The organism is uncultured Hymenobacter sp. (genome assembly GCF_964242765.1).
In the GTDB taxonomy this organism is placed as follows: Bacteria; Bacteroidota; Bacteroidia; order Cytophagales; family Hymenobacteraceae; genus Hymenobacter.
The window spans coordinates 23,900-134,190 of record NZ_CAXTBM010000002.1; the positions used below are offsets into that span (position 1 = coordinate 23,900).

Below are 110,291 nucleotides of genomic sequence, written 5' to 3' on the forward strand. Positions count from 1 at the left end.
GCCGATTACTACGAAGTGGTAAGCAAGGTGACGGAGGTGAAAGGCTCCAGCAAACGCGAAAAATTTGTGGTCGAGCGCCTGCCTGACGACAAGACGCGGGTATCGGTGCAGAAAATCACCAAGGAGGGCGAGCTTGGAAAAACGCTCTTCGACCGCACTTTCGACAACAACGTAACCAAGGAACTGCGTCTTTACGGGTTTGAAGGCAACGATGTCTACGACGTGAAAGGCGACGTGCAGCGCGGAACCAAAGTGCGCATCATTGCCGGCACCGACAAAGACTCTATCACCGACCGCTCCAACGTGGCGGGCTTCCGCCACTACACCCACGTCTACGATGCCGATACGGGCAACGTCATTCGGCCCGGCCGCGACACGCGGCTGCGCACTGAGCCGGGCATTGATGTGAGCCGCTACGACGTACACAACCGCTCCGACCGCAAAGATTACACGCTCAACTACTTCGGGCCTACTGCTTATTTCGGCTACAACATCGACGACCGTTTGTTTGTGGGTGGTGGGGCCGTGTACCGTACTTACGGGTTCCGGAAAGAGCCTTACGCTTCCGAGCAGAGTTTGGCCGCCAACTACTCGCCCTCGCAAAACGCCTACAACGTGCGCTACCTAGGGCATTTTGTTGACGTGGTTGGTAAGTACGACTTGCGCGTTACGTCGCAGCTCTATGGGCCGCAGTTGCTCTACAACTACTTTGGCTTAGGCAATGATACGCGCAACATCCTGGCTGACGACAACACCACCCGCAACCGCGACATCAACGATACCTACCGGGTCCGCTTCTCACGCTTCTACGTTTCGCCGGTGCTGGAGAAGGATGTGTTCAGTTTCCTCAAGTTTGGTATTGGTCCGCAGTACGACCAGTTCCGGGTTTCCTCTGACCGTATTGGCAGCGAAATAGCAAATGGCCTCGATGACGACGGCAACGGCCAAGAAGGTACCAGCGCCGTTGGTATTCGCTCCTCCGATTTTCAGTTAAACCGCTACCTCGGTGGTCGGGCTTACCTAAATATTGATGCCGCTTCCTCGCCGAAGAACCCGCGCATCGGACTGCGCTGGTACAACTCGGTGGAATACAACAAGCAACTCAACTCCGAGAAGCTGAGTTATGGGCGGTTGGCTTCGGAATTTCGTTTCTACCTGAGCCCCAACTTCCCGTTCCAGTTGACTTGGGCTGGCCGCATCGGCGCCAGCCGCAACCTCGGCGACTATCGTTTCTACCAAGCTAACACCCTGGGCGGCACCACCAACTTGCGCGGCTACCGCCGGACGCGCTTCGCGGGGCGCTCCACTACGTACGCCAATGCAGAGGTACGAATTCAGCTCTTCGAGTTTAATGCCTACTTGCTGCCGGGTAAGTTCGGCATCATGGGCTTGGCCGATGCAGCGCGGGTGTACTCGCGGTACGACGTAAAAACAGGCCTCGATGCTTACCATACCGCTTACGGCGGTGGCGTGTGGGTCGATATCCTCAAGCAGGCCGTTATCAACGTGACGTACTCGCGGGGCGAAGAAAACCTGGTATTCTTAGGATTTGACTTCCTGTTTTAAAACCAGCTGCTGATAACGTCACACAATCGGTAAAATGTGGGTCAGTACATAACCAGAAACCAACAAGAGAGCCGGTCGGGTTAGGCCGGCTTTTTTCTTCCGCGCAAAAGCGGCATCGTGAAGCGCAAGAATGGATGACTGGAATCAGCCTTTTTGCTGGATCATGCGTTAAGATCGGACGGCTCTAAGTTTCTATTTCCACCTTGTAGCGTATGTCTTTTACTATAACTATTCGGGCGCGGACAGTGCGCAAAATTGCTTTCACTGGGCTGGGCTGGATGCTGGTCATGGTATCAGCGGTAGCGCAGGTTACGCCCCCGGCTTCCCCCACGCCGGTGTTTCCGGCCCCGGCTCCTTCCCCCACAGATACCCTGGCTTCCAATCAAGTAGGGCGCGACCAAGAGTTTGCGACCCCTTCGGTAGTCAACCAGGGGCCGAGCAAAGGCATCATTTTTCACTATGAGCGAATGCCTCGCTTTGGCGTGACGTCGACGGCCAAGGTCGAGAACTTGCCTAACTACTCGGCCGACGCTAGCAAGAATGCCCGGCTTATCTTCAAAGGGTACGTGCCGATGCTTAACCACCCGCACCTGAAGCTGATTCTGGGCATCAACTACGAGCGGGAAGAGTTTAAATTCCGCAGTGCCCCCACCACCTACGAGTTCTACGACAATATCGAAGACAAGGCCCTGAAGACCTTGGGCGCACAGCTAGCAGTTATTCGGCCGGTGAACACAGTCAACTGGTACATATTTCGGATTAAAGGCGAGTTGAGCGGCGACTATACGTCGAGTGAGCTGAACGTGAAAGATTACCTGCGCGTGTCATCGGAGTTCCTGTATGGCTGGAAGCGGAGCCCTGAATTTTCGTGGGGCGTAGGTGTGCAGTTGGGCTACACATTCGGGCGGTTCAGCCCTTATCCAGCGGTGCTTTACAACCGTACCTTCAACTCGCGCTGGGGCGTAGAAGCTATATTTCCGGCCCGTATTGCGGTCCGCTACAATGTTTCGCCCCGCTCTATCCTCACGGCTGGCTACACCGTTGATGGCTACAACTACATAATCAAGCTCAACAACCCTTTGGTGCGGCGGCTGGAAAATGGCCAGCCCGAGCCTGGCATAGCTCCCCTTCGTACGCTGGAGCTGCGCGAAACGGAGGTGAAGTTTCGTGGGCGTTGGGAGCGTGAACTCTACGATTTCATCTGGCTGGGGGTAGAAGGCGGTTACCGCTACAACTACGCCTTCGACGCCTTCGACCGCACCAACGATGACCGGCAAAAAATCATCGATAGCCAATTCGACTGGACTCCTTACGCTAGCCTCGAAATCTTTATTGTTCCCACCAAAGGGCTGCTCGGTCTTTTTGGCGCAGGGCGGTAAAAGAACTCCGCAATGTTTGGCGGTTGTTCCAGTGACTGAAGGCGCTTCGCAATTGCTTGAACCTCAAACAAGTACCAAAGAAGAACGGTCATGCTGCGACAAGCGCGGTATGACCGTTCTTCTTTGGTACTTGTTTGAGGCTTGGGCGAAAAGTAAGTTCTTAGCCTTGTTCGGGTTTGGGCTTGCTGCGTTTGCGGCTTAGCTTCTTCAAATACGCATACGTCTCTTCCTGGGCCCTGACGCGGGGCGCATCCGGGTTTTCGGAAACAACAAAATTGTTCTGCCAGTCTCTGGATTTCACGTTGTCTTGGCGCTGAAGATCGAGCAGGTGCCGGACTTCGGCGCGCAAATCGTCTTGCAGGACAGGAAAAGCAACTTCCACACGGCGGTCTAAGTTGCGAGCCATCCAATCGGAAGAAGCTACGTAGATTTTTTCCTTGCCACCATTGCCGAACACGTAGATGCGGGCGTGTTCCAAGTACCGGTCCACGATGCCCCGCTGGCTGATGTTGGCGCTCTGGCCTTCGAGGCTAGGAACGAGGCAGGAAATACCCCGGATCAGCAGTTCCACCCGCACGCCGGCTTCACTGGCTTCGTAGAGCTTTAAGATCATCCGTTCATCCTGTAAGGCGTTTAGCTTCAGAATGATGTAGGCGTCCTTGCCGTGCTTAGCCAGCGCTATTTCGTGGTCAATTAAGGAATTGAGTTGCTCGCGCAGCTCGAATGGTGCCACCAATAGGTGCTTGAAGCTGCCAGCTTTGTCGAGCCGGTCATAGAAATAGCGGAACACCTCGGCCACTTCACTGGTCAAGCGCGGATCGGCGGTGAACAGGCCGTGGTCGGCGTAGATCTTGCTGGTGTTCTCGTTGAAGTTGCCGGTGCTGAGGTACGCGTAGAGACGGTTGTGGCCTTCTTCGGCCCGGGTCACGAGGGCCAGTTTGCTGTGCACTTTCAACCCTGGAATGCCATATATAACGTTGGCGCCCGCCTTTTGCAGCTTCTCGGCCCAATACATGTTGCTCTCCTCATCGAAGCGGGCTTTCAACTCTACAACCACCGTCACTTGCTTGCCGTGCTTCACGGCCTTAAGTAGCGCTTTGGCCACTTCACTTTTGCTGGAAACCCGGTAGAGCGAGATGCTAATGGCACTTACCAACGGGTCGTTGGCGGCTTCGAGTAGAAAGCGCGTTACGTAGTCAAAGGATTGGTATGGCAGGCTCAGTAGATGGTCGCGCTCGGCAATGGCCGGAATCATAGGGCCGGTGCGGGGCAGCGTGGGGTGGGGCAGGGGCGGGTGCGCCTCGTACACCAAGTGGTTCAGCCCTAAATCGGGAAAGCCGAAAAAGTCGCGGAAGTTGTGGTAGCGGCTGCCTTCTACTAGCTCGTCGGTGCCGATGCCAGTTTTCTGCATCAACGCCTGCATTACTTCTTTGGGCATGGCTGGGTCGTAGAGCAGGCGGGCGGGGTAGCCGGTTTCGCGCTTTTGCAGGCTGCTCTTGATCTTGGCCATCAGGTTGCCCGAAACCTCTTCCTGAATGTCTAATTCAGCGTCGCGGGAGAGCTTGATGGAATGCACCTGTACCTTGTTGAACTTGGGAAACAGCGTATGGGCGCAGCACCGCACGACATCGTCCAGGAACATCACGTACTGCTCTTCGCCTTGGCTAGGCAGCACCACAAAGCGGCCACCGTGCCGCTTCACGGGTAGCTCCATCACCAGTATTCGCTCGTCGTGGGGAGCGTGCTTTTTCTTTTTCGAGCTGGCCTCGGTAGATTCGGAGAGGTAAAACGTCAGGTACACTGTTTGGTCTTTCAGGAACAAGTGGTGCAGATTCTCATCGAGAATTACCGGCGAGAGTAAGTCCTGCACGTGCTGCTCGAAGTACTGGTGCACCCACTGGCGCTGCTCATCGGTCAGGTCGTGCTCCGATATAAGGTGGATGTGCTGCTCGCGCAAAGCCGGTTGCAGGCTGTTGCGAAACGTGTCGCCGAATTCTTGTTGCTGGCGGCGCACCTCTTCCAGCAACTCTTTGAGTTGGGCGGTGGGGTCGTCGGCCAGCTTGGCACGGGTTTTCTTTTTGAGCTTCACCAACCGCCGGAGCGTGGCTACGCGCACCTTGAAATACTCGTCGAGGTTGCTGGAAAAAATGGCCATAAACTTGAGGCGTTCTAGCAGCGGTACCTCAGGGTTTTGGGCTTCTTGCAGCACGCGCCGGTTGAAGGCCAGCCAGCTTAATTCCCGGCTCAGCAGCACTGGTTTTTCAGCGGCTTTCTTTTCAATTTTTTCCATCATTAAGAACAAGCGTCACGTACAAAAGCGTCCTTCTTTATCTGGTTTCCGAAAGGAAAACCTCCTTACTAGTTGCAGTTGCTCAGTATGAACATTTATGCAACGGGGCCAAGCAGTGACCCTTCCATTGGAGTTGCCTTTGTCTGGGTACCAAGCTGTAGCACCCTGTGCTCTTTACGCGAAGACGTTAATTTCAAACAGCTTTTCCAGGCGAAATTGCTTGGCTGGTTAGCGGCCTTACTCGGCATCCCGCCGCTTATCGCGCGGCCGGTCGAAAAAGTAGAACTCGGTGTTCGACTGATTTGCATCAACCCACCGGTCAACCTGAAGGTGCAAGCACACGATGCCCGCCGTGGGTATTTCCTCGTGCAGCGCACCCGGCGACAGTAGGTCCGCGAATTCAGAAATGGTGTTGTTGTGCCCTACAAGCAGCACCGAATTCGCTTCGTCGGGGCAGGAGCGCACAATGTCCAGCAGCGTTTGTACATCGGCGTGGTAGATTTCCGGCCGCACCGCAATTCGTTCGGGCAGGTACTCTATTTCCTTGGCCACCAGCGCGGCTGTAGTCAGGGCCCGCACTGCCGCCGAAGAGAGCAGCAAGTCTATCTTGATGTTGCGCTTGGCCAACGCTTGGCCCATGCGGGGCGCGTCGTCGCGGCCCCGGTCGTTGAGTGGGCGCTGCTCATCCGTTAAATCGTCGAAGCTCCAGCTGGATTTGGCGTGGCGCATCAGATATAAGCTTTTCATGCGGGCAGGGTATGGTACAAGTCCGAGGCAGGCCTCTTTACTAGAAGGCCCGCAAAATGGTTATTCTAGAGGCGGAGCACAACAGAAAGATAAGATTATCACTTTGTTTTTCAGCGCGTCGAAAAAGGGCTTGCAGCTTGTTTTGTTGGATAAGCGGGCCCCCGCTGAAGACCTGCTCCTGTTTTTCGCATAGGTTCTTGGCAAGTGTGCCGTTGTAGAAAGCAAGCCACAAACGGATTCTTATCGGTTGGGCAAGGCTGGTAATAGAAAAGCCCGCCGATGGGGCGGGCTTTTCAGGTGGGTGAATGAGGGGAAATGTTGGGTGTGGGAAGCCGGCGGTGCTGCAACACAGCTTGGTTCCGACACCAAGTAAGTTATTCTTTCTGGAAACGTTGACGGATTGTTTGCTGACCGTCCGACATCACCACTTGGTAGAGCCCTTGGGGCAAGCTAGCAACTGCCACGCGGCCTTGACCGTCGTAGCGGGCTTGCTTCATTTCGTAGCCGCTCAGGTCGTATACTTTCACGCTCCACGTAGCAGCTTGCTTTTCCGGCACCGATACGTTCAAAGTCTGGGTAGCCGGGTTAGGATATAAGCGGATTTCCGCCAGGCTTGCTACTCCACCCGCAGTAGCCACGGCCAACTGGCGCGTAGTCCTGGCGCCCGACGAGTTCAGCAGCGAGGCACGGCTGCCGCCGGCGCCGAACAAGGCGTTCATGCGGGCGGCCTGGCCAGTAGAGAACATGTACATGCACGCGTCGTCGGTGTAGTCCATGTAGTTCATCGACATGTCGCCGTTGTTGCCGCAGGTTACGTGCGGAAACGAAGGGCAGCCGTAGTTGCTGGTTTGCTGCGTAGGCGTGTCGGTTACCAGATCGGTGCCGCAGCTGGCGTCGCCCCAGATGTGACGCAAATTCAGCCAGTGACCCACTTCGTGCGTGGCCGTACGGCCTTTACTGTAAGGACCGGACGCGACGCCAGGCAGCGACGAAAACAGCACAACAACGCCGTCAGTGCTAGCTCTGCCCCCCGGAAACTGCGCGTAGCCAAGCAGACCACCGCTTAAGTTGCACACCCACACATTGAGGTAGCTGCTAGCGGGCCAAGGGTCGCTACCACCCTTCTTGGAGTTCTTTACTGCATCGTTGCTGCTGAACGATGCAATTTTGGTTTGCTTGTGAATAATGCCCGAGGTTGGGGCCCCGGTAGGGTCCTGCTGAGCCAATACAAACTGGATGTTGGTGTTGGCTGCCAACGGCTTGAAGGCGTCCGGAACCAAGGTAACGTCGGAATTAGTTTTGGCGAAGTCCTTGTTCAATACGTCAATCTGAGCCGCAACTTGCGCATCGGTTACGTTCTGAGTGGTTATGTTATAAACCACGTGCACCACTACTGGAATCACGACTGCGCCCACTACCGAACGATTGGACGTCGAAGTGGATTCGAACTTTTTGGTTTGATCTTCCACCGCCGCCATGCGCTTGGCTAGCGAAGGATCAGCAGCCATCTGCGCTTTAAGCACGTCCATAGTGGCGCACTGCCGGCCCGGCGTAGCTTTACTATTATCGAAAGCTAAACGAGACTCTTGCGCAAAAGCTGAAGAACTAAGGCCCAAAGAGAGAGCTAACGCGTAAAATTTTGACTTCATACCGGTTGTTCAATAACTAGGTAAAACTTAAGTAAAACAGTAGGATGAAAGGTAGTAAAAATATGCTGATTCAGAGTGCGAATAATTATAAAAACTAAAAATATATTCATATGATTTCTTAATTATTTAAAATTATAAGATATTGACTAGTAGAGCCTTAATTGCGCTTGCAGCCGTTTGAGCAATGCCTAGAGTTGTTTCGGGACTCACGATTTATTTAAACAAAGAAGGTAGCTGTCTGAAAGCGAGCAGCTAACCGCTGCTTGTTGTAGGAAGCATTACACAAACCGAAGGGGCTGGGCACCAAAAAGCCCTGGCAATTTGCCAGGGCCACTACTTGATGCAGGCTACTCGCCGTCTGCGTGGTCTATTACCGTGTTTGGATAGCGCTGGTAATGGATTTTGGCCACATGGCGCGTAAGCAAAGCACGAAGCTCTTCGATATTTTCTCGCTCCTTAGCCGAAATAAAGATGACCGGGTCGTGCATCTTGGCCATGTACGTATCCTGCAACTGCGCCAGCGTGGGCCGATTGGGTGCATCCTCGTCCTCGTTCATACCCTCAAAGCCCGCTTGGCGCTCGGTTTCAATATCCGTCCGGTATTGATCTATTTTGTTGAAGACCAGCAGCATCGGCTTGTCAGCCGCTTCAATGTCTTTCAGCGTTTCGTTAACTACCTCGATCTGCTCTTCAAACGAAGGGTGCGAAATATCTACGACGTGTACCAGCAAGTCGGCTTCCCTGATTTCATCGAGCGTGCTCTTAAAGCTCTCGATAAGGCGTGTAGGCAGCTTACGAATAAATCCGACCGTGTCGGAGAGCAGGAACGGAATGTTGTCGAAGGAAATCTTGCGCACCGTGGAATCGACAGTAGCGAAAAGCTTGTTTTCGGCAAACACGTCGGAGCGGCTCAGCAGGTTCATGATCGTGCTTTTACCCACGTTGGTATAGCCTACCAGCGCCACCCGCACCACGCCGCCGCGCGACTTCCGCTGGGTATGGCTTTGCTTGTCGAAATCCTTAAGCTTCTCTTTCAGCAGCGCTATTCGGTCGCGCACCACGCGCCGGTCCGTCTCGATTTCTGTTTCCCCCGGTCCGCGCTGGCTCACGCCCCCACCACGCTGTCGGCTCAAGTGACTCCACAAACCCGTCAGGCGGGGCAGCAGATACTGGTACTGCGCCAGTTCCACCTGGGCCCGCGCCGTAGCAGTTTTGGCCCGCGTAGCAAAGATGTCGATGATGAGCAGCGAGCGGTCTACTATTTTGACTGTCAGCTCCGCCTCCAGGTTGCGCAGCTGCGAAGGCGACAAATCATCGTCGAAAATAACCACGCTGATGCCTGAATGCGTCACGTAAGCCTTGATTTCGGCTAGCTTGCCTTCCCCCACAAACGTGCGGACGTCGGGCTTGTCGAGGCGCTGCACGAAGCGCTTTTTCACTTCCACCCCGGCCGTTTCCGCCAGAAATTCCAGCTCGTCCAGGTACTCTTGCGTGCGAGTTTCCAACTGCCGCTTGTCGGGTACGGCTATCAGCACAGCAGTTTCTCGTTGCTGAGCCGTTTCGTAAGTGCCGGTGTCGGAGTTGCGAGTGGGTTGGTTGCCTTTGGGGGCGTCGGAAGCACCAGGGTGGCGGGTACTGTTGGTTTGCTGTCGGCCGCCAGAATTAGATTTTTTTGCCATGTTAGGAGAAGAGAGTGGGTAGGAAGGAATAGGTAATCGATAAAGCCCCACCTTGCAAAAGGGAAGCCTACTTACCGCATAGCCGAAGGAATAGCATAGGCACTCTTATACTGTTGTAGATAACGCGAGTTGCAGTCCAGCTACGCTATAGACCCTTATCTATTGGGTGGACTCTAGAAGTAGTATGGATGTTGTGAGAACCCACAAGCCACCCGATGGAGTGCAGCTAAGAGGGGTTACTTCAGGGTCAACGAGTAAGCTACGATGTGCTGGATCTGGGCCGTAGTTAATTTGTCCTTAAAGGATGGCATCTTGCCTAGGCCTTGCGTAACCATATACACGCGGCCCGTGGTGTTAAGGTTGCTTTTACTTAGGTCGTGGGCTCCGTTCAAGCCCAAACGCCCATCGGCCCCGTGGCACGCCGCGCAGTTGTTGTTGAACAGCGCTTTACCATCCGCCAGGATGTCTTCGCCGTCGTTTTCAGGCTCGGCGGGGGGAGAAGCAAGCGCGGCACTTACCGTAGCCGATTTCAGCGCGTCTGCTTCCGCTTCCGAAAGCCCAGGTTCATCATCAGCGAGTGTATCGATGGGAGGGGCCGCATCGGGGGTAGGCGTGGTTTCGGGCCGACCAAGTGCGGCGGTACTAGCAACTGGGCGCGTCGGGCGGCGTAAGGTGAGGCTGCCGGCTTGCGCCACTCCGTACAGGTACAAAAGGCCGAGCAGCGTGCAGGCCACGCCCAGCTTGTACTGGCGGCGCATGGCCGCAATAGCCAGCGGCAACAAAACCACGGCCAAGCCCAGCTCCACCCATAGCCAGCGGGGCGCTGCGCCCGGATACTGCGCCACCAGCCAGATGCCTGACCCCAAAATTAGGAGTCCCAACAGCGAATCGACAATGCGGGTGCGGGCGCGCAGATTGCGCAACGTTTCCTGGCGGCTCGAAAACAGCAGGGCCGCTTTGATAGCGTAAAAAAGTAGGAAGGCAAGTAGGACCAGCAGGTGCAGGCGCAAAAGCAAAGCGGAAAACGACACGCGCAACAGGGTGGTAAGTGGTGAAAACGAAGTCTACAGAGTAGTCAACAAAGGTAAGAGCCGAAAAAGCGCGTTACGGGGTGAATTTATCTGCACTGCGCAAGTATTCTCATACTTCACGCAGCAGTTAACAGAAGTACTTGGGTATGCACAACGCCTCTTGCTTGCGCATGCTCCTATCTTTGCTCTCTGAAACGCTAATTCACTATTTCACAATCTCACTGTTTTACTATCCGTGCGCGTTGCCATTGTTATCAATACCTCTTGGAATATCTGGAATTTTCGGCGCAGCTTAGTGAAAGCCATGCAGGCGGCTGGCCACGAAGTAGTGGCTATTGCGCCCCCCGACGCGTACTCCGAACGCCTACAATCCGAGCTTGGGTGCCGCTACGTCCCGATTTTGATGGAGAACAAGGGCACCAACCCCGTGAAGGATGCCCAGCTGACCCGCCGCTTCTACGGTATCTATCGGCGCGAGCGGCCCGATGTCGTGTTGCATTACACTATCAAGCCCAACATCTATGGGGCACTGGCCGCCCGACTGGCAGGTATTCCCAGCATCAACAACGTGTCGGGTTTAGGAACGGTGTTTTTGGTGCCTAACTTCGTGAGCAAGGTTGCTTTGCAGCTTTACCGTTATGCTTTTCGGTTTCCACGCAAGGTGTTCTTTCAAAACGGCGACGACCGGGCGCTGTTTCTGCAACATAAGCTGGTGCGGCAAGAAATAACCGACGTGCTGCCCGGCTCCGGAGTCGACACCAACCGATTCCGGCCGGCCGCCGAGTTCAAGCGCCAACAGCCGTTCGTGTTCCTGATGATTGCGCGGGTACTCTACGAGAAAGGCGTGGAAGAATATTTCGAGGCCGCCCGGCTGGTACGGGAAGTGGCGCCGGGCACGCGGGTGCAACTACTAGGCGGCGTCGATGAGTCGGGGGGAGTGGGGGTGAAGCGAGCTGTATTCGAGTTGTGGCTGGCAGCGGGCAACATCGAGTACCTAGGCACCACCGACGACGTGGCCGCTTACATCCACCAAGCCGATTGCGTGGTACTGCCCTCGTACCGCGAAGGCACTCCCAAAACCTTGCTTGAAGCCGCCGCCATGGGGAAGCCCATCGTCACGACCAACGTGCCTGGCTGCCGCGAAACCGTGGAAGATAATCTAAACGGGTTGCTCTGCCAGGTACGCAACGCGCCCGACTTGGCGGCCAAAATGCTACGCATTCTTGAGCTGCCTAGTGCCGAGCTAGAAGCTATGGGCCGCGCGGGCCGCCACTTAGCCGAATCTAAATTCGATGAGCAAATCGTGCTCGACAAGTACTTAGCCGAAGTAGCTACCCTAGCGCACAAGCGCCGCTAGGGTTAAGTAAACCAGCTAACTTGCTCCCGAAAACAACTTCAATACTTGTAATTATTACTATTCTCGCATGGAGATTAAGCAGCATGCAATGGCGGGTGTCATTGAATTTATTCCCCGCGTTTTTGGCGACGCCCGCGGAGCTTTCTTTGAATCATTTAGCGCCAGGGTTTTCGAGCAGGCAGGTGTTCGCCACGAGTGGGTGCAGGATAATCAGTCGAGTTCAGCGCGTGGCGTGCTTCGTGGGCTACACTTCCAGCGGCCGCCCCACGCACAAGCCAAGCTAGTACGCGTGGCCCAAGGCCGTGCCCTTGATGTTATTGTGGACTTGCGCCGCGACTCCGCTACCTATGGGCAGCATCTGGCGGTGGAGCTGGACGCGCAGCGTTACAACATGCTTTACGTGCCCATCGGTTTCGCCCACGGCTTTGTGGCCCTCGACGATCAGACGCTCTTCCTGTATAAATGCTCGGATTATTATCAGCCAAGCGCCGAAGGCGGTCTGCGTTGGGACGACCCCGCACTTGCTATCAATTGGGGAATAGATTCTCCGAACGTATCGGATAAAGATCAGATTCTTCCTTTGCTTAGGGAGTTCGAGAGTCCTTTCTAGAAGTTGCTTCTACAAGTGCCAGCAAATCAGGTAGTACTGGAGAATCTCGTCTGTCATGCCGAGCGCAGCGAGGAATCTAGGAACTGATTTCAGCTTTGAAAGCCAGGTGCTCGCTACGCTCGGAATGACAGCCTGAAGCCGCTTGCCAGGCTAGGCCTTGCTGAAAGGCAGTGGTAACTCAGAAGCATGACATCAACCAAATAGAGCGTGTAGAAAACAAAGAAGGCTGGCTAAGTGGCCAGCCTTCTTTGTTTCGCACGAGTGGCAACCACCAGTCGTCCTCACTCAAATTCGTAAAACACACGGACTAAACGAATTCCAACAGGGTTTCCAGGCCCATGCCCCGGGAGCCTTTAATGAGAATTTGGTGGTTTTGCAGGGTCTCGCTTTGCAGCCAGGTGGCAGCCTCCGCTTTGGTGACGAAATAGTGGTTGTGGCTGCTGCCGCAAATGTTGTGCGCATGCGCCATTTCTGGCCCTATCAGTACTACTTTATTGAAAGGCAGCCCGGCCAGCATAGTACCGAGGGCAGCATGTTCGGCTGCACTTTCATCTCCTAGCTCGAACATGTCACCTAGTACGACCACTTTAGTTGTATTGCTGGTATCGGGGCGGGTGGCGAAACTGCGCAGGGCGGCGCTCATGCTGCTGGGGTTGGCGTTATAAGCATCCAATATCACCTCGTTGCGACCCGTTTGGATGAGTTGTGAGCGATTGTTGGTGGGTGCATACAAGGCCAAGGCGTCGGCAATGTCGGCGGTCGGTACCCCGAAATATTGCCCAACGGCGGCGGCGGCGGCCAGATTCGGGAAGTTGTAGTCGCCAGTGATGCGGGCCTCGACTTGGGTGCCATCGGTGAGGCGGAGCGTCACGTTCGGGATAGGACTAACCAAGGCGGTTGGATACGTATCGGTGGGACCGGGATAAGTCACGCAGGTGGGTACAATGGCCGCTAGCTCTACCAGCTTGGTATCCAGGGTGTTGACGAACGCCGTGCCGTTGGTAGCGGCTAGAAAGCGAAACAGTTCGGCCTTGCCCTGTGCAATTCCTTCTTGGCCGCCGAATCCTTCTAAGTGAGCCTTGCCAATGTTGGTAATCAAGCCGTGTGTGGGTTCGGCGATGTTGCAAAGTAATTCGATTTCGCCCCGGTGATTGGCGCCCATTTCCACTATGGCTAGCTCATGCTCGTCGGGCCGGATACTAAGCAAAGTAAGCGGCACCCCAATGTGGTTGTTGAGGTTGCCCCGTGTGTACTGCACGCGCAGGCGCCGGCTCAATACCGCGTATATCAGCTCTTTCGTGGTGGTTTTGCCGTTCGAGCCCGTGATGCCCAACACTGGAATAGTCAACTGCTGCCGATGGTGGTGAGCTAGGTCTTGGAGGGTGCGCAGCGGATCAGGCGCGTAGGTGTACTGGTCCGGGTGCTCGGCAGCCAGGGCAGCATCGTCGACCACGGCGTGGCGGGCCCCACGTGCCAGAGCCTGCGGAGCGAAGTCGGCGCCGCGGAAGGTGGGGCCGTTGAGGGCGAAGAACAGCGTATCGGGCTGGGCCTGCCGCGAGTCGGTGCTGACCGAAGCACAGGCGCGGAACTGGTCGTAGAGGGCCGCAATGTCCTGCATGATTATTGTAGTAACTTAAAGCTAGATTGTTGTGTTATTCTGAAAAAGTCTTGCCTGCTTATGCCGTTACGCTTTCTTCTTTTGCTTTTGGTACTGGGCACTTGGTTGACTAGTCGTCCGGCGGTTGCGCAATCTACCGCGTTTGGGTTCGAATTGCGGTCGGTAGCAAAAGTAGTGCAAGGCACCGATACGCTGCGCAACGCCTGGGCTGGCGGCCTCGACTCACCCCAGTTCTCCAGTATCGATTTAAACGCCGACGGGCAGCAGGACCTTTTTATTTATGACCGACGCCTGCGGCGAGTCCTCACGTACCTGAACGTGGCGGCCGCTGGGGGCGGGCGGCAGTGGCAGTATTCCCCCGATTACGAAACTCTCTTTCCGGCCGGAATGCACAATTGGGCCTTATTGCGTGACTACGACTGCGACGGTCGGCCCGACTTGTTTACCAACGGCGACAGCGAAGTGGACATCCAGGTTTACCGAAACGTGGCGGGTGCGGGTGGTTTGCCCACGTTTCAGCTTACCACCTCGCTGCTGACAGCCGTGGTTGGCAGTTCGCCCATCAATATCAACACCGGCGTCAACATGCCTACCATCGAGGATGTGAATGGCGACGGTCGGCTGGACGTCCTGATCTACGATTGGGCCAACGACAAATTCGTCACGTACTACCAGAACATCAGCACGAGTGCGTGCGGCGGGCTACAACTCCGGCTCGTAACCGACAGCTGGGGCAACATTCAATCCTGCTTGGGTACCTGCGGCTCGTACAGCTTCTCGGCTACCACGCTGTGCCGGCCAGGAGGCACCGAGCACTCGTCGGGTAGCAACTTGCTGGCTCTCGACCTGGACGCGGATGGCGACAAAGACCTGCTGATAGGCCGTGACTATTGCCCTGAATTAGTGGCCATTACCAACCAGGGTACGCCCCAGCAGGAATTGATGACGGCTACCAGCCTCAACAGCAATTTCCCGACGGGTACCACTCCCGTGCGCATCACCAACTTTCCGGCGGCTTATCATCTGGATGTAAACTTCGATGGGCGCCCCGACCTACTGACCGCGCCCAACCTGTTCGACAACCTGGATACCGTCGAAACTCGCCGCTCCGTGTGGTTTTACGAGAATGCTGGCACGGGAGCCGCCCCCAACTTTCAGTTTCGGGAGCAGGACTTCTTGCAGCGCGACATGATAGAAGCTAGTTCGCAGGCAGCCCCCGCCTTTTTGGATGTAGATGCCGATGGACTCAAGGACATGCTGGTGGCTGGTACCCGCCGCGACGCGCCTGGCAACTTTTTTGTGGCGACCGTGGCGTACTACCGCAACGTGGGTACTGCTTCCCGCGCCATCTATAAGCTCGTCACGACGGATTACCTGAACTTATCGGCGAAGAAGTTTGGGCTGCTGCGGCCTACCATCGTAGACCTTAATCGGGATGGTGCCCTGGATCTGGCTTGCATTGGCTACTACGCCGTTGGGCGGAGCAGCTTCCTCGGCTTCTACCTAAACCAAGCCGCGCCAAGTCAGGCGCCTAGCTTCAACACCACGACCCTACGCTATATCAGCAACGTGCCTAACAGCCAGTACGATGCGGCGGCTTTCTTTGATGTTGATAATGATGGCTACGTAGACCTGCTGTACGGTACCAATTCCAACCGCACGGATTTGCCCGGCCAGAGCCTGCGCTATTACCGCAACAACGGCAGCAGCACGCTCGAAACGGCGTTCGACGTTGCTAATTCCGACTACGGCCAGATCCGGTCGGCCGGTAATATTCGCCCCGTCAGTCTATACCCGCTGGTCGCCGACTTTGATACCGATGGCACGCCGGATTTGCTTACGGTGGATGCGTCGGGGGCTGTTCGGCTGTTCAGCAACTTGCGTGCTCAAAGCAGCGTCTTCCTCGACCGAACCAACCTGTTTTACAACACGGCCCGCGGCACCTATGAAAATGCCCAACTTGGAGTCCGGGAGCAGAACCACTTCACCCTGGCCGCCAACGATGTGAACGGCGACGGTGGTCTGGAACTGTTTATTGGCATGGAAAGCGGTGGCGTACTGGCGGCGGCGCCGCGCAACCAAGTGTTGAGTACCCGCAGCACAACTGCCCAACGCCTTCCGCTTACGCTCTACCCAAATCCCGCGGCCACTACCACCACCGTGGAAGCTGCCCGCCCCGTGCGTTTAACCTTGCTCGACCTCACAGGCCGTACCGTGCGCACCAGTGCGGCGCTTGCCCGCCGCCACGATCTGGACTTACGGGGCTTAGCCGCCGGCCTCTACATGGTGCGCTGCGAAACCACTGATGGCCAACTGGGGGTGCAGCGGCTTGTCGTCAAATAATGCGTTGCCCCTCTATAAGAAATGCGGAGGCCGACGAGGCAATCTAGGTTGCTAAATCCTACAGGGCTGAAAACAAGACAAGCCTTTGACGACTACAAGAGCGTCGAAGGCTTGTTTATTCTGAGACGATAGCTCGAAGAGAGGAAAGATGGCCGCGGCCTCGCAATCGTAGCTCTGCACTAAGCTGTTGTTGCAGCATTTCACCTAACTACTAGCTGCGTTAGCTCGAAGCCGTCGGCGTCCTGGAGGGCGGGGAACCGTTCGCGGAAGGATTCTAGGTCGGCGCGGCGAAGGGCCCGCGTGATGCCGGTTTCCTGATTGCCTACTTCCACTAGGTATTCACCACGCATATCGAGTAGCGCGGAGTCACCGGCGTAGGCGAGGCTGTTGCCATCGATGCCAACGCAGTTTACGCCCATCGTGTACGCTAAGTTCTCAATGGCGCGGGCACGCAGCAAGGTCATCCAGGCGGTGCGGCGGGCGGCGGGCCAGTTGGCTACGTAGAGCAGAAGGTCGTAGGGCTGGGTAACAGAGTTGCGACTCCAAACCGGAAAACGCAGGTCGTAGCACACCAACGGGCAGATGCGCCAGCCACGCCATTCCTCGATCAGTCGGTCGGTGCCAGGCGTGTAGGTATGGTGTTCGTTGGCCATCGTAAACAAGTGGCGCTTGTTGTAGTAGCTCAGGCTACCATCGGGCCGCACCCAAAGCAGGCGGTTGTAGTAGCAGCCTTGCTCCTTGATAATGATGCTGCCGGTAACAACGGCGTTGCGGGCGGCGGCTATGTCGCGTAGCCAGGCCACTGTAGGGCCCTCCATGGTTTCAGCGAGTGTAGCCGCTTCCATGCTGAAGCCGGTGGTAAACATTTCCGGCAATACAATGAGGTCGGTGGCAATGGATATCTCATCGATATGCCGATGCATTTCGGCGCGGTTAGCCGCCGGATCGTGCCACTGCAAGGAAGCCTGCACGAAAGAAACAGTTAAATCAGACACAGTAGTAAGGCAATAGGTGGGTGAGAGGGAGCGGTATAACTATATAAGAAATATAAGCTTGCTAAAAATAGATAATAGTATACTTCAGAAAATAATTTGCGGCTCATTTGGACATAACTATGTTAGGCCGCCCCAGAAATAACATAGTGCCCGTAACGGGGATTAGAACAACTACTTTCCGGCCTTCCAGGAGCCTGCTTTACAGTTCGCGCAACCGGACGGCCGCTGCCCGCAGTGTTTTTTCCTGCTTGGCAAAGCAAAACCGAATCAGCCCATCATCGTGGTGGTTGTGGTAGAAGGCCGAGACAGGCACCACGGCCACGCCGGCTTCGCGGGTCAGGCGTTGGGCAAAGACCACGTCGGTTTCCGTGGCGGAGATGCGGGCGTAGCGGGCAAGCTGGAAGTAGCCACCAGATGCGGGCAGCAACTCGAAGCGTGATTCCGCCAGCAGTTCCCGAAATAAGTCGCGCTTGGGTTGGTAGAAAGCGGGTAGTTCCTGGTCGTGCGTGGGGTTGGCTTCCAGCACGTCGGCCAGGGCATGTTGGGTGGGAGTGCTCACGGCGAACGTCAGGAACTGATGCACCCGGCGCAACTCGGTGGTGAGGGCCGGCGGCGCCACACAGTAGCCTACTTTCCAGCCGGTAGCATGATAGGTTTTGCCGAACGATGACAACACGAATGCCCGCTCCCGCAGGGCCGGGTGTTGCAGCACACTCCGATGCGGTACACCGTCGAACACCATATGCTCGTACACTTCATCGCTGAGCACCAAGATGTTGGTGTTGGTAAGCAAGGCGGCTAGCGCCTCCAAGTCCTCGGCAGTCAGCACGGCGCCGCTGGGGTTGTGGGGCGAGTTAATCATGACCAAGCGAGTGCGCGGCGTAAGGGCGGCTTGCACCCGGTTCCAGTCCGGCCGGAACAGGGGGGCGTCGAGCGGAACATACACGGGTACACCACCTTGCAGCCGAATTGCGGGGCCGTAGAGGTCGTATGCGGGTTCGAATACCAGTACTTCGTCGCCGGGGTGCACCACAGCGGCTAGCACGGCGTACAGTGCTTCGGTAGCGCCGCAGGTTACGGTGATTTCCGTGGTAGCGTCGGGGGCAGGCACTTGATAGACGCGGGCCGTTTTGTGGGCTATGGCTTCGCGCAAACGGGGCAGACCGGGCATGGGCGCATACTGATGGTGGCCGGGCGAGTTGGCGTGGCGGGCCAGCGCCTCTTGCAACTCCAGCGGCGGGTCGTAGTCGGGAAAGCCTTGTGCTAGGTTGATGGCCCCGCATTCCTGCGCGAGTTGCGTCATCACAGAGAAGATGCTGGTGCCAACATCAGGTAGTTTGGAATGAATAGTAGGCGACGCCATGGAGTAAAGCAGGTGAAAATCAGGAGGCCCAAAATACAGACTGCCAGCGGAGAAAACCGTTCCTGCCCACTCAAATCTATGGGGAGTCCTGCATGATGGCCTATTCAAACGAGCTTATAGGAACAACAGCTTTGTAATCAGCGTTGCCCACCCGAGTTCTAAGTAGCACATACGGCGCGCTGGTGCGGTACTATTTCGGAAAGACCCATAGCTACCGCGGAGACGAAACTCAGCTTCACACGCTTCGCTAGTGGTCAAGGAGGGCTGCCACCGCCTTTATACCCGTTGCTGCTCCACGGCCGGCCGCAAGTAGCACAGCGACATCGGCTGCGCTCTAGCTCAGGTAAGCCATCCAGCGTGCGTTCAGATGTTGCTTACAACGGTTGTTTGAGCAGCTGCGGGTATGCTTTCCGGAACTTCATCACTTTTGGCACCGATACCGACTGAATGTAAGGATTGTCGGGGTGCAGGCGGAAGTAGCCTTGGTGATAATCTTCGGCGGGCCAGAACTTAGTGAAAGGCAATACCTGCGTCACGATAGGATTGGTATAGTGCTTGGAGGCGTTAACGCGCTTGAGAGTGGCTTCAATAAGCTGCTCTTCCTGGGGCGTGCGGTAGAAAGCCACTGACCGGTACTGCGTTCCGGCATCAGGACCTTGGCGGTTGAGAGTGGTTGGGTCGTGGCCAGCCAGAAAGAACACATCAAGCAGCTGCTGGTAGCTGATTTGCTTGGGGTCGTAGTATACCTCGAAGCTTTCGGCGTGGCTGGTTTGGCCGCTGCCCACTTGCTCGTAGGTGGGGTTTTGCTCTTTACCGCCCGCGTATCCCGATACCACGTATTTCACGCCGCGCAATTCCTCGAATATTTCCTCGGTACACCAAAAGCAGCCCCCGGCTAAGGTTGCTACTGCCAAGCCTTTGGCTTGCGCAGCCGTAGGCAAACCGCCTGCTGTGGAACGCGAAAGAGCCTGCGCATCGGCAGAGCGTTGTTGCCCGCACGCCATTGTAAAGAGCAACAAGCAAATTAAAAAAGACTTCAACTTCAATAAAGACATTGGGACAATAAAAACAGGTGGAACTCGACGGCAGATGTACGCAAATCAGCGTCTCTTGGACGTTGCAAGGCTGGTATGCTACAGAACAATAGCACATGCGGGTACCGTTCCGCTCGGAAGTGTATAACAACCCAAAGGAATAAGATGTGTTTTACCTTTGCACTTCCCGCACCTGCTATTTCACCACCTCATTGCACACCACGGTTATGGCCCAACATGTATTGTTTGAAACATCTTACGTTACCATCATCTACGATTACAATCAGGAGTGGCTATACGTGGACTGGACCGGTGATCAGACGCTGGAAACAGTGCAAACGGGCTGCTTGCAAATGCTGGAGTGCTTGCGCGACGAGAGATGCCACAAAGTGCTCAACGACAACACCCGTGTAACGAGCATGTGGTCGGACGCCGCAGAGTGGGGCGGACACGTTTGGTTTCCAGCTATGGCTGAGGCCGGTTTACAGTACTTCGCCTGGGTTTATTCGCCCAACGTGTACAGCCGCCTCTCCACCGATCTGACGTTGCAACATACTACTCATCCCCTCATTCTTACTTTCGACAACGTCGAAACGGCCTCGGCTTGGTTGAAACAAATGTAGACGCACACCCTAGTGTTGGTTTGCACTTATTCTATTTTTCTTGGCCAGAAACTCTTTATAAGAATTTTCGTATCTTGTATATATTCTAATTATTATTGAATATGTCAAAATTCACGCCGCCCTCAATTCCGCCTGGTGCATCCTACGCCGATCCTCGGGTTCGGGAAAAAATGGCGGCTTGGATAAAGGAATTTCACCACGACCAGATAGCAACTATTGGGAGCAGCGAGATGCTGCGAGTCTACTGCCAGGCGCTTAACAACTGGGTTCTCAACCCAACCACCGAACCGCATGACATCGAGATACTAATCGACGAGATTTGCCATGCGGCTCGTCTGGAAAACTTAGATATTTAAAGGTGACATGCAGAAGCAGCGCAGATTTGCCTGCATTCCGTTTACGCTTTTTAACGCCCTAGTAACTGATATGAGAAATAAGCCCTACGCTTGCAGCGTAGCTGTAAGGCAGGCTTTCGTGCCGACTAAGGCGTGCTAACTAGTGTATGGCAATTTATCAATATAAAAGGATGTTCTGACATGAGCACCGCCTGATAAGTAGCTAACTGTCTGCTCAGTTCTGTGCTGCACCAAGAACAATGGAGAGGTTGCGTATCACTTAGTTGCTATAACTGAAAACTGTTTCCTGCTTATCAGACCAGGCGGCTAAAGAGCCCTGAACAATAAAATATATTGAATTATAAGGGGGAGACAGGCCCCTGCGCCCTGAAAACCAGGCCGGAAACGGATAAAGCGCGAAAGAGACAAGCTTACTTGCGGCAGTAGTACCACCCGCGAGCCAAGCGGCCCGTCATGCGTCTGATTTGCATACTAAAGCGTCAGATAAAAGCCGAAATGGCTCTTTAACAAACACATTTATAACAACATAAACAAGGACTTCAGGAAGTATTCAGGTAACAAGAAGTATGAACAAGGCTATAATAAATAAAACTTTAATAATAAAGGAGGCCTTTTACCACATTTTAACATTTGCGTCCCTATATAGTAAATTATGGAGTAGCGTGCCTAAGATTGTTATAAGCAAGCAACTGATAAGGCTGTTGCCGCCGGTTTCATAAGAAATAGCCAGTTCCACCGTGCTGGTGTGCAGCAATAAGTATATCTTGGGTGTTCGTCAGAATTGGCACTTTTTGCGGTTAACTCAAGTTGGCCTTTCGCTGTCTTCTACTTCGAACTGTATTCCGCTTATGAAACTACCTCAGCTTGCTTTTTTGATGATTGGTGGCAGTCAACTACTACCTACGCCGTCGGTGGCCGGGGATAATCCGGCGGGTACCTCGTCTGTTACCGTAGTAGTGTCGGCGTTGGCTTCTACTAAATCGGTGGTAAAGCTGTATTTCTACAATGTGCGCGACAAGTTTTTGCAGCACGGTGGCTATGCCTTCATGCGGGTGATTCAGCCTGGTGGGCAGCAGCAAGTAACGCTGCCCATCAACTTACCCAACGGTGAGTGGGCCGTAGCCATAACGCAAGACACCAACAACAACGACAAACTGGACAAGAACTTTGTAGGTATTCCGACGGAGCCTTACGCCTTTTCTAATAATGTGCGTCCTAAGTTGTCTGCCCCGGACTTCAACGACTGCAAGTTTGTAGTGAGTGGCCCTAAGGTGGTAACTATTGTGCTGAACAAGTAATACTGCTTCATACTTAAAAGGTAGAGTCTAACAGATAGTGTTTTGCCTTCGCTCTACTGCTTGGCAAACAGCAAACAGAAGCCCGTTCCGCAGTAGTGGGGCGGGCTTCTAGTTGAAACAGCAACCCAGCAATAAATGCAGTCTGCCGGGGAAGCAGTTAGCGGAATGTAGCCTAACTTCTCGCCCTTTATCCTTCCGTTCCACCCTGATGCGCACGTTTCTGCTAGCTGCTCTGGCAACTCTGGTTTTTTCGGGAGCCGGCAGAGCCCAAAGCCTGCCTGTTCTCGACCAAAATCCACCTTCACTGCACTGGCAGCAGGTGCAGACGCCGCACTTCCGGGTGATATACCCGGCAGGTTTTCAAGCAGCGGCGCAGCGCACAGCCCAACGACTAGAGCAGGTGCACGGCCCCGGAGCCACCACGCTGGGCGTGAATCCGCGTCCTATTTCGGTGGTGCTGCAAACCCGCACCAGCGTTAGCAACGGGTTTGTAACCTTTCTGCCGCGCCACGCCGAGTTCTACGCCACGCCGGAGCAAGGCATGGGGCTGGGCACCAACGACTGGCTCGACCAACTGGTGGTGCACGAATACCGGCACGTCGGGCAGTTCGAGAAAGGGCGGCAAGGCATTGGCCGGCTGCTAGGCCCACTACTCGGCGATGGTGCGCTTGGCGTAGCAGCCGTAGGGCTGCCCCAATGGTTTTTTGAGGGTGATGCCGTGGGCACCGAAACCGCCCTGACTCGTAGCGGCCGGGGCCGTATTCCGGCGTTTGGCGTCGGAATGCGTGCTAACCGGCTGGCCGCACTGCATTACAACTACCAGAAGGCCGCCAATGGCTCGTTGCGCGACAATGTGCCCGACTGGTACGTGCTGGGCTACTACCTGACCTCGTATGCCAAAATTCGCTACGGCGCCGACGTGTGGGACCGGGTTTTAACTCGCTACAACCGTTTCCCTTTCTATCCCTTTTCGTTTTCCAACAGCCTCCGCCGCACCACGGGCCTGCGGATAGAGCAACTCTACACCCGCACCATGGCCAACCTCGATTCGACGTGGCAACGCCAGCAGCGAGAGTTGAAGCTAACGGAGGCGCGGGAACTGCCCGGGCAATACCAGGGCCGGGTATTCACGCAGTACCAATACCCGCAGTACGTCAACGACAGCACCGTAGTGGCCCTGAAAACCGGCCTTGGTGACATCGCGCAACTTGTGCTGCTGTCAACCAAAGCGGGGAAGGCGCGAAAGCTATATGTACTGGGCCCCCTGAACCTGCCCGAGATGTTGTCGGTGGGCGGCGGGAAAGTGGTGTGGCCGGAGTACCGGTTTGACGCCCGCTGGGGCCAGCGCGTGTATTCTGAACTGAAGGTGCTGGACCTGGCTACCGGCCAAGTAGCGCGGGTAGGGCGCCACCACCGCTACACCGCCGCGGCCCTTTCGCCGGACGGCCGCCAACTGGTTGCTATGGAAACGGATTCCAGCTACCACCATGCCTTATCGGTGCTCGATGCCCGCACCGGCGCTGTGCTCACCACGCTGCCCAACCCGCAGAACGACTTCTATCAGCAGCCCCATTGGACGCCCGACGGGCAGCATATAGTGGCGGTGACACTTAAGCCTACCGGCAAAACCCTTGAGCTGCTAAACCCGGGCACTGGGGCGGCGCGCGCCTTGTTACCAGTAGCCAATGTTAATGCAAGCAACCCGCAACCCTGGGGCGAATACGTGCTGTATAATTCGCCGCAGTCAGGCATCGACAATGTGTACGCCGTGCATACCGGCACTGGGCAGACCTATCAGGTAACTTCCCGACCGTTGGGGGCCTACCACGCGGCAGTATCGGCGGACGGACGCCACTTAACCTTTCATGACTACCGCGCCACCGGGGCCCGCCTGATGGAAATGCCCCTGGACCCCGCTACCTGGCTTCCCGTACCGGCTGCCACTACCGCTACCCCCGGCCCCTATGCAGCGGCCCTGACGGCGCAAGAGCCGGGCGCAACTACCTTGCTGCCATTGTTAGCTGGCACTGCTCCTACCGATACGGCGCGCAAGTATCCTACAAGGCCTTACTCAGTGCTACGCAATGCGTTCAATGTGTTTGGGTGGGGCGTAGTGCAGAACCCGGCCGGCAACAGCGTCAGTTTGGGCGTCCGTTCGCAGGATGTGCTTAGTACCACCCAAGCCATTGCGGGGCTTACTTACGACCAAACTGAACGCACCGGAGCCGTTTTTGGTGGGTTGAGCTATCAGGGCCAGTACCCGGTGCTGGATGCTGATGTCACGTACGGCGGCCGCGACGCAGCCCGGTACATCGACCGCGCCCGGGGCCCAAATCAGCCCCTCGACAGCCTTCGGCGCGACCAATGGCGCTACACCCGTCTGACGGCTGGCCTGCGCCTACCCCTCACGCTCACCCGCTCGAAGTACCTGGAGGCCTTAACCCTAAGCAGCTATTACCTCCACGAGCGGGTGAGCGACTATGATTTGCCGGTACGTTCGCGCACCGAACCGGGTCCCAACCGGCCCGTGCACGCTGTGCAAACCACGCTTAGTTACGCGCGCCAGCTGCGGCTTAGCGCCCGCGACGTGGCGCCGCGTTGGGGCGGCTCGTTGCTGCTTACCTCGCGCCTCACCCCCTTCGGTACGGGCCTCGATGCGCGGCAGTGGGCCGGGCAAGGCAGCGTGTATTTGCCGGGATTGGTCAAGCATCATGCGCTACGGCTGCGGGCGGGCTACCAATGGCAGCAACAACGCCAGTACCAGTTTGCGGCGGCCGTTTCGTTTCCGCGCGGCGAAGGCTACGTAAGCTTCGATAGGCTACGTGCCGCTTCCCTGGATTACTACTTGCCCATAGCCTATCCGCACTGGTCGGTGGGGCGGTGGCTGTACGTGCAGCGAATACGAGCCAATGGGTTCCTCGATGTCGCCCAGGGCCGGAGCGTAGGTATTTCCAGTGAACTGGACTACCGCAATGTCGGCCTCGACACGTCGGTGTTGTTCAACGTGCTGCGCCTACGCACACCCTTGGAAGCTGGCGTCCGAATTGTGTTGAACACCTACACGCGGGAGTGGATATTCCAGCCATTGGCTTTCAGTATCCGGCTATAATACTTGCTAGCTGGTAGCTGGTGATTTATAGCTGAGGCTACGCATTGCTTGCGCGCTCACTCTTGGGTAGAAGTTGTTGCTGCTGGTGTATAGCGGCCACTATGCATGGCAAGCAACTGTGCGCTATAAATTTGTTGACAGCGAAAGGGTAAGCTTCTGAGCGCTTTACTGATGCGGCAGGCAATCCGTCGATTCACTGGCCCTAACCGTCGATTGGGGAATGATGCCATGCTAAGAGTGAGCGAAATTCATCTATCGAATTAGTTGTATCACTAGCAAACGCTGTTTTAATGGAAAGAAAGCCTTTTCTTAAAAGCCTGGTAGCTAGAGTTGTTTCCACTCCAACTCCACTTTCTGCCTGTAGCAAGGAAGAGCCGCCGGCCTAGGATTAGTCCCGTTAACGGGTCGCACTACTGGCTCTAACTATAGCTGTGTGACGGAGGCGCTTTGCTCGTTTGAAAGCAAGCTGCAAATCGACGATGCTGCTTATACCGCCCCGTCTGATCTGGCAGGACACTACCATGCAGTAGCAGCGCCCCATACTTTTCTTGCCTCGATTGGCTAGCGCCTTGAAACAGAACGTTGTTCTGTTGTTAATGAAAATCAACTTCGCTCTTACTGCAACTCACGCAACAGTATGATCAAGCAAACACCAGGTAAAATCTTTCTGGCCGACCAGCGGGGGCTCACGGAAACCAGCAAGTTTCGTCGCTACAGTACTTTCAGCTTTGGAACTTATGTGCACGAGCATAAAGAGCCTTTCGGTAATCTGTATGCCGTGAACGAGGAAACCCTAGGCGGTGGGCAGCAGTTGGAATTCACCGCCGAGCAGCACTCGTGTTGCATCCTGATTCCCGTAACTGGCGAGTTGATTGTACAGACTTCAGCAGGCAATACCACCGTTGAGGTAGAACAAATACAGCTGCTGACTGTGCCGGCAAACACCACGGTGCAACTAACCAATCCGTATGAAACAGAGTTGGTTACGTTTCTGCATTTGTGGTTGAAAACCGAACACCTTATTAGCGTTGGCAATGAAGTGTTTGGCTTTCAACTGTCGGCGGTTGAGAACCAGCTGGCAACAGTGATATCTGGGCACCACACCAACCAGGCACTTCCCTTTGCCGTGAGTGTTGGCCGATTTGCGGGGCGACAGGAAGTGGTTTACCGTCTCGAAAACGAGGCGTCATTCTTTGCTTTCGTGTTGGCCGGCGCCTTTGAAGTGGAGGGCAGACTACTACACGAAAAAGACGGCCTAGCGCTGTGGAACACCGAAGAAGTGGAGCTGGAAGCGCTTAGCCACAACGCCATACTTGTGGTCATCGAGCTGAAAAAGCAGGTGGTTCCGCTTCACTCGGGCTTGGCGTAGCAACACCACTGCTAAGCGGTGCCGCACCAGTTGGTGCAGGTCCTTGCGTACTCGGTAACCACGTAGTTCCGGCGCCATGCCCGAACGAAGCGGTAGGTGGCTTGGCAAACGCTACTTCCAGCGGCTAACGAACTGGTCGAAAACTTCGCGGTAGGTGTCGCTGACGGGAATGGTTTCGGTGCCGATATGCACTGTGCCCCGCCCGATGGACGCTATATGACTGAGGCCTACAATGTAGGAGCGGTGGATGCGCATAAACAAACGCGGCGGTAAACGCTCTTCCAGCGTTTTCAAGCTAGTCAGGGAAAGCAGTGGCTTGGACTCATTTTGCCGGTACACCTTCACGTAATCCTTGAGCCCTTCGATATACAGAATATCGTGGAAGGGTACGCGCACAAGCTGGTATTCCACCTTCAGATACAAATAGTCGTCGGGGGGGCCAGGGGACTCTGCTGGGGCCGAAATGGTGGGCTGGTTCGCAGGCAGGCTTCGCTCAGCGTATGATTTAGCTTTGTTGGCCACGCGCAAAAACTCTTCGTAGGTGAACGGCTTGAGCAGATAATCCAGCGCATCCACTTTGTAGCCTTCCAGCGCGTACTGATTGAACGCGGTGGTAAATACCACACGCGGACCTTGCTGACCCGGTTCGCGGATTAATACGCGGGCTAATTCCAGGCCATTTAGGTCGGGCATCTGAATATCGAGAAACAGCAAATCGACCGGCGTGGCTTGCTGCTGCAAGCCGCGCAGGGCGGCTACCGCGCTGCCGTAGCTGCCAACTAGGTTTAGAAACGGCGTTTGTTCAATAAAACGAGCAACCAACTTCAGCGCCAGTGGCTCGTCATCAACGGCAATGCAATTAAGTTTCATACCTGCAGGGAGAGGGTGAGGTGCACGTAGTATTCGTGCTCGGGCGTGAGTTCGGTTACGGTAAGGGTGTGGCGGCCGGGGTAAAGCAGTGTTAGGCGGCGGCGGGTGTTGGCCAGCCCAATGCCGTGGTTTTCATCCAGCGCCAATGGGCGGTCGGCAAAAACCGAGTTGCGCACCTCCACATCGAGCGTGTGCGGCGTGGGCTGCCGCACCACGATACGGATATGGCTAGGCGCCAAGGCGCTAATCCCGTGCTTGAAAGCATTTTCCACGAACGTAAGCAGTATCATGGGCGCAATGGCTGCCTCGTGTACCACATCCGGCGTTTCGTACTCCACCCGGACATTGTTGGTGAGGCGCAGCTGCATCAAGTCGATGTAGTCGCGCACGAAGAGCAGCTCTTGGCTAAGTGAAGCCGTACCGTTCTGCGTGTCGTACAGCACGTAGCGCATCATGCGTGAGAGGCGGTGAATGGCCTCGCGGGCTTGGTCGCCATCGAGTAGTGTAAGGGCGTAGATGTTGTTGAGGGTGTTGAAGAAGAAGTGCGGGTTGATCTGAGCTTTCAGCCACGACAGCTCCGTCGAGAGCTTTTCTTTCTCCAGGGCCTGCCGGATCTGGGCTTCCTGTTGCCCGCGCTGCACGGCCGCCACGCTGGTGCCCAAACCCAAAACCAGCAACGTGGAAAGCATCACTGCTGGGTTCACCCATCCTTGGCGCCCACTCCATCGCCGTGGTTCGCCCGGAGGGAAGGACGCCCCGCCGGGCGGTGGCCCCAGCCAGCGAAACTCTGCACGCGGCGGGGGAGAATTCCCAGTGGAATATTGGCTGTGGTAGCGGTTTTCCAGTGCCTGCTGCACTTGTCGGTAGGGCAGGGTCACGGCAACAACCACTACTACCACAAATACCCCATAGCTCAGCAACCGCCGCCCATATAGCAGCTGCGGTACGGCCCAATACACATTAAGGTAGAACACTCCCAGCGACACAAAAAAAAGCGCCGCTTGCAGCCAATAGAACTGCGGTTGAGGAAGCCGCCCCGTTGGCTGCAACGCTAGCAGCACCCCAAGCAGCATCCAAGTAAGAGCATGAAGCAAAAAGGTCTGGGCCTGGCGAGAAGTAAAAAGGGGCATGTAGCAGATGGCAGATAGGTAGTTTAAAGATAACAACTAAGGCTCCGGCAACAGATACATAATCGGCCAGCGTCGCGTAAGTCTATACCGATAGGCACCATGAACCGTTAGTTCCATAGGTCCATACCCCCAGGTGCGCAAAGCCAACCCTGCGGGCTAAGTGCAGCAGGCTTTTCAGGCCGTCGGCGCTACGACTTCCGGGAAGGATGCCGACCAGTGGCTAGCCATTCGGCCAACTCCACTGCCCGGCGCGCCCGGGTTTCCACCTGTTTGGCAGTGGCTACGCGCTGTGCCATAGCCCGTCGGTGGCTGGCGGAATACTCATTAAATCTAATTTCAGCTTCGGGCCACGCGGCCAAGGCTTCCGCCAACTCCGCTGGCAAATCAACCGCCTCCGGATTGGGGTCGGGGGCAAGGCTGAGCGTAACGTGCTGCCCAATCTGCACCCCGGCCGCGCGGCACGTGTCTTTGTTGATCATCAGGTAGCGCCCGCCGCCCGTTGCTGGCAGCAGCCCCAGCCGCACCGGATGGTTGTTGAGAGTGCCTACAACTCGCTTTATCGTTTTGCCGCCCAGCGCCTCCACTACCAAAGGCGGTACTATCACGATCTGGGTCGGCATGAAGCTCGGCCCGCCGGGCTCTAGCATTGCTAGAAAAGTATGGAGAGTTTCCATGTTTTGAAGGCAGCAAAACTCGTTCTTCGTTGTGTTGTCGAAATTGCGCTAGTGAATCAGGAAGCCGCGTGACTTACGCCTGGGTTAGCTGGTAGTTTGTACAGTTAACGAACCCAAGGGCGTGGCTCCGGCCAACCGCTGCGTTTATCCGCCTACACCCTGACCTCGTTCTGCGGCTGGCAGTCGCGCCCACGCGGTAGGCTAAGACGGCCGCCACCGCGTAACCCAGAGCGCACCTCTTCCAAGAGAATTTCTGGGCATAGCTACAAAGAAGGAGTGTGCTAAAATTTCCGGCTAGGCGTTGGCTAGGGCACGGTCGAGGTGCACGTAGCCGCCATCTACATGAATGATTTGGCCCGTGGTGTGGCTAGAGCAGGCCGACAGCAGAAAAGTAGTGGTGTTGGCAATTTCCTCGGCCGTTGTCATGCGGTTTTCCAGCGGAATTTTAGCGGTGATTTCACGCAGCTTTTCCTCAGGATCGGGGAGGGTCTTGATCCAGGTTTCGTAGGCGGGCGTCCAGCATTCAGCCACCACCACGGCATTCACCCGAATACCGTATTTAAGTAGTTCCACGGCCCATTCGCGCGTGAGGGCATTGCGGCCCCCGTTGGCAGCAGCGTAGGCCGAGGTATTGCCCTGGCCGGTTTCGGCCGTCTTTGAGGTGATGTTGAGAATAGCCCCCCGCGACTTTTTCAACTCCGGCAGGGCATAGTGGGCCATTAGATAGTAATGAACCACGTTGCGGTGCAGGCTCTCCATGAAAGCTTGGTAATTGCCGCTTTCCAAACCTACGCCGTCGTTCACGCCGGCATTGTTGACGAGGCCTTCAATGCGCCCAAACTGGGTTACCACGGCCTGCACGGCCCGCTCGCACTCCATTGGGTCAGATAGCTCGGCCGTTACGGAGCCGGCCCGGCCCCCAGCAGCAACCACAGCTGTTACCAGAGCTTCATTGTCGTTGGCATTGCGGCCCACTACCACCGGAATAGCTCCTTCGGCAGCTAGTACCCGCGAAATGCTTTCGCCAATGCCCTTGGCCCCGCCCGTTACGATAATAACTTTATCACGCAGTTGTAAGTCCATAGCTCCCTAAGAGTGTGCAGATGAGCAAGAACCACGGATGAAATGCCAAGCTCCGTAGCTGTACGCTGCGTGAAAACGTGGCCGGCAAGTGGGCTATTTACAACCAACTTGCCGGCTTATAAATCTCAAAACTGCTTTTTAGGTCAGCTTAGAAGAGGCTGGCACGTAGCCGCCTTCAAAGTGCCAGCTAGCTCTTAGGATACGCCTTCAACTCCTGGCGCGAGGTACCCAGTCCATCAATGCCAAGCTCTACCACGTCGCCGGGCTTCAAGTACACTGGCGGCTTGAAACCCAAGCCAACCCCAGCCGGAGTGCCCGTTGAAATGATGTCGCCGGGCAGTAGCGTCATAAACTGACTGATGTAGGAAACCAGGAACGGAATGCGGAAAATCAGGTTGGCAGTGGTGCCGTCCTGCATCAGTTGGCCGTTCACGCTCAGCCACAGGCGCAGGTTGTTTACGTCGCCTATTTCGTCGGGCGTAGCCAGAAACGGACCAACTGGCGCAAAAGTGTCGCAGCCCTTGCCCTTGTCCCAGGTGCCACTGCGCTCCAGCTGAAATTCTCGCTCCGATACGTCGTTGTGCAGCGTGTAGCCCGCAATGTAATCAGGCGCGTCGGCCTCTTCTACGTAAGAAGCTTGTTTGCCTATTACCACCGCTAGCTCCACTTCCCAGTCTGTTTTAACTGAGTTTTTGGGTATTACAATGTCGTCATTAGGACCAACCAGTGCCGTTGTCGATTTAAAAAACAGCACCGGCTCGGCGGGCGGCGTGGCGCCAGTTTCCCGGGCGTGGTCGGCATAGTTTAGCCCTACGCACACAATTTTGGAAGGCCGTGCCACGGGCGACCCGAGCCGCTCGCCCGCCGCAATAGCCGGCAACTGATCGGCATTAGCTCGCACGAATTCCGCCAACCGGCTTAGGCCATCAGTAGCAAAAAAGGTTTCGGTGTAATCTTCCCCGAAAGCAGATACGTCAACTTGCTGGTCCTGCAATAGCACGCCTGGCTTCTCGTGGCCGGGCTGGCCGTAGCGAATTAGTTTCATGGGGTTTGGTTGGTGACTAAGAAATTAATTGTCGGGGGGTGCCAAATAATGACTGGTAGATAGGTTTCGACTGCTAGTTACTGAAAGCTAACAATCCACAAGCCGCAGTCAGTTATTGAGTTTGGTGAAGCCGCCGTCCAATGGGTAGTCGCAGCCGGTTACGAAACCAGCTTCGTCGGAGCAGAGGTAGAGGGCCAGGGCTGCTACTTCAGCGGGAGTGCCCATGCGGCCGATGGGCTGGCTGCGAGAAAGTTTGTTGAACATTTCCTGTTCTTGTCCCGCGTAGTGTTTGGCAATAAAGCCATCAACGAACGGCGTATGCACACGGGCCGGCGAGATGCTGTTGCACCGGATGTTATGCGCCAAGTAGTCGCGCGCCACCGACAAGGTCATGGCGAAGATGGCGCCTTTGCTCATCGAGTACGCAAACCTATCGGTGATACCTACGAGGGCGGCAATGGAAGCCATGTTCACAATCGCGCCGCCATTGGCTTTCAGCTGTGGTATGGCCGCATACAAACAGTTGTAAGCCCCCTTCACATTCACATTGTATATCCGGTCGAAGTCTGCCTCTGCGGTGTTTTCCAAGTTGCCGACGTGCGCAATGCCCGCGTTGTTGACCAGAATATCGAACGGGCCAATCTGATTGAAAATGGGTAGCACCTGTACTTGCTGGCTGATATCGGCGCTGTGCACGCGGGCTTGCCCCCCCGCCTCCTGAATCTCGGCCACTACTTGCTCGCCAGCGGCCGCATTCAGCTCAAGAATATGCACCTGGGCACCCTGAGCGGCAAACACTAGCGCAATGGCTTTGCCAATACCGCTACCGCCACCTGTAATAACCGCCTTCTTTCCCGATAAACTGAACATGATGATGGGCCTTGATTACTACATGAGGCGTTAAACTACCTGCTAAAACTCAATTCTTAGCGGCACACGAAGTTGTCGGAAACTTTCGCTGACGCACCTTATGCAACACAGTTACCTTTTGGGCCTCGCAACAAAAGGATAGCAGTAAAAATGAGCAGCAACATTGGGTGCACTCTCCTGTAGTGTCAGGGCTAGCAAGGCAGGAAAGTTGAAATAAGTAAGAAACACAAAGGCCACGACCTTCTTTCTGAAGATCGTGGCCTTGTATCAAGCAACACTAAAAATGCCGGTTAGCGGTTACTAGTTGTAGCCGAAGTTCTGAACTAATGCATTATCAGCGGCGAGAGTGCTCTGCGGAATGGGTAGCAATTCCTTGCCTTGGCCTGGAACGTACTCGGCAGCCAGTCCCTGGCCTCCACTAACCACGGTGGTGGTGCCCAAGGTATAGGGAGTATTTTGAGGCTTGGTATTAGCTATGTAGGTAGCGTCAATTGCCAGACGCCAGTTTATGCGCACCGTACCGGCAGGTGCTGTATTGGGCGTGGGCGAAGGACGATAGAACGAGCGGGTCCACTGTACGCTGCTGCCGGCGGTTGGCGTACGGTAGTACTGATACAGCGGCACATTCTGATAAGGAGCTTCGCCTTTGGCCAGCTTTTCTAGGTTGGCTTTTACTTCGGCTATTTTAGTGCTGAACAAGTTCCAACGGATCAAGTCGTACTTGCGAATGGCTTCGCTACCAAACTCTAGGTACCGCTCGTTCACGATAGTATTAAACAGCGCCGCTTTGCTGGTCAGGCCGAAGCCACCCTGCGCCAGCGTCGCCAGTGCCTGCGCCCGGTTGCCAGCAAAAGCCCGAGTCCGTACCCGTAGTAGGGCCTCCTGTGCAGCGGTAGTAGGACCATTTAGCTCGTTTTCCGTTTCGGCAAACATCAGCAGTACATCAGCAAACCGAATGATAGGCCAGTTGTATCCCAGATAGTTGCTTGCCCCTGTAAGTAGCGGGGTGTGCCAGTCGCGGCGGAATTTACCATCCGCTATTACGTTCAGAGCCACTCCCGTAAAGAGGGTGCTGTTACTAGCCATGCCATACGTGGTAATAGTTACGTCGCGCCGGGTATCCGTAGAGTCGAAGGCGTAGAAGTAAGTAGGCACCACGTTTACACCACCTTGCGTAGAACCGTATATACTCGATTGATTTTGCAGGCGGGGCCCGTTATAGTAACCCAGTTTGCTGTCCGATACGGCCGTTGCTCCCGTCATGCCTACCTGGAAAATAATTTCGTTGGCGCTCTCGGTACGCTGCTCGTTGATGCTCTTAAATACTTCCAAAAAACTGGAATTCAAGCCGTGCTCAGCAGGGCGAGCCATTAGCTCGGCGCACTCCTGCCGGGCAATGCGATAATAATCAAGGTAGTCCGTTGGCCGCACCATCTGGCCGTTGGTTGGGTTAGGGCTGTAGCCTCCACGGAACAAAGCAATACGAGCCCGTAGCGCTTTCACTGCGCCCTTGGTTATCCGCTCACTAGCAGCACCAGCACCAGCACCAGAACGCCAAGGAACCAACTTCTGGGCCTGGGCTAAGTCATCGAGCAACTTGCTAAGTGTCACATTGCGGTCGGCGTTGGGAAGCAGAAAATCCTGCCCTGATACTGAAGGAGTGAATTGTGCTGGCACATCGCCCCAATGGCGCACTAAGTCGAAGTAATATTGTGCCCGTAAGGTAAGCGCCTCACCATGCAGCCGGTGCAGGGCGGCAGTATCGGCGGCAGTGCCACTATTGTAAAGCGGCGATAGGGGAATTTGTTGAATGCAGATGTTGGTCCGCTCCACTCCCTGGTAAAGCGTGTTCCAAGGGTTAGCCAGATCGGTGTTCGTTGATAGAGCCTTGTAACGCGCAATACCCCGGCGTCCGCCATCTGTAGCCGGACCTGGCGAGCTGATCATTTCGTCGCTGTCGTATGGGAAATACATGCTTACGCGCTGCCCGTAGCTATTGTCGCCGGAAAGTGGGTCGTAGGCCCCGATAATTGCGGCTGTGGCCCCGGCTACCGTACTAAAGGAGTACTCAGTTGTATTGAGCGCAATTGGCTCTACATCGAGATAGTCTCGGCAAGACGTTACCAGTCCGGCGGTACCAACCAAGACGCTAGCAGCCAGTGCCGCCCGAAAAAAAACGAGAGATTTCATATGGATATCAGGTGGGAATTACAAAGAGAGATTCACGCCGAATAGGAAGGCACGGCTGCGCGGATAGGCAGCATAATCGACACCCGGCGTAAGGGGCGTAGAGCGGCGCGTGTTCACCTCGGGGTCGTAGCCCGTGTATTTGGTAAAGGTATACAAGTTATTAAGCGTCACGTAAAAGCGCAATTGTTGCACTTTGGCGCGAGCGGTTAAGGCCTTGGGTAGGGTATAACCCACGGTTACGTTGTTGACGCGCAAGAACGAGCCATCTTCCACAGCCCACGAATGCAGGAAGTAGCTGGAAGTTGGCCGCCAGATTTTAGCGCCCTGGTTGATTTCGCGCAGCCGGTCCAGCGAAGTGATAAACGACCCATCAGTTTCGGTGATGCGGTAGCGGGAGTTCATGTCATCGAGCACGTTGCTGAATACCGTGTTGGCCGTGTTCGTAGTGAACTCAATCTTGTTGGCGTTGTACACATCATTGCCCAGCACAAAGTTCAAAAACACGCTGGCATCAAAGCTTTTGTACGTGAACTGCTGGTTGAAGCCGCCTACCATTTTGGGGTTGGCATTGCCAATTACCACTTGGTCCAGGTCGTTGATTACTTTGTCTCCGTTCTGGTCTTTCAACTTCAACAAACCAGGCTGCGCCGCAGTACCGTCCAGCGAACCAATTGGTAGCAAGTCCGGATTGTCGGTGCGCAACACCCACCGTTGAGCGGCCGGATTGGCTGGATTATAGCTCTGGAAGTCGTCGGCCGTGTAATAGCCATCGGTTTCGTAACCATACATCTTGCCCACTGGCTGGCCTACCCGGGCCACAAAGTCGCGGGTAAGGGTGGCAGCACTGCCGGCCCAACCCGAGCTAATTGCCGGCAGTTCGTTGAGACCTTCGCCTAAGCTTTCAATGCGTCCCCGGTTAAACGACCCATTGGCCGTTGCCGTCCAGGTGAACGACTCGTTGGTTATAATGGTACCGGTTAACTGCAGTTCCAAACCACGGTTGGAAGTTGAGCCAATATTTTGCGTTTGGGTGGAGTAACCCAGGAATGCTGGAATCGTGCGGTTGATGAGCAAGTCGCTGGTCGTGTTGTAATACGCATCAGCCGTGAACTGTACCCGGTTGTCGAGCAAAGCCAAATCAACCCCGACGTTGCGCGAAGTGGTGGACTCCCACTTCAAGTTCGGGTTGGCCAGCGAGTTGGCCGCCGACCCTAGCACAATAGCGTGGTTGATGGAATAAGGGGCGCTGCCTGCCGAGAAAAGTTGCTCACCAAGGAAGTCAGCAATACGGTTGTTGCCCGCTTTACCATAGCTCAGGCGCAGCTTCAGATCGGTTACCTTATCAACACCTTTGAAGAAGTTTTCGCGCGAAATACGCCATGCTACCGAAGCACCTGGGAAATAACCCCACCGGTTGCCAGGCCGGTATTTCGAAGAACCATCGGCGCGGAACGTACCTGTGAACAAGTACCTGTCATCGTAGGAATACGTCAGACGACCGAAGCCTGAGAGCAGACGATAATCCTGCGGAATACTAGTCTGGGGTAGTATCGGTTGGCTAGTCTGCCCAGCGGGTAATACACCTTGGTTGATGTTGGCCAAAGCTCGCTCGGCCGTAATATCCAACGGCAGGTAGTTGGTCTGAATATACTGTTGTGTGTTGCGCTGCTGATAAATTTCCTCACCTACCAGAACCCCTACTGAATGCAGCCCTTTTTGGAAACTATAGTCCAAAACGTTGGAGTTGTTGAACGTGTTTTGTACACCAGTGGTGATTGAAGCCGTAGGCAGGTTAAGGTAACCGCCCCCTGGCTGCCGCAGCAACGGCGAGTAACGGCCATTAAAAGTGCCCAGATTAACGTTCGTAATATCGAATCCGGCGGTAGAGCGGAACGTCAGGTTCTTTATAATTTCGAAAGCAGCTGTGGCCCCGACATTGAACGTTTGCCGCTTTTCATTACGATACTCGTTGTCGATAGCTATAAGCGGGCTTACCAGCGTGGATGTGTTGAAAAACTCATCGTCAAAGGTGTTCGGGTCGAGTACCGCGCCTGACAGCCTAGGTACTTGCAACGGCTGATACTGCACGGCGTTGCGCAAGCGCGAGGTCGTATTAGAGCCGTTAGTAGAAGTACCTGCGCCGTTGGTAGTTTGGTCGTTGAAGCGCACGTTCAAGCCTAGCCGCAGTTTATCAGATGCCTTAGTATCAAACCGGAAATTCACAAGCTTCCGGTCGAAATCGGAGCCGAGTTGGATGCCGTCTTCCAGGTTGCGAGTCAAGCTCAGTGAGTACGTTGTGCCTTTCACGCCGCCAGCAACCGATACGTTATGGGTTTGCTGGAAAGCATCGCGGCCGAATGTTTCGTCCTGCCAATCGATGAAAGGCGCGTTACGAGCATTCTGTAGGGTGTCACTATTAAAGTTGCTGCTTCCGAACAACGACTTGAAGGCAGGCAGGCCACCCGTGCCAGTGCCCGCTATTTGCGCCCGCTCGAACTGGTAATCCAGATAGGCATCAGGTTTCATCACGTCTAGCTTCTTGGAGATGCGGCGGAAGCCGGCAAAGCCATTATAGCTGATAACAGTCCGGCCTTCAAGCCCTTTTTTAGTGGTAATAATTACAACGCCGTTGGCACCGCGCGCACCGTAGATAGCGGTAGCCGAAGCGTCTTTCAACACGTCGACGGAGGCAATATCCTGGGGCGCGATTACGCTGAGTGCATTTTCAATCTGCACACCATCCACTACGTATAGCGGAGAATTGTCTTGCGTAATAGAACCACCTCCTCGCACTCGGACCTGTACGTTGAGGTTACCGGGCGTTCCTTCGGCGCTAGTGAGTTGGACGCCTGCTAAGCGGCCAGTCAAAGCTTCTGCAGCGGAGTTTACTGGAATGTCCTTGAGTTGCTGCGCACTTACTGAAGAAACTGAGCCAGTTACATCGCGGCGTTCCACTGCCTGATAGCCGATAACCACAACGTCATTCAACGTTTGTGTGTCTTCCAGCAGAGTCACGTCTACCTGTGGCCGGTCGCCAACAGCTACATCCTGCGATACGTAGCCGATATAGCTGACACGGATAGTAGGGTTGGTTTCAGTAGCAGGCAGCGTTATTAGGAAAGTGCCATCACTGTTAGTAGAGGAACCAGTGGTGGTACCCTTCACTACCACAGTTACCCCGGGGAGTCCTTCCCCTTTTTCGGACCGCACAACGCCCGATATGCGCCGTTGCTGCTGAGCCCACGCTGTAGATGCCGCGCAGATCATCAACGGCCACAGCAGTAGTTGTTTTTTCATCGTTATAGAAGTAATCGTGGGAAATTTGAAAACAAGTTTAAATGACTCTCGTCAATTGGACTGTTCGATTTTAGTTTAGGGTTTTCCTTTGAATACATCAGCCCCCACACATTCCGTAAATAAACCAGCAGCACAATTTGGATTGTCAGCTTATAAATTGACTCACTAATTTTAACTGAATACTGCCGAATTAAGAAGATAGACCGGTTTTTTATTTATGCAATCGTTGCCGGGAACGTTCTCACTTTACCGCTAAATACGCTTTTCCCTAGTTGCTTACACCTCGTCGTTTCAGTTCTGTAAATATAGAAGTGATTCTGATAAATAGCATGCGTTTTTTTATTTAATTGAATTATTTCAATATATGCTGTCTATTGCACAACAAATAGCCGAAACTAGTATGCATACAGCGGTTTAGTTGTTAGTGCAAAGCACACGACGGATTCGTTTGTAGCTGAACATCAAGGGCGATATAGTAACTGCTGTATCAGTATGCTTGCCCTGATAGCAGTGTTTTGCAGCTTGTATTCTTAGGCAAAGAGTACAGATGAGAATGAACCTTCACAAGGATAAATAGCAACCGACGAGTGAGTTTAGTAGTGCTACTTTTGAAACTTCAGCTATGAATCGAGCACATAGTTGCGCTCTACTAGGGTTGCGTAATTGCTGTGTCGCACTATATGTTTTGCTGCGGTGCTGCGGTCCTAAGCAAAGGAGCAGAGAGGCAAGCAGGGGCACTAGCAGTAGATTATTTCGCTCCTGATTTTATAAGTAGGGAAGCACCTTTCTTTGCGCGTGGTAAGAGAGCTTAACTTTGATTCCGGCTGATTTCGCCCCAACTTGCCTGAGCCGTAGCCCCAGATGCGGCTTTCTCACCCAGGAAATTCCCCATGCTCAAAATCAACAAACAGGACGCCCTCGATTACCACGCCCAAAATCCTGCTGGCAAAATTGAAGTGGTGCCTACCAAGCCCGTCAGCACTCAGCTCGATTTGGCCCTGGCTTATTCGCCGGGAGTAGCTGAGCCCTGCCTAGCCATTGCCGCCAACAAAGATGATGTGTATAAATACACAGCTAAAGGCAATTTGGTGGCCGTTATCAGCAATGGTACCGCCGTGCTTGGGTTAGGCAATATCGGCCCCGAGGCGTCGAAGCCCGTTATGGAAGGCAAGGGCGTACTATTCAAGAAATTTGCGGGTATTGACTGCTTTGATATCGAGATTGACGCCACCGACCCCGACGAGTTTATCCGTATTGTGAAGGCCTTGGAGCCTACGTTTGGCGGCATCAACTTAGAGGATATCAAAGCCCCGGAGTGCTTCCGCATCGAGACCGAGCTGCGCGAGAAGATGAACATTCCGCTCATGCACGACGACCAGCATGGTACGGCCATCATTACCTCGGCGGCTTTGCTGAATGCACTGGAGATAGTTGGCAAAGACATCAAGAAAATCAAGGTGGTCGTGAGTGGCGCGGGCGCGGCGGCAGTGTCGTGTTTGCGATTGTACCTGGCGTTGGGCTTGGAGCTGAAAAACGTAGTGGTGTTCGACAAGGACGGCATCATCAACGAGGCCCGCACCGATCTGGCACCCTTGCAAATGCACTTTGCTACCACCCGCTCCATCACAACCATGGCCGAGGCTATGGAAGATGCGGACGTGTTCCTGGGATTATCGGCGGCCAACGTGCTGCCCGCCGACTTGCTGCTGCGCATGGCTGATACTCCTATTGTATTCGCGCTGGCCAACCCCAACCCGGAAATTGCCTACGAGCTGGCCATGGCTACCCGCCCCGATATCATCATGGCAACGGGTCGCTCCGATCATCCCAACCAAGTAAACAACGTGCTTGGCTTCCCTTATATCTTCCGGGGGGCGCTGGATGTGCGGGCCACGGAAATCAACGAAGCCATGAAGTTGGCGGCCGTGCAAGCACTGGCCGAACTGGCGAAGGAGCCTGTGCCGGATATGGTAAACCGGGCCTACGGCGACAATACGCTGGCTTTCGGGCGCACTTACCTGATTCCGAAACCCCTGGACCCGCGCCTGATTACCACCGTGAGCCCAGCCGTAGCCCGGGCCGCTATGGAAAGCGGCGTGGCCCGCCGTGACGTAGAAGACTGGACTGCTTACGAGGACGAACTGCGCGGCCGGTTGGGTGTGAACCAGAAGCTAATGAACCGGATTACGTCGGCAGCTCGCACCAATCCTAAGCGGGTGGTATTTGCGGAGGCTGATACGTATAAGATTCTGAAAGCGGCCACCATTCTGCATGACGAAGGCATCGCCAAGCCCATTCTGCTGGGTGCGCGCGAAAGGCTTGCCGCCATTGCGCAAGCCAACAACTTGGATTTGAGTGGTTGCCAGATAGTTGATATTCTGGAAGAAGACACGCAGCGCGAAGAGTACGCCGAGTTGCTTTATCAGAAGCGACAGCGCCGGGGTGTCACGCTCTATGAAAGCCGCCGCCTGATGCGCGAGCGGAACTACTACGGCTCGATGATGCTGGAAACTGGCGCCGCCGATGCCTTTATCACCGGTCTTACCAAAGATTACAGCAAGAGTATTGTACCCGCGCTACAGGTTATAGGCGTGGAAGATGGCGTGAAGCGAGTGGCTTCGATGTACATCATCCAGCACAAAAAAGGCCCATACTTCTTTGCCGATACCACCGTCAACATTGACCCGACGGCCGAAGAAATGGTGGATATTATTGGCCTCACGGCGCAAGCGGTGCGCTTCTTCGGTACCGAGCCACGGGTAGGCGTCATCAGTTACTCCAACTTTGGCTCCAATCCCGGCACGCTACCCGATAAGGCCCGGCGCGCCACCGAACTGGCTAAAGCCCGTTACCCCGACCTAATTTTGGACGGCGAGATGCAAGCCAACACCGCCCTCAACCCACAACTATTACAAGAGCAATACCCCTTCTCTGTTCTAGCCGAAAAGGGCGGTGCCAACACGTTGGTTTTCCCGAACGTTATTTCCGGCAACATTGCCTACAAAGTGTTGCAGGAAATAGGCGGCGCCGAAGTGATTGGGCCAGTACTGATGGGAATGCGCAAACCAGTGCACATCCTGCAACTTGGGGCTTCGGTGCGCGAAATTGTGAACATGGCGGCCATTGCGGTTGTGGATGCGCAACAAGCCAGCGGGGTATAGAAACGGTACCGCTTGGAGGGCTACTCCGGGAGGTACCTGTTTAAATCTAATTTATTTAGCTGAAAAAGCCAGTATTTTTGGGATAGAAAATGTCTTCATCGGCGTTTCACCTGTCACCTCAACACTCATTCGTTTCCCATGATTGCGTACATCGAAGGGCTGCTTGCCTATAAAGACCATGCTCAGGCCATTCTCGACGTGAGCGGCGTTGGATATGAAATCAAGATTTCGCTGGCCACTTACAGTAAACTGCCAGCCGAGGGCGAGAAAGCGAAACTCTACACGTTTCAGCACATCAAGGAAGACGCGCACACCCTTTACGGCTTTCTGGACCCCAACGAGCGGGCATTGTTCCTGCATCTGATTTCGGTTTCGGGTATTGGGCCAGGCACCGGCATCGTAATGGTGAGCAGCATGAGCGTGGGCGAAATCCGTCATGCTATTATCAACGAAGATGTGCGCGCCATTCAGAGCATCAAAGGCGTAGGCCCCAAAACGGCGCAACGGGTTATTATCGATTTGCGCGACCGGCTGCGCAAAGACGAATTACTGGCTAAAGCCGGAGTAGATACGGTACCATTAGCCCGGACGCACAATACCAGCCGCAATGAAGCGTTGTCAGCTTTAGTAACGTTGGGCTTTGCTCGGTCGGCTGCCGAAAAGAACCTGGATCAGATTCAGAACAAACATGGTAACGACTTGAGCGTGGAGGAATTGATTAAGTTTGCTCTTAAGTCGAATTAGCGTTTTTAGGCTGCCAGTATCTATTTTCATTTGTAACACTTGAACTCCGGTAAGAAGTCCCTCACCGCCTCCTTGGTTGTTGTCGTGTCATTGCTGGCCTGGTGGTCGCAAGCTGAGTCGATGGGAGATTCCACTTTTGCCTTGCAGCATTTGTGGACTTCCTGGCTACCAGGTGCTGTCTCACAGGGCGCAATGCCATGGTTGATGCCTACGCCGGATACCCCGCGCGTCGTCGTGCCCGACACCAGTCGCTACCGCCCCAGTCGCCGCCCCAAAGTGGCGCCTGCCGACCGGGCGGGTACTCCGTTTTCCCCCCAGCGACGCCAGTCACCGCTGATTCTGGAATTGCCTTCCAACATCAAGCAACAAGTTACTCCCGATGACAGCCTGGAGTATTTCGATGTTGAAGAGCGAGTAGGGCAGGAACTTGATTTCCGTGAACCTAGCCGACTCAGCTTCAAGGAATACTCGGAGTGGCAGCAACGTCAGGCTATACGAGACTACTTCCGAAATCGTTCGGCGGGTGGCGTTACCGGCGACTCCAGTACGGCCAACGTGCGCCGTCTCATCCCGAAAATCTACCTCGGCCCCATGGCCGACCGCATATTTGGAGGGAGTTACGTGGATATTCGGCCGGCCGGTGCCGTGACGCTGCGCATGGGTGCCCGCTTCAACCGCAACGAGAACCCTACGCTCACGCTGCGTCAGCAGCGCGTCGGCGATTTTCAGTACGATCAGAACCTGAATCTGAACCTAACCGGGCAGATAGGGGAGAAGCTGCGCCTGACTTTCAACTACGACACCAAGGCGGCCTTCGACTTCGAGAACAACATGAAGCTCGACTACACGGGCTTCGATACCGATATCATTCGGAAGATAGAACTCGGCAACGTGAGTTTGCCGCTCAACAACTCCCTGATTCAGGGCGGGCAAAACCTGTTCGGGGTGAAAACGCAGCTTCAGTTCGGCCGCTTGGCCGTAACGGCGGTAGCCAGCAACCTGCGCGGCCAAGCCGACGAAGTACGGGTGCAGAATGGGGCCCAGAGCCGGCAGTTCGAAATCAAAGCCAGCCAATACGAGCGGGACCGACACTTCTTTCTGAGCCAGTTTTTCCGCGACCGGTACGACCAGGCACTGAAAAACTTGCCCACTGTCCAGAGCGGCATCGAAATCCGGCGCCTGGAAGTGTACATCACCAACGACAACCGCCAGAGCGACAACTTGCGCAATGTGGTGGCCTTGATGGACTTAGCGGAGCCCCGGCGGGTGTATCGGCAGGGCTTTTTGCTGACCAATCCGCCTACTACGGTCAGCAACACGAGCAACAGCGAGTTTGCGGCAGTGGTAACCAATGGTGGCACCGAGGCCCGTGGCGAACTAACCGTAGACGGCTATCTGAGCAGAGCAACCGCAACCAAGCCGGCCTTGCTCAAGAACGTGGACTTCGAGCATGTGCGGGCCCGCAAGCTCGACACGCGCGAGTATACTTTCAATGCGCAGTTGGGCTATATTTCCTTGAACACGCAGTTGCTACCAGAGCAGGTCCTAAGCGTGAGCTACGAGTATCTCTACAATGGCAAGGCCTATAAGGTAGGGGAGTTGGTTGATGACTACGCCAACGTAGGACAGGACCAGGTTATCTTCATGAAGATGCTGAAAGCCACAAACCCTGCTGTCGGGTTGGTCGATTTCAGAGACGTCACCGTTAATACGCCGCAGAACAACCCAAACCCGGCTACCAACAACCCCAATCTGTCCACCGGCAACCTGCCGACGTGGGATTTGATGATGAAGAACGTGTACCCGTTGAATGCTTCGCAGCTCAACCGGGACAACTTTCAACTGCAAATCGTTTATAAAGACGACGAAACAGGGGTTGACTTGATTTCGCTGAAGGAAGGCGCCAAAATTGCCAACCGGCCGCTGATTGAGGTGCTGAACCTCGACAACGTAAACCCCAACAACGACCGTAACCCCGACGGTAACTTCGACTACTTTCCGGGTATTACTATTGACCCGGAACTAGGCAAAATCATTTTCCCGGTGGTGGAGCCTTTCGGTAATTACTTGCGCAACCAGTTCGATACGGTAACAGTGAATGAGCGGCCGCTTATTCAACAATACGTGTACCAAGAGCTGTACCGGCAAGTACAGAGCGATGCACAGCAGCGGACAGAGAAAGATAAGTTTGTGATTCGAGGCCGTTTTCAGGCCACTGCCACCAACGAAATCAGCTTGCCGGGTATTGGCATTGCGCAAGGTTCGGTGCGGGTATACGCGGGGTCGGTGCTGCTGGCAGAAGGAACGGATTACCAGGTATTCTACGACCAGGCTATGGTCAAGGTCCTGAACCCGGCCTACCTGAACTCGGCCAACGAGTTGCGCATAGAATTCGAGAAGAATGCCTTGGTGCAAGTGCAGCCCCGGCGTCTGCTCGGCGTCCGGCTCGACTACCGCCTCAGCCCCGACATCAACTTCGGGGCCACGGTATTGCAGCTGCGCGAAAACCAAGCGCCCGGTATCAACAGGGTGAATATCGGCGACGAACCGGGCAACAACACCATCTATGGTTTCGACGTGAACATGCGCCGCGACTCGCGCGTGCTAACCAAATACCTGGACCTGCTGCCGCTGATTTCCACCAAGGAGCCTTCATCGGTAGCTTTTAGCGGGGAGTTTGCGCAGCTGCTGCCGGGCGAGTCCAAGCTCGGCAACGGGGAAAATGGCGTGTCTTACCTCGACGATTTCGAGAATGCCCGGACGCCCTACACGCTGGGCGGCTTGAATTCGGCGGTGGCCTGGCGACTCGGCGCTACGCCCTTCTCTTTTCCCAACTTCAACGCTCTTAACCGAACAGCAGGTTACCAGCGCGCTAAGCTGGCTTGGTACACCATCGACCAGACCTACTACACCGGTGGTGTCAGCCGGCCCAGCAACATTGAAGCGAACATCAGAAACCACTATATCCGGGGAATACAGCGCACCGAAATTTTCCCTAACCGCGACGCAGGGGCTATCAACAACGCCTACGAGTACTCGTTTGACCTCGCCTATTATCCAAGGGAAAGAGGGCAGTACAACTACAACCCAGGGTTGGACGCCAACGGTCGGCTGCCTACTCCTGAAAACAATTTCGGCGCTATTTCCCGTGAGATTACCTTCGATACCGACTTTGATAACGCCAACGTCGAGTATTTGGAGTTTTGGATGATGGACCCCTTTATCAGCGGGGATAATGGGATAATTAATGACGGTGTAAATCCTCCTACCAATGCGGGCGACAACCCCGGCGGCAAGCTGCTTATCAACCTAGGATCAATATCGGAAGACGTGCTACGTGACGGCCAATACGAATTCGAGAACGGTTTGCCCACCGACGACACGCCTACTACCACTAATGGCACTCGTCCTACTGAGTGGGGCCGGGTTACGCGGCAGCAGTTTCTGACCGACGCGTTCAGCAGCTCCGGCCGGAACCAACAGGATATTGGCCTCGAAGGCCTCGACGACACAGAAGAAACGGCATTTTTTGGGGCGGCTTTCGGTGATGATCCATCGGCCGACAACTTCCTTCATCACCTCGACCCCACCTACGATCAGAACAACGTGGGTATTCTGGGCCGTTACAAGCAATTCAACGGCTTGGAGCGCAACTCGCAGGAAAACAGCCAGCTTAGCTCCACTGCTTTCCCCGATAAAGAAGACCTGAACCGCGACAACGTAATTTCCGATACCGAGCGCTACTTCGAGTACGAACTGGATTTGAGGAAAGACCAACTCGCGGTAGGCAGCAATTATATCGTGGACAAGGTTACGAATACCGTCAACGAAGACCAGGTGTCGTGGTATCAGGTTCGGATTCCGATTCGCTCCTACAACCGGGTGCAAAGCCCCGACGGTAACCTGCCGAGCTTCAAGTCCATCCGGTTTCTGCGCATGGTGATGACTGGCTGGCGGGATCCGGTGGTACTCCGGCTGGTGCAACCGCAGTTCATTGCCAACCAGTGGCGCCGCTACCTAGGGCCCATTGCCGATCCTAAGATACCAGCTGTAAACCTTACAGATGCCGTAGCTTCCGCCTTCAACATCAGCACGGTAAGTGTAGAGGAAAACGGGGGCAGCACCGCCCAGGGAACCGTGAAGTACGTGCTGCCGCCCGGCATTGCGCGCGACAAAGAGTACGGCTCGAGCACCGTAAATCGCCAGCAGAACGAGCAGAGCCTGCGTTTGTGCGTGGAAGACCTGCGCGACGGATTCGGGCAGGCTGCTTACAAAAACCTGAGCTTGAACTTGGTGCGCTACAAGAAGCTCCGGATGTTTTTGCATGCGCAAAGCGAAGACGCTTCCATCCGCGACGGGCAAGTAGAAGCGTTTATCCGCATCGGCACCGATTACAACCAGAATTACTACGAGTACCGCAAGCCGCTGGTAATGACACCCAGCGGGTCGGTAACCGCCGAGCAGATCTGGCCCGATCAAAACCAAGTGGAAATTGATCTGCAACGCTTTATTGACGCCAAGGCCGAGCGCAACCGGCTCAGATTACCTTACAACGGCACCTACACAATAACCAACCCCGACGGCTCTACCATCTCGGTGGTCGGCAACCCCGACATTAGCGCGGTGCAGGGAGCCATGATTGGCATTTTCAACCCGGCCGACGATGACCGTACCAAATCGGTGTGTTTGTGGGCCGATGAGTTGCGGGTGTTCGATTTCGACCGGGATAATGGCTGGGCCGCTACGGCGCGCTTCAACACCAAGCTGGCTGACTTCGCCAACGTTACGGCCACGGGTAGCTACACATCGGTAGGCTTTGGCGCCTTGCAAGACAAATTGCAGCAACGTTCACTCGAAGAAATCACGCGGGGCGACGTCAATGCTACGGTGGCACTCGAAAAATTCTTCCCCGAGAAGCTCGGCCTTCGGGTGCCCGTTCTGATGCAAGCCGGTTACGAAAGCCGCGCCCCCGAGTACGACCCCCTCGACCCCGATACCAAGCTCGACCAATCGTTGCGCAAATTCGAAAACGAGGACCGGGCCGAATACCGCAAGGAGGTTATCGACCAAACCAGTAGCCGAAGTATCAGCGTGCTGAACGTGCGCAAGGAACGCACCAACACCGAGCGCAAGCCCAAGCCCTACGATATCGAGAACCTAGCGCTAAGCTATTCCTATACCGAGCGCACGCACACCGATATCAATACCGACCGGGACTACACCCGCTCCTACAACGGGGCTTTGGCTTACGTGTATCAAACTACGCCGAAGATTTATACCCCGTTGGCAAAAGTGAAGGCGCTGGACTCGCCGTACCTGAAATTTTTGCAGGAAGTGAATTTCACGCCTTTGCCTACTCGCTTCTCGTTCCGCGCCGACATCGACCGGCGCTACAACGAGCGGTTCTTGCAGCGCGCTCTTGAGCCCGGCACCGTGCCCGTAATTGCAGGTCCCGGCATATTCCAGAAGTCGTTCTACTTCAACCGTATCTACGATCTGCAATGGGCCCTTACCAAGGCCTTAACGTTGGATTACACGGCCAATAACCGCGCCGTAGTGGACGAGGGAATTGGGAGCACCATTGATGGGTCCGACATTGCCAAGGCCAACCGCGAGCAGCTCCGCGAAAACCTGTTCCGCCGCGGCGGGCGCACCACCAACTTCAACCAGACCGTAGCTCTGACCTACCGGCTGCCGCTCGACAAGTTCCCCCTCACCGACTGGCTATCGGCTGATACGCGCTACGCGGCCAACTATACCTGGCTAGCGGCTTCCACGGCGTTGCGGGCCCCTAATCCGCAGTTGATTGACGGTATACCCGACCCGAACGATACGACCACCACGGAACTGAACCTGGGCAACACCATTCAGAACAACGGGGAGTTGAGTGCCAACGGCAAGATTGATTTAGTGAAGCTCTACAACAAGGTGCGCTTCCTCAACATCATCAACAACGCTCCACCACCTGGCCCGGCCAACAAAGCGGGGGCTAAAGGCACGGTAGCTCCTGGCGTAGTGCGGCGCCCCGGCGAGGCACAAGCCGGAGCCGCCCCGGCCGATACGGCTAAGGGTCCGGAACTACGCTTTCTGAAAGCCGTGCTTCGCTCCCTGATGACGGCGCGCTCCTTGAACTTCACCTATACCCGCAGCAATGGTACGTTGCTACCAGGTTACTTGCCACGCACCAAGTTCTTCGGTCTCAACAGCGACTGGGATGCGCCCGGAGTGCCTTTCCTTTTGGGCCGGCAAGACAACTTAGACGACCTCTTCAGGCGAACCTACGACCGAGGTTGGTATACCGACCGGAGCGACCTGCTAAACACGCCTCTTAGCTCCTTGCTCACGAGTAATCTGGTGTATCGTACTGCGTTGGAGCCCTTCCGCGACTTCAACGTGCAGGTGGAAGGCCGAACGCAGAAGGTGCAAAACCGAGAAGTATTCTACCGGACGGAAATTGACGAAATTACCTTACAGCCCATAGGCAACGAACCTACCGCCAGCAATCCGCTTGGCTCGGGCTCCTTCAGCACATCTATTGTTACCATTCAAACTCTGTTCGGCGACTTGTCTTCGAACGGAGAGGTATCTAAGTCCTTCGACCGGTTTGTAAGCAACCGGGAAGTGGTACAGCAGCGGCTACAGGAAAATCGGGTGCTTAATCCGAATACAGATCAGTTTGGTGAATACGGCTATAACTCCCAGGACGTGCTGATACCAGCTTTCCTGGATGCGTATCGTGGCAAGTCATCGGATGGGTATCAGGCCAAGAAGTTCAACCCGTTTGCCCAGTTGCCTATTCCTAATTGGCGCGTCGATTACAATGGCTTAGCAGAATTGCCATTCATGAAGCGCTACTTCCGCTCTATCTCGCTTACGCATGCTTACTCGTCGGTGTACAGCGTGAATAGCTACACAACGGCCACAGACTACGCGACAGAACTCAATAGCCTAAGCTACCTGACCAATGCTTCAAACCAGTATATTCCGTACTACGTGCTCGGACAAGTAAGTATTGCCGAACGCCTCACGCCACTGATCGGAGTTAACTTCCAGACTTTAGAGAAGATTACTGGCCGGCTGGAGCTTCGGACCGAGCGGGCAGTGGCTTTGAACACCACCAATGCCCAAATAACCGAGTTGCATACGCAGGAATTGGTAATAGGCTTTGGCTATGCTACCAATCGGTTGAAGTTGCCGTTCCGGGTAGGGGGCGAGCAGAGAGTATTGAAGAACGAGCTTACGGCTCGTTTGGACCTGAGTATCCGCGACAACACTACCATCCAGCGCACCATTGTGGACGTTGTAGATCCAGCAAGCGCGACTGCAACCCTGCTGGCTAGCCCTGGCAGTTCGGTCAGCCTTACCACCAACGGTACCAAGCAGCTTCAGCTTCGGCCCACCATCGACTACGTACTCAACCAGCGTCTGAATTTGCAGTTCTTTTTCACCCGCACAGTTACGGAGCCGCGCGTTGAGAACTCCTACAGAAACGCTACCACCGAAGGCGGTATCCAGTTACGCTATAGCTTGTCACAATAAGTAGGCAATAGGTGGATTGCCAAGTGGCGCGTTTACTGTCCTGTTAACGCATTATGTGCTTTTAACAGAACAGCAAACGCGCCACTTCTTAATTTGATACCTCGCAATTTCACCACTTCACCGTACTTTTGAGCTACCGCACCAGAGGCGGCTATCTTCTCCTTCAAATCAGCCCTCAATGAATCTGCCCGCCAACCTCAAATACACCAAAGAGCACGAATGGATTCGCGTAGAAGGTGACATTGCCTATATCGGCATCACCGACCACGCCCAAAAAGAGCTTGGTGACATTGTATACGTTGACATAGACACGCTCGACAAAGAAGTTGCCCGGGACGAGGTGTTTGGAACGGTAGAGGCCGTGAAAACTGTATCTGATCTGTTTAGCCCTATTTCAGGTACGGTGCTGGAAGTAAATAGCCATTTGGAAGGAAATCCAGAAGCCGTGAATTCTGACCCCTACGGTGATGGCTGGATGGTGAAGATAGCGGTAGCTAATCCCACCGAATTAGAAGAGCTATTATCGGCCGAAGCCTACGGCGAGTTAGTAGGCGCATAAACAGTTTGTTCGTGTCAACTAGGGTAATAACGGCGCCGCCCGCACCCCGTAGTCGTCCTTTGGTGGGCTTGCCGCTGGCGTGGGCGGCGCTGGTTTTGGTGCTCACTCTAACCCCGGCTGAGGACATGCCGGAGGTGCCACCGTGGGAGCTAGTATCTTTTGATACGGCCGCACATGCTTTCGTTTTCGTGGTTCTGGCCGTTCTAGCTGTTTTTTCAGTGCGTCGGCAGCAGGTGCGGCCGTGGTTGCGCCGTTGGGGCTACTTGTCGGTTTTTGGGGGAAGTGTAGCATTCGGTTTGTTGATCGAATTTCTACAAACGGTTATGCATTTAGGTCGGCACGGCGAATGGTCCGACGCGCTTAGCGATTCTATCGGCGTCGGTGTGGGTTTGTTGTTTGCTTATGCTACGCGTCGTTGGTGGGAATAAGCAACTCACTCTTTAAGCCCAAGTTCAAATGAGCTGCCTACCTAACTACTATGAGTTTGCGTAAGGCTTAAGTATTGGCCGATGAGCAACTTCGACTATGTTAACAGAGAAAAATGCACACATTTCTTTCTCTCTTACCTGTATTTGCGCTTCTGCACTTAGCATCAGCTTCGCAATAAGTACCCTTCTTAGCCGAGCGCGGGGCGGTATAGTAGCTGTAGTTCTGCTTAGCTCAGTGGCGCCGTCGGCTCTGGTATCGGCGCAGGACATGCCGCGCGTACGCCGTACGGTCAAAGACTTAACTGCGCCTAGCATGTCGGGCCGCGGCTATGTGCGCCGCGGTGACCAAAAAGCGGCCGATTATATACGCCGACGTTTTCGCCAGCTTAATCTCCAACCGCTGGCACCCAATTATACCCAATCTTTCCCGCTTGATGTAAATACATTCCCAGGCGAGCTGAAGCTGAAGTTTCGCACGGGCTTTGGTATGCGGCCCTTGCCACTATTCGGTGGTTACCACCGCTTGCAGCCTGGGTTCGATTTCATTGCTGCGCCTAGCTCGGGAGCAGGTCGTGTAGGAAGCTTCTCTTCCGCCGCCGCTATTACTCAACTTGATACAGCTGTCTTTTTGAGTCTGTCAGCCCAACAACGTTTCCTGCAGAAGCCATGGAGAGGAGGCGGTGTAGTACTAAGTGCCCGCAACGCCCGGCGAATCAGCACATTACCCACTCCCCTGCGTCAGCACCTTGATTCAGCTGCCTTCAGGCTGACTATTGTGCCCAAACTTACTGCATCCTTGGCAGCTACACAGAGCCGACAACTACAGCTCGATGTGCTAGAGTCGGCATGGAATGAGTCCACCAATCACCTTCGTGGTACTCCGCCGACTTTCGCCACGATACGCGTTGATGCCGAACTGAAGCGCGGGTATCAAACTCAAAGTCTGGTAGGTTACGTGCCTGGCCGAATTCGTCCCGATTCTTTTCTAGTTGTTACCGCCCATTATGATCACCTGGGGACTATGGGGCACCATACGTACTTTGCGGGTGCTAACGATAATGCTAGTGGTACGGCCATGTTGCTGGAACTGGCTGCACATTATGCTCGTCCTGAAAACAGGCCCGCTTACTCGGTGGTATTCATTGCTTTTGGGGCGGAAGAAGCTGGTTTAATGGGCTCCAGTTTCTTTGTGAATCATCCTCTAGTGCCTCTAGATCATATTCGTTTTCTAATGAACCTAGATCTGCTGGGTACTGGTTCGGAGGGTATAACGGTTGTGAATGGCCGCGAACTACCTAGCCAATTTCAATTGCTCCAGCGCCTCAACGAAACCCGTCATGCGGTGCCTAGCTTAGCTGCTCGGGGACGCGCTGCCAATTCCGACCACTTTCCTTTTTCAGAGCGCGGGGTCCCCGCCTTCTTCCTATATACTCGGGGCGGTATTGCGGCATATCACGACGTGCAGGACCGTGCCGAAACGTTACCCCTGACAGCTTTCGTCAGTGTCTTCGGCCTTATTCGCAGCTTTCTCGACGTGCTCGGTGCCCAACCTATTCCAAACAAGTAGCAGAGTAATGCCTTTGTAATAGCTAGTAGTATGTGGGTGCCTATTAAATTAAAATCAGCGCAAACCCTTTGTGTAGCCGATCTTAAAACACACACTCCCGGAATCACAGCCAAATTGGCCTGCGATTCCGGGAGTGCTTTAAGCGAAGGAACAGTGGGTTTATTCGTTCGTTCTGAATGAGCCCATGATTTGCTTAGCTACCGTTTCCCACTCTGGCTTCTGGCGATCAGCGCAAGTGAATGTGCACATCAGAAGCTTTCCTTCTACGTCGGTGAAAAATATAAGCTGATATACCTCGTGGCCAAGCTCAGGCTTCATTAGCTCAAGGTAGCCTACCTTACGACCGCTCACCTCTTTTATACCGTTACCAAACCATTTTGCCTCTTTGAACTGCTTCGAGTACGTTTTATAGAAGTTAGTGGCATAAATGTCGATCATGTCCTGATCGGCAGTATTGTCTGTGTAAGTAAAGGCTAGGCTTGCCTCTTTGCTGTTGGTATAGATTACACTTGGGCGGCTTTGAGCACGAGCGTAATTGAAGTCCATTTGCTGTTCGCTCATAACTTCAAAGCCCTTAGGGATTAAAATCTCAACTCGCTCGCTTAGTACGCGCTTTTTGATGAGTTCTACTTCGGCATAAGGACGAAAGGCCGTTAAAAGAAGAAGAAGGCAAAGGATTGCTGGAAAAAGTACTACTTTTTTCATAGTAAATGATTGAAAAAAGATGAAGATCAACTTGATGTTTATCGCGAATGCCAAACTGTCTATCTGTTTGGATAACACAATTTACGAACGATTTATGGACTTGCAAGAGTAGATGTAAAAATAGTTTGGGATAATAGCTAAAAAAATTAAGAAAAGCCCTTGTGGGAGCTTTTAAAGCATATTCAAGAAATAATAGATTTTTCATATCTATAAACTCTATGTATCAATATAGTAAAATAAATCAAATACAAATCAAAATAATTATATTATACATTTTACATAAAAAGTGCAATTAAAGCTCTTTTGGTATTATGTGGTACTCAAAGTATATTATTGACTTGTTCTTTGATTTTTTCCAACTCCTCTTTCATCCCCACTACTAAGTGTTGTACAATGGAGTCGTTGGCCTTGGAGCCTATTGTGTTTATCTCACGGCCAATTTCCTGTGAAATGAAGGCTAGTTTCTTGCCAGTAGGTTCAGGTAGGTATACAGTCTCAGTGAAATAGTGTAAATGACTAACCAACCGTACTTTCTCTTCTGCGATGTCTAGCTTCTCTATATAATAGATGAGTTCTTGTTCAAAACGGACTTGATTAAACTGCTCGCTGCTAGCAAGGTCTGCGAGATGGGTTCGGAGTCGTTCGCGTACTTGCTCTACCCGGTTAGGGTCGTGGCGCTCTATTTCGGCTAATTGAATTCGTATGCTATCAAGGTAGCCAAGAATCTCAGTAGTGAGTGTTTGACCTTCCGTGCGACGGAATTCGTTTGTACGGTCGAGGGCCTCTTGTACTAGGGGCAGTAGTTCTTCCCAGGACACTTCGTCATCGTGTTCGGGTAATGATACTCCCTCGGCGGGTAAGCGCATGCTACCTGGCAACGCCTTTGCAATGCTCGCCAGTACATCGACCGAAACGCCTATACGGCCGCTCAACTCCGCTAGCTCTTGGTAGGCAGCTGTGAGAGCAGCTTGGTTGATTATGCCTGTTTGGCTGCCAGTGGCTCGTACTCGAGTGAAGTCAAAGTTGAGATTGACTTTGCCACGCACCAAGCTTCTGGTTACCAAGTTTCGGATTTCTAATTCCCGGTCTTGCAGAAAGCGTGGGAGGCGAAGCGTTAAATCCAGAGACTTGGAATTCAAGGATTTAATTTCAACGGTAGCAGAATAAGAATCGGTGTCGCGATGAGCGATGCCGTAACCGGTCATGGATTGGAGCATGGGCAGAAAAGGTAAAAGGGCCGCAAAAGTAATAGTTTCTTTCAGGTTCAGAGACGTTTAGCTGGTGCGTAACATAAGGGTAATACGTGGGCAATCTTGGCGTAATAGCAGCCCGGTAGTTTTGTGGCGCTAACGAAAATTCACTGTATGCGTCATCTTTTTCTCCTGTTTTCAGGCTTATTGTTCAGTACGCTAACAATGGCTCAGCAAGGTTCTATCGTCGGCAAAGTCACCGACAAGAAGACCGGTGAAGGTGTAATTGGGGCAACAGTCATCGTGACCGGCACAGTGCAGGCCGCTCCAGTTGATGTTGAGGGTAATTACGAACTAAAGCTTGATCCGGGTACCTACAATATTACAATAACCTATATCGGCTATAAGCCGCTAACTTTTCCGGGGGTTGCAGTAACCGCAGGCAATAAGACTACGCTGAATGGCGTGATGGAAGAAAGCACCACCTCCCTGAAAGATGTAGTGGTAACAGGCCAGAAACAAACTGGCACTGAAGTGTCCCTGATTCAGGATTTAAAAAAGAGCGAGATAGTAGTGAGCGGCGTCAGCAATGACCAGATTGTAAAATCGTTGGACCGGGATGCTGCGGAAGTGGTGAAACGCATTCCAGGGGTTACTATTCAGAACAACAATTTTATAGTTATACGGGGTTTAGCTGAACGCTATAACACGGTCTTGCTTAACGGTACTATGACACCTTCGGCCGAGGTAGATACCCGTTCGTTCTCGTTTGATATTCTGCCTAGTTCAGTTATTGACCGGATTTTGATCTTTAAATCTGGTTCACCAGAGCTTCCGGGCGAGTTTGGCGGTGGCGTGGTGCAGGTGTTTACCAAGAATTCGGTATTAGAAAATACAACCAGTTTCACTGCATCAGCATGGCATCGGAGCGGCACAACGTTCAAGAACGAGTATCAAACTTCCAGCCGCAGCAACTCCGATTGGCTTGGATATGACAATGGGGACCGAAAAATGCCGAGCAACGTAACCGATGGGAGTGCGCGGTTACGAAATCAGTGGTCACCGGTGTTGAGTACGGCCCGGCCTGACCTGCGGCTTTCGCTGGGCTTAAACAGGAAGTTTGAGGTCGGTTCCACTTCCTTGAGTAATGTAACATCGGTATCCTATTCTAATACTCGCGAGCAATACGTGCAGTCGCGTCAGCGGGCCGGCGAATTCAATGAGATAGATCAAAATTATCCTCTTCAGTACGACTACAAGGATACTCGGGCACTAACCGCCGTGCGCTTAGGAGTCATTCATAACTGGCAGGCCCGTATCAACGACCGAAACCGAATTGAGTTCCGGAACTTCCTGAACCAGTATGGTACAGATGAGGTGGTAAACCGGAAAGGAGTCGACAAAATTGAGCAGCAGGAGCGGGATGACAACGCGTTGCATTATCAGAGCCGCACTATTTATTCGGGCCAATTGCAGGGTACCCACGATTTGAGAGAAGCCAGTCGCTCGACTTTTACTTGGACCGGGGGGTATAACTATGTGTATCGTGACGAGCCAGACTACAGCCGATATCGGGCTCAGCGGCCCGAGGGCTCTAGCCGGCAGTTCTTTGTCGTAGTACCAAACGGTGGCAACCCTTTCGATGCCAGCCGCTTTTTTTCGGAATTAAAAGAAAATACATACACGGGCGCTGGACAGTGGGAATTGCGGATGAAGGGCCGTGATACTACCAAAGTGAACGAGTATAAGTTACGCGTCGGGGTTTATGCTGAGCGTAAGGCACGCAATTACGACCAACGTTATTTTTCCTATATAATCAGCAACCCTGCGGTCTTCGACAATCGTTCCGACCGGGACGCCATTCTGACTTCTTCCATTGATCAGATTTTCGCTCCCGAAAATATTGACCCGGTCAATGGGTTCAAACTGGAAGAGGGTACTCGCCCCGAGGAATCATACAAGGCCGATAACACGCTGCTAGCTGGCTATATTGGCTTGGTAGCGCCAATTTCCGACAAGTTTAGCGTGTCAGGTGGAGTACGGGTAGAACATAACCGCCGCTATTTGGATGATGGGAGCAATTTGCCCCGGTACGAGGAAATCAAAACGATTCCACTACCGTCGATAAACGCTACTTATAACTTCACGGAGCGCAGCTTGCTACGTGCGGGAGGCAGCGTGAGTGTAAACCGGCCCGAGTTTCGGGAAATTGCGCAGTTCTCGTACTTCGATTTCACCAATAATGCCATTATCACGGGTAACTCGGATCTGAAGACGGCCACTATTTATAACGCTGACATGCGCTATGAATTTTACCCGACGCGCTCTGAGATGCTTTCTATTGGTGTCTTTTACAAGCAATTCCGCGATGCTATCGAGCAGACCACGCAATCAGTGGGAACGTCTCAGTTGTATTTGACTTATCAGAATGCCGACAAGGCTTATGATGTGGGTGTGGAAATTGAAGCCCGCAAAGGCTTTGTAGACTTAACCGAGAATACCTTCCTGCAAAAATTTGGCGTCGTGTTAAATGCTTCGCTCATTCGGAGCCGAGTTAATTTGCCTGAAACGCCTCAAAACGTAGGCTTTGCCCTGTTTGATCGGCCCCTGCAAGGACAAGCACCTTACGTAGTCAATACGGGCCTGTTTTTCCAAGATGACGACCAAAAATTGCAAATATCGGCCCAGTACAACGTGGTAGGTCAGCGCATCGCCTTCGTAGGCGACCAAACACAGAACTTTTCGGCTATTGAAATGCCGCGCCATGTAGTGGACATTGCCGTGACCAAGGGGTTAGGCAGCCATCTACAATTGCGGGCAGGGGTGCAGGATCTGTTCAACCAGCGGTACCGCACCTACTACGACCTGGACCGCAACGGTACAGTTGACCGGAATGAGCCGCGAGTGTCCTTTTCCAGTTACCGCCGGGGAACGTACTCTACGCTTGGCCTGACCTACAACTTTTAATTGATAAAGTAACGTGCTCCTAACAAATTCATAACGTCTACTTGCTGCTGTGCGCGTATTGATTTGAGACTTTTGTTTGACTGAACTGCCCCTTTTATTCACCTCTACATACTCTCATGAAAAAGTTGTTACTCCCTGCATTGTTGGCTTGTGCAGTTATTGCCCTGCAACCCGTTCAGACCGCCGTGGCACAAACTGTATGCCCTGCCACACCAACTCCGATTACCGTATCGGGTAGCATCACCGCCAGCACTACTTGGTCTAACACGAATGTGTATTTACTTAGTGGATTTGTGTATGTGGAAAGTGGCGCAGTGCTCACTATTCAACCAGGTACTATCATCAAAGGTGACAAAGCAAGCAAGGGGGCACTTATCATCAAGCAAGGAGCCCGCATTGAGGCCAATGGTACGGCGGCTCAGCCTATCGTTTTCACCTCCAATGAGGCTGCCGGCGCACGTGCCCGCGGCGACTGGGGGGGACTAATCCTGTGTGGTCGGGCTCCAGTTAACCAAGCTGGTACGCCCAATATTGAGGGTGGGGTACAAGCCGTGTACGGGGGCACCGATGCGAACGACAACTCTGGTACGTTGCGCTATGTGCGCATCGAGTATCCGGGTATTGCCTTTCAGCCTAATTCCGAAATCAACGGCTTGACCTTGGGTGGCGTAGGAGCAGGTACTACTATCGACTACGTGCAGGTATCGAACAGCGGGGACGATTCATTTGAGTGGTTTGGCGGTACGGTTAATGCCAAACACTTGGTTGCCATAGCCGCAACCGATGACGATTTTGATACCGACTTCGGATTCTCAGGGCGGGTGCAATATGGCCTTGTAGTGCGCAACCCCAATGCGGCCGATGTATCGGGCTCGACGGCTTTTGAATCCGATAACGACGCGGCCGGTTCGACGTTGACACCCCGCACGGCACCGGTATTTTCTAATATCACGGCCATTCTACCTAACCCCATTGGGGCAACGGCCAACTTCACCCGTTCGATGCACCTGCGTCGCAACACAAGTATTTCAATTTTCAACTCAGTTCTGACTGGCTGGCCCGAAGGTTTGACCTTAGATGGCTCTGCCGCGCAGGCAAATGCCACGAATGGGGCGTTGGTGTTGAAAAACAACGTATTGGCTGGCATAAGCAATCCTTACACACAGCAAACAGGAGGCACGTACGATGTGCAAGGATTCTGGCTAAACAATGGTAACACAACCTTGTCTAATGCTAGTGCCCTGGGCTTGAATGCCGACAATTTTGTGTTTCAGCAGAACTTTTCGCCCAACTATTTGCTGCCTGCTGCTTCACCATTGGTTTCGGGTGCTTCTTTCACTGATGCTAAACTAGCGGGTGGGTTCTTCGATAACGTAGTCTATCGGGGCGCTTTCGGCCCAGCTGGAACAGCTAACTGGGCGGCTGGCTGGACCAACTTCAACCCTAACATTACTTGCTACAACGTCCCCACTCAAACGCTTGCCAACAAAGCTGCTAAAGAAAACGTGCAGAGTTTAAGCGTAGCACCAAACCCAACAGAAGGGGCCGCTAAGCTGACATTTGAGTTGAAGAGTGCTAGCGTTGTGACAGTGCGCGTGCTCGACATAACAGGCCGTATTGTAGCGGTAGTGCGCGACGGACAGAAGCTGAGCATCGGCGTGCAGAATGTTGAACTGCCCACTTCGTTGAAGGCGGGCTTGTATGTGGCTTCGGTTACGACCGGTGAAACCACGCAGGCAGTACGCTTTGTAGTAACGAAATAAGTTTTTAGTTAATTAGAGAAGAGGGTTGAAAAGCCTGCCTCTGCTGGGGCAGGCTTTTTACGTTTCTAAGCAGAGGAACTTTCCCTGTATTGGTGCCCGCTCAGCCAACCCGAAATAACTAGCTTGCGCACTTTGTGAGTCGTCATTGCGCGGCCCCTCTATGCTTTCGGGTGCGAGGTTACTTACTTTATTACTACTTGCATGAAGCTTCGTGTTCTGCACCTGCCCAAGTGGTACCCCAACCGCTACGATGATCAGGACGGCGACTTTGTAGCCCGGCATATAGCCGCCATTGCGCAGGCTTCACCCGATGAAGAGCCGCTACAAACTCAGAATGCAGTGGTAGTTGCCGTGGTGGCGCGCGGTCCTCTTCCTTCACTTATTGATGCAGATGTAAGTCTGAGTGGTGCTGTGCCCACATGGCGCTATTATTATAGAGCCCGCCTCACGGGCTGGGCGTGGCTCGACCGAGTCTTGAAGTTGCTCTTGTGGCTCGTGTGTATCACAAGGGGAATGTGGGCAGTACGGCAGTATTGGGGTGGACAAAAGCAAGATATCGTGCATGCTCATGTTCTGTTGCGAACGGGGGCGGTAGCGTTGTGGCTGAAATGGTGGCAGCGTACCCCATATCTGATTACCGAACACTCGACCATCTTTTTGCCCACCAATGCGTGGCGGTTAGGGTGGCTGCGAGGACGAGTGGCAGCACTGCTGGTCCGCCAGGCTGCCGCCTTCACACCGGTGTCGGAAGATTTGCGTCGGGCGCTAGCCCGGCTGGGAGGCCATAATACCCGCACGGTTGTTATTCCTAATGTAGTAGATACCGACTTATTTCACTTGCCCGACAAGCTAGAGACACGCCAAGGACTGCTTAATGTTGCCGCTTTCAACGAGCAAGCCAAAAACCTGAGCGGTATCTTACGCACCATAGCACGGTTACGTACCGAGCATCCTACACTGGGCATTCATCTCCGGATTGCTGGGTATGGTGCGGCCGAGAACCAGATGCACCAACTGGCAACCGATCTGGGGTTGCTGGCCGATGGTACAGTAGAGTTTCTGGGCAAGCTAAGTTCCGTTGAAGTAGCCAAGGAAATGCAGCGGGCTCAAGCCTTTGTGCTGTTTTCCAACTACGAAAATTTGCCTTGTGTGCTTATCGAGGCCCAAGCCAGCGGATTGCCGGCTGTAGCTACTGCTGTAAACGGGGTGCCTGAACTGCTGCCTAGTGATGGTTCTAAAGGCTTGCTCGTGCCCGCTGGAAACGAAGAAGCCTTAGCCCAAGCTCTACTAACCGTTTTGCAAGGCCCAGCCAGTAGTTTCGATGCTGCTGCTCTGCGGGCTGCTGCCGTGGCCCGGTTTGGCTACCCGGCCGTTGGGGCGGCATTCCGGCGGGTATACCAGCAGATTGCAAATAAGGAGTAACGCCATAGTGGAGTAACGCGGCGAATATCTATAGATTACGCTGCTACTTTGTCTTATGCTTAAGAAGGTGCAAACTGTGTATGGCGTGTGTAGCCCATAGCAGTTCTTGTGTTGAGGCATCTTATACTTATTTTATTTCTTTGAATGCTTCGTCGTATCATCCATAATTTCACTACTCGCTTAGCCACAGCATTGCTAAGTTTTGGGGTAGTATGGTTGACAGCGCGCTATTTAGGGGCAGCGGGGCGGGGAGCGGTAAGTTTATTTATAACAGACTGTGCAGCACTGCTCCTCTTCATTGGTTTGTTGGGAGGTTCGTCGCTGATTTACTTGGTACCGCGTCGCAACTTGTGGCATCTGCTGTTCCCTGCTTATGGGTGGGCCCTGGTTGTATGCTTGGTAGGCACGGGGCTGGTGGCGCTAGTGCGTGAGGTGCCAGCCTCCTACCTCGGTCATTTGTTGGCGTTGGCGCTGTTGCAAGCTTTTCTCTCCATCAATACAGCCTTACTGCTCGGGCGCCGTCAGGAAGTTCTCTACAACGGTCTTTCGGTGGCGCAGGTGGCCCTGTTGGCCGGCGGGCTAGTAGGGGCTTTTGCGGGCCTGCACTGGCGGGTTGTTCCTGCTTATTATTATGCCGCCTACCTGGCTTATGGTTTGCCTGTGTTGGTGAGCGTGTGGGCCTTGGTCAAGTTGCCTGACCGGCCAAGTGGCGGCCGGCGGCTGCAGGCTACTATGCGCGAGCTAGGACGCCACAGCCGAGGAGCCCATTTTTCCAACATCCTGGCCTTCGCTAATTACCGACTTAGTTACTACTTCGTGGCTCATTTTGCTGATGCCCGTGCCGTGGGCATTCTTTCGGTGGGAGTAGCGCTGACGGAGGCTATCTGGCTGATTCCGCGTAGTACAGCCTTGGTGCAATACGTAGATTTGGTGCATGCCGGTAAAGAGGCCATACTGGCTAGCACCTTGCGCGTATCGCGGCTTGCGGTGCTTGGTACCGCTATTGCCGTCGGATTTCTGGCTTTACTCCCGCCCGCCGTGCTAGGGGCGATATTTGGACCAGAGTTTAGCGCGGCTCGTCCCGTAATTCTCTTCTTGGCGCCAGGCGGTGTAGTAATGGCTCTCCAGATTTTGTGTAGCAGCTATTTTGCAGGCCTTGCGCGCTACCGTATCAATAATACGGCGTCTGGAGTGGGGTTGCTGGTAACGCTGGTGGCCTGTACATTACTGATTCCCCACTTTGGTATTCACGGAGCGGCGCTGGCCAGCACACTATCCTACTGCGCATCCACAGCGTTTTTGCTCTACCATTTTTATCGGGCAACGGGAACTGCTCCCTGGGCCTTTATGCCAAACCTCACTGATCTAACCTACCTCTGGAGCGCAGCCCGGCGAAAGTCGTAAGCACCGCTTCTTTAGCCGTTTAGTTTATAGTGAAACTTCTATCTATAGTGCGACAGGATAGAGCTTGAGGTGTAGCGCGGGTGCTGCGGCTGCGTAGCAGTAAGGCTTATTGTGGGAACAGGGATTTAGGCTCTTGCCCAACCCGTATTGTTACTTCGAAACAAGGAACAGGATCAGCCAGCAGATTTAGTGTATGGGTGGGGAGCGGAACAGGCGAATAAAGAGCGCAGAGCGTATTTTCCACTTGTACCAGTTGACCTGAAGCCGTGGCTGGCAATCCATCGAGAATGCCGGTAAGCACTTCCCAGCGGGGCTGGCCCGGCTGTCGGCTGGCATCGTGCCAGACCACTACCGTGTTAGGCCCAACCAAATGCTCGAATACGCGCCGCGTATCGGTGCGTACGGCTTCGTAGCGATGATCACCATCAATAAACACTACATCAAAATGCCCTAGCGGCGCTATATCGAAAGTGGCAGAGTTGCCGTACAGGTGCGTGACATTCGCCAAGGGTCTCGAAAAAAAACCGTGCAACTCTATGTACCGTTCACTCAAGCCCATAGCGCGCATTTCTTCTGCCGATAGATTGAGGGTGTAGACGGAGGTGGCCACTTCCGCTACATTGGCGGCACTCTCACCGCGCCACGTTCCTATTTCGAAGTAGCGACAATCCACTACGCGGCTCGCCACCGCGCGAAGCAAGAGTAAATCTGTGGGGAGCGAGCCACCATCACGGAAGGCAAAAGGCCGGACCGTTTGGTTGGCTGACGACAGAAAATGGGTGAGGCGCACCGCTGGCAAGCCATTGGAGGTTAGGCTGTACTTAGTATGAGCCAGTGCCTGCTGCTGCCAAGTAGTTTCATCGGCGGCTAGTACGTGGTTGAGGAGCCACGGATTTTGAGCAAGGCGCAGCAGGCCGCGCAAGGCTTTTTGAAGGCGGGTAGTAAGCACAACTCAAAAGTACGGTAGCAGCCGAGAAACCTCTGCGTGGGAAGCACGCATTGCACGTTTGCTTTCCTGCTTTCACCGATGGCGTACCGCTAACCTTGATGATACGCCTGCCCCACATCTGGTTTGAAATGGGCTACACCCTGTATTCCTATAAGAAAACTAGCCAAGTGTGCTCATTACAAGTACTTGCTTATATAATTCCTAGGAGTTAGAACTAATACAAGCAATATAAGGATTTGTCTATTTTTTCGGTAGTACTACGAGTTAAATTTCTTAAAGTGTTGATTATTCATGATATGCCTATTGAATATAAAATTTGATGATCATTAAATTTTATAACTTATTAAAGTAAATTAAGATTTATTAAACATTGTATCTAGGGATTTCATAGTGAATAAATATAAAAAGCGAAGAATGTATTGCCATGAGAAGTTTAAGGTTAAATGTACAAGCATATGCAACTAAGACTTGTCTTTAATTGTATAATAAGTCATTCAGAAGGCTCAAAACAAAATTCATATGTAATTATTATAAGATAACGAAAAAGGCAGCATTTCCATATAGAAGCTGTTTTACTAGGTAAAATCATAATAAGTGCGTTTAGTTATTGTACTATAAGATAAGTTTAGTTCAATTTTAGTTGATTTTATAGATTTTGTGCAAATGCCTGTATACCTTTCTTTCAAGATGCCAGTAGGAATGGCATTGTATTGAGGAATCAAAGTTGTTTTCAGGCCTTTTAAACTTTTGTATGCAAGTTTCTACTCACTTACGTACTCGGTGCTACAGCAAACTTCACGCTGTAGCGGACACCCAGAAAAAACTATGGCTGACAGCGTGTTTACTCGTTTTCGCTGTTGTCACTCGAGCTCAGACGCTGACTCTCCCAATCGAAGTTCTAGGTGCGCAAGGCGTTACCCAGACTGTAAGCGTAACAGTACCATCCGGCAATACTGCCACCAGTTTGTGGCTCCAAGCCAACAACCTCTCTTATGACGATAAGGCCAGCGTCCGCATCAACAACGGCGCCTGGATTAATCTCAACAACAACACTTGCGACGTTGCTGAGCCTGGCAAAAGCTACGGCGGTATCGGCGGCGGACACAACACCATCAAGCTGAAGCTGGCGTTGCCAGACGGCGCAGTATTCGATGGTGCCAACCAAATCAGTTTCCGCTTCAATCAGTCTGATGGCGTAACTATCGGTTATCGTATTGTACGGCTCAACTTCTTAGATGCCACCGGAACGCGCTTGATGCCAGCTAGTTCCTTCGCCGACGAAAATCCCGCTTCCTGGCAGGCTCCTCGTTCGGGCGCATCAGATATAGCGGCCGGCCAGCAGCTTTGGAGAAATGCGTCGCTCAACGAGTCTTACTTGCCAAATGCACGCGTACTGCAAGCGAAGTGCAGCGACTGCCACGCGCAGGACGGCCGCGATTTAAAGTACTTCAACTATTCCAACCGCTCTATTATTGAGCGCGCTAAGTACCACGGGCTGAGTGTAACGCAGGCCGAGCAAATTGCTTCTTACATCCGTACCCTCACGGCTCCAGCTCCGGCTACGGCTCGGCCCTGGAATCCTCCTTATCAGCCTGGCCCAGGTCAAGATTCTCGGCCACTGGTGGAATGGGCAGCAGGTGCCGGCATCGATGCCGTACTCGACACCGACGCCGAGACTTTGCCTTACATATTCCCGAATGGCGTTAATGAGGCGGCCATTGCTACCAGCGGTACGCTCAACATCCGGGAAATTCCAGTTGCCATGCAGTTTCTGGATTGGAAGCATTGGTTGCCTATCATCCACCCGAAAGATGCGTGGGGCACCGACTTCACCAATTCCAACCTAAACAAAATGTATAATGGGCAGGGTACTGGCAACTCCAGCATCAACCTGCGCCAGCGCATAGCCGCCGGGAACCAAGCCTATAAGTTAGGCGGCATTTATGCCCCCGGTATGCAAACCGACATGTCGGATTGGCAGCAAGAGCGCAATATGTTCCTGGTGCCGCGCGTAGCACACGGTACGAACTGGAATCGGGAACACGCTCTGAAAGTGTACTCTACCGCCTTGTGGCAGACTGTCAAATTCTGGGAATTGATGCAGGAGTTCAACCTGGAAGGCCTCGGCCCAGCGTTGTACGGCAACCGGAGCGAAGCCCGTACGTGGCCTGGCCTAGTACGCCACGTATTCGAAACGTCGCCTCAGCGCTTGAATATCCCGTTTGGCCGCGACGACTTGTCGCACAACAACAAGGCCGTTAACAATGTGTATGCTTCCAATGCGTGGTATCATACGCAAATGGTACTGAGCAGCGGTAACCGCCACGCCAACGGATTCTATCCTGTGGACTGGGGCTACTTGTACGGCTTGGTGAAGGATCTGAACCTGGCCAGCAACGACCGGATTTCGGAACTGTCTCGGATGCTGCTGATTGTGGTGAAAGCAGCGCAGCAAGCCGACAATGGGGTTGGCCCTGACCGGCCTTTTGATGGCTGGAACTTAATGCGCAACCACGCTCCTACCGTACTCATAGAAGACATCCAGGAGAACTTGTGGGAGCATGTAAGCCCTGGCACGAAAAAGGATATTTTAGAAGCTTACGTGCGCACCTGGTTTGCCAAGAGCCGCTCGTATCCGGCTTCGCAGTATGTACGCAGCTTCGACCCCTTCGATGCCTCGCCAACCAACTACGTGCCCGTAATTCCGCCGGCTGGCGGCGGCAACTCTGCCGACAAAGTGTGGTACATGATTCCGCAGATGCGGCGCGCTGGAGTTGATTGTAGCTTGCTCAATGAAATTGCAGACTGGGCTAAGGTTATGTGGCCAGCCGGCAACTGGGCTTCACTAAAGGTTACTAACTGCGCTCCTCAGGCAACCTTGCGTGCTCCCGAAAACCCACCGCATACCCTCTCAGGAATAGAGTACAGCTACTACGAAGGCAACTTCACCACCCTGCCCAACTTCGCGGCGCTGACGCCTACTCGTTCAGGTGTTGCCTCTGAAATCAGCTACGCTCCCATCTTGCGTCAAAGTAATTTTGCACTCCGCTTCCAAGGGTATATCGATGTTCCTGCCGACGGCCTGTATCAGTTCCTAAGCGCTTCCGACGACGGCTCCCAGATCTTCATTGGTTCGCAGTTGGTTGTTAACAACAACGGGTCGCACGGGGTAGATGAGAAAACCGGTACCATCGGGTTGAAAGCGGGTAAGCATGCCATCACCGTGGCCTACTTCGATGGCGGCGGCGACAAGGTGATGAACGTACGGTTTGGCGGCCCCAACAACACTAGAGGCAACATTCCGGCCAGCATGCTGTCGCGCATCAACCCGAACCCACCGTTGGCCGCAAAAGCAGCAGCCGGTATAGAAATCGGCCTGTATCCTAACCCAACTCGCTCGGAGCTAAACCTGAAAGTACCTAGCCGCAACGCAAGCTACCGGGTACTAGACCAGCTAGGCCGACCCGTGTTGCAGGGCGCTGCTGCCAATGGCACCGCCGTACTTGATGCGAGTGAGCTGCCCGCTGGCCTCTATCACATGGAAGTTACCACGCCCGCTGGCCGTATTGTACGCAAGTTTGTTAAGCAGAATTAACCTCTTATTTTCCACTGTTTTCGAAGAGGCCGCTTCCATTTTGGGAGCGGCTTTTTTATTATAATGCAAGTAATTAATGAATAGCAGTTGCTCGGAAGGGAATGCAGAACTCTAGCAAAGTCTTAACAATCAATGGTTGGCTATTTTTTCTCTTGGTATTATGGCTTATACTCATCAATCAAAATCCACATCGAAGCTTGAAAATAAAGTCAGATAAGTCGGCAGCCTTTTTTAGGGCCAGCTTGTCTGCTTGATGTTCCCAACCACGACTACAGGGGCGAAAAATTCTTGCATGCCGGCTCCTTCCGACCTCGACGCCCTGCTTGCCCGCTGCTCCCGCCGCGAACCAGCCGCTCAACGGGCGTTGTATGCCCGTTATGCTGGCCGAATGCTGGGAGTGGCTCGCCGGTACGCGCGCACCTTACCAGAAGCCGAAGACATTTTGCAGGATGCCTTCGTTAAAGTTTTCACCTACTTAAGCGAGTTTCGGGCGGAAGGCACGCTCGAAGGCTGGATCCGCCGCATCGTCGTAACCACCGCCATCAACCATTGGCAAAGCGGCCGAATGCGTCGCCAAACCCAAGGCGCCTCGCTCGACGACATAGCCGATCCGCCAGCCGCTGATGCTTCCGCCCTCGACCAATTAAATGTGGCGGAAGTACTAGCGCTGATGGAGCAACTCCCCGACGGTTGCCGTTTGGTGTTGCTTTTATACGCTGTCGATGGCTATTCTCACCGCGAAATCAGTGAGCTGCTACATATTCAAGAGAGTACCTCGAAAGCTCAACTTAGTAAAGCCCGCAAACATTTGCTGCAACTCTACCACCGGCAGAATAACTACATCCGACTATGATTCAGGAAACTGATGACGACCGTCTGGACGAGTCGCTGCGCGACACGTTCAGTGACTTCGACCTGCTGCCTTCCAGCCATGTTTGGGCTGGAATAGAAGGTCATTTGTCGGCACTGCCGAGCGCCCCCCGGCCAGTGCCGCTCCTGCTAGTGCTTCCCCTTGTAGGTTTGGTGGGAGTAACTGTTGGGTGGCTGCTACCCCGGCCGGCAACGGTTAGCCCACCGCCGCCCACTACCGAAACGGCTGCTAAAACCCGGATGGCCAGCCTGCACAGCCAACTGTCCGCCAACGAGGGAATGGCGTACACAATACCTCGCTCATCGACGCAGGCGCTGGCTTTTCGCCACACTCCCAGGCAAGTAGCCAGCTTGGTTGATAAGCCGGCGAGCAAGACAAAAAAAATACTGCCCTTGCCTAGGATCAAAGGCCAGAACTTAACTTCCTATTCTGCCTCGCAACCCCAACTAGTAGCCTCTGCAAATACCAGTACTCCAACCGACTTACTGCCTCTGAGCGCAGTGTCTTTAACTGAAAAATTATTAACCGTGCCTACTGATAGTGCAGTGCAGGTGGAGCCACCAACCACCGTGGTGGCGCCCATAGCAGCGCAGCAACATTCGAATAAAGGGGCAGTTGTTGCGCCGTCCGGTGGTTATAAAGTAGTGGAAGTGCCGGCGCCAAGCTCAAAAGGGGAGGGGTTGCGCGAGCGGCGCCCCGAATATCGGGTGCCTACGCACCGGCTATCGGAGCGCGGGCGTGGCCTGCGGCGCATTCAAAATAACTTTGTTAAGCATTGGCAGCACCTCTTTGGACCACGTCGGGCCCGTGTAGCTGCCCAGCCCGATTTCTAAAATCAGGCGTTGGTGCGGGGGGTATCTACAGAATGGCAACAAGACAACGAGCGACCCGCCCGTTGTGTACTGAAAATAAGAGATATGTATAGCAGCCTTTTTTATGGTTGTGCTGTCTAAAGAGGAACAAACTTGAATTCGTTGGAAGTGCAGTCAAGTTCAACTTACTAATCACCCTTGCTGCTTTGATTGAGGGTTTTGATAGCTAGTATATTTTATGGTCGTCCGGATACAGTCTCCTACCAGCTTGCCATTATCATCTCGTGTTGCAGCGCCTAGTCGGCCCGAGTCGTCGGGGCTATGGCTACTGACAGCCGTTCTATTTCTACTGCTGATAGTGGGGCGAGTCACCAGCTATAGCGCAGCAAATCGTGCCGTCAAAAAACGAGCAACTAACATGATGGTGTTGCCACGGCAAAGTTTTCAACTGCCTGTTGCCCGTGGCGCATTGCCTGCTGTTCCTGTTACGGTAAGCACGCACGCCTCAGGTTTTGCCACCGCCGCGCAATAAGCACTGTTAGGCTGCTTTCAGGGGCGTATCCATCAACTGATAGGTACCTTGCCGAGGATGGCTTCAATAAAGTCTTGGGTGCGGATACCATCGGCTTCGGCTTCATAGGTTAGCAGAATGCGGTGGTTTAACACGTCGGCGGCTACATCTTTTATGTCTTCGGGAAGCACATAGTCGCGCTCATCGAAATAAGCAACGGCTTTGGCTGCTCGATGCAGCGCAATACTGGCCCGTGGGCTTACTCCGAACTGCACATACTGCTGAAACTGCGGGAGGTCGTAGTCGGTGGGCTTGCGGGTGGCAAACACCAGCTCGATAATGTATTTCTCGAGCGTTTCTGAAATTTGAACCTGATTGATTTGCTGCCGAATGCCAAAGATGTCTTCTTTGGTTAAAATGGGATTGACCTCGCCAACATAACTCATATTGGCCATCCGGCGCATTACTTCCAGCTCGTCGGTCTTTTTCAGGTAATCCACAAACACCTTCATCATAAATCGGTCGACCTGGGCTTCGGGCAAAGGATAAGTGCCTTCCTGCTCCACCGGGTTCTGCGTGGCCAGCACCAGAAAAGGTAGATCAAGCGGATAGGTAGTTTCGCCGATTGTCACCTGTTTTTCCTGCATAGCCTCCAGCAGGGCACTCTGTACTTTGGCCGGCGAGCGATTGATTTCGTCGGCCAGGACGAGGTTAGAGAAAATCGGCCCCTTTTTTACTTCGAACACCGACTGATTCTGATTGTAAATCATGGTGCCCACCAAGTCAGAAGGTAGCAAGTCGGGGGTGAATTGCACGCGCTGAAAGTCCAGATGCAGGACCTTGGATAAGGTGCTGATAGTAAGGGTTTTGGCTAGGCCAGGCACGCCTTCAAGCAGAATGTGGCCGCCCGTGAATAAGCCAATCAGCAGGCGCCCAACCATGTAATGCTGGCCTACCACTACTTTTCCAACTTCGGCGAATACTTGCTTGATTTTTTGCTGATAGTCGGGGAGAGAGGTGGTGGCAGGCGAAAGCATACGCAGTAGCTGAGTAGGAGGATGGCAATAAAGGTAAAGAATCAAGCGGCTTCGACTGGCAAGGAGAATGTTAGGAGACAAAGTCCAACGTGAAAGAAAGCACGTAGCTTCTTCCGATTCCACTTGGCACGTTTCAAGTCTGATTGGCTACGTCCGTACGATATAGATGTTATCTTAGGGCAACGCACTCATTCGCTTCAAAAACACTCCTCCCAACTGTATGACCACTTCTATTGCTCCGCTACCGGTCCGTTCTTTGCGTCGTTTTTTGGTACTAGCAGTGGTCCTCTACTTGATCTGGTTTTTCACGTACGAGTACTGGGTGTTGCCTGATGGGCAACTCAACGCCCTGCTTTCCGACAATATAGCCGCTGCGGCCGTGGCCCTGCTACGTGCGCTGGGCTTTCCGGCCAGCATTGCCACCTATAAATCCACTACGCTACTCATGGGCCAGCAGGTGGCGGTGTATGTCGGAGATTCTTGCAACGGACTGGTACTCTATGCCTTATTTATGGGCTTTGTGTTGGCGTATCCGGGGCCAGTGAAACATAAGCTGTGGTTTATTCCGGCGGGCATTCTGGCCATCTACTTATTGAACGTGGTGCGCGTGGCCGCCCTAGCCGTCAACTACCTCTATTCCTATCGCACAGTGGATTTCAACCACCATTATACGTTCACGTTTGTGGTATACGGTTGCATATTTTTACTCTGGATGCTATGGGCTCGGCGCTTGGCTTTGCCTGCCGCAGCTATAGCTCTCAAAGCTTAAGTATGCATGCCTGAGTTGGTAAAACCTGCTTTTTCTTTATCGCCCAGCCGCCGACGGGTTGTGAACAATTTGGTGCGAGCCGTAGCTGTAGCGGGTTTAGTGCTCCTGCTCTTTTGGTTTGGCACGTATGATTTAGCGGTGTTTGGTGCGCTGAACGCGGGCTGGCAAAAGCTTTTTGACACCCTAGGCCTAACCGATCAATTGGCTGCCATACAACGTGGGGTAAGCGGGCAAGTAACCAGGCGCAGTCTGCCTACCATGCTTACGTATAGTCTACTTTATACGAGCACTTGCCTGCTGCTACTGCGTCTGCTATTGCCTCGCGGTGGGCACCGAATGCGATGGGCCTGTCTGTTATACGCAGCCGTATTTGTGGCATGTGGACTACTGCTGGTAGGAGGTAAGCTAGCGGGCGACGCAGTCTGGGCCTACCGGCTGGGTCGTCGCCTAATCGACTTTATTGTATCGCCAATACCTGTAATTATACTAGTGCCACTGCTGCGCTGGTATGTTTCGCCGAAACAACAATAGCGCTTCCGAAAGGAGGGAAAAAGCTTCCTGAATCAGGGAACTGGTATTTACAGACAGGTATCGATAGGAATATGTAAAGCTTTACGCTACGCTAAACATAGTTGTACTGGCCGAGTAAGGTGGGGTGCTTGGCGGCTAGGCCGTATAGTTCAGCTAGCCCTTCTGGGATGCCGCTGTGTAGATATTATCTTAGTGAAGTTATAAAAATCGAGCTGTGCTTCTTTATGAAACTATCTGCTTCCTCAGTTCCACTTTTCACCGCCGGACAATCAGGGCAACCTGCTCCCGACGGGCAAGTGGAAGAGCTAAAGCGGGAATTGGCAGCTGCCCAGCAACGAGAACAACAGATGCATGCTCAGCGCGACTTTTACGCTAATATTCTTCAGGAGCTACCCGTTGAGGTGGTGGTTTTGGATCATTGTTTTCGATACGTATATGCTAATCGGCAGGCTGTGCCCAACGAGGCAGCTCGCACCTGGCTGGTTGGCCATACAGTACTGGATTATTGCCAGCGTTATAACTTTCCGGTGGCACTCGCTGAGCAGCGTCGCCGCGTGTTCGATGAAGCCTTGCGGGAACAGCACAGCGTTGCCTGGGAAGATATTACGTCTCATCCCGAGAGCCCACGTGGCCATCGGCGCTATTTCAAGCCTATGGCCCGGCTCGTTGGTGAGACGCCGCTACTATTGGGCTATGGGCTTGATATCACCGAGCAATTAGCTGCCGAGGTGCTTAGCCGCCGAAACAAATCGATAGCCAGTGCCCAACCATCCCTTATTCAGCAAATTACGGATGCCAGCCCGCACATCATTTATGTGCGCGATGCGCAGGGGCAGCTTATTTTTCATAACCGGTCCTTCAACGAGTTGGCGGCCCGCAGCCACCATGCGACGCCGCAGTTGAACTTGAATGGGATTGTTGAGCTGCGCGAATGGGAGCCGGTATATCGCGAAGTGCTGCACACTCAACAGCCTATTGCGCAGGAGTGTTCTTGCCCCCTAGCCGACGGCGGGGTACTTTGGTTTCAGGTCAATCAATTGCCGCTGCCCCAGCCCGATGGCACAGTACACGTACTCACTATTGCCACCGATATCACCGAAATAAAAGAAGCCCGCCAGACCCTGGAACGTAGCACAATCCAGCACCGCGACTTGCTCGCTCATACACAGGCGCTCATTGGCACGCATGACCTGCAAGGCCGGCTGCTATCGGTGAATCCGGCGGTGGAAGAGCTGATGGGCCTGCCAGCTGCCGCTATTATTGGCTGCTACCTTACGCAAGTAGTACCGCCCGAACTGCGGGCGGGCGTGTTACAGTATCTAACTGAAATCAAAGCTGGCAAGCATAGCCAGAGAGTAATGAAGCTTGTTAATCAGCACGACGAACAGCACTATATTCTTTTCAACAATTTTAAAGTGGATGACCCAGGAAAAGAGCCGTACGTGGTGGCGTACGGGCAGGTAATTACCGAGCGGGTGCAAGCCGAGCAGGCCTTGCGTAGAGCCAAGCGCGAAGCCGAAACAAACGCCCGCGCCAAAGAAAACTTCTTGGCCAACATGAGCCATGAAATCCGCACGCCCATGAATGGAGTGCTTGGAATGGCGGGCCTGCTCGCTAAAACGCCTCTCGATGCGCAGCAACGTCAATATTTAGATACAATTCTGACCTCGGGCCGCAACCTGCTGGCCGTCCTCAACGATGTATTGGATATGGCTAAAATCTCCGCAGGCAAGCTTGAACTCGAACACATACCTTTCGACCTCAGCAAATCCATTCGCACGGCAGCTCAAACTTTGGCGTACCGGGCCACTGAAAAGAATCTGATTTTTGATATTCAGCCTTTGAGCCTCGCCGAGCCTGTAGTGCTCAGCGACCCCTATCGGCTCAACCAAGTGCTGCTCAACTTGCTTTCCAACGCCATCAAATTCACGGAGCATGGCAGCGTTACGCTGGGCAGCGACGTGCTCCGCGATACAGCCACGGCCGTTACCATTCGCTTCTGGGTGCGCGACACCGGCATCGGAATTCCGGCCGACAAGCAGCAGCAGATTTTCGAAAATTTCACGCAAGCGTACGCCGACACCTCCCGCCGTTTCGGCGGAACCGGGCTTGGCCTCACGATTAGTCGGAGCTTGGTGCAGCAGCTAGGTGGCGAACTAGAGTTGTCTAGCACATTAGGCCAGGGTACTTGGTTTGCCTTTACACTTACGCTACCCAAAGCGCCCGACCAGCAAGCGCCGCCCCTGCCCACCGCCCCCGACTATAACCGCCTGCGTGGTACTCGGGTGCTACTGGCCGAAGACAGTGCTACCAATCGTCAGCTTACCACCCTGATTCTCAAAAATTGGGGTATTGCCGTTGATAGTGCCGTGAATGGACCCGATGCCTTGGCTTTATTCCAGACGCGTAACTATGACGTGATACTGATGGACATTCAGATGCCTGGCATGAGCGGCCTGGAAGTGACGGAAGCCATCCGGCAGAGCCCAGACGCAGCCCGGGCTGATATTCCAATAATTGCGCTTACAGCCAACGCCTTCCGCACAGATCGGGAGCGGTACCTGCAGGCGGGTATGAACGACTGCCTTACCAAGCCTTTCGAAGAAGCTGATCTTTATCACAAACTAGTAGCTCAGCTCTTCCTTACCGACAATCAGCCGTTGGTGCCTGGTGCGCCAATGGTGGCGCCAGTGCCAACTAGTAAGGCCTTGCAGGCTGCTCCACTCTTCGACTTAAGCCAGTTGGAACGGAACGCCCACGGGAACCAGGAATTCATGCGCCGTATGATTAACGTATTTCTAACGGAGATACCCATGGTAGCCAATGATCTAACCGATGCTGCTGCTGCCAAAGACTGGTTGGCCTTAACCACAATAGCGCATAAGCTGAAATCTTCGTTGAAATTGTTTCAAGTAGCAGCCGCCTTCGACGATTTGCACATCCTTGAAGAGCAGCATGCTTCGCCAGAAACGCGCCAAGTGGCAGCCTATCGTCTTAGTGAATTGCTAGAACAAGTATGCGCGGATCTGCAACTAACCGTAGGTTAGGCAAGGGTATCGTGTAGCAATATTCTGTTTAAACGAGAGAAGTACTGTTGCTTTCAATAGCTGCCTAAAATCGGTTCAGGTTTTTGAAAAACGCTTCCTGATACGAAACGCCAATGGGTATTTGATGACCACCTACTAGCCGGGCCGTGTTGTCCTCAATCGACTCTACGTGCTTCATGTTCAGAATATAGGAACGATGCACCCGCACGAAATGATCGAACGACAACCGAGCAGCAAACGACTTAAGGGTGGTATACACAATATGCTTCTGGCGTAGCGTGACGATGGTTACGTAGTCGGACAGCGCTTCAATGTAGAGTACTTCATCAAAGTTGAGGCGCACCATGCGGTTGTTTACCTTCACAAACAGGTCAGAAGGCATTGGTGCCGACGGAGCAGGCGGCTGAGGTTGCATAGTTGAAGTGGGACGCCGCTCTAATACGCGCTGTACGGCCTGGCTGAACCGAGCATAATCGAAAGGCTTGACCAGATAGTCGGTTACGCGCAACGCAAAAGCATCGACGGCGAAATGCTCGTAGGAAGTGGCTAGAATAACTTCTGGAGGGTCGGTGAGCACCCGCAGAAGCTCCAAGCCACTGAGGTTTGGCATTTCGACATCCAGAAACAGTAAATCCACTTTGTTGCCTGCCCGAAAAAAGTTTAAGCCCTGTGCCCCATCGTTGAGAGAAGCTACGAGCTGCAAAGATTCTGTCAAGCCGATATAATGCTCCAGCGTAAGCCGGTTCATTGTGTCATCATCAATGACCAAACAAGTAAGTGCCCCTGGGTTGGACATGAGATAGATGAATGTGAAAGTATTATGAAGGTTATAGCTTATTCAGCGAAATATAAGCGTTGTTTGGCTGATGAAGTAGTCCTTCCCGGTCAAGTTTCGTTGGGCGGTTACCCCAAAATCCGTACATAGTTGAGTGTAAAGCACGCATCTAATAGTCAATAAACCAGTGCGTGTCCAGCTCTAAGCCAACAAGATTATAGTAAGTCCTGCCTCCCCTGATCATACTGTCGCACTTTACCAACTTCTGTGTGCTAAGTTAGGATAATGCTGTAGATACCATACTTGTGCCTATAATGTTATAAGCATAATGCATAGGCTTTGTGCAGTTTTTTGCTATGGTTTAGCTCTTGGATGCCTACAGATTAGCTGCTGCATAGCTTTTTGGTATTGGCAAATTCTCACTGAAAAGACGATTAGTTGCTAGTTGAATACCTTCCAGAAAGCAAGTTCATTCGGCGCCTATTGCCAAAAAGCGTGTCGTGCGCTGCCCGATTCAGACTGGCCCTATGGCATTTGCCTTTATTGCCCAAGCAGATTTAGATTAGGCTTCTGTGGGCGGATACCAGTAGGTAACTTGGGGTAAGTAAGCTTTGTCAGATTTGTAAACTTGCTCAAGCCTAGCTCCAAAGAGTGTGTTAGAAAAACAAAAGGCTTCCTGTTTTCTGATAAGACCTTACTGGTGTTCGGGAGCAAGTTTAATTGCTTAGCATCAGAAAACGGTATGTTTCATTGAAGCAAAAGGGCTTTCTACATCTGTAGAAAGCCCTTTTAGTACCAGAGACGGGAGTACCCATAACCGTACAATACTTATAAAGAATTTAGCTATAATGTGCCCTTGTGCCACAATAAGGGCAATTTGTGCTTGTTGTGAGCATCTTCTTGCTCAATGTTTTACTGTTCTTTACTGTGTTTCTGTACCCCAAGTTGTACCCTAGAGCATTCTTTGTCGTACCTTAATGGCGACAATAAAATGTTCTGCTATATGGCAACTGTTTCGTTTCATCTGAAAGAACCTAAAGCTGAAAAGCCAACGGCAATTTTTATATGGTTCAACCCCCAGAACGGACAGCCGCGCATTCGTATCTATACCGGAGACAAGATTTTGCCCGCGCTTTGGGCGGGTGGGGACGTGCAACGGGCCATCACCAAAGGCCGAACACTTGACCCCGACGTGAAGCGGGCCAACGAGGCGCTGAACGTCAACAACGACCGCATGAGCAAGCGGCTATTGGCGTTCTGGAATGACTGCCGCGCAGCCGGCACCTTGCCTACTCCCGAAGCTCTACGGCAAGTCATTGAGCCCGAAGCGGCCCCCGAAGCGCCCGCCGCGCTGCCGCGCCCCTTACCTGACCTGCTGGCTTACAAAGAGCGTCACGCCCGCACCCGCCGCCCTAACACCGTAAAGGCGCTTGGGACGCTTCACAACCACCTGGAACGGTATGAGCAAGTCACCGGGCAACCGTTGGGGTATGCAGGGTTTACGCTGCAATTCTGGCACGACTTCACGGCTTACCTACTGGATACGGCCCGCCTAGTGGACAACAGCATTGCCAAGCACCTAGCCCACTTCAAGCACTTCCTAGCCGACGCGCAAGAGTTGGGCCGCAACCCACTGCAAGACTATAAACGCTGGCGCTGGACACGCCGTGACCCCGACGTGCTGGCCCTCACCCGTACCGAACTGACTGCACTGGAAACGGTAAACGTCTCGATGCTGCCGGACGCGAGGCGGTTGGAGAATGCCCGCGCGCTGTTCTTGATTAGCGCGTACACCGGTTTGCGATTTTCGGACGTGGCCGCGCTCAAACCAGAACACCAGAAGGGAGAATGGTTGCAATTAACCTCACAGAAGACAAGCGGGAAGTTAACTGTGCCCTTGCGGGGAAACCGGGCTGTGCCGCTGCTGGCTCAGCTTTGGGCGGGTAAAATTCACCCCATCTCTAACCAAAAGCTGAACGCCTACATTAAAGACGTGGCCCGGCTGGCGGGCATTGACACCCCTACTGAGCAAGTAGAGTACCGGGGAAGCCAACGCACCAGCACTACCCACCCGAAGTACGAGCTAATAAGCTCGCATACGGGTCGTCGTACTTATGTGACCTTATCGCTGGAAGGGGGACTTTCTTGGGAAACTATTATGGAAAGTACTGGACATAAGGACTTTAAGTCGTTCCGTCGCTACATTCAGGTAACCCCCGAACGGTTACTGGCCGACTTCGCACGCGTTTGGGGTGAGCAAGAAACTATTTAGCCACTATGTTTATATGCAACCCGTGATTCCTTACGATCAAGAATTTGCCCAACGCCGCCAAGCTGTTGCAGAAGAGGAAGCAGCGTTAGTTCGTCATTTCGGCGAGGAAGCAGAAGACTGCCAGAATTGGCAACGGCTATTTGAGTTAAGTTGGCTGGATGAGCTAACAAATGGTACAGGGAGTAAACTGCCTCGTGATGAAGATGATTATATCATCGGATGCTGGATAGACGATAACAACAAAGTAATTTCTAATGGCGTCAGTCTTTACAGTGATAAATTTCTCTACGGTCTTACTAAAGATATAGTGAAAGGTGGGCCTGTTTTGGTTAGCAGTCTTGCTGACATACTAGAGCAAGCAGACGAGATTGATTGTGATCAATTAACCAACACGGTAGACACCATATCAACATACCTAAGTAGTTCAACGTTGCGGGAGCTATTAGGTGGTGGACATGTAATCACACTTGGCTCTGTTTTAAATAGCGAGTTGTTTTTTCAAGGTTGGAACGAGAGCAAAGGGGGGAGCGGATTACTCATCTGTCGCTTTGGTATTGCTATTCCAGGTTCACCTATTATACCTGCCGAGGTTGCTATCAATGCTTTAAAAGTTGTTCGGCGGCGCATTGAAGCACGTCAGCAAAATATGGGACCTGAAATTACCAAGTTGCTTTCAGGGCAAAGACTGGAATTAGAGCGCCCACCCATAGCTGAGAACTACGCGGAACACGCGGTTTCTAAGCTTTTCAGAAATATTACTCCCGCAGATTGCCACGCATTAGCAGTTAAGGTAGGATTTGTTGACCTAAAGCGTAGGCCAAAAGGGCCAGCCAAACCAAGCAAAATATGGGGGATGGTTGAGACATTGTTATGGCACCGGTTTGCTGACCAAGGAATGAAAAGCGAATTGGTACAGGCTATTGCGCTGTTATATGGAGTCAAGATTGCGAATAACTTTACCCCAGATGGGCCAGCAGAGGCGAGATTAGCAGCGCGTCAAGCCACGAATAGTTGGCTGTTCGATGAGAAGAAAATAGATGAAGCTGCACGCAGGGAGTTCATTAGCATACAGTACAATATACGATTACAAACACGACAAACGGTTAACTAAACGGGTTTGCAAACGGGTTTACAAAGTCCTGAACGGGTAGCGATTAGCGGAAACGGGCCTGTATTTTATGGCTTGTCCCAGCCTATAGAACTTGTATCACTTTCTAGCACTAACGCAGGGAGTAACCAAGTTTATGAGTGCTACAGCACACCATCGCAACGTTTCACCGACAAACCTCGGTAGCGTACCTTTTTATTCTTCGCCCTCAAGTTGGGCGGAGGCGCTTGCTCCACTACTTGAGGAGATTGATAAGCGCTCCCGCCAAGTTGCACGTGAGGAGTATGAATTACTCTTATCGGAGCAGGCCGCTGCTGCCAGCGAAGCAGACAAGAACGAACTGCTGTATACGGTTCAGGAGGGAGCGGAACTCTTGAATGTCCGTCCGCAGACTGTTTACGAGTGGATTAAAGTTAACAAACTCAGAGCCCTCAAAATAGGGCGTTCAGTGCGTTTGAAAAGGGGAGATATTATGTCGGCTCTCCAAGCTCAAATTCAACCAGATGGGCGACGCAAGTATGCCCGTCGCGGTCAGAAACAAAGACCCCGCTGATTCGATGGATACGAACAGCGGGGTCTCACAAAATCGCTACTATGCTGGCAGGCAAGTAGCCAAAGATACAAAAGCTCAAAGACTTAACCATCTGACACGCGCAGAATTCCCGAAGATTTTTCTGCTATTCGACTGCGCTCCATTCCTGTCTTTTAGCGACGTAGGCCGGCGTAACATTTGCCGACGTTTCTACATTTCGGAGCAGACGCTCGATAGCTGCCTACGCGCCTACTTACGGCCCGATGAACCGGAAACGGAGCAGGCCCGCCGAGATGCAGATTTGCAACGGGTGATGATAGCCACACCAGAGCCAAAGGAGGGCCGGCCATCATGCAAGTAGCGGTGCCTTATACCTTCACGCCAGCCGTGATTACAAGCGTCTTTGCTCATGATGTTATGGGCTTGTCCGCCACGCACGATGAGTTGGCGGAAGCCTTACGCCGTAGCGGCTACACGGCTTCGCTAGATGAACTGCTTCCTGCCTTGCGTTTGGCGGGGCTACGGGAGCCAGCAACCAATGAGTTTAGACCTCCTATCCGTAAGATTGAGGTAGTTAAATTACCTGTAGCTGAACCCGTATTCAGCTACTTCAAAGGAGGTATTAGCAGCCGGGAGCCTTATAAAGATATTACGGCTGGGCAGTTTTGGAAGCTTATCAGAGGGCCATACTTGGCGGACAAAACCCGACTACTACGGTCGCAACCAGCCGGCAGCGAAGCACGCGACCGAATAAAGCGGAGCCTAGATTATGCCACGCCAGCCGGCAGTTTCCGGCCTACTCGCGCCAATGAGAATCTCGCTTCATCTTCTGGGCTCATGGTGCTGGACTTTGACCATCTGTCAGACCCCGATGCGAGCCGGCAGAAAATATTGGCAGATGAGCAATTAGGGTCCGCAGTGGTGCTGGCCTTTATTAGCCCTAGTGGCGACGGATTAAAGGTGTGGGTAGAAATAGACCCCAACGTAAGCCATTTGGAAAATTTCTCCATTGTGGCCGACTACATGAGCAGCAAGTACGGGCCAGAGCTAACACCGGATAAAAGCGGGAAAGACGTTGCTCGCGCCTGCTTTGCCTGCCACGATGCTACTGCTTGGCTTGCTCCACGTTGCGCTGCCTAATTCTTCCACTGCTTTTTCTTCCTAGCTATATGCCCCTTAATGCTTCGGCCATGAGAGCCGCAACATCTACTCATACTGCACCACCGCAAACCGCCACTACGCGGACCACTGCTGGTTTTGACACTACTACACATGCACTGACCTGGTGCCTCCTTCAATATGAGGCCCGACACGGATCATTCCCTTTAAAGGGCGGCCGAAATGCTTGGTTGGCTGCCTTGGCCTTCTTTTGTAATGAAAAAGGAGTGCCTTTAGCCGATTTAGACGCCCACGCGGGAAATTATGCCCAAGAGGACTTCCCCGCCGTTGAAATACGCAGCATAGTGCACGGAATCTATCAGCGGGAAGGGTCGGCGCATAATAGCAAGCCGTGGGAGCCATCTGCTACTTACCACGAACGGGTCGCTCCCACAGAAGCAACTCAACCACAGGAGCCTTTACACACGCCCACTATTCCGGCAAGCGTCTATGCGGCACTGCCATCGGTGCTTGGTAAATGTTGTAGCCCATTTCACGAGGGCCACGAACGGGACGTTATGCTAACCGCTGCGCTGGCTGTATTGTCGGGGTGCTTCCCCACGCTGACCGGCAAGTACGATGGGGCTCTCGTATGGGCAACGCTGTATTGCTTCATTATTGGACCCGCTGCTAATGGCAAGGGCGGGTTGAATTATGCGAGGCGACTCGCCTACCCCATTCACGCGGCCCGCGTCGATGAGAGCAGGGAGGCGCAGCGGCAATACGAGGTAGAGTTGGACCAGTACACCCGGCAGCAGCGCACCACGAGCAAGGCGAAAGAAATGCTAGCGCCGAAATCCGCCGAGCCGCCCATGCCGCCGCCTTTTCGACAGCTTTATTTACCCGCCAACAACAGCGCAGCGGGCTTGATTAAAGCGCTTGCCGAGAACGACGGACAAGGCATTGTTTGCGAGACTGAGGCGGATACCCTTGGGGGTTCTATGAAACAGGATTGGGGCAACTTCTCTGACCTGCTACGCAAAGCCTTCCACCACGAGTCTTACACCTATCAGAGAAAAACAGGGCGTGAGTTTTACGAGCTGACGGCCCCTTGTTTGAGCATAGTCTTGACCGGGACTTACAACCAGGTGCGAGGCGTTATTTCTTCCGCCGAAGATGGCCTTTTTAGCCGGTTTCTGTTCTACTACTTCGCTCCAACGCAGACGTGGCGAAGCGTAGCACCAGACAACGGACGCGGACACCTGAAGGAACATTTTGACGAGATGAGCGGCTATGTCACGCAGTTGATAACAGCGGTTGACCAGCCAGTAAGCGTCGAACTGACACGGGCACAATGGCAGCGCCTCGATGCAGCAGGCGCGACGGCCCTAGCGTCGGCAGTGGCCGAGCAAGGTGATGATGTAGGCAGTGTTATCAAGCGGTTGGGCCTGTCCACTTTTCGCCTGGCTATGCTGCTTACCCTGTTGCGGACGGCCGAGGAAGGTGCTGTCCCTGTGGGGGAGCTGGTTTGCTCTGATGCTGATTTCAACACGGCTCTAACCTTGGCCGATGTGTACCGCCACCATGCACTGGCCCTGTATGCGCGAATGCCCAAGCCGGCCGTTGGATTAAACGAGAAGCGACAGCAGAAAACGCAGAAAATGGAACGCGCCGCCGCAATGGCCGCCACAGGCGCATCCAATCGAAAAATAGCTGAGGAGCTGGGCGTATCAGAAGGCACGGTGCGAAATTGGCTTAAAAGCACTGCGTAAAATGCGTAGTGCGTAAAAAAATTACGCAGCCTTTTTTTACGCACTACGCTGCTCATTAAATGCTCAGTACTTGTGCAGGCAGAACAACCGATTCTGTAAAACACAAAATATCAACAAGTTGAATAAAGTCTTATAAGCAGGGTACTAAAAATAAGACTGCGTAAAAAAATTACGCACTACGCATTTTACGCAGTCTTATTTTCTTTTCAACACAAATTTTCAAATCCTTCCCATGAAACTTGCCAAAAGAAGTCTTTTCACCTTACTAAAGGGTGCCTTACTTTACAATGTCATAGAGGACATAGCAATATTTCATTCCTTGCCGAGCGACGCAGTGACTTTACTGTTAACCTTCGCCGCCCAGCAGCAATTGGGTTTAACAACTCTGCTTTTAGAGTCACTTGCCCGTCCATCAACGACTGCGCCAAGGCAATTCAGCGATACGATTGCCCTGCTAAGAGAGCGTCAATTGATTGTCTTATCAGATGGCCTTCCAACTATGACCAAAGGGGGGATAGAAGTACTACAAGACTTGGCTGCCGCGCACAGATTAGAAATCGCGTGTGTGTTAGGAGACAGCCTTAGAGGTTCACAAGCGTCTTAATATTTCAAGCGAGAGACCTACGCACAGCTACTAGGCAAAAGCTGGGTAAAACCCTGCCCTACGACCGCCTACCAATAAGGCGCAGGGCATACAATAAACTTATTTCAACCTCCTTAATCAATCATTCAACATGTTGACATTCAATGAACCGCGAACGCTATCTTACGTTGCGGTAAGCAGTAAAGTCCAACGAACAGCAGCTAAAAAAGCGGGGTTGAAAGCGGGACAAATGCGACTTCTATCCGTGCTTTATTTGCTATGCAACGGGTGGTCAAGTTACATAAGCCTGTCGGAGTTTGACAGTAAAGGCATGTTTACGCCGACGCTTAGACGCTCCTACATTCGGGGGCTCGTCTCTGCTGGCTACGTAAAGCGAGACCGAAAAGAGGGCAGTACAACCATTGCTCCAACCAGCGAGGGGAAAGCATTAGCAGAAAGCTACGCGGTTGATTTGCTCAGAGCAGCCCGCGCATTCACTAGTGGTTATACGCGAGGGTGAGCAATGAGAGAGAAGTCCAGTGAGCTACCTAGCCTCTATTTCACCCCCTCCCCTCAACTCGTTCCGAAACCGAAACCACAGACCGGGTAGGTCACTTTCGACACCCCCGCCCCCTTGCTGCTTTGCATTCTTAAAGCACCTCAAGGCCATTCCAACCGCTCCCCCCAAACGAAGATCGCGGCTGCCACTTTAAGAGGCGAGCACAGTCGAAAAAGACATTGCTCAGCTATATATCAAGCTAAACACGGCGCTGCCTAAGCCCATTCTTAGGGAATAATATATTTCATGAATATATGAACAATTAATTGGATTAAGTAATGTAGTTTTACCCCATGAAAGACAAGCAGTCATCTGCCCCAAAACTAAAGCCAGGCCCAAAGCCTACGCCAGTTCCTGCTGACCGCCCTAACTTGTCTGCTGAGTGGTCACACTTAAGAAGCTGGTGGGAAATCAATGGCAAGTTGTATAGTGTGAGCGAGATAGCGCGTATAGTAGGGGAAGACCCTGCAACCGTGAGCCGACTCCTACATGGCACGGGTCGTAGTGCAGCGACTGCCGAACGGCTAGATGCATTGGTAGTGGTATTAGAGAGAAAATATGTGAAGCCCAACTAAATTAATTGTTCTCAAAATCAGATACTTATAGATCAGTCATCATTTAGTTGTATCCATTTCTTGCACAGTTAAATCTGTCTGTGGAACTTAGGTACATCAGATAGCAACCCCGCTATCACTGAAATACCTAAGTATATGAAAACTACGAGCCAATCCTTTATCCCCTCCGCTGTCTTACCTACAGCCGTATCAACTCATTCTTACGCCTTCCCGACGCCTGGCGAATCAAGAGACCAAGTACTACCGCGCCCTTCCGTATGGAACGGCCAACCCGTAACGTCTCTGCTCACCAGTGAGGAGATAGCAGCAGGTTGCATTGTGTATCAGGTAGAGCGTAATGCTTTAGCGCCGCACTTACTAGACAACGATTTGATAGTAGTGCAGCCCGTGGCTAAAGAGCAATGGCGCAACCTGCAAGTAGGCAGCCATTATGTGATTATTGAGCAGATGAATGCCCAACGTTTTACGCTTGAGCCTGCTTATCTAGCCGAGCAAATTATCTGCGTCACGTCTCACACCAAGAAGAGAATCTATGGAATGGACGACATGGGCAACGGGGAGGAACAAGAGGAGGGCTTCACGCTACGCAATCTGTTCGGCGTTTACCGGGTCTGCCGCTTGATTCGTGCTGTCTAGTCACTCTATAGCCTGTTATACCGATGAACCATACCGCTATCATTACCGCCTTAGAAGCTGAAGCTCGCAACCTAGCCGCCCGCTATGGTATCCCCGCCGTGTATGTCCGGCACGAGCCAACGAATGAGCATGGGCCGTGGGCCTTATACTACCGCTTGTTGCTGCAAGAGACGTACGAGGCAGCACCGCCTATGTCAACTCCTGAAGATGCCTTAGAAGCCTTGGAGGATGCTTTCTGGCAGTACCAGCAATGCAGCCCACGCTTTTCCCTTAACTAACTTACTCATGTCAGATCAACAGCCGGCCTCTGCGCCACCTACCATCAACGACGTACGGCACGGCTGGGGCCTGTCGATTGAGGAATTAAACCAACTCTTACTAACTGAACCAGAAACGTGGGAATATTGCGAGCCCGGCAAGTTATGGGAGACCGATTACGCTGTGGTTTATCGTCATGCCCTGCATGGGTACTATCAGTGCTGGATATTCGATAAGGAGAGAGTAATGCAGTGGGTACAATTGATAATTCCTTACACAGATCGTTGGCTAGTTGACGCCTTTTTAGTCGGTAGTCACGTTTCTGGCGAGTACTACTTTTACAAGCAAGAGACGATAGACAATCCGACAGCTTCGCCTAGGCTATCTATTGAGGAAGTTGAGGATGGAATTATACTTTCCGTTATGTATAAAGAGGTGTTTGGCGATGACTATAGGCAGGCCTGCAATCTAGACCTCATACTACCTACCATCAGCACAGCACGCTATGGTTGGCGCTTGTCGATATCGGAGCTAAACGTGCTCTTATTGGCTAATCCCGAGTGGAAACAGTGCGAGCCAGCAACCACAGAAGATGGCGAGTACGTGGTAATGTACCGAAACAGAGTGCATGGTTTCTCTCAGTGCTGGGATTTCAACGCGGAAGGTAAAATGCATAGTGTTCGACTTCTGGTTTTGCCGGATGACAAATGGTTGGTAGGAGCCTTCTTAACAGGAGCCTATGAACTTGGTGACTCTTGGGTTTATCCCGAGGAAAGAATATCTTATCCAGGGGCAGAAGGACTGCAAATGTATATACAGGAGCACGTACGAATGACTGTCCTAACAGTGCGGTTTGTCGCGTTGGGTGACACAACTACCCTGTAAGCATTACTACCTCGTTAAATCTATGCAAGGGCTGCTCTTCTAATGGGCAGCCCTTTTCATGTAGAACCCAAAGGAACAATTGATTAGAAGTAATAAGCAGCAGAATATATTTGCTAGATACTGAATATCAGCACCTTATGACTTAAAATATGGTGTTAAGTGGGCAGCATATCTATACTTTTGCCTCATCACTCACTAATGTTTGCTGAATTTATGGATGTGCCGACCAGGGAAGAATTCGACAAGGCAATAGAAAGCCTCTGGCAGAAGATAAGGGAGCAAGACGTTATAATACACTTGCTAAAGGAGGGACAGAGCGAGTGGGTCAGCCAAGCGGAGGCGTGTAGATTGACTGGCAGGAGCAGGGCGTGGTTCTATGAGCGCCGCAATACCGATAGCCTTCCCATTGCCATGCAGCCGAGGACGACGGATTCGGGCCGCATATTCTACAAGCGTTCCGACTGCGTGGCTTTCGCCAGAAAGAACGCTATTGTGCCCCCTGTTTTATTATAGGTAGCATGTCTATGATGGAAGTGTATAGTAAGCAAGAGGTTGATACTTTAATCCAAGGCATTTCAAAGCAGTTGATGTCGCTTCAAAGGGAAGTTGCCATATCGAAAGCGATGCTGAATGAATGGGTACCACAGAACGAAGCCTGCCGATTAGCGGGGAGAAGCAGGTCGTGGTTTGAGAAGCAGAGGCAGTCGGGAGTATTGCCCATTGCTATGCAACCACGCACTTCTAATAGTGGGCGTATCTTTTTCTCCCGTGCGGACTGTGTTGCTTTTGGGCAACAGAACGGACACTATCCACCCGCTCACCTAATAATGCTATAGCGGACTATGGTGGAAGTTTACACAAAGAAGGAGGTAGATGACTTGCAGCAAAAGTTGTGGGAGGTCATTCACACCCTACGGCAGCAAGTCGATCTGCTAGAAGCTGGTCAATCGGATTGGGTGCCCCTAGAAGAGGCGATGCGTTTGACAGGTCGGAGCCGTAGCTGGTTCTATGAGCAGCGCGGGCTATATAAGCTCCCTATTGCTATGCTCCCCCGCACCGAAGGCAGTCGGCGCACCATGTATAGTCGAGCTGACTGCGTAGCGTATGGTCGCAGAAACAGCATATCTCCCTCAAGTTAGTTATGGTAGAAGTATACACGAAAAAGGAGGTGGATGATCTACAGCAGCGAATGTGGAACCTTCTCCAAATTTTGAAGCAGGAAGTAGAAGTGCTCAAAGCTGGTCAATCCGATTGGATAACCTTAGAAGAGGCAATAGTATTGGCCGGCAGAAGTGAGAATTGGTTTCGGATGCACCGTAACAAGGGCGACTTGCCGATTGCCTACCTGCCACGCACTGAGGGTAGTAGTCGGTATATGTATAGCCGCGCTGACTGTGTGGCCTACGGGCGTAAGCGGGCTATCCTTCCGCCGGTTGACTGGGCACCTTATGGAGGGTAGTCAATGGGCGCAAAATTGCGCTGATTAAAGAGGACAGTGCAAAATTGTTTGGTCTTTTTCAACTCCCTAAAATCTAGGGATTTGCTAGTGGTGCAGACTTTCGCCAAAACAATTTTGCATCGGCTAACTACCTTGATGCGGGCTTTAGCTAGTATAGCCCGCCGCGCCTATTATCAGCAGGAGAGGTAACACCATCGACACCAGTAGGCTTAGTGCCAGCGGCCTTGTAAATATTGCCTCCTCGTGACGGATTGCCGAACCCTAGCACGTCCTTACTGCCTACTGTCTTACTCGGCGTGGTGGGCTGGCCTTGCTGTGTTCCGTAGGGGCTTACCACTCGCCCGCCCTTGCGAGTCAGCGCCTCGATAGCACGGGTCTGTTGCTTGGTGGGCTGGCGTGGATTCCACTTGCCCCCGCTGGCCTGTTGTAGTTGGGCGTCGGTGGCTTGATTGGCTGGCGCAATCACGGATAGGCGGGATTCACTTATACCCGTGTCATACGTAGCAGCGCCCGTCGTGGTACTTGTACCCGTAGGCTTCGGTTGCCCCCCGGCTCCGTCGTTGGCCGTCTTGGTTTTATCGAGTACCGTACCCCGATATTCGGCCCGTAGCTCTGCCTTGCGGGCCTGCTCTGGTGTCAGCCGCTCGATACTACTCAATAGATAGTTGTAGGCTTCCGAATCGTTGCGAAAAGCTTCTTTGCGGCCTACCCGCTTACCATTGACGTACAGTACATAGTCGCGGCCAACAACTTGCATCGGCACTTTGCCATTACCAAGAGCAGCGCGGGTAGTCTTTCCATTTTCGCCTACTACTTCTGCCTCCCGGTTGTCGATTACTGCCTCTGCATAGGGCCTGCTTGCGCTGCCGAAACTTACTCCTACGGTCGGGTAGTGGTTTGTGGTAACAGAGGGGGTGATGCCCATTGCCTTCTTCATTTGCCCAAAGCGCCCTGTGGCCTCCGGTACATAGGTAGAGGCCTGGAAGCCAACCGTAGGTATTGCCATTACTTCGTTGGCAGGACGCTTGGGCGCTGCCTTGAGTTGTGGTGCGGCCTTCACTGGAAGAGGGCGGGAATACGTTTGTATCTCGCTTGACCGCTGATAGGCATGGGGCAACAGCAACTCGTTTAAGTAGTTGGCATATTGTTTTTGCCCCGTTTGTTCCCGTTCCACTAAGTCTTGTTCCTCTGGCGTCAGAGGCTCTAGGTTGCGCATTTTCTCTACCACAGCATTCACCTTGCCCGCATGCGCTTGCATCTGCTGGTTGATGATTCTGGAAACAAACGGGTCACGCTTGGCCGCTTCAATCACTTCCGGCCGGTCAGTACGCGGAATGCGATTGGCGGTAGCGGGGTCCAGCTTGAACGCCCCGTTCTCCACCTCGAAGAAGTTAGACTCTGCTGTGTTGCTCTGCCCAAGTCTACCCGGACGGGCAGCACTGGTTTTGGTGGACCTGTCCGCCTCGGCTAGTGAATCCAGAAAGCTGGAAGCCACCTCGTTTCGGTTGAAGGTATCCGGGTTTTCCAGTACCGTATTAAGCTTATCTGGGTTGAAGCCGGCAATAGGTAGGCGGTTGCCTTGCTCATCATCCAGGCTCTTGTACAGAGCCGTATCAACAGCAGCCGGATTGTAACGCTTATCCTTCGCGGAGAGCTGCGTAATGTCCTTGAAGCGGTTTTCGACCAGTGTAGTCCACTCCGCCTTGCTTTTGTAGTCAGCTGTCCTCTTCTCAATCTCAAGTTCCTGGGTGCCTCGGTCCATAGACGGGTTGAGTGAAATAGCTTTCATCTCGTCATATGTGCGCTTGGCAGTAGCTTGTAGTTCGGCCGTGAAGGGCAGAAAGCCCTTTGTAGTGAGGCCCATCCGCAACTTTTGCAAGTCTTGCCGCTCCCTGTTTTCCCGTTGCTGCTTGGCTGCCATTTCGGCCTGCTGATTCTTTCGGTTCAGGGCGTCTTGCTGACGGATTAGATTCAGCGGCCCGAGACCCGGCCCAAGGAGGAAGGCTTCCCCCGTACCGGCTTGACCGGCTATGAGGTTATAGTTTGGAAATGATACGCTTGCCATACCTAAAGATACGGCTTAGAACCCGCAAAAGGGGGTTTCCAAAACAGCTCATCCAAGCATACACTGATTAGGATCGAAATGTCAAACGCGCAGTAAATCAGTGCTTTTTATGGCATTGAATCTAATCCAATGCTAAATCATCCAGCTTGATATAACCAGTATAAGCCTCCAAGCAGTTACTGCTGGTAAAGGTCCGTAACTCTGTTTGCAGCACGTTGGCTACGTGGTCGTAATACAACTCCACGAAGAATTTGCCAGCCATGTAGTAGAGGATAATAGTATCTTCTTCCTCGTAGCGGATTGCCAAGTGCTGCCCTTCATTCCAAACGAGCACAATTGCTGATCGAAGGGCAGAGCGCGAAAGGCGTAGTGAGGGATAGGCATAATAAGCAGTTAGCAAAATCTAAGTATTTGTTGGTATTGTTAAATTAGTACTTAGCTCAGGGTATTTTATCAAAGTGATTCTTATATTTACTGTTCAGCTTCTCTCCCTTCTGTTCCGTCAGCTTTTATGACCCACGATTCCCGCTTTGGCCCCCAAGCACAAACTACTGAGCAGCGGGCCACCGTCCTAAAGAAGATGGAAGCGGTTTGTCCCGGACTCTTTACTAAGGCGTCGGCCTACACTCTTCAACTGTACGGACGTTACGTCAAGGGAGAATTGAGTTGGGGAGAAGTGCGGGCGTTACGCGGAATTCACGAGAAATCTGCCCAACTGCCGAAATAGCCAGATGCTGGTTATTAAAACAAAATATAAGCTCAACTGTATCTATATTTTCCAATAGATATGGTTATGAGGAGAGAGTACCCCTTTTACTCCTTGGTGAGGGGTATCGGGGTGGTTGATGCCTACCACAGCCATTCGGCCTGCCAAATTGGGCAGAGCATCGAGCCCTGCTACCGACTCAGTGGAATGCCCGAGGACTGGCCGGAATGCGTCTGTTGCCTCACGCACTGGGAAGCTGGCACTAAGCACACAACGCCTCATTATCCGGCTTTTCCAAGCAGTTCAGTACTTGGTCCAGGGTTAAGTCACCGTGCACGAAGCGTTCCAGCAGCAACATCTCGCGTTCGGATGGGGCTAAAGCAGTTCCCTCGGTGAAACGGAGCGCGGCAGTAACAGCGTGCTGTCGGCCCTGAACGGTCGCCAGTAAGGAAGGTGGTTGCAGGTTCGCCATCTAGCAGAAATCCGAGAAGAAACAGAAATTATGCAGTAAAAATATTGTTCCCAGACGATGTAAGCAAGCTCAGCTACAGAACTTTACCCTGTCACACCGTTCATTGAGTAGAAGCATGGACGGAGCAAATTTGCAGGGTTGCGTCAGTTTAAGCGTCTTGTTAAGCAGGCATCCACCCCACCGCCTGTAGCAACCGCTCAAAAAATGCCTCGTCCGGGCAGCAGCCATCAAATACCGTAACCGCGCCGCGCTGATAGTCGAGCAAGCGTAAACGGCCATGCGCGGGGTGCAGGTGCACGGAACGGCGGATGAAAAGACCGCGCCCATAGGCCTGCTTACTGGTATACATAATCCGCTTGATTGCCCTGGAGGACTTGGTAAAGCCGAGGCTTTCTAATTTTTCGGGCGAAGGGAGATAGCTCATTTCCAGTTTGGTTCGCTGGGCATTCCGTCGTAGGCGTGCAACATAGCACCTTTTCGTAATAACCACCCGCTCGGGGAAGCTCAACTGCCCGTGGTAGTCATGCCAGCGGGAGCACTGCTGGACGGTAAATCAGCCACCCAAAACACCCCTTTTACTCAGTTAAATAACGCGGGCACAGGGAGTAGCTAGTACAGCAACTGGCTGAAAAAGAGCCAGATTCTTGATCGCCACGTCGGAAGGAGATATCTTGTCTCAATCAGCTAGCGAACGCCTAAACGCCGGTCTGCCGGTCGGGCTTTTAGGACGGTTATCCTTATGCGTTATTTCCACGAGAAGAAAGAACTACTCAAAGAGCACTTGGCCCGCTTGATTGCCACCCTCATCCTATTGAGCATGGGCTGGTGCGCCCTGCATGCGTGGCGCTGGCTGATCTCGCTACTGAAGTGAGGCTTCGGCTTGGAGGCTCCACTTCACAGGTTCGGCAGGCGTATCCAAGCTAGGTACGTTTCGAGCGGCGCGGTGCTGACGAAGGAGTGGCAGCGGTGAGCCTGGTAGATGAGGTCGTCGTAATAGACCTCGACAAAGAAAGTGTCCATATAGTAGAGACTAAACCGGTTGCCCTCTTCGTCAAACCGTTTCGCTAAGAACGTGCCCTGCATTAACGTTAACGTGAGTTGCGTCTTCTCCCGAAGCTGGTTGAAGGCATTGAAGGAAAGCAGGGCCATCGTCCAAGAAACGAAAAAGTTTTGATGTGTGTCGGGGCTTTTTCGTATTCTTAGGTATGGCTATTCCGTCCTTCTACGCCTTCAACCGCCTAGACCTGACAGAGCAATTAGCCATTGTCTTCATGGAAGGCACCTACTTAGCTATGCGCTATGGGGAGAAAGAGGACCGTATTAACCTTTATCACATGGGCAGCTTCTTCGCCGAGGTATATTATGATCCAGAGATAAACTACCTACATCGCTGCCACGCCTTCGTCAGTACGGCCCCACTCGAAGCTTATACCGATCAGATTAAGCTACCCAACCTCTAAATGGCCACTGACAAACCCGACTGGCCCACCGGCTTCAACCGCTTCCGGGCACCACTGCTCCACAATGACCCCGGCGAAGACCACCAGCACCCAGCCCTGATAACGGTGGCCTACCCAGATGGGTGTGGAAGTTCGGGCTAGTGGCAGCGGCCCTCGCGTTGTGGGGATGGCTCAGTTGGGGCTAATGCCATACCTCCGTTCATTGCGATGCTCTTCCTACAAAGCCTCCTGCTGCACTCATTTCTTAACCTCGTCTACTAGCCTCAGAGAGCAGAAACGGCTAAACTTGTCTTCTAATGGGGGCGAATCACGTAGTAACCGGAGAGGAATTTGCCGTGCTCCTCTGCCGTTTGAGAGTTGAGCAGCCGGAGCGTAGCGTCTACTTCCACACCAACATCGTTACTAACCGGTACTACCTACTGAGTGAGGATAAGAGCGTTCTTGCTGAAACCGACTACGACACGGCGGCCTTCTATACCCTCGCCTATCGAGCCAAGATTGCTGCCATTGAGGGCGATGATTTCTATGTTATTCTTCTCCTGAAGGCCCTCGATGATACGAGCGGAGTTCAGGATGCGGAATTCGCCTTGGAGATTATGAAGTATATATCCGCGCCCCTACCCCGGAAGCAACGCGGTAAGCGAGGGAAGAAGTAACTAATTATTGAATAAATAAGACTATGAACGATTACTATGGTGGCGGTTGGTCGGCCCAAAAGATACGCGTCTATTTTTGGCTCCTGTTAGTTGCCATGCTTGTGACTGCCATGCTACACCGGGCTGGTATTATTGATATAGAAAAACCGAAATCAGCGCAGCAGGTGGAACGGGAGCGGCAGACGGGGCAATGGGATCATTAGTAATCAATTATCTTATTCAGGCGATGCTACAGGTACCACTTCAACTTGTTTGAAAAAAGGGGCAAGCGTTGGGAGAACTCAAGATCTAAACTGTCCTTAACAAGGAACTACCGATGAGAAAGCTTCTGATATTGGTGAGTTTGCTGACTTCGCTGACTTGTTTAGGACAAGGAGATAGCACTAAATCTGATGTGCTAAGTCAAAAATTAATTAAAGCGCAAACTGACTACTACTTAAATCAGACCAAGGAAAAGTCTGAAATAGCGTCCATCTTATCGAGTTTGTTAGGAACTCTGTTAGGAGCAGGGCTAGCGCTCTTAGGAGTGCGATGGTCCACTAATCGGCAATGGGAACTGGAAAAGGATAAGTGGAATCAAACGCAAGCATTGGAAAGGGAGAAGTGGGAAAAAGCGTTAGAGCACGAATCAATTAATGAGGTAAGGATTGCGGCGGCTACATTGGCAAAAATACTAGCCGCTCAAAATCAAGCCATAATGTGGTTGACATGGATTGGTCTGCATGAGCCGAAGGTGTTTTCCACTAATGACATTGCTAACTATAACGCCGATATGAAAAAGCTTTTCAGAGAAGAGGTCGTTGCCGAAGCATATCTAGCCGCTCTACAGCCAGGTCTCTATATAGAGATGGGATTGCTCGCCAAGCAAGTTTCCTCAATTGATTATCAGGTGACTGTTGCATGAGGTGGTCGAGTAAAAACAGACAGTGTGAAGTCTTATCTTCCACTGCCCATGCCCGACAAAATACTTCCGAGCGGCTCGCCGCTGACCCGCAAAAAATACACGCCTGCCTTTAAAGCCGAGTGCGTGCGCCAGGTGACCGCCGGGGCCCGGCAAACCGACGTGGCCCGCGCCCAGGGCCTGTCACCCGCCTTGCTGGGCCGCTGGCAGCGCCAGGCGTTAGCCGAAGCCGTGCCTAGTAGTGCGGAGCGCGAAGAGGTGAAGCGCTTGCGCGCCGAGCTCAAACGCGTGGAGCAAGAGCGTGATATTTTAAAAAAAGTCGTGACCATCTTTGCGCAACCGCCTCAGTTATGAGCCGTTACCACTTCATTGAGCAGGTGGCGGCTGCCGAGCCGGTGCAGGTGCTTTGCCGCGTGCTGGAAGTCAGTGTCGCAGGCTATTACCAGTGGCGGAGCCGAGCAGCGCGCCCGCTGCCCAGCTGGGAGCCGGCGGCCACCGCCGCCTTTTCACGCCATGCCCAGCGCTACGGCACCCGCCGCTTGCGGGCAGAATTACGCGCTGAAGGACACGCCGTTGGGCGCTATGCCTTGCGCACCTGGCTGCGCCGGCGCGGCTTGCGCGCGCTCAGCACGCGGCCACAGCGCCCGCGTACCACCGTTGCCGACCCAGCAACTATTGTGGCGGAAAACCTGCTTCTCGGTCAACCTGCCCCTACTGCCCCGAATCAGGTGTGGGTTGGCGACATCACCTACCTGCCTCTAGTGGGCAGGCGCTGGTGCTATCTGGCGACCTGGCGTGATACCTATTCGCGGCGTGTAGTCGGCTGGCACCTCGACCAGCAGATGCCCACTGAACTAGTGCTCGCCGCCCTGAAGCAGGCCCTGACGTTGCGCCAACCGGCTCCTGGTCTAGTTATCCACGCCGACCGCGGCAGTCAATACACTAGCGCGGCGTGCCGGGCGCGCATCGAAAAAGCCCAGGCACTGGCCAGCTATAGCCGGCCGGGTAACCCCTACGATAATGCCCAGGCCGAGGCTGGGTGGAGCACGCTCAAAACGGACTTGTTGCCGTACGGCGGCGCGTTTGCCAGTCTCGAAGAAGCCCGGCTAGAGGTCGCCTACTACCTCGATACGTATTTTAATCTCGACCGGCGCCACTCCGCGCTCGGCTACCGCTCCCCGCACCAATTTGAACGCGACTTTCAACTCCGCTTATCTTAGCGCACTGTCTGTTTTTACTCGACCACCCCAGCAAATCAACAATTTAAGGAAGCAAAAGACGATGAGGCTAGGCTGAGCGCTGCTGTTGCGGTAGGAAGTCTTTATGAGACTGCAAAGCAATTTTATGATAGTATGCCAACGAATCTTGGAAATATATTGCCAGCAAAACCAAGTGATAGGTCATTACAGAAAGGAGGATTATTATAGACCTTGCCGACTGCTTAATCTGTACTCTGTTTATTTATTGCTCCATTTAAGAAGTGCTCATAAGTTAATTTTTAATGCATTATCAGTTCTCCATTTGCCAACATTATTGGCTTAGTTATGATAATCAAATACGTATCCTTATAGCTTACCAATTGGCGCAAAATTGCGCCGATTAATCCCAGTAGCTTACTTGTCTGGCAGTAAAGAGAAATGATATAGCCTGGAATCGACGTTTACATGCTTTGCGCTTGAGCCTCTTATAAACAACGTATAATATTATATGAATTTGTACATATTATTACAACAACTCTTGTATATTACAACTTTATTAGAATTTTTTTGGCTAACTAATTTAGTAACGCGTATACTTGCAGCACACCTCTTGCTGTCCTGCTATGTGCCAACTCGTTCTCTTGCCCGTTACCCGCCAGCCCCTGTGGCTGCTGTTCTTTGATTCCTTGGTTCCGGCTGGCTTTCCCTCGCCTGCCGAAGACCACCGGGGCATCAAGCTCGACTTAAACCGCCTGCTACTGCCGCACCCCGATTCCACCTACCTCGTGCGGGTGATGGGCGATAGTATGACGGGTGGGGACTCTGGCATCCGGGATGGAGCACTGCTGGCCGTGGACTGCCATTTGCAGTATCAACCCGACGACGTAGTCATTGCCGTGGTGGAAGGCGAGTTCACCGTCAAGCGGCTGGTCCAGCGTGGGCCGGATTCATGGTGGCTCGTGCCGGATAATCCCTCCTACCCCGAAATCCAGATTACGGAGCCTGATTCGTTCGACGTGTGGGGCGTGGTCACGCACGTAGTCACGGAAACCCGGCGCGGCCGCCAATCGAGCTATGTTCGCGTTAGTTGATTGCAACAACTTCTACGTGAGCTGCGAGCGGGCCTTCCAACCCCATCTCGAAGGCCAGCCAGTAGTGGTCCTAAGCAACAACGACGGCTGTTTGATTTCTCGCTCCGCAGAAGCCAAAGCGTTGGGCCTGCGCATGGGCGAACCGTACTTCAAGGTCAAGGATCAGTTGCAGCGCCACAACGTGCGGGTATTCTCCTCGAACTACGCCCTCTACGGGGATATGTCGGGGCGTGTCATGCATTACCTGAGTTCGATGGTACCCGAAGTAGAGGTGTATTCCATCGATGAGGCCTTCCTGGACTTGCGCGGCATGGAACGCTACCACGGCAACCTAGCGACCTTTGCTCAGACCATTCGCCAGCAGGTACGCAAGCGCACCCATATTCCCGTCTGTATCGGCATTGCCCCCACCAAGACCCTAGCCAAGCTAGCCAATCGCGTCGCCAAGAAGGTACCCGCTCTGAACGGCGTGCTGTACCTCGACTCCGAGCAAAGACGGCAGTGGGCGTTGGCGCAAGTGCCGGTGGAGGACGTGTGGGGCATCGGGCAGCAGTACGCGGCTAAACTGCATGCGCATGGCATTACCACGGCGGCACACCTAGCGGCCGTGTCGGAAGGGTGGGCACGGAAGCACTTAGGTGGGGTAGTGGGAGCAAGGCTCGTGCGGGAACTGCAAGGCGTGCCCTGTTTGACCCTGGCGCCAAGCGAAGATGGCACGTTGTCGCGCCAAATCATCGCCTGTACCCGCACCTTCGGCAAGCCTTTGTCTGCTTACCCCGACGTGTTAGGGGCCGTAGCAGCCTTTACCACGCGGGCTGCGGAGAAGCTACGACGGCAAGACTCCGCTGTGAACATGCTCACGGTCTTTATCAGCAAAAACCGCTTTGGCACCGAGCCGCCGCCCTACACTTTCTCTACTACACTTAATCTGCCGGTGGCGACCAGTGACACGGCAGAACTCATACGCTATGCCCGCACGGCATTGAAGCGCCTGTGGCTACCCAATACGCAATTCAAGAAGGCCGGAGTAGTCTTTGATGGGCTGGAAGTAGCCGGACAGCAGCAACTCAGCCTATTCGAGCCCACTGCTAAGATTAAGCAGCGGGACCGACTAATGGCCGACCTCGACAAGCTCAATACCCGCTATGGTACGGGGACTGTAAGCTTTGCTATAGCGCGTGTCTACAAAAGTTCAGAAGGAGCGGAGTGGGCCGGCCGCAAGCAACAGCGCACCCCCGCCTATACCACTGACTTTAAAGAGTTGTGGCACATCAACATGGACGGCCCTCGCCTACCTCGCATCTAGTAGCCTAATTACCTGTCACTGCTTACCCTTAACTGCTATGGAGTCGAATGCTCGCTTTGTCTTAGGTGCCCATGTGGAAGATGCGACGGCGGACCCCGTGGTGTTTCACTTTCAACGTGACTTGTTCGATGAACAGCCCGCGCAAGTATCTATCTCCCGCAATGCTTGGCATTTGCTTGGCCCTTCGCAGGCCGCTGGTTATATCGTGGATCGCTATCTGATTGAGAACCCCGAAGAGGAGCAACGAGTGGGTAGGGAGGTGGTGACGTATTGTGTGCGTAATGCTTTGGGACTGACAGATTCAAGCGTAGCAGATCTATAGAGTCTGCATGAAGCCGATTGCCTAGGGCCAACTCAAGCAATAACAGTTTGATTATGATATACTAATACGTATTCTTATAGTCTATTCAATGGACGCAAAATTGCGCCGATTAAAACCCTATCCACAGATGAAAAAGACATTACTCTTTGCCATCATTGCCTTACTATGTTACTCGGCCAATGCACAAACCAAGAAGGATGGGACACCGGATATGCGTTATAGCGCGAACAAAGCAGCCTACTCCGCACCTGTTCAAACCTATTCGGCTCCCTCAACCTCTAGCTACTCGGCTCCTGTCTACAGTGGTAGCACCCACACCGAAAGTCATGAGGGTACATACGTAGGGCAGCAAGACCCCAAGACCCATAAAGGAGGCCGCTATGTGAATCCAGTTACTGGGAGGAACCAGTATGGCAAGCATAAAAAAGTGCAGTATTAGACCAGTAAAAATTGGCAACAGTAAAGTCTGTTTGAGTTAGTACCAGCAGGTACAATAGAAAATTGTTCGCTTAACCAGCATTAATAAACAGAACAATGGCTAAAAATGAAAAGACCTCAAAAACGGTCGCGAAAAAAGCTTCAGAACTCTTAAGCAATCCTAAGACCTCAGCTAAAGTGAAGAGTGTTGCGGCTTCCGCTCTGGCTCAAGCAGCTGACAAAAAAAGTCCTCGCCCACTAAGAAGAAATAACAAATAAAAAGCCCTGTCTCAAAACGGAGCTTTTTATACATTCTATAATGTGTTTGGTGGACTTTATGGTTATAGTAAGTAAGCGGAGTAAGAGACGAAAGTGCAGGTCGTTTGTCTGCTTTGTGGAAAGCTTATCGAGCTGCCTCCTAGGCAGATAACAGAAAGAATATCAGGGTGAAGTGTTGTAAAAATCAGTATTGCAACCCCTCAGACCTATACAACTCCTGCATAGAGGCTCGGTATTTCTGGCAGCCGCCACATTCTCCGCAGGTGAGGTTTGCCTTCTGACAGGAGTGCGCATAACACAGCAACGAGCGTGGTATGCCAGAAGCTTTTACCAACTCAACGGTGGATAGTGCTATGGCAGGTGCCGTGATTCTGAGCTCATTTTCTTGGAAGCTCATGAGCTGGTTCATGAGGCTAATAAATTTTTCGTGCCCGTCCCTGTGAGAGGAGCGATCGGAAGCTACGGTGCCAATCATCAGTTCTGCTACCTCATAACTACTGAGCCTCATAGCAGCTAGGGTAATAAGTAATTGGTTGCGGTAAGGCCACCATTCCGGCGTGGGAGCCTTAAGTAGTGGCGCACTGTTCGCCAGCTCGCCGCTGCCGAGGGCCCGACAATCAACCTGAACAATTTCATGTTGTGTCCCAAGGGCCTCCGCCACTGCTCTAGAAGCCTGAATTTCAGCTTGCGCGGGCACTTGTCCATAATCAACAGTAACGACGATATCTGGTCTTTTCCAATATGCTAAGGCAATAGAATCCATGCCGCCCGAGAGCAGTAAGGCTAATTTCATAGTGTGCGAGGTAAAGAATTATATGCAGAAGGACCTATTATGAAGCATTCTGTACTCGCACTTCGAATGCTCCACCATCAACTACTAAGACAACAGCTACAAAACGGTAGCCTTGACGAATACACTTCACTAGTCGACTGGCTTCTTTTGTAATAGTGCCGCAAACTTCATCGTTATCATTCATCACCAATGGTCTGCTACCATCAGACTTAATAATTAAAGGTTGACCAAGACTAGTCTTCTGGATGGCTGGAATGTTGGGATTTGATACAGTGGTTCTGAAGTTAACATTTTCACAGGATTCTTCGCTAGTTGGTCCTCCACTAGTACTACCGCCGCCGCCAGCACCACTGCCCCCTCCTGCACTGCCACTGCTGCCAGCACCACTACCATCGGTAGCGCCGCTACCGCCAGTAGTGGTGCTTCCACCAGTGTTGGTACTACCGCTACTTCCGCTAGAGTATCCACCACCGCCTCCACCGCCTGATGTTGTAGTTGCAACAGCTCTGGAATTACTGCCAGCAGTAGATCCAGAGCTGTTAGAATCGCCAGAGTCAATATACCTCTTATTGTTTCCCATGGTAAGCTTAACTATATGCTAATTGAATGAATTACTATTATTTCAAAAAGGCAACAGTAGTACCTTCATCTGATTCGCTGCTGGATAGAGCCTGCTGTACATCACGTTGCATGCGGTTGAGAAAGTCACGCACCCAGTGGCGGCCATCGGTGTTGCGCCACCGGCCAAACCAGCTTTCTGTGCCTTCATCCAAGTAAATCAAGACTGCACCATCACACTGAAAGCGCTTGACGAATTCTTTAAGCACTTCTTCGTCGGTGAGGTTGTGGGCGGAGAGTAATTGCTTTGCCATTGGGTAGATAGTATATCGCAAAGTACAAGTACATATTGGAATAAGTATGCGCTTGGTAATATTCTCTACCAAGAAGCCTTATAAATAGCCGTTGTTAGATCATGCGTTATTATGCAGCCAGTTCCTAAGAACATGGTAAGGTCATGCACACGGGAATTGATACTATAGGCTATCACTTTTTTACCTAGCGCCTTTGCATATCCAACTTCGAATACGGTGCCTGGGTCAAAGCCTTCTAAGAGAGCAAATACAGTGTCACAATCTTCGATAGCCGCAATATCTTGAGGAACAACGTGTTCGGCCTCGCCCATGCCAATGTCGTGATAAGGCGAGAGAACCCTGTTGCCGAATTCTAATAACCTATCCCGGCACTCAGCAATCATCCAGCGATCAGCCGGATTGAAAAATGGTGCGGCTAAGTAAATCTTTTTTGGCGCTTTGCTAGGAGATATAGCCGCAAAATCCTCGTCGGGCTCTGCCGGAAGAGGCAGGTATTTAAATTGGCAGTATTGCGCCGTAAGGCGCGAGGCAAGCAATGCCGCTTCGGCTGCTGGGCGCTGCTCGTGTAGCCACTTCCAAGCAAACACAGCTGAAAAAATATCGCCGGAGCCAATAGAGAAAACAGAGCGGGTTTCGAAGGCAGGTATAGTCAGCACACCTGAAGGCTCAATAACCAATGCACCGTACGCGCCATTCTTGATTACCACTACATCGGCCCCTTCGCTAGCAAGTAAGCTTTGCCCAACAAGCGCTAAGTCATTCGCATCAGGTTGTCCATAAAGATGACGTGCCTCACGGCTATTGAGTACTAGCGCTAAGTGTTCCGCTGTGGAACCAGTACTTCTGAAGGAAATAGGGTCTCCTGATTGAGGATCATATACCACTCGCTTTCCTTTCACTGCTATGGAGGCTTCGATTAAGCTAAAGAGCAAGATATTGTCGTCTACGACTTCTGGCAGAATCTTCCTTGGCTGTTTAAACTCGGCAGAGAAATAATGTTGTAGCGAAAGAGGGTAAGTGTACTCAAATGTAACGGTCTGCTCAACAGGTATTGCAGTTAAACCAATACTGTACATCGAGCATACAGCTTCCAAATTTTCTTTATCCTGCGGCCCTACGCAAGTGACAAGCCGTATAGATGGAACATGGGTGGACAATGCCTCTGCTGCACGAAAGCCTGAACCATGTAGTTCATTCCAGTGTGGATCGTGGCATATTTCGCGGTACGTTCCACCAACAATAGTTAGCATACTATTCAATTCTTAAGATTAATACTTGGTACTCAGCGTTATCCTAGCGGACTACCTTTGCCTCAAATACATGACTGGCTACTCGGATTGAAGGAGCAGAATATTCAATTCATGTTAACTCTTTGTAGCGCAATAAGCCTGGTCTGGATGGTTAGGCATATCAGGAATCGTATAACTAAGTTTGCCTTGCTGCATCAAAGGTTTGACGAAACCAGTGAACAAATAACCTATTGAGCGACCTAGTATTTGGTGTAATTCACGCAGTGTAAACGGTTGATACGCGCACAAATCCAATACTACACCTGATAATGCTTCACGATTGTTACTCCTAGAGCCTAAGGCAGTAATACGTTTTTTCAAGCTAATAGGTAAGGTAGCTTCTACACTAAGGGGCAGGGGTTCTACATTAGGAGCCAGGGGTTCTACACTAAGGGCCGAAGCTTCTACACTAAGTACTACAGGTTCTACACTAAGTACTACAGGTTCTACACTAAGAGGAGTAGCTAGCCTTGCAATGAGAACTGGTCCAGGCACGTAATAGGTGGCTCGTCCTTTACCTTGTTGCTTTAAAACGTTGCCATCTCGAAGAGCACGAAGTTCAGCACTAGCCCGATAAGGATCACACCCATTTAATTGCCGAAAAACCAAGTTGTCTACGGCACCTACTTCACGCAGAAATATCAGTGCTTTCTTTTGATTATCACTCAGATCATAACCTTGGAAGTGTCGCAGCCAACGCAAGTCCTCTTCATTGAGAAAGTGATGCAGTAGCAAACGTGTAGTAAACTGATCAGCGGAGTGATTTGATTCAAAGGTGGGGGGGACCATGCCAGCGGTATCCATTAATCGACGCATGGTACGGATTCCGCTACCCTTTGTCTCCGCCAGGTTGGTGTCATGAAAAACGGCTGCTATAAATGGATTGCGAGGTCTGGATCCTGGTTCGCCTAGTTGGTCTTCGGGTTTAAGAGAATACCCCGGATTAATTATTTCTATTCTATTATTGTACCTAATAACTTGGACTGGTTGAGTATGAAGCCGGTATGAACGGTGCATAAGGGCATTCACAAGAGCCTCTCGTAAAACCCTTCCTGGTAATCCCACAGATTCTGCTTGTATCTGCCCCTCGGGTAATAAGAAGCCCCGTGGTAAGTCCTCAGCTACAGCGCTAGCTAATCGGGATACCAACGAGAGCAATGAGCCGCGCATGTCAGTAGTTGTAAAACGAGCATCTGGATCACTTACCCACTCAGTACCTTGCACGCGAATATAATCTACGCGCAACATCGGCAGTAAACGTCGTAATGCGGCTCGCGCACCAAACAGGAGAAGCCCAGCATAAGTCAACTCACCAGCAGCGGTAAGACACCCGAGGGATCGCAATAAATCTTGGGGAGAGTATGACAACTCTTCAGCACTAGCATTAACACGCAACCTCAGTGTCCGGTATAATTCTATTGCCTGTTCGTCCACGTCACCCCAAGCACTTCCGCGCACAGCTTGCCCGTCAAAGCTTTCACGACTACCATAAAAGGCAACCATGTCATCTTCAGTACAGTGTTGATCTGTTGAGCCAATGCGACGGAAGGCTCCCTTTGGTAATCCATCCCTCTTAAAGAACAGTGGTTTCTGTCCGTCGGGTAATTCTGGAACCCATATACTGAGTACATTCTTGCCATTTACAGACTCTACTGCAATATCAGGCCGTACAGGTTGATTGAACATCTGCGCGCACTGACTGGCTAAGTCTCGCTGCAATTTATCAGGGTCGCTAATACCTACTATCTCATAAGTTTGAAACAGAGTTCCTACTGCTTCTGCTACGCCCAACAATATGTGACCTCCACCTAAGCCTGGTTCGTTCGAAAAGGAACATACCGTTTCCATCACTGAATAGTCGATTGCTCGCCCACGCTTAACCTCTAGACTAGTGGTTTCATCCGTTTGGTTTAAGCGTTTGATTAAGCTAACGATAGATTCCATATGAGGACAATTCAACAATTATTTGGCTACAAGTAAATTTACTTGGTGTTCAACCATGAACAGCTTCTGTGGATAACATTTACAAATATTAATCAGCCATCAGTACCCCATGTTGTACCCCAAGCAAATAAAAACCCCCTTCACGCAATGTAAAGGGGGTTTTTAGTACCAGAGACGGGAATCGAACCCGTACGCTCGTGAAAGCAAGGGATTTTAAGTCCCTCGTGTCTACCAGTTCCACCACTCCGGCATTTTGGTAGCTGCGCAAAGGTATAAGACCTAACCTAAGCTGCCAAAAACAAAAAGAGGATGTTGCGGGGCAACATCCTCTTTGAGCGGGAGACGAGGTTCGAACTCGCGACCTCGACCTTGGCAAGGTCGCGCTCTACCAACTGAGCTACTCTCGCTTGAGTCAGCCACCGTAGTGGCGTTTTGGTGTGACAAAGGTACTACAGGAAATCGGGTTGTCAAGAGTAAGGCTCGAAAAATGTCTGATTCCTACTGTTTCTTGAACGTTTTTTACTGATTTTCAGGAAGAAAAATTTTAGCGCTTCATGTCAAGAAAGACGTTTCCTAGTTGAAGTAGCTAATAACAGCTGCTATTCGCAGCGGACTGTAGCAGTGCCGCTCACTACCGATGTGTGGTGTGGCACTCCAACGTTACTTGCTGCCTAGCGCCAGTTTTAATTCGTTTAGCTTCAGGAGGGCTTCGATAGGGCTCATTGTATTTACATCCAGCGTTTGAAGCAACTCTCGTACCCGTTCCATAGCTGGGTCGGCGGGCTCGAACATACTGAGTTGCAAACTCGGACGGGGCGCATTATGAACGGCTGCCACGGGCTGAAGCACAGGCCCCCGCTGGCTGGTGACAGAATCAGTTGTTCCATTCAGGTGCAATACTGCACCTTCCTGCTGTTCGTCAAGGCCGGATAACACTTCGTCGAATTCGGTAGGGGCGTCGGTGTCGAGGCCGGCGCTGGCACGCTCTTGCTCCAGGTGGTGCATGATTTCGTTGGCCCGCAACACCACCGAAGTGGGCATACCCGCCATTCGGGCCACGTGGATGCCGAAGCTGTGCTCGGAGCCGCCTTCTTGGAGCTTGCGCAAGAACAAGATACGGCCATCAGCTTCGCGCACGGCCACGTTGTAGTTGCGGACGCGCGGACAATCGTCGGCCAGTTGGTTTAGCTCGTGGTAGTGGGTGGCAAACAAGGTTTTGGCGCGAGCCTTGGGGTTGTTGTGCAAGTGCTCAACCAGCGCCCACGCTATACTGATGCCATCGTAGGTGCTGGTGCCGCGCCCGATTTCATCCATCAGCACGAGGCTTCGGTCCGACAGGTTGTTGAGGATGCTGGCCGTTTCGGTCATCTCCACCATGAACGTGCTTTCGCCCTTACTCAAGTTGTCGGAGGCTCCGACGCGGGTGAAAATCTTGTCGATGATGCCAATGACAGCCGCGTCGGCGGGCACGAAGGAACCGATTTGCGCCAGCAGTACAATCAAGGCCGTCTGGCGCAGCAGGGCCGATTTACCGGCCATGTTTGGGCCAGTAATTACTACGATCTGCTGATTTTCTTGGTCGAGGTGAATATCGTTGGGAATATATTGCTCGCCCGGGGGGAGCTGCCGCTCGATAACCGGATGCCGGCCGGCCGTAATATCTAGGGCCGTAGTATCGTTGACGATGGGCTTCACGTAGCGGTGCTGCCGCGCCGTGGCAGCAAACGACGCCAAGCAGTCGGTGACGCCAATGGCACGCGCGTTTTGCTGAATCTGCGTGACATACTCGGCCGCCGATAGCACCAAGTCGTTGTAGATATTTTGCTCGATGACGAACAGTCGGTCTTCGGCGTGCAGGATCTTCTCCTCGTAAACTTTCAACTCCTCGGTGATGTAGCGCTCGGCATTTACCAAAGTCTGCTTCCGAATCCAAGAGGCAGGCACTTTGTCTTTGTGAGCGTTGGTGACTTCGAGGTAGTAGCCGAATACTTTGTTGTAAGCCACTTTCAAACTCGAAATACCGGTTTCCTGCACCGCACGCTGTTGCAACTGGAACAGGTAATCCTTGCCCGAAAACGCAATACCGCGCAAATCATCCAACTCTTTATCTACACCATCATTGAGTACGCCACCCTGGTTGGTGAGTAGAGGAGCATCAACTCTGATTTTCAATTGAATTTCTTCGCGTAGGGCGGTGCAAGGGTTCAACTGGTCGGCCAATTTGAGTAGGGCTTTAATGCCCGAAGCGGCTAGCTGCTCCCGCATGGGGGTAATGGCTTCCAAGGCACGAGCCAATTGCAACAGTTCGCGCGGGTTGATGCGGCGTACGGCCACCTTGGATATCAGTCGCTCCAAATCGTTGATTTGGCGCAGGTGCAGCAGCAGGCTTTCCAGCAACTCGGGCGTCTGGAGTAGGGCGTCTACCGTATCGAGGCGGCGCTGAATCTGGGCGGGCTCTTTCAGGGGCAGCACCACCCACTTGCGCAGCAGGCGGGCACCCATGGGCGTCACGGTTTGGTCGAGAATGTCGATAAGGGGCACGCCGCCGGGGTGCTGGGCCTGCACCAGTTCCAGATTGCGCACGGTAAACCGGTCGAGCCAGACATACTTATCTTCCTCGAGGCGGCCAATGCTACCGATGTGGGCCACATCGGTATGCTTGGTTTCGGCCAGGTAGTGCAGGATGCAGCCCGCCGCCGTAATGCCTTCGCGCAGCGCATCAATGCCGTAGCCTTTTAGCGAAGTGGTGTTGAAGTGGCGCGTGAGCGTTTCGTAGCCATAGTCGAAGCCGAAAACCCACTCGTCTAGGGCGTAATGGCAGTAGTCTGGGCCGAAATGGCCTTCGAATTCCTGCCGGCTTTTCTTGCAAAATAACACTTCGGCAGGCTGAAAATTCTGGAGCAGCTTGCCGAGGTAGTCTACGGTTCCCTGGGCCACCAGAAACTCGCCGGTACTGATGTCGAGGAAGCTAATGCCAGCTTCCTGCTTGCCAAAGTGGATGGCGCAGAGGTAGTTGTTGGAACGGCGCTCCAGTACGTTGTCGTGCAAGCTGAGGCCGGGCGTTACTAGCTCCGTAATACCGCGCTTGACGAGGCCTTTGGCTAGTTTGGGGTCTTCGAGTTGGTCGCAGATGGCTACGCGCTGCCCAGCCCGCACCAACTTGGGCAAGTAGTTGTCGAGGGCATGGTGGGGAAATCCAGCCAGGGCTACTTCCGAAGAGGTGCCCGCGCCCCGCTTGGTCAGCGTGATATCCAGAATGCGTGAGGCCGTCACGGCATCTTCGCCAAAGGTTTCATAGAAGTCGCCGACCCGGAACAAGAGCACCGCGCCCGGATGCTGCTGCTTGAGTTGGTAGTATTGCTTCATGAGCGGCGTGTCGGCCACGGGAGCGGGGCCGAGTGAGCCGTGCATGCGGATAGGTTTCTTATCGGGGGCGGCAGTACTTGTTTTCACTGGGGCAGCATGTAGCACGAAGCTCCAGCTTCGCGCATCGTTGAGCAGACGGTGCGGGTATCGTTGCAACGAAGACGTTTAACGACGCACGAAGCTGGAGCTTCGCGCTGCATTTCGGGATACAAGCAACTAACATCAGCCACCTACGGGCGCGTTCCTACCTTTGCACTCATGCGCAAACTCTCGATGGAAGAGCTGAACCGGCTGACGGTGGCAGACTTCAAAAATACGCGAAAATTCCCCCTCACCCTAGTGCTCGACAACGTGCGCAGCCTGCACAACGTGGGCGCCGCCTTTCGAACCGCCGATGCGTTTGCCATCGAAAAAATCTGGCTTTGCGGCATCACCGGGCGGCCCCCGCAACGTGAAATCACGAAGACGGCACTAGGCTCCACCGAGTCCGTGGTATGGGAGTACGCCGCCACCACGCTAGAGGCATTGCAGCAACTGAAGGCCGCCGGCTATGTGCTAGTGGCCGTTGAGCAAACCACGGGCAGCGAGTTGCTGCCGACATTTCAGCCCGATCCGGCGCGGCCCTACGCCTTAGTGATGGGCAATGAGGTGTTCGGAGTGGAAGATGAAGTGCTGGCCTTCTGCGACGCGGCAGTGGAGATTCCGCAGTTTGGTACCAAGCATTCTTTAAACGTGAGCGTAGCGGCCGGCGTGGTGCTCTGGGATTTCCTCAGTAAGCTTGGCTGGACTACCAACCGGGAAGCGTAGGAAACGGAAAGCTGTTTTACTGCGAGGCAGCAGGAGCTAGCGTGCTGAACCTGCGCTTGGTGTTGCCCTGCGTGAGTTAGCGCTTAATTGCCGAAGCATCTCGCTTCTGTCCTACTCACCGTTCCTGCGTCGGGGCGGTGAGGTGCTTCACTAGGTAGGGGTTGAAGGAAGCTGAGCAGTGCTTCGAAACCTGCCCAGTTAGCCTCTGGCCCATGTTCTGAAAGTTTATTTTCTACTCTTGTCTAACTCCACAACCAAGCTGGGCAGCTTTTTTCGTACTTAGAGTATTAGCTCGTCCGTTATCTTCTTCTAAATGTTATCTAGTACCCGACCCGATGCCGCGCTGCTGGCCCTGCGCCCAGTTGTGGCTACGGCGCCTGCCAGTGGCAATGCCACGTCCGGCGACTTCCTGCACCACACCTTGCGACCCATTCTCAAACTTCAAAATGACTTATTGTTAGCTGTAGTAGCCGATTTTGTACGCGACCATCATGTGCCTTTAGTCACGGCTTCCCCTACCGACCAGCAACGTTTACTAACGGAGTTGCTAACCCGCAACGTGAAGTTGCGCTACACGGTGGTGGGGCTGATAAGCGGCCTGTTTACCAATGCCGAGGTGGATTTCTATCGGCAGCACCGCTCCGAGCTAAACCGCCGGTTGCTGGAATTGGCGGTGCAACGGGTGCAGGAACAAGTGGAAGCAGTGGTAAAAATGAGCGCGGTATGACCACTTACTACACCGTGTTAGGTGTGAGTGAGCAAGCTACCCCTGATGATATTCGCCGGGCTTATCGGCGCCTAGCTCTGCTCACGCACCCCGACCGCACACCCGACCCCGCTGCTCACCAGCGCTTTCTCGCTGTGAACGAGGCGTATGAGGCGCTGAGCGAGCCCAATCGCCGCTACTTCTACGACACACAACTGCGCGAAATCCGAAATCGGGTACGGCCGATGCACTCGGTACCCTCGTCCTTTGCTGCGCGGACCCACCGTCGGCCGCCCCCGCCGCCCATCTGGCGGCGACGTAGCTACGTGCCAAAGCGGCTGAACTTTCCTGTATACGCCCGAAAAGCCAAACGCTGGGGAAAGTGGCTGGCGGTGCTGCCGGTGCTAATTCTGCTCGACTTTTTCATGTTGCGGCACTACGCCACGGCCACTTTCATCAGCATTGGCACCTCGCGTGATGGGGCCGGTAATCTGTATAACTGGGTGGTTACGTCGCAAGGCGAGTTCAACACCGTTGCAGAAATTCCACTCTCCACGGCGGGCTTCCGGGTGCTAACATCTTGGCTTTTCAAGTTTGTCCACGAAGCATATTTGCCTGACGGCACTGCTTTGCCGGTACACACCACGTCTGGTAGCCTGCTGGGTTTCACGGGCTTACTGCTGCTGTTGGCTGCCACCACCCAAGTCAAACACTTATCCGATGCAGCCCGGGTGAACGTAACCATTGTGGCTTCCGTCTTGGCCGTAATCTTACTGCTGATGGTACTGAGTTAAATGTAGGTCTGAGCCGACCCACTCAAGAACCGCTTGTTCGCATTCAAACAACCAAATACTCCAACAAAAACGCCCACAATGGAAATTGTGGGCGTTTTTGTTGGGCTTAAGAGCACCACGCTGGTAGGGTAGCTTAGTCGTACTGGGATTCGCGCAGGTGAACGGGCGGCGTTTTTTTGCGCAGGCGCATATTAAGTATTTCGACTACCAGCGAGAAAGCCATGGCAAAATAGATATAGCCCTTCTCGATTTCCTTGTGGAAGGCTTCCATCACCAGCATTACCCCGATCATAATTAAGAAGGAGAGGGCCAGCATTTTGATGGTTGGGTTGCGGTTCACGAAATCGGCCACTACACCCGAGAAAGCCAGCATTACCCCCATGGACAGGATAACGGCCAGAATCATAATCAGCACATTATCGACCAGCCCCACGGCCGTGAGAATGGAGTCGAAGCTGAACACGATGTCAATGATGATGATTTGGAAGATGATGCTAGACATTGACACCTTGGCTTTGCCCTCACTATGAGTTTCTTCTTCCTCGCCTTGCAGTTTGGTGTGAATTTCGGTGGTGCTCTTGCCAATCAAAAACAAGCCGCCACCGAGCAAAATTAAGTCGCGGCCCGAGACGCCAAACGGCTCTTCCATCCACGGCAGATTCAGGGTGAAGAGCGCCGACTTCAACCCCACAATCCAGGAGATGCTTAGCAGCAGCCCGATGCGGAAAATTAGCGCCAATAACAACCCGATAGTCCGGCCGCGGCCCTGCTGGTCGTGTGGTAACCGGTTGACAATGATGGATATGAAAATGATATTGTCGATTCCCAACACGATTTCCATGAAGGTCAGCGTGAGCAAACTTACCCAAGTTTGGGGGTTGGAGAATACCGAAAAGTCGAAATGCATTAGGGAAAGGTTGAGTTGTTGAAAATTGATACTTGAATTGTTGAATAAGTAAATAGTTGACTGTTCAAAAAGCCACTGAACGACAACCATCTACTACTTCAGTCACTCAGTTATCAACTCTTCATGTTCACGAATTGCAAGGGTTGGCCGATATCAGTGCGGCGAAGCAACGCAATAACAGCTTGTAGATCGTCAATTTTCTTGGCCGTAACGCGTACTTGGTCGTCCTGCATTTGGGCTTCCACTTTCAGCTTGGCGTCCTTAATGGCCTTAATGATTTTGCGACCCGCATCTTTATCAACCCCGGCCCGGACTTTGACGGTTTTCTTGACCAGATTGCCGCTTGGCAACTCTTCGGCCGTGAAATCCAGCGACGTGCCATCGATACCCTGCTTCACTACGCGAGTCAGCAAAATATCTTCCAGGGCCTTAACACGCATTGAATTCTCTGAGCTAAGCAAAATGGTGTTGGCTTTCTTATCGAGGTCGATGCCGCCCTTGGTGTCGCGCAGGTCGTAGCGAGTTTGTAGTTCTTTCTTGGCTGTGTTCACCGCGTTTTCTAGCGTTTGCGGGTCCACTTTGCTCACGATATCAAAAGAGGCCATGGAATGGAAGGTTAAGAGAAATGGGAGGGCTGTAGGCCAAACCGACCCGCCGGTTTGTACGGGGCAAAGGTAGGAAGGTGACGTGCGAATATGGTGAGAGCGTAATTACATGATTTGCCAGCGGCACCAATAGGCTTGCAGCGCAAAGCTAGGGCTCCATGCACGGTTGCAGTAAAGTAGCCTGAATCGGGTGCCACCTACATCTTGGAAATAGTAAAACAAGCTTCCTTGTAACGAGTATTACCTTTCTCTACCATGCGCCACTAATGCTGCCGCTTGATCTGTCTAGCTCTGCTACTTATGAAAATTCGCTCTCCCCAAACGCCCGCTGAGTGGGCTGCTTACTACCGGCTGCGCTACGAGGTATTGCGGCAGCCCTGGCAGCAGCCCGCAGGCTCGGAACGAGTTCCTGAAGACGAAGACCCAGCTACCGTACACGCGCTCCGGCTCACGCCCAATGGTACGGCCGTGGGCGTGGCCATGCTGCAATCGGCGGAGCAGGCGCGGGGACAGGTGCGGTTTATGGCGGTGGCGCCCGCTTGGCAGGGTCGCGGCATTGGAAGGGAATTGCTGCACTATCTAGAAACAACGGGGCGCCGGCTCGGCTACACCGAAATCCGACTGCACGCCCGCGAGGCGGCCGTACCGTTTTACACGCGGCTAGGCTACGCGCTAGAGGCGCCGTCGCACACGTTGTTTGGCAGCATCCCTCACTTCCTGATGACCAAGCAACTGGCTGATGATTGATCGGAGAAGCTAGGTGAAGGCGGTTTGCCTACTGTTTTCCAGCCAAGAGCATTTCGCAACTTAAAATGACTCTCGGCCGCGGAGCAGGTCCCAATACAACTGAAAGTCGCCGCGCAAGGAGAGCCAAGGGTGCTGGAAGGTGGCTGGGCGGTTGTGCTCCACAAAAAAGTGCCCTATCCATGCAAAACCATAGGCGGCCACTATGCCGACCAGAATTAACATCGGCCGTTGCCACACTGCTGCCAGCACTAGGGCCACCAGAAACGAGGTGGTGCCGATAAAATGCAGAACCCGGGTGCCACGGCGGCTATGTTCGCGTAGGTAACGAGGGTAGAATTCTGCAAACTTGAGGGGCAGGGAAGGCATAGGGCACAGATAAGTAGATGCAGTACTGGAAGATACTTCTTCGCCAGGAAAAGTTGGTCGTGGTTCAGTTACCAGCCGTTACCTTCGGCTCGGCTGCCCACTACTTGGGTGGGCATAGGTATCGATAAGTGCATGCCTAATTTTCCTTTCTGCTTCCACCTCCTTGCTCTATGGAACAGCTTCCTGATATTGCCACGCTGGTAACTCTCTATAACCAAATCAACAACTACGGCCGCGCCAATGGCATGAACCTCACGGTGACGCAGCCCGGCGAGGTGGTGTATACCATGGCCATTTGCGAAGAACATCTGTCGTCGCCGGGCACTTGCCATGGGGGAGTGGTGGCGGGCCTGATGGATGCGGCGCTAGGGGCGGCGGCTCTCTCACTGGCCTTTACCGCCGGGGAGTTGGTATCGACCGTGGAGTTCAAGATCAACTACTTACACCCCGTACGCCTGCACGACCACTTAGTAGCCCGCGCCACCGTAGAGCACAGCGGCAAGACATTAATTGTGAGCAGCGCCTTCATCAATTGTCCTAGCCGTGACGGTTTGGTGGTAGCC

88 protein-coding genes and 2 tRNA genes are annotated in these 110,291 nt (G+C 53.1%); 53 read left to right on the forward strand and 37 right to left on the reverse strand.

The window, feature by feature from the left end; all coding sequences use genetic code 11:
* Nucleotides 1-15: 15 nt before the first annotated feature.
* Together ACFE7X_RS01010 and ACFE7X_RS01015 are read left to right on the forward strand one after the other, a co-directional pair.
* Nucleotides 16-1,566 (forward strand): hypothetical protein, encoded by a 1,551-nt coding sequence (locus tag ACFE7X_RS01010; protein ID WP_375433788.1) that lies wholly within the window; start codon nt 16-18, stop codon nt 1,564-1,566.
* Between the two features lie 212 nt (nt 1,567-1,778).
* Nucleotides 1,779-2,945 (forward strand): DUF6268 family outer membrane beta-barrel protein, encoded by a 1,167-nt coding sequence (locus ACFE7X_RS01015; protein WP_375433789.1) that lies wholly within the window; start codon nt 1,779-1,781, stop codon nt 2,943-2,945.
* Between the two features lie 160 nt (nt 2,946-3,105).
* Here the strand turns inward: ACFE7X_RS01015 and ppk1 are convergent, their stop codons facing one another.
* The 5 genes from ppk1 to ACFE7X_RS01040 all read right to left on the reverse strand — a co-directional run bounded on the left by ppk1 (nt 3,106) and on the right by ACFE7X_RS01040 (nt 10,341).
* Complete coding sequence (gene ppk1 / locus ACFE7X_RS01020; RefSeq protein WP_375433790.1) at nt 3,106-5,238, reverse strand: polyphosphate kinase 1; 2,133 nt, start codon at nt 5,236-5,238, stop codon at nt 3,106-3,108.
* 234 nt (nt 5,239-5,472) lie between these two features.
* A complete protein-coding gene (locus ACFE7X_RS01025) occupies nt 5,473-5,982 on the reverse strand; it encodes a histidine phosphatase family protein (RefSeq protein WP_375433791.1) in 510 nt (169 codons plus the stop codon).
* A gap of 374 nt (nt 5,983-6,356) precedes the next feature.
* Complete coding sequence (locus tag ACFE7X_RS01030; protein ID WP_375433792.1) at nt 6,357-7,631, reverse strand: M43 family zinc metalloprotease; 1,275 nt, start codon at nt 7,629-7,631, stop codon at nt 6,357-6,359.
* A 347-nt stretch (nt 7,632-7,978) separates the two neighbouring features.
* Nucleotides 7,979-9,310 (reverse strand): GTPase HflX, encoded by a 1,332-nt coding sequence (hflX, locus tag ACFE7X_RS01035; RefSeq protein ID WP_375433793.1) that lies wholly within the window; start codon nt 9,308-9,310, stop codon nt 7,979-7,981.
* A gap of 236 nt (nt 9,311-9,546) precedes the next feature.
* Nucleotides 9,547-10,341: a c-type cytochrome gene (locus ACFE7X_RS01040; RefSeq protein ID WP_375433794.1), complete on the reverse strand. Its 795-nt coding sequence runs from the start codon at nt 10,339-10,341 to the stop codon at nt 9,547-9,549.
* Between the two features lie 235 nt (nt 10,342-10,576).
* On the opposite strand from ACFE7X_RS01040, the gene ACFE7X_RS01045 reads away from it, so the two are divergent.
* Nucleotides 10,577-11,698 carry a glycosyltransferase family 4 protein gene (locus ACFE7X_RS01045; RefSeq protein ID WP_375433795.1) on the forward strand — a complete coding sequence of 374 codons (1,122 nt, stop codon included), beginning with the start codon at nt 10,577-10,579 and terminating at the stop codon, nt 11,696-11,698.
* 67 nt (nt 11,699-11,765) lie between these two features.
* The gene (rfbC, locus tag ACFE7X_RS01050) at nt 11,766-12,308 is read left to right on the forward strand and encodes a dTDP-4-dehydrorhamnose 3,5-epimerase (RefSeq protein WP_375433796.1); all 543 of its coding nucleotides are present in this window, start codon (nt 11,766-11,768) and stop codon (nt 12,306-12,308) included.
* A 307-nt stretch (nt 12,309-12,615) separates the two neighbouring features.
* Here rfbC and murF read toward each other — a convergent pair whose 3' ends face one another.
* On the reverse strand, nt 12,616-13,926 hold the full coding sequence (gene murF, locus ACFE7X_RS01055; RefSeq protein ID WP_375433797.1) for a UDP-N-acetylmuramoyl-tripeptide--D-alanyl-D-alanine ligase: 1,311 nt from the start codon (nt 13,924-13,926) through the stop codon (nt 12,616-12,618).
* Between the two features lie 81 nt (nt 13,927-14,007).
* Here murF and ACFE7X_RS01060 point away from each other — a divergent pair, with 81 nt between their 5' ends.
* The gene (locus tag ACFE7X_RS01060) at nt 14,008-16,269 is read left to right on the forward strand and encodes a T9SS type A sorting domain-containing protein (protein ID WP_375433798.1); all 2,262 of its coding nucleotides are present in this window, start codon (nt 14,008-14,010) and stop codon (nt 16,267-16,269) included.
* Between the two features lie 200 nt (nt 16,270-16,469).
* Here ACFE7X_RS01060 and ACFE7X_RS01065 read toward each other — a convergent pair whose 3' ends face one another.
* From ACFE7X_RS01065 to msrA, 3 genes are all read right to left on the reverse strand, one after another.
* Nucleotides 16,470-17,264: an amidohydrolase gene (locus ACFE7X_RS01065; protein WP_375433799.1), complete on the reverse strand. Its 795-nt coding sequence runs from the start codon at nt 17,262-17,264 to the stop codon at nt 16,470-16,472.
* 199 nt (nt 17,265-17,463) lie between these two features.
* A complete protein-coding gene (locus ACFE7X_RS01070) occupies nt 17,464-18,627 on the reverse strand; it encodes a methionine aminotransferase (RefSeq protein WP_375433800.1) in 1,164 nt (387 codons plus the stop codon).
* A 374-nt stretch (nt 18,628-19,001) separates the two neighbouring features.
* Nucleotides 19,002-19,682, reverse strand: coding sequence for a peptide-methionine (S)-S-oxide reductase MsrA (gene msrA, locus ACFE7X_RS01075; RefSeq protein WP_375433801.1), 681 nt, complete (start codon nt 19,680-19,682; stop codon nt 19,002-19,004).
* Nucleotides 19,683-19,888: 206 nt separating this feature from the next.
* On the opposite strand from msrA, the gene ACFE7X_RS01080 reads away from it, so the two are divergent.
* The 5 genes from ACFE7X_RS01080 to ACFE7X_RS01100 all read left to right on the forward strand — a co-directional run bounded on the left by ACFE7X_RS01080 (nt 19,889) and on the right by ACFE7X_RS01100 (nt 26,416).
* Complete coding sequence (locus ACFE7X_RS01080; RefSeq protein WP_375433802.1) at nt 19,889-20,284, forward strand: hypothetical protein; 396 nt, start codon at nt 19,889-19,891, stop codon at nt 20,282-20,284.
* A gap of 101 nt (nt 20,285-20,385) precedes the next feature.
* Nucleotides 20,386-20,640 (forward strand): hypothetical protein, encoded by a 255-nt coding sequence (locus ACFE7X_RS01085; protein WP_375433803.1) that lies wholly within the window; start codon nt 20,386-20,388, stop codon nt 20,638-20,640.
* A gap of 848 nt (nt 20,641-21,488) precedes the next feature.
* Entirely contained in the window at nt 21,489-21,938 is a 450-nt protein-coding gene (locus tag ACFE7X_RS01090; RefSeq protein WP_375433804.1) for a DUF2141 domain-containing protein, read from the forward strand.
* Between the two features lie 208 nt (nt 21,939-22,146).
* Entirely contained in the window at nt 22,147-25,047 is a 2,901-nt protein-coding gene (locus tag ACFE7X_RS01095; RefSeq protein WP_375433805.1) for a hypothetical protein, read from the forward strand.
* Between the two features lie 637 nt (nt 25,048-25,684).
* Nucleotides 25,685-26,416 carry a hypothetical protein gene (locus ACFE7X_RS01100; RefSeq protein WP_375433806.1) on the forward strand — a complete coding sequence of 244 codons (732 nt, stop codon included), beginning with the start codon at nt 25,685-25,687 and terminating at the stop codon, nt 26,414-26,416.
* 111 nt (nt 26,417-26,527) lie between these two features.
* Here the strand turns inward: ACFE7X_RS01100 and ACFE7X_RS01105 are convergent, their stop codons facing one another.
* From ACFE7X_RS01105 to ACFE7X_RS01140, 8 genes are all read right to left on the reverse strand, one after another.
* The gene (locus ACFE7X_RS01105; RefSeq protein ID WP_375433807.1) at nt 26,528-27,286 is read right to left on the reverse strand and encodes a LytR/AlgR family response regulator transcription factor; all 759 of its coding nucleotides are present in this window, start codon (nt 27,284-27,286) and stop codon (nt 26,528-26,530) included.
* A complete protein-coding gene (locus tag ACFE7X_RS01110) occupies nt 27,283-28,416 on the reverse strand; it encodes a sensor histidine kinase (protein WP_375433808.1) in 1,134 nt (377 codons plus the stop codon). The genes ACFE7X_RS01105 and ACFE7X_RS01110 overlap by 4 nt, the downstream gene beginning before the upstream one ends.
* 188 nt (nt 28,417-28,604) lie before the next feature.
* Nucleotides 28,605-29,090 carry a YdeI/OmpD-associated family protein gene (locus tag ACFE7X_RS01115; RefSeq protein WP_375433809.1) on the reverse strand — a complete coding sequence of 162 codons (486 nt, stop codon included), beginning with the start codon at nt 29,088-29,090 and terminating at the stop codon, nt 28,605-28,607.
* A 294-nt stretch (nt 29,091-29,384) separates the two neighbouring features.
* Nucleotides 29,385-30,173 carry an SDR family oxidoreductase gene (locus ACFE7X_RS01120; protein ID WP_375433810.1) on the reverse strand — a complete coding sequence of 263 codons (789 nt, stop codon included), beginning with the start codon at nt 30,171-30,173 and terminating at the stop codon, nt 29,385-29,387.
* Between the two features lie 187 nt (nt 30,174-30,360).
* On the reverse strand, nt 30,361-31,218 hold the full coding sequence (locus ACFE7X_RS01125; protein WP_375433811.1) for a fumarylacetoacetate hydrolase family protein: 858 nt from the start codon (nt 31,216-31,218) through the stop codon (nt 30,361-30,363).
* Nucleotides 31,219-31,326: 108 nt separating this feature from the next.
* Complete coding sequence (locus ACFE7X_RS01130) at nt 31,327-32,088, reverse strand: SDR family NAD(P)-dependent oxidoreductase (RefSeq protein ID WP_375433812.1); 762 nt, start codon at nt 32,086-32,088, stop codon at nt 31,327-31,329.
* 300 nt (nt 32,089-32,388) lie between these two features.
* Nucleotides 32,389-34,278 (reverse strand): RagB/SusD family nutrient uptake outer membrane protein, encoded by a 1,890-nt coding sequence (locus tag ACFE7X_RS01135; protein ID WP_375433813.1) that lies wholly within the window; start codon nt 34,276-34,278, stop codon nt 32,389-32,391.
* Between the two features lie 18 nt (nt 34,279-34,296).
* On the reverse strand, nt 34,297-37,575 hold the full coding sequence (locus ACFE7X_RS01140) for a SusC/RagA family TonB-linked outer membrane protein (RefSeq protein WP_375433814.1): 3,279 nt from the start codon (nt 37,573-37,575) through the stop codon (nt 34,297-34,299).
* Between the two features lie 890 nt (nt 37,576-38,465).
* Between ACFE7X_RS01140 and ACFE7X_RS01145 the strand changes: the two genes are divergently transcribed.
* From ACFE7X_RS01145 to ACFE7X_RS01170, 6 genes are all read left to right on the forward strand, one after another.
* Nucleotides 38,466-40,736 carry an NADP-dependent malic enzyme gene (locus tag ACFE7X_RS01145; protein WP_375433815.1) on the forward strand — a complete coding sequence of 757 codons (2,271 nt, stop codon included), beginning with the start codon at nt 38,466-38,468 and terminating at the stop codon, nt 40,734-40,736.
* 138 nt (nt 40,737-40,874) lie between these two features.
* Nucleotides 40,875-41,480, forward strand: coding sequence for a Holliday junction branch migration protein RuvA (gene ruvA, locus ACFE7X_RS01150; RefSeq protein ID WP_375433816.1), 606 nt, complete (start codon nt 40,875-40,877; stop codon nt 41,478-41,480).
* A 39-nt stretch (nt 41,481-41,519) separates the two neighbouring features.
* The gene (gene sprA, locus ACFE7X_RS01155; protein WP_375433817.1) at nt 41,520-49,019 is read left to right on the forward strand and encodes a cell surface protein SprA; all 7,500 of its coding nucleotides are present in this window, start codon (nt 41,520-41,522) and stop codon (nt 49,017-49,019) included.
* A 178-nt stretch (nt 49,020-49,197) separates the two neighbouring features.
* Nucleotides 49,198-49,578: a glycine cleavage system protein GcvH gene (gene gcvH / locus ACFE7X_RS01160; RefSeq protein ID WP_375433818.1), complete on the forward strand. Its 381-nt coding sequence runs from the start codon at nt 49,198-49,200 to the stop codon at nt 49,576-49,578.
* 11 nt (nt 49,579-49,589) lie between these two features.
* Nucleotides 49,590-50,006: a VanZ family protein gene (locus ACFE7X_RS01165; protein ID WP_375433819.1), complete on the forward strand. Its 417-nt coding sequence runs from the start codon at nt 49,590-49,592 to the stop codon at nt 50,004-50,006.
* Between the two features lie 235 nt (nt 50,007-50,241).
* Nucleotides 50,242-51,573 (forward strand): M28 family metallopeptidase, encoded by a 1,332-nt coding sequence (locus ACFE7X_RS01170; RefSeq protein WP_375433820.1) that lies wholly within the window; start codon nt 50,242-50,244, stop codon nt 51,571-51,573.
* Between the two features lie 159 nt (nt 51,574-51,732).
* Here ACFE7X_RS01170 and ACFE7X_RS01175 read toward each other — a convergent pair whose 3' ends face one another.
* Both ACFE7X_RS01175 and ACFE7X_RS01180 read right to left on the reverse strand, forming a co-directional pair.
* On the reverse strand, nt 51,733-52,278 hold the full coding sequence (locus tag ACFE7X_RS01175) for a hypothetical protein (protein WP_375433821.1): 546 nt from the start codon (nt 52,276-52,278) through the stop codon (nt 51,733-51,735).
* Nucleotides 52,279-52,598: 320 nt separating this feature from the next.
* Complete coding sequence (locus ACFE7X_RS01180; protein ID WP_375433822.1) at nt 52,599-53,495, reverse strand: YicC/YloC family endoribonuclease; 897 nt, start codon at nt 53,493-53,495, stop codon at nt 52,599-52,601.
* Between the two features lie 147 nt (nt 53,496-53,642).
* On the opposite strand from ACFE7X_RS01180, the gene ACFE7X_RS01185 reads away from it, so the two are divergent.
* The 4 genes from ACFE7X_RS01185 to ACFE7X_RS01200 all read left to right on the forward strand — a co-directional run bounded on the left by ACFE7X_RS01185 (nt 53,643) and on the right by ACFE7X_RS01200 (nt 61,024).
* The gene (locus tag ACFE7X_RS01185) at nt 53,643-56,435 is read left to right on the forward strand and encodes a TonB-dependent receptor domain-containing protein (protein ID WP_375433823.1); all 2,793 of its coding nucleotides are present in this window, start codon (nt 53,643-53,645) and stop codon (nt 56,433-56,435) included.
* A gap of 116 nt (nt 56,436-56,551) precedes the next feature.
* Nucleotides 56,552-58,198 carry a T9SS type A sorting domain-containing protein gene (locus ACFE7X_RS01190; protein WP_375433824.1) on the forward strand — a complete coding sequence of 549 codons (1,647 nt, stop codon included), beginning with the start codon at nt 56,552-56,554 and terminating at the stop codon, nt 58,196-58,198.
* A gap of 201 nt (nt 58,199-58,399) precedes the next feature.
* The gene (locus tag ACFE7X_RS01195; RefSeq protein WP_375433825.1) at nt 58,400-59,620 is read left to right on the forward strand and encodes a glycosyltransferase; all 1,221 of its coding nucleotides are present in this window, start codon (nt 58,400-58,402) and stop codon (nt 59,618-59,620) included.
* Between the two features lie 144 nt (nt 59,621-59,764).
* The gene (locus tag ACFE7X_RS01200) at nt 59,765-61,024 is read left to right on the forward strand and encodes a lipopolysaccharide biosynthesis protein (RefSeq protein ID WP_375433826.1); all 1,260 of its coding nucleotides are present in this window, start codon (nt 59,765-59,767) and stop codon (nt 61,022-61,024) included.
* A gap of 106 nt (nt 61,025-61,130) precedes the next feature.
* Here the strand turns inward: ACFE7X_RS01200 and ACFE7X_RS01205 are convergent, their stop codons facing one another.
* Nucleotides 61,131-61,973 carry a class I SAM-dependent methyltransferase gene (locus tag ACFE7X_RS01205; protein ID WP_375433827.1) on the reverse strand — a complete coding sequence of 281 codons (843 nt, stop codon included), beginning with the start codon at nt 61,971-61,973 and terminating at the stop codon, nt 61,131-61,133.
* A 964-nt stretch (nt 61,974-62,937) separates the two neighbouring features.
* On the opposite strand from ACFE7X_RS01205, the gene ACFE7X_RS01210 reads away from it, so the two are divergent.
* From ACFE7X_RS01210 to ACFE7X_RS01220, 3 genes are all read left to right on the forward strand, one after another.
* Entirely contained in the window at nt 62,938-65,568 is a 2,631-nt protein-coding gene (locus ACFE7X_RS01210) for a PA14 domain-containing protein (RefSeq protein WP_375433828.1), read from the forward strand.
* A gap of 292 nt (nt 65,569-65,860) precedes the next feature.
* Nucleotides 65,861-66,421: an RNA polymerase sigma factor gene (locus tag ACFE7X_RS01215; protein ID WP_375433829.1), complete on the forward strand. Its 561-nt coding sequence runs from the start codon at nt 65,861-65,863 to the stop codon at nt 66,419-66,421.
* A complete protein-coding gene (locus ACFE7X_RS01220; RefSeq protein ID WP_375433830.1) occupies nt 66,418-67,272 on the forward strand; it encodes a hypothetical protein in 855 nt (284 codons plus the stop codon). Before ACFE7X_RS01215 ends, ACFE7X_RS01220 begins: the two co-directional genes overlap by 4 nt.
* Nucleotides 67,273-67,815: 543 nt before the next feature.
* On the opposite strand, the gene ACFE7X_RS01225 is transcribed toward ACFE7X_RS01220, so the two are convergent.
* Nucleotides 67,816-68,799 carry an AAA family ATPase gene (locus ACFE7X_RS01225; protein WP_375433831.1) on the reverse strand — a complete coding sequence of 328 codons (984 nt, stop codon included), beginning with the start codon at nt 68,797-68,799 and terminating at the stop codon, nt 67,816-67,818.
* Nucleotides 68,800-69,019: 220 nt separating this feature from the next.
* Here ACFE7X_RS01225 and xrtX point away from each other — a divergent pair, with 220 nt between their 5' ends.
* The 3 genes from xrtX to ACFE7X_RS01240 all read left to right on the forward strand — a co-directional run bounded on the left by xrtX (nt 69,020) and on the right by ACFE7X_RS01240 (nt 73,146).
* Nucleotides 69,020-69,568, forward strand: a complete 549-nt coding sequence (gene xrtX, locus ACFE7X_RS01230) for an exosortase X (RefSeq protein WP_375433832.1) — start codon at nt 69,020-69,022, stop codon at nt 69,566-69,568.
* A gap of 6 nt (nt 69,569-69,574) precedes the next feature.
* On the forward strand, nt 69,575-70,099 hold the full coding sequence (locus ACFE7X_RS01235; RefSeq protein WP_375433833.1) for an XrtX-associated membrane protein: 525 nt from the start codon (nt 69,575-69,577) through the stop codon (nt 70,097-70,099).
* A gap of 224 nt (nt 70,100-70,323) precedes the next feature.
* Nucleotides 70,324-73,146, forward strand: coding sequence for a response regulator (locus tag ACFE7X_RS01240; protein ID WP_375433834.1), 2,823 nt, complete (start codon nt 70,324-70,326; stop codon nt 73,144-73,146).
* A gap of 64 nt (nt 73,147-73,210) precedes the next feature.
* Here ACFE7X_RS01240 and ACFE7X_RS01245 read toward each other — a convergent pair whose 3' ends face one another.
* Nucleotides 73,211-73,942: a LytR/AlgR family response regulator transcription factor gene (locus ACFE7X_RS01245; RefSeq protein ID WP_375433835.1), complete on the reverse strand. Its 732-nt coding sequence runs from the start codon at nt 73,940-73,942 to the stop codon at nt 73,211-73,213.
* Nucleotides 73,943-74,924: 982 nt separating this feature from the next.
* On the opposite strand from ACFE7X_RS01245, the gene ACFE7X_RS01250 reads away from it, so the two are divergent.
* The 10 genes from ACFE7X_RS01250 (at nt 74,925) to ACFE7X_RS01295 (ending at nt 84,712) form a co-directional block, all read left to right on the forward strand.
* Nucleotides 74,925-76,193, forward strand: coding sequence for a tyrosine-type recombinase/integrase (locus tag ACFE7X_RS01250; RefSeq protein ID WP_375433836.1), 1,269 nt, complete (start codon nt 74,925-74,927; stop codon nt 76,191-76,193).
* Nucleotides 76,174-77,304, forward strand: a complete 1,131-nt coding sequence (locus ACFE7X_RS01255) for a hypothetical protein (protein WP_375433837.1) — start codon at nt 76,174-76,176, stop codon at nt 77,302-77,304. Before ACFE7X_RS01250 ends, ACFE7X_RS01255 begins: the two co-directional genes overlap by 20 nt.
* A 91-nt stretch (nt 77,305-77,395) precedes the next feature.
* Nucleotides 77,396-77,854 carry a helix-turn-helix domain-containing protein gene (locus ACFE7X_RS01260; RefSeq protein ID WP_375433838.1) on the forward strand — a complete coding sequence of 153 codons (459 nt, stop codon included), beginning with the start codon at nt 77,396-77,398 and terminating at the stop codon, nt 77,852-77,854.
* Nucleotides 77,855-78,220: 366 nt separating this feature from the next.
* Nucleotides 78,221-78,973 carry a BT4734/BF3469 family protein gene (locus ACFE7X_RS01265; RefSeq protein ID WP_375433839.1) on the forward strand — a complete coding sequence of 251 codons (753 nt, stop codon included), beginning with the start codon at nt 78,221-78,223 and terminating at the stop codon, nt 78,971-78,973.
* 536 nt (nt 78,974-79,509) lie between these two features.
* Nucleotides 79,510-80,703, forward strand: coding sequence for a DUF3987 domain-containing protein (locus ACFE7X_RS01270; protein WP_375433840.1), 1,194 nt, complete (start codon nt 79,510-79,512; stop codon nt 80,701-80,703).
* Nucleotides 80,704-80,935: 232 nt separating this feature from the next.
* Nucleotides 80,936-81,307 (forward strand): hypothetical protein, encoded by a 372-nt coding sequence (locus tag ACFE7X_RS01275; RefSeq protein ID WP_375433841.1) that lies wholly within the window; start codon nt 80,936-80,938, stop codon nt 81,305-81,307.
* A 1,248-nt stretch (nt 81,308-82,555) separates the two neighbouring features.
* Complete coding sequence (locus tag ACFE7X_RS01280; RefSeq protein ID WP_375433842.1) at nt 82,556-83,056, forward strand: hypothetical protein; 501 nt, start codon at nt 82,556-82,558, stop codon at nt 83,054-83,056.
* 23 nt (nt 83,057-83,079) lie between these two features.
* Entirely contained in the window at nt 83,080-83,334 is a 255-nt protein-coding gene (locus ACFE7X_RS01285) for a hypothetical protein (protein WP_375433843.1), read from the forward strand.
* 7 nt (nt 83,335-83,341) lie between these two features.
* A complete protein-coding gene (locus ACFE7X_RS01290) occupies nt 83,342-84,199 on the forward strand; it encodes a hypothetical protein (protein WP_375433844.1) in 858 nt (285 codons plus the stop codon).
* A gap of 198 nt (nt 84,200-84,397) precedes the next feature.
* Nucleotides 84,398-84,712 (forward strand): hypothetical protein, encoded by a 315-nt coding sequence (locus ACFE7X_RS01295; RefSeq protein ID WP_375433845.1) that lies wholly within the window; start codon nt 84,398-84,400, stop codon nt 84,710-84,712.
* Nucleotides 84,713-85,806: 1,094 nt separating this feature from the next.
* Here the strand turns inward: ACFE7X_RS01295 and ACFE7X_RS01300 are convergent.
* From ACFE7X_RS01300 to ACFE7X_RS01310, 3 genes are all read right to left on the reverse strand, one after another.
* A complete protein-coding gene (locus tag ACFE7X_RS01300; RefSeq protein ID WP_375433846.1) occupies nt 85,807-87,723 on the reverse strand; it encodes a hypothetical protein in 1,917 nt (638 codons plus the stop codon).
* Between the two features lie 121 nt (nt 87,724-87,844).
* Nucleotides 87,845-88,057, reverse strand: a complete 213-nt coding sequence (locus ACFE7X_RS01305) for a hypothetical protein (RefSeq protein ID WP_375433847.1) — start codon at nt 88,055-88,057, stop codon at nt 87,845-87,847.
* 1,004 nt (nt 88,058-89,061) lie between these two features.
* Complete coding sequence (locus ACFE7X_RS01310) at nt 89,062-89,325, reverse strand: hypothetical protein (RefSeq protein ID WP_375433848.1); 264 nt, start codon at nt 89,323-89,325, stop codon at nt 89,062-89,064.
* A gap of 315 nt (nt 89,326-89,640) precedes the next feature.
* Between ACFE7X_RS01310 and ACFE7X_RS01315 the strand changes: the two genes are divergently transcribed.
* On the forward strand, nt 89,641-89,772 hold the full coding sequence (locus ACFE7X_RS01315; protein ID WP_375433849.1) for a hypothetical protein: 132 nt from the start codon (nt 89,641-89,643) through the stop codon (nt 89,770-89,772).
* Between the two features lie 23 nt (nt 89,773-89,795).
* Here the strand turns inward: ACFE7X_RS01315 and ACFE7X_RS01320 are convergent, their stop codons facing one another.
* Nucleotides 89,796-90,050, reverse strand: a complete 255-nt coding sequence (locus ACFE7X_RS01320; RefSeq protein WP_375433850.1) for a hypothetical protein — start codon at nt 90,048-90,050, stop codon at nt 89,796-89,798.
* A 56-nt stretch (nt 90,051-90,106) separates the two neighbouring features.
* On the opposite strand from ACFE7X_RS01320, the gene ACFE7X_RS01325 reads away from it, so the two are divergent.
* From ACFE7X_RS01325 to ACFE7X_RS01375, 11 genes are all read left to right on the forward strand, one after another.
* On the forward strand, nt 90,107-90,361 hold the full coding sequence (locus ACFE7X_RS01325) for a hypothetical protein (RefSeq protein ID WP_375433851.1): 255 nt from the start codon (nt 90,107-90,109) through the stop codon (nt 90,359-90,361).
* On the forward strand, nt 90,362-90,502 hold the full coding sequence (locus ACFE7X_RS01330; RefSeq protein ID WP_375433852.1) for a hypothetical protein: 141 nt from the start codon (nt 90,362-90,364) through the stop codon (nt 90,500-90,502).
* A 209-nt stretch (nt 90,503-90,711) separates the two neighbouring features.
* On the forward strand, nt 90,712-91,017 hold the full coding sequence (locus ACFE7X_RS01335; RefSeq protein WP_375433853.1) for a hypothetical protein: 306 nt from the start codon (nt 90,712-90,714) through the stop codon (nt 91,015-91,017).
* A gap of 23 nt (nt 91,018-91,040) precedes the next feature.
* Nucleotides 91,041-91,220 (forward strand): hypothetical protein, encoded by a 180-nt coding sequence (locus ACFE7X_RS01340; protein ID WP_375433854.1) that lies wholly within the window; start codon nt 91,041-91,043, stop codon nt 91,218-91,220.
* A gap of 113 nt (nt 91,221-91,333) precedes the next feature.
* On the forward strand, nt 91,334-91,921 hold the full coding sequence (locus ACFE7X_RS01345) for a hypothetical protein (RefSeq protein ID WP_375433855.1): 588 nt from the start codon (nt 91,334-91,336) through the stop codon (nt 91,919-91,921).
* 48 nt (nt 91,922-91,969) lie between these two features.
* Nucleotides 91,970-92,272, forward strand: a complete 303-nt coding sequence (locus ACFE7X_RS01350; protein WP_375433856.1) for a transposase — start codon at nt 91,970-91,972, stop codon at nt 92,270-92,272.
* On the forward strand, nt 92,269-93,138 hold the full coding sequence (locus tag ACFE7X_RS01355; protein ID WP_375433857.1) for an IS3 family transposase: 870 nt from the start codon (nt 92,269-92,271) through the stop codon (nt 93,136-93,138). Before ACFE7X_RS01350 ends, ACFE7X_RS01355 begins: the two co-directional genes overlap by 4 nt.
* A 602-nt stretch (nt 93,139-93,740) precedes the next feature.
* Nucleotides 93,741-94,208, forward strand: a complete 468-nt coding sequence (locus ACFE7X_RS01360) for a LexA family protein (protein WP_375433858.1) — start codon at nt 93,741-93,743, stop codon at nt 94,206-94,208.
* Nucleotides 94,192-95,514 carry a Y-family DNA polymerase gene (locus ACFE7X_RS01365; protein ID WP_375433859.1) on the forward strand — a complete coding sequence of 441 codons (1,323 nt, stop codon included), beginning with the start codon at nt 94,192-94,194 and terminating at the stop codon, nt 95,512-95,514. Before ACFE7X_RS01360 ends, ACFE7X_RS01365 begins: the two co-directional genes overlap by 17 nt.
* Before the next feature lie 37 nt (nt 95,515-95,551).
* On the forward strand, nt 95,552-95,836 hold the full coding sequence (locus ACFE7X_RS01370) for a hypothetical protein (RefSeq protein WP_375433860.1): 285 nt from the start codon (nt 95,552-95,554) through the stop codon (nt 95,834-95,836).
* A 534-nt stretch (nt 95,837-96,370) separates the two neighbouring features.
* A complete protein-coding gene (locus ACFE7X_RS01375; RefSeq protein WP_375433861.1) occupies nt 96,371-96,532 on the forward strand; it encodes a hypothetical protein in 162 nt (53 codons plus the stop codon).
* A gap of 184 nt (nt 96,533-96,716) precedes the next feature.
* Here the strand turns inward: ACFE7X_RS01375 and ACFE7X_RS01380 are convergent, their stop codons facing one another.
* The 8 genes from ACFE7X_RS01380 to mutS form a co-directional block, all read right to left on the reverse strand.
* Entirely contained in the window at nt 96,717-97,325 is a 609-nt protein-coding gene (locus tag ACFE7X_RS01380) for a 7-cyano-7-deazaguanine synthase (RefSeq protein WP_375433862.1), read from the reverse strand.
* Between the two features lie 216 nt (nt 97,326-97,541).
* Nucleotides 97,542-97,826, reverse strand: coding sequence for a hypothetical protein (locus ACFE7X_RS01385; RefSeq protein ID WP_375433863.1), 285 nt, complete (start codon nt 97,824-97,826; stop codon nt 97,542-97,544).
* A 116-nt stretch (nt 97,827-97,942) separates the two neighbouring features.
* A complete protein-coding gene (locus ACFE7X_RS01390) occupies nt 97,943-98,197 on the reverse strand; it encodes a hypothetical protein (protein WP_375433864.1) in 255 nt (84 codons plus the stop codon).
* A 65-nt stretch (nt 98,198-98,262) separates the two neighbouring features.
* On the reverse strand, nt 98,263-99,447 hold the full coding sequence (locus ACFE7X_RS01395; RefSeq protein ID WP_375433865.1) for a PfkB family carbohydrate kinase: 1,185 nt from the start codon (nt 99,445-99,447) through the stop codon (nt 98,263-98,265).
* Nucleotides 99,448-99,561: 114 nt separating this feature from the next.
* Entirely contained in the window at nt 99,562-101,430 is a 1,869-nt protein-coding gene (locus tag ACFE7X_RS01400) for an ATP-binding protein (RefSeq protein ID WP_375433866.1), read from the reverse strand.
* A 166-nt stretch (nt 101,431-101,596) separates the two neighbouring features.
* Nucleotides 101,597-101,680 (reverse strand) — tRNA-Leu (locus ACFE7X_RS01405).
* Between the two features lie 84 nt (nt 101,681-101,764).
* Nucleotides 101,765-101,837 (reverse strand) — tRNA-Gly (locus tag ACFE7X_RS01410).
* Nucleotides 101,838-102,090: 253 nt separating this feature from the next.
* Entirely contained in the window at nt 102,091-104,841 is a 2,751-nt protein-coding gene (gene mutS / locus ACFE7X_RS01415) for a DNA mismatch repair protein MutS (RefSeq protein ID WP_375433945.1), read from the reverse strand.
* Nucleotides 104,842-105,054: 213 nt separating this feature from the next.
* On the opposite strand from mutS, the gene ACFE7X_RS01420 reads away from it, so the two are divergent.
* From ACFE7X_RS01420 to ACFE7X_RS01430, 3 genes are all read left to right on the forward strand, one after another.
* Nucleotides 105,055-105,603 carry an RNA methyltransferase gene (locus ACFE7X_RS01420; protein ID WP_375433867.1) on the forward strand — a complete coding sequence of 183 codons (549 nt, stop codon included), beginning with the start codon at nt 105,055-105,057 and terminating at the stop codon, nt 105,601-105,603.
* Between the two features lie 313 nt (nt 105,604-105,916).
* Nucleotides 105,917-106,330, forward strand: coding sequence for a hypothetical protein (locus ACFE7X_RS01425; RefSeq protein WP_375433868.1), 414 nt, complete (start codon nt 105,917-105,919; stop codon nt 106,328-106,330).
* Nucleotides 106,327-107,103 (forward strand): J domain-containing protein, encoded by a 777-nt coding sequence (locus tag ACFE7X_RS01430; RefSeq protein ID WP_375433869.1) that lies wholly within the window; start codon nt 106,327-106,329, stop codon nt 107,101-107,103. Before ACFE7X_RS01425 ends, ACFE7X_RS01430 begins: the two co-directional genes overlap by 4 nt.
* A 133-nt stretch (nt 107,104-107,236) precedes the next feature.
* Here ACFE7X_RS01430 and ACFE7X_RS01435 read toward each other — a convergent pair whose 3' ends face one another.
* Both ACFE7X_RS01435 and ACFE7X_RS01440 read right to left on the reverse strand, forming a co-directional pair.
* Nucleotides 107,237-108,010, reverse strand: a complete 774-nt coding sequence (locus ACFE7X_RS01435) for a TerC family protein (protein ID WP_375433870.1) — start codon at nt 108,008-108,010, stop codon at nt 107,237-107,239.
* A gap of 113 nt (nt 108,011-108,123) precedes the next feature.
* On the reverse strand, nt 108,124-108,615 hold the full coding sequence (locus ACFE7X_RS01440) for a YajQ family cyclic di-GMP-binding protein (protein ID WP_375433871.1): 492 nt from the start codon (nt 108,613-108,615) through the stop codon (nt 108,124-108,126).
* 300 nt (nt 108,616-108,915) lie between these two features.
* Here ACFE7X_RS01440 and ACFE7X_RS01445 point away from each other — a divergent pair, with 300 nt between their 5' ends.
* Nucleotides 108,916-109,362, forward strand: a complete 447-nt coding sequence (locus ACFE7X_RS01445; RefSeq protein ID WP_375433872.1) for a GNAT family N-acetyltransferase — start codon at nt 108,916-108,918, stop codon at nt 109,360-109,362.
* A 60-nt stretch (nt 109,363-109,422) separates the two neighbouring features.
* On the opposite strand, the gene ACFE7X_RS01450 is transcribed toward ACFE7X_RS01445, so the two are convergent.
* Nucleotides 109,423-109,728 (reverse strand): Mpo1-like protein, encoded by a 306-nt coding sequence (locus tag ACFE7X_RS01450; protein ID WP_375433873.1) that lies wholly within the window; start codon nt 109,726-109,728, stop codon nt 109,423-109,425.
* 170 nt (nt 109,729-109,898) lie between these two features.
* Between ACFE7X_RS01450 and ACFE7X_RS01455 the strand changes: the two genes are divergently transcribed.
* The coding region (locus ACFE7X_RS01455) for a PaaI family thioesterase (RefSeq protein ID WP_375433874.1) at nt 109,899-110,291 on the forward strand (393 nt) is incomplete at its 3' end.

Coding starts and splice junctions, on each gene's coding strand:
- ACFE7X_RS01110 (WP_375433808.1), bottom strand. CDS start 28,416: ATGCCCCTTTTTACTTCTCGCCAGGCCCAGACCTTTTTGCTTCATGCT.
- ACFE7X_RS01355 (WP_375433857.1), top strand. CDS start 92,269: ATGAGCCGTTACCACTTCATTGAGCAGGTGGCGGCTGCCGAGCCGGTG.
- rfbC (WP_375433796.1), top strand. CDS start 11,766: ATGGAGATTAAGCAGCATGCAATGGCGGGTGTCATTGAATTTATTCCC.
- ACFE7X_RS01285 (WP_375433843.1), top strand. CDS start 83,080: ATGAACCATACCGCTATCATTACCGCCTTAGAAGCTGAAGCTCGCAAC.
- ACFE7X_RS01295 (WP_375433845.1), top strand. CDS start 84,398: ATGTTTGCTGAATTTATGGATGTGCCGACCAGGGAAGAATTCGACAAG.
- ACFE7X_RS01280 (WP_375433842.1), top strand. CDS start 82,556: ATGAAAACTACGAGCCAATCCTTTATCCCCTCCGCTGTCTTACCTACA.
- hflX (WP_375433793.1), bottom strand. CDS start 9,310: ATGGCAAAAAAATCTAATTCTGGCGGCCGACAGCAAACCAACAGTACC.
- ACFE7X_RS01200 (WP_375433826.1), top strand. CDS start 59,765: ATGCTTCGTCGTATCATCCATAATTTCACTACTCGCTTAGCCACAGCA.
- ACFE7X_RS01145 (WP_375433815.1), top strand. CDS start 38,466: ATGCTCAAAATCAACAAACAGGACGCCCTCGATTACCACGCCCAAAAT.
- ACFE7X_RS01300 (WP_375433846.1), bottom strand. CDS start 87,723: ATGGCAAGCGTATCATTTCCAAACTATAACCTCATAGCCGGTCAAGCC.
- ACFE7X_RS01250 (WP_375433836.1), top strand. CDS start 74,925: ATGGCAACTGTTTCGTTTCATCTGAAAGAACCTAAAGCTGAAAAGCCA.
- ACFE7X_RS01310 (WP_375433848.1), bottom strand. CDS start 89,325: ATGAGCTATCTCCCTTCGCCCGAAAAATTAGAAAGCCTCGGCTTTACC.
- ACFE7X_RS01085 (WP_375433803.1), top strand. CDS start 20,386: ATGTCAAAATTCACGCCGCCCTCAATTCCGCCTGGTGCATCCTACGCC.
- ACFE7X_RS01350 (WP_375433856.1), top strand. CDS start 91,970: ATGCCCGACAAAATACTTCCGAGCGGCTCGCCGCTGACCCGCAAAAAA.
- ACFE7X_RS01115 (WP_375433809.1), bottom strand. CDS start 29,090: ATGGAAACTCTCCATACTTTTCTAGCAATGCTAGAGCCCGGCGGGCCG.
- ACFE7X_RS01375 (WP_375433861.1), top strand. CDS start 96,371: ATGGCTAAAAATGAAAAGACCTCAAAAACGGTCGCGAAAAAAGCTTCA.
- ACFE7X_RS01090 (WP_375433804.1), top strand. CDS start 21,489: ATGAAACTACCTCAGCTTGCTTTTTTGATGATTGGTGGCAGTCAACTA.
- ACFE7X_RS01130 (WP_375433812.1), bottom strand. CDS start 32,088: ATGTTCAGTTTATCGGGAAAGAAGGCGGTTATTACAGGTGGCGGTAGC.
- ACFE7X_RS01325 (WP_375433851.1), top strand. CDS start 90,107: ATGGCTATTCCGTCCTTCTACGCCTTCAACCGCCTAGACCTGACAGAG.
- ppk1 (WP_375433790.1), bottom strand. CDS start 5,238: ATGATGGAAAAAATTGAAAAGAAAGCCGCTGAAAAACCAGTGCTGCTG.
- ACFE7X_RS01450 (WP_375433873.1), bottom strand. CDS start 109,728: ATGCCTTCCCTGCCCCTCAAGTTTGCAGAATTCTACCCTCGTTACCTA.
- ACFE7X_RS01220 (WP_375433830.1), top strand. CDS start 66,418: ATGATTCAGGAAACTGATGACGACCGTCTGGACGAGTCGCTGCGCGAC.
- ACFE7X_RS01135 (WP_375433813.1), bottom strand. CDS start 34,278: ATGAAATCTCTCGTTTTTTTTCGGGCGGCACTGGCTGCTAGCGTCTTG.
- ACFE7X_RS01195 (WP_375433825.1), top strand. CDS start 58,400: ATGAAGCTTCGTGTTCTGCACCTGCCCAAGTGGTACCCCAACCGCTAC.
- ACFE7X_RS01240 (WP_375433834.1), top strand. CDS start 70,324: ATGAAACTATCTGCTTCCTCAGTTCCACTTTTCACCGCCGGACAATCA.
- ACFE7X_RS01360 (WP_375433858.1), top strand. CDS start 93,741: ATGTGCCAACTCGTTCTCTTGCCCGTTACCCGCCAGCCCCTGTGGCTG.
- ACFE7X_RS01330 (WP_375433852.1), top strand. CDS start 90,362: ATGGCCACTGACAAACCCGACTGGCCCACCGGCTTCAACCGCTTCCGG.
- ACFE7X_RS01100 (WP_375433806.1), top strand. CDS start 25,685: ATGATCAAGCAAACACCAGGTAAAATCTTTCTGGCCGACCAGCGGGGG.
- ACFE7X_RS01025 (WP_375433791.1), bottom strand. CDS start 5,982: ATGAAAAGCTTATATCTGATGCGCCACGCCAAATCCAGCTGGAGCTTC.
- ACFE7X_RS01215 (WP_375433829.1), top strand. CDS start 65,861: ATGCCGGCTCCTTCCGACCTCGACGCCCTGCTTGCCCGCTGCTCCCGC.
- ACFE7X_RS01180 (WP_375433822.1), bottom strand. CDS start 53,495: ATGCTCCAATCCATGACCGGTTACGGCATCGCTCATCGCGACACCGAT.
- ACFE7X_RS01315 (WP_375433849.1), top strand. CDS start 89,641: ATGCGTTATTTCCACGAGAAGAAAGAACTACTCAAAGAGCACTTGGCC.
- ACFE7X_RS01105 (WP_375433807.1), bottom strand. CDS start 27,286: ATGAAACTTAATTGCATTGCCGTTGATGACGAGCCACTGGCGCTGAAG.
- ACFE7X_RS01420 (WP_375433867.1), top strand. CDS start 105,055: ATGCGCAAACTCTCGATGGAAGAGCTGAACCGGCTGACGGTGGCAGAC.
- ACFE7X_RS01320 (WP_375433850.1), bottom strand. CDS start 90,050: ATGGCCCTGCTTTCCTTCAATGCCTTCAACCAGCTTCGGGAGAAGACG.
- ACFE7X_RS01030 (WP_375433792.1), bottom strand. CDS start 7,631: ATGAAGTCAAAATTTTACGCGTTAGCTCTCTCTTTGGGCCTTAGTTCT.
- ACFE7X_RS01445 (WP_375433872.1), top strand. CDS start 108,916: ATGAAAATTCGCTCTCCCCAAACGCCCGCTGAGTGGGCTGCTTACTAC.
- msrA (WP_375433801.1), bottom strand. CDS start 19,682: ATGTCTTTATTGAAGTTGAAGTCTTTTTTAATTTGCTTGTTGCTCTTT.
- ACFE7X_RS01095 (WP_375433805.1), top strand. CDS start 22,147: ATGCGCACGTTTCTGCTAGCTGCTCTGGCAACTCTGGTTTTTTCGGGA.
- ACFE7X_RS01425 (WP_375433868.1), top strand. CDS start 105,917: ATGTTATCTAGTACCCGACCCGATGCCGCGCTGCTGGCCCTGCGCCCA.
- ACFE7X_RS01370 (WP_375433860.1), top strand. CDS start 95,552: ATGGAGTCGAATGCTCGCTTTGTCTTAGGTGCCCATGTGGAAGATGCG.
- ACFE7X_RS01175 (WP_375433821.1), bottom strand. CDS start 52,278: ATGAAAAAAGTAGTACTTTTTCCAGCAATCCTTTGCCTTCTTCTTCTT.
- ACFE7X_RS01365 (WP_375433859.1), top strand. CDS start 94,192: ATGTTCGCGTTAGTTGATTGCAACAACTTCTACGTGAGCTGCGAGCGG.
- ACFE7X_RS01015 (WP_375433789.1), top strand. CDS start 1,779: ATGTCTTTTACTATAACTATTCGGGCGCGGACAGTGCGCAAAATTGCT.
- ACFE7X_RS01290 (WP_375433844.1), top strand. CDS start 83,342: ATGTCAGATCAACAGCCGGCCTCTGCGCCACCTACCATCAACGACGTA.
- ACFE7X_RS01140 (WP_375433814.1), bottom strand. CDS start 37,575: ATGAAAAAACAACTACTGCTGTGGCCGTTGATGATCTGCGCGGCATCT.
- ACFE7X_RS01435 (WP_375433870.1), bottom strand. CDS start 108,010: ATGCATTTCGACTTTTCGGTATTCTCCAACCCCCAAACTTGGGTAAGT.
- gcvH (WP_375433818.1), top strand. CDS start 49,198: ATGAATCTGCCCGCCAACCTCAAATACACCAAAGAGCACGAATGGATT.
- ACFE7X_RS01400 (WP_375433866.1), bottom strand. CDS start 101,430: ATGGAATCTATCGTTAGCTTAATCAAACGCTTAAACCAAACGGATGAA.
- ACFE7X_RS01070 (WP_375433800.1), bottom strand. CDS start 18,627: ATGGCGTCGCCTACTATTCATTCCAAACTACCTGATGTTGGCACCAGC.
- ACFE7X_RS01270 (WP_375433840.1), top strand. CDS start 79,510: ATGCTAACCGCTGCGCTGGCTGTATTGTCGGGGTGCTTCCCCACGCTG.
- ACFE7X_RS01430 (WP_375433869.1), top strand. CDS start 106,327: ATGACCACTTACTACACCGTGTTAGGTGTGAGTGAGCAAGCTACCCCT.
- mutS (WP_375433945.1), bottom strand. CDS start 104,841: ATGCACGGCTCACTCGGCCCCGCTCCCGTGGCCGACACGCCGCTCATG.
- ACFE7X_RS01120 (WP_375433810.1), bottom strand. CDS start 30,173: ATGGACTTACAACTGCGTGATAAAGTTATTATCGTAACGGGCGGGGCC.
- murF (WP_375433797.1), bottom strand. CDS start 13,926: ATGCAGGACATTGCGGCCCTCTACGACCAGTTCCGCGCCTGTGCTTCG.
- ACFE7X_RS01340 (WP_375433854.1), top strand. CDS start 91,041: ATGAACGATTACTATGGTGGCGGTTGGTCGGCCCAAAAGATACGCGTC.
- ACFE7X_RS01245 (WP_375433835.1), bottom strand. CDS start 73,942: ATGTCCAACCCAGGGGCACTTACTTGTTTGGTCATTGATGATGACACA.
- ACFE7X_RS01225 (WP_375433831.1), bottom strand. CDS start 68,799: ATGCTTTCGCCTGCCACCACCTCTCTCCCCGACTATCAGCAAAAAATC.
- ACFE7X_RS01395 (WP_375433865.1), bottom strand. CDS start 99,447: ATGCTAACTATTGTTGGTGGAACGTACCGCGAAATATGCCACGATCCA.
- ACFE7X_RS01235 (WP_375433833.1), top strand. CDS start 69,575: ATGCCTGAGTTGGTAAAACCTGCTTTTTCTTTATCGCCCAGCCGCCGA.
- ACFE7X_RS01185 (WP_375433823.1), top strand. CDS start 53,643: ATGCGTCATCTTTTTCTCCTGTTTTCAGGCTTATTGTTCAGTACGCTA.
- ACFE7X_RS01380 (WP_375433862.1), bottom strand. CDS start 97,325: ATGAAATTAGCCTTACTGCTCTCGGGCGGCATGGATTCTATTGCCTTA.
- ACFE7X_RS01190 (WP_375433824.1), top strand. CDS start 56,552: ATGAAAAAGTTGTTACTCCCTGCATTGTTGGCTTGTGCAGTTATTGCC.
- ACFE7X_RS01390 (WP_375433864.1), bottom strand. CDS start 98,197: ATGGCAAAGCAATTACTCTCCGCCCACAACCTCACCGACGAAGAAGTG.
- ruvA (WP_375433816.1), top strand. CDS start 40,875: ATGATTGCGTACATCGAAGGGCTGCTTGCCTATAAAGACCATGCTCAG.
- ACFE7X_RS01275 (WP_375433841.1), top strand. CDS start 80,936: ATGAAACTTGCCAAAAGAAGTCTTTTCACCTTACTAAAGGGTGCCTTA.
- xrtX (WP_375433832.1), top strand. CDS start 69,020: ATGACCACTTCTATTGCTCCGCTACCGGTCCGTTCTTTGCGTCGTTTT.
- ACFE7X_RS01080 (WP_375433802.1), top strand. CDS start 19,889: ATGGCCCAACATGTATTGTTTGAAACATCTTACGTTACCATCATCTAC.
- ACFE7X_RS01440 (WP_375433871.1), bottom strand. CDS start 108,615: ATGGCCTCTTTTGATATCGTGAGCAAAGTGGACCCGCAAACGCTAGAA.
- ACFE7X_RS01345 (WP_375433855.1), top strand. CDS start 91,334: ATGAGAAAGCTTCTGATATTGGTGAGTTTGCTGACTTCGCTGACTTGT.
- ACFE7X_RS01125 (WP_375433811.1), bottom strand. CDS start 31,218: ATGAAACTAATTCGCTACGGCCAGCCCGGCCACGAGAAGCCAGGCGTG.